Consider the following 115,343-nt stretch of genomic DNA (forward strand, 5'->3'; position numbering starts at 1 on the left):
AACGTTACCAATACAATACTGCCTTAGGACCGGTGAAACTTCTTAATGACGAAGAGCTTAATTGTCTGCAAATTCAGCGAGGTACGCTGACAGATGATGAGCGTAAAATTGTTAATAAACATATTACCATCACTATTAAAATGCTTGAATCGCTGCCATTTCCTAAGCACTTAAGGCAAGTGCCTGAGTATGCTGGTGGTCATCATGAAAGAATGGATGGACAAGGTTACCCTAGAGGGCTTGAAAAACAGCAAATGTCAGTACCAGCACGTATGATGGCGATAGCTGATATTTTTGAGGCTTTAACGGCGTCAGATAGACCTTATAAAGAAGCTAAAAAGCTCAGTGAGTGTGTTGATATCATGCTAAAAATGGCAAAATTTGGCCATATTGACCCAGAAATATTCGCTGTATTTATAGAGCAGAATGTTTACCAAGAATATGCCGATAAGTTCTTAGCTGATTTTCAAAAAGACAGTGTTAATAATATCGAAGTACTAGCAATGTTAAATGAAAACTCTCATTAATATTTTTGCGTAAACACCAAGTAATGACTAACTTTATGTAAAGAGTTACCTACCATGTAAGCACTTTTATGGCGCCAGCAGAGCAATCAAAGCAAACCTCCGCTCAAGAATTACTAGCAGAGCGGAAACGCCTAGAAGAAGAATTTGAAGCGCGCTATACAAAACGTATCACAGTGATGTTTACAGACTTGGTTGGTTCAACCTCAATCACTGAAACTCATGGCGATATTACTACCCGCGAAATGATCAAACATCACGATGATATTATTCGTGAACGCATTGAAGCTAACCAAGGAAAGCTCGTGAAAACCCTTGGTGATGGCACAATGAGTTACTTCCCAGATACACTTTGTGCTATCGACGCTGCAGTGACTATTCAAAATGCATTAGCCGAATTAAATAATCAAAAGAAATTAGCAGTGCCAATAAAAGTGCGTGTGGGCATCAATTATGGCGATGGTATTGTTGAGGAAGATGATATTTATGGCGATGTGGTAAATGTTGCAGCACGCATTGAAGCGCAGGCAAATGAGGATGAAATTTATATTTCGGAATCGGCCTATCAAGAGCTAAGTGAAAAGGGGAAATATTACGCCCGCGTGATAAAAACAACTTACCTCAAAGGTAAAGAAAAGCCAGTACAAGTCATTAAAGTATTTTACAAAGAAGATGAAATTGAAAAAGACCGTAAACGCACAATTTTAAGCGATGTAAAAGATAGATTAACGCTTAAAGGTATGTTTCGCATTTTTGTCTTTTTTGCTGTGTTAATTGGCCTTGTTTTTGGCTATATGCAGTTTACAAGCTTGCTTGAAAAAGAGCCCAATGTATCTGAAACTCGCAGTAAAAAAACCAGTATGGATTGAACAATAACAGGGAAAAGGAGCAGTACTTAGAGGACAGTTTTAATTAGTTTAGGTGAGTGCTATGCAACCAAAAACTAAACCGTACTCAAGTTTATCTCTGAAATTAGCGCTGGCAACATTGTTAATCTTCATAGGCATGCTTGCAACATCGTATCAAGTAAATGATGTAACAATTTGGACTGGCTATGGCCTTGTCGTAGGAGCATGGTTGTTCTCAGGGCGGAAATTTATCAAAGGGGATAAATTTCGCATATTTATTATTATGTTGCTGAGTTTTGTTAGCTTCCGCTATTTTGCTTGGCGTGCAACAAGCACCTTAGTGTTCACAGGGCCAATCGACTTTATTTTTGTGGCCTTGTTATTTCTAGCTGAGCTTGAGGTAACACTGGTGCATTTTGTCGGTGTTTTTTCAAATATTTTCCCTATGAAACACCGAAAGCCGCCACATCTGCCGTTAGACCTAAGTAAATACCCAACGGTAGATGTTTATATTCCAACTTACAACGAACCAGAAGAAGTCGCTGAGATCACAGCACTTGCATGCTTAGATTTAGACTACCCCAAGGAAAAAATAAATGTATATATTTTGGATGATGGTGGCACGAAGGCTAAACGAGAAAATCCTCAAAGTTCTGCTGACGCGTGGTTTAGGCACCGCCGTTTAAAGCAATTTGCAAAAAAAAATGGATGCTTTTATATTACTCGCGATGAAAATACCCATGCCAAATCAGGCAATATTAATCATGCGCTGACGCAAACGAACGGCGAATTAATTTTATGTCTTGATTGCGATCATGTACCTGCAAGGGAGTTTTTAAAACATACTGTGGGCTGGTTTTTAAAAGATCCAAAATTGTTTTTGGTACAAACTCCTCATTTTTTTGTCAACCCAGATCCACTTGAGCAGAGCATGCATACTTTTGCCAAAGTGCCCAGTGAAAACGAAATGTTTTTTCGCTCAACTTTACCAGGAATGGATTTATGGAATGCGGCATTCTTTTGTGGTTCAGCTGCGGTACTTAGGCGTTCAGCCCTTGAAGAAGTAGGCGGCATCGCAGGTGAAACCGTGACAGAAGATGCCGAAACAGCACTTAAATTACATGCCAAAGGTTACAACAGTATTTATTACAATAAACCTATGGTATGCGGTATGACACCAGAAACCATCAGTGATTTTATGCTGCAACGGACCCGTTGGTGCCAAGGCATGATCCAAATGGGGATTTTGTTTAATCCTTTTAAACAAAGCGGCCTCACTTTGGCGCAAAAAGTGTGTTATTCCAGCTTTTACTTGTTTTGGTTTTTTGGTTTAGCACGCTTGATGTTTTTAATTGCACCAAGCTTATTCTTAATCTTTGGCATGCAAGTCTACCATGCCAGTGTTGAACAAATAATGATGTATGCAGTGCCCCACGTGATTGGAAGCTTGCTTGTTTCGAATATTATGTATGGGCGTTATCGCTGGCCACTCTTTTCTGAGTTATACGAAAGCATCCAATCGATTTTTTTGGCACCAGTCGTTCTTGGCGTTATTGCTGAGCCTAGAAAGCCTGTTTTTAAAGTTACTCCCAAAGGAAATAAACATGGTGATGATGTATTAAGCCCACTGGCAAAACCGTTTTATTTTATCTGTTTTGTTCTTTTATTGTCTGTGCCTTTTAGTATTTATAAATGGTTTGAATACCCCTTAATGCGTGACACCACTTTGGTATGCTTTACTTGGTTATCGATAAATATCGTATTGGTTTTTGCCTCGTTTGGTGTGTTTTGGGAGCGTCATCAAGTACGTAACCATCATCGTGCACTGGTAAATTTAACAACAGGGGTTTCAATTGATGATAAATCAAAACCTATCCCTGGGGTTATCCATGATATTTCTATTTCTGGTACCGCAATTTCACTTAAAACAGAAGCTTTATTTCTGCAAGACCAGAAAATTAAACTACATTTTAAAGATAAAGTAGGTCGTCGTTATCACCTTGATGCTGAAGTAAAACGGGTACAAGAAGGAGCTGGTGAAATCACGTTTGGTTGTCAATTCACGAATGTTTCGGAAAATATTGCTGAGTTGGTTCACTTGGTTTACGAGGACAGTGATAAGTGGCAAGAGTTTTGGTTTAGACCATTAAAACAGCCAAATATTGCGCGCATACTTTCGCTCTTTATCACTTGCGGTAAAACAGGCACAGTGGAGTCTCTAAGGGGATTTAAGCGGTATATATTTTTTAAAATTAATGAGAGAAATAAGGAGCGTTCGGCATGAAATTAATTAAATTTCTGCTGTTATGTTGTTTTGTATTTTCTGGTTGTATAACGGCTAAAACTCTTAAAGTACCTTTAACCGAGGTGTACCCCGTTGAAAGTTTGGATTTGCGCTGTATTGATGCCAAATACGAAATGAAGTTACCCATTCCTGCCCGTTGGCAAGTAAACAGTGCCAAGCTATTTTTCAGTTACGTTAATTCTGCATCATTGCTTAAAAAAAACTCTCAGCTGGTTGTTCGGCTAAATGGCACGCCGCTGGCTCAAATGAAATTAGACCCAAATGCACCAGAAGGGCAAGCTGAAATTGATTTACCCAGTTTGCTGCTTCAGCCCGGTTATAATGACCTAGTATTTGAAGTTAACCAACATTATGCCACGCAGTGCGAGTTACCCTGTGTGCCTGAGCTTTGGACAAGACTAAAACTCGACCAAGCTTATATGGAGTTTGATTACACGCTTGCGCCATTACCAAAGCAACTTTCTTTAGTAGCTAATACCTTATTTGATGAGCGAAGCTTTCTTGATAACAACATTAATATTGTGACTGAAAACTACAGTGATGAAAGTTTGAGTGTGGCAGGTTCAATCGCATCAGGCATTGGCGTGCGCTTTAATTTTCAACCTACTAATTTCCATGCACGAAACTCACTGATTGAAAAAATGGATAACATTGTGATTGGTAGTGAGCAGTTTATCTCGGAGTTTTTAGCAAAGTATGGTTTAAATCCATCTATTGAAACGCCAACCGTCACAATATTGTCGATGGTAAAGTCAGAGTTTGATGAGCAAGGTAATCAAGAATTTATCGAGGATTCTAAATACGCTTTAATTCTAATTGCTGGCAATAGTCAAAAAGAAATTCAATTGGCGGCAGAGTCATTTGATGTGCTTTCACTGCCTTTTCCTGATACTAACACCATGAAGCTGCATGAGTTTGAATTGCCAGATATTCGTATGTATGCCGGTAAAAACACCCTAGCTACCGGTGCTGATTACGAATTTAAAAAGTTAGATTTTACTACCCATACCTTTCGCGGATTCTCTGGTTCACAAAAGACCATAAACTTTCGTTTGCCCTCAGATTTTATGATCAAACCAAACCAGTATGTCGACTTAAGTTTAAACTATGCGTACGGCGCGGGCTCGCGCACAGATTCTTCACTCAATGTATTACTCAATAAACAATATGTAGCATCTATTCATTTGGATGACCCACGTGGTGGATTAATTAGTAATTACCAAATATCGATGCCAACGTATTTGTTTCAAGAAGGTAATAATTCGATTTCATTTCAACCGACTATGACACCGTTAGTAACTGAAAATTGTAGCTTTATTCAAACTGAGAACTTATTTTTAACGCTTTTTGATAACTCCTCAATGCGTTTCCCTGCAATGCCTCATAAAATTGAAATGCCGAGGCTCGATTTAATGTTTGTGAATGGCTTTCCATTTACTCGCTGGCCAGATGGTTTTGAGGCTCGAATTGCATTAACAGAGTTAAATGAAAATACGGTGGCATCCGCTTATAACATGATGGCAGTACTTGGGCAAAAAAATGGATACCCAATGATCAGCATGCAAATTACTTCGAATGTAGATGCAAACTATGATGGAGAACAAATCATCATAAGTACTATGAGCGCGTTACCTAAGTCCTTTGCAGAAAATGCACCGCTTAAAATGGGTGATAGATTGCGTGTACCATATCCTATTTACCAAGAACTTGAGGGCGAAACAAACGTTGCGATTTCAACTCAGCAAAGCGATATTAGCTTTGATAAAGGGATGATCATGCAATATCAATCACCTGGTGTGCTTGGGCGAAGCGTGGTGCTTTTTACAGCGAAAACAGACAAAGCATTAAGACGATTAACGCGCTTGACAACCCAAGGTGCACTGCAAAGCCAGATAAAAGGGGATTTAGTGATGGTGGATATGTTTGATACCTCACAAGAAAACTCTCTATCTCAGGCTAAGTTTGCAGCTGTGGCAGTCACTGTTGGCGATAAATACATTACCGGCAAAGCAGGTAAAGTAAATGTGGTTGAATCTGTACTTGTATCAAACCCAAACCTCTATTGGATTGCGATAATTGTCTCAATTCTGTTGTTTTCACTATTGTATTACTTATTACTGAAGCGTCGCAGAGCAATGCGTCAAGAAAACGAGAGTTGATCGCTAATGAAATGGTTTAGCGTACTTGTTAGCCTAAGCCTGCTCGTTTGCAATACTGCAGCGTTAGCCAACTACACATTGGTGCTGAGCCAGTCTCAGCACCTTAATGAAAGTAGGGAGCGGGCGCTTTTAGCAAGTGGCATTGTGCCATTTAGCTGCGAATTGGTTAATCAACTAGGGACCTATGTGGTGCGATGTGGCAAGCATCCAGATAAAAACTATTTCGACCCGTTTGTACAGCAATTAAATAAGCTTGATATTTATTCGAAAATTGAAGGGTATCAAGAGGTTCCTATCCTTTTTCGTTTTGAGCCCATTACGCTTGGGGAAGAAACACAAATGTTTCTGGAGAAGCTCGCTCAGCAAGCGCTCCAGATTAAAACCCGTAAAACAGCCCATAAACCAGTACAGTCAATCGATTCTCAATGGGATAAAGAGCAATTCAGGCAAGGTCTTTATTTTATAGATAGGGGCTGGGCAGCATATCGCAATAATGAATACGCGCTTGCATCAAGTTTATTTGCTCTTGCAAAACAAATACCCAAACTTGCCCTTGCCGCTGATCATGGTCAAGCGCTTACCCACGTTGCACTTAATGAAAAAAATGAAGCACTCAATTTGTTATGGCCGTTATATCAAGCAGGATTTAACCGAGAACAAGTGCTGCCAAGTGTTTTGTCGTTAGCCAATGAATTAGGCCGAACAGAGTTAATAGCAGAACTGTTGCCACAATTATCAGTTGAAGAGCAGGCTCGCTGGCAGTTAATTGCACTTGAAGCTGAGCTTAAACAGCGGGTAAAACAAAGAAAAATAAATTTTTCAATGCTGATGGAAGATTATGCCCCTTTGCTTGAGCGTTGTTATGGGTTTGAAACAGTATTAAATGCAGTTAAGCAATTTTCGAAAATTGCCAACCAATTATCCGCTACTGAAAAGCTGGTTATGAGTTGTGCAAAAGATGAAGAGCAGCTTGCATTGGCATATCTAAACAGTAATTTTTTAAAAAAAGACGCAAATTACTTAACAGCCCATCATACGTTTGGAAAGCACAAAAAACTCATATCAGATAATAAAATTAAACAACAAATTAATCGTATTCAATTTGATACTTTAATGCATATCGTAAGTTTAGACTCGACAACGTCTGAGGGAAAACTCGAAATATACCAATTTATGGCTAAACGTTGGCCTAGAAATACGGCACTTAAGTTTGCTACTGCATGGCACTATTACAATACCTCACATTTTAACAGTGCACTTTTTTTGTTTGATGAGATTTATCAGATCAAACCTAATTCTGAAGCCGCAAAAGGTATTGTGCTCTCGACATTAGCACTGGGGGATAATCAAAAAGCCCTGCTTTTGGCAAAAGAAATGGGGGATAAAACGCTGTATTTGTCTGCCCTAAAAAAAGAACTTTCTAATCACCCTATACCCTCATTAGCAGCATATGAGGCTGCAAATGAAATTTTAACGCTCGACCCACACTATATTGCAGCTTATTCAGCTAAAGCTTGGTATTTATTTGAACAAGATAGAGTCAGTGAAGCGTTTGTTGTTTTTGAAACATGGTTTGAGCTTGCCCCTGAAACGGAAGATGCATTACTTGGGCAAGTACTCTGTTTGCAACGTTTAAAAGATGAAACTCAGCTATTGGCATTAATTGAAAAATATCCCAAGTATCAGAACAAAATTTATGAAGGATTAGCACAACATTATTTTGAGCAAGGTGAGTTTGAAAAAGCAAATGTGTATTTTAAAAAATTAGCACAAGACAAAACCTTGGATGAAGAGCAACAAGCGGTCTATGCATGGTCATTGAGTAACGCTAAGTATTATGATGAAAGTAATGTGATTTTTAAAAACTTACTTAGCAAAAACGATGATCCAAGCGCCTTAACTGGTTTAATTATTAACTACCAAGCGGAAGGTAAAACGAGTGAAATCGAAAGGTTAAAACAAAACTATGCTACTAACCCAACATATAAGGCTATTTTTGCTCAATTTGGTTTTGGTGAAACACAGTGGCTAAGCTTTGCAACAGACGTTGCTCTGGAAAATGAAAATGCCGCAACTAGTTTGCTGCATTTAAATAAACCGGCTGTTTGGTATCGAGTTGAAAGCATCAATAAAAAAGGCGACGAAGGAAGCAGTAAATTAGGGCTTTTATCTCAGCAATTAGGCGGTTCAATAAGCTTTAATAAACATCAAGTTAATATTGGGCTACAAAACTATCGGCTAGATAGTGGCAACATTACTTCGACTGCAAATTTAGGCAGTAATTATATCAACAAGGCGATTAATGTTATTTCAAGTCGCGATTCAGATACTTTTTGGCTTGCTCAATATCACTATCAAGGTGAGCAAAGATGGACACTCACGCTGGCTGAGGCGCCAAAAATAGAACAAATCGATAAAAACTATCATTGGTTATTGCAATGGCAATACACTGATTACAAAGTAAAGCTGTTTGATAAACCAGTATATGAATCGAAGCTCGCCTTGGTGGGGGAAATTGATCTCTACACTGGGCAAGCGTTTGGTAAAGTGCATGATAAAGGATTGGAGGTGGCTTTAAGTAAAAATTTAACCGCTGCTTGGAATGCCAATTTGCTTGCCAGTTACAGCGAGCTTGAAGGCACGAATGTTATTGATAATTCGCGTATTAATGTAAATATAAGTGCGGCTACAAATACCCAATTTAAACGTAATGAATTAGTGTATGGTGGTTTTGCTAATTGGCAGCAGTATAAACACAACAGTAATGCATTTTATTTGGGTCATGGAGGATATTTTAGCCCGCAATCGTTAGCTGTTGTGGGAGCATTTGGCCGATACCATCAATACAATCAAGTTGATTGGTGGTTTATAGATGCGTCACTTTCTTATTTTGACTACTCAACAGATGATATAGCCCAATATCCACTGACTAATCGGCCAGATATCATTTTAGGTGAATCAAACAATGGGGTGGGGGTGAATTTTTCACTCGAAAAACACTGGCTATTAGGTCAACATTTTGAGCTTGGTATAGGCGCTCAATATCAAGTAAGCCCAGGCTTTGACTTTTATCGCTTTGGCATAAACTTGCGTTATTTATTTGCGAAACGTCAAAACGTATGGCCACGCCAACATGCTTTAAGCCAAGAATCACTATTTCAATCGTATAGCCCGTGGTTAGAAATGAAGTAACGTGCTTTAGATATTTTTGCAAGAAAGCTTAAACGATTTTATCGCCAATAACGTGAGTTCTCGCCAGAAAAGAAGTGTGAATATTGCGATAAATGCTCGAAGATAAAGTCTTTGGTAACAGTTACTTTAGCTGCGGTTTTTAAATCAGAATGATAAAGTAACCAAAGGCTCCAAATTGAAGGTGTGACTGGTAAGTCCAAACGATACAAATTACTGCTTTTGATACTATCTACCAAACCACAGGGTAATTTGGCGATTCCTAAACCGTTATTTACCGCAGTGACAAGTGGGCCAAGTTGGTCAAACTTAGCGACAATTCGATGGCTTGTAAAATGTGTTAAATACCAATCAGGTTCAAATTCGAGAGCCCATAGCAAAACCTGCTGTTCACTTTGAGACTGCTTTAAATAACTGTCGCTGGCATAAATTCCCCACTCAGATCTAAAAAGTTTTTTGCCAATTAAATCCCCTTGTTTGGGCGAAGGTGTAAAACGAAGTGCAATATCTGCCTCTCTGGCATATAAATCTTTGTGATGAGAGCCAATCAACAGATTGATTTGAATATTTGGGTAGCGACAATTAAATTCATTTAGGGCAGGTACTACAAATTGATTTGCAAGTTCTGGTGTTAATGTAATATTTACTTCACCACTCAATAACTTATCTTGGCCAAACAACTTACGCTCTATATTGTTTTGCTGCTCTTTTAACAAGGCAATGTCAGGCAACACAGCTTTGCCGGTCTCGGTGAGTTGGTAACCCTTAGGGACGCGTTCAAATAGCCTGACATTAAAACGCTTTTCAAATGCTTGAATGCGCCTTGCCACCGTGGTGTGGTTTACGTTTAGTTGCCTTGCTGCCCCTGATAAGCTGCCAGTTAAATACAAAGCAAGTATGTATTGATAATCGTCATCCATGTTCATCTGTGCATTATTGCACAATTAATCTGCATGCATCACTAATTTTTTAATAGCGATTTTACCGTAAAGTGGGATGAGTTTTTATTAATTAGAGATAGGACGCTTATTATGTACTCGCTTTATCATTTTCCAATTTCATGTTCATCGGCGGTAAAAATGGTGCTTGAAATTACTGGGGTAGCGCATCAAGAACGTAGTGTTAATTTATTTGAAGGCGAACAACATCAGGCTGAGTTTTTGGCGGTTAACCCACTTGGTAAATTACCTGTATTGGTTGAAGGCGAAAACGTGTTTACGCAAGGGGAAGCGATTTTAATTTACTTATCGCAAAAGCATAAAAATGCACAGCTAATGCCCGACTTAGCAACATATCAAGGCATGGAGGCACTGAAGTGGTTGAACTTTATCGCGAGCAGTTTACATGGTCATTTCACAAAGATATTTCATCCTGAAAAAATCTCGCATGATCATCAAGTAGTAAAACAAAATGCCGAAGAAGAAATCGTGAAACTATTAAATTTAATTGATGATACATTGGCAAATCGTCAATTTTTAGCCGGTAATCTACCTTCATTGGCTGATTTATACTTTGCGGTTGTTTTGGGTTGGGGGCAAGTTTTAAGTTTTGATTTATATGAGCGATATCCGCATTTTGCAAGTTATAAAAAACAACTACAAGCTGAGTTTCCTTTATCACATACGTTACAAAATATTTAAAAAAGTGTGCTAGCAGTTGATTGCTAGCACACTAACAAATTAACTGCAACGAGAACTGTTAGCGCCATATAACGTAAGCGGCGAACCATTATTAAAACTCAGGTTTGACTTTTGTCTCAACGGACGAAGGAGGTGCTATTAAAAATTGCATAAATGCAAATAGACAAAATGTAATGCCAGTTGCAATTGCAAAAATAGCCGGCGCTTTTATAAATTGTGGTGTTGTATTAAATGAATCAAGTTGAAGTAGCATAGGTCTTTTTCCTTTTAATGGTTCATCAATAAAACGCAGTAAAAAAGGAAAAGGGGTTAAAAACTAAAAATATTTTTTTGAGGCAATTTCTACATTCATTTACTTAACGTTTTGTTTATAAATTGGGTTTTTGTAATAATACGACGGTTTTTATAACAAGGATTAAGGAAAAATGTTAAAAAAATCTCTGCTCTCGCTCGCTATTCTATCTACATTACCTTTAACTGGCTGCTTAAAAGTCGAAGACAGTGACTCAAAAGATACAATTATTGTTGAACAAGCTGAGTTAACAACTGCAAGTGTTCAAGCTGTATTAGATTTAATTGATCCTACAACCAATGAACCAATAAGTGGTACTCAAGTGCGCTACCAAGTTGGTGTTGATTGGTCTGATAGTTTTACAGTTTCAAACGGACAGGTTGTAATTGATAATTTACCTGGAAATAGCGACGTTTTGGTTGAAGTTACGTCGCCAGATAATACTTACTTGAAACGCGTTTTTTATTTTAAAACCAGTATGGTTAGCCAAGGTCAAAACAGTGTTCAAAACTTAGGTACGCAATATTTGTATAGAGCAACCACTGCTAGCTTCACTATCTTAGATAGTGCAAATAGTGTGATAGAAGATGTGAAAATTGGTTACCCTGTCATTTCATACCTCTCAAATGGCTATTGGACACAAGGTTTTAGTAACAGAGTTAATGCTACCTATGATGCACAAAATGGAAACTATACATTACTAGTGCCTCAAGGTTCTGGTTATGATGTTGAGTTTGATGGCGATATCGATAATGACGGTATAGATGACTATTACTTTGGTTACGATGACTTTGGCAGCCGAATCCACTCGAGTAGATTGCTGAATGCGGATGTTGTATATGCAAAGAAAACTGTCGAGAGCCAAGAATTCCCCGTTAATATTACTCTTCTCAGTAAGCAAGGTGAGCTTATTGAAAATAATGAAGCTGTATTTATTTCTAGTGAATTCAAATTACCGCAAGCGCTGACCTTTGATCAGCAACAGCAAGCTTACAGCTTTGTTTACAAAGGATCCGCGGCGATTAAAGTGAATATAGCTGAAATTGAATTTAATGGTGTGAGTTACAACGCTGGTTACGCGAAAATAAACCCGAATGATGAAAAAGCATATGTTTTTTTTGATAATGTACTAAATCAAAGTAGAGAATATGTGCTAAATGACCAAGGTGAATTAAATCTTGTCGTTATGCTTGAAGAAAACGATACAAACTCTGACTCTAATTATCACTTCAGGGCGTTGAGTAATTACATAAATAGCGAAAATAATTCATTAAATTTATTTTTATCACATCCTATTGAATTATCAGAAGACTCAGTTGCGTTTAGTCAAAAAAATGTCGTAGTAGTAACTCGAGGTAATGAAAGTGACAATGATATGGTGCCACCCGGAACAACGCTTATTGAAAGAAAAAGTGTTGATCTTAGCGTCAGCTCAAAACTGGAGTATAACAATAGTTTTTTAACTGTAACTCCGAATGCAGAGCTATCAACTGGTGAATATCGCTATGAAGTTAATAACCTTAGATCAGTAGACACAGGCAATGTGTATTCAAAGCAGTTCACAAATGAGTTTGAATTCATAAATTCAAATTTAGTATTCAATATTGATGACATTAAAGTGGATAACAATAACGGCTTTACGTTGGGTCTACGTAGTATTGAAAAGAACACTGCTGGGGTGATTGATGATAGTAGCTATAACTCAAACACACCTGCTCTGTACCTCCCTCTGAGTATTTCATCATTAGATTATCTTGATATTACAGTGATAAAATCTGTAAAAAATAGTAATCAGAGTGACGAATTTTCTCGATATTCTGTAGTAGAAAATGGGGAAATTAAAGTTGGAAAACGATTTATTGCTTCACTTGCAAAAAATGAAAATGTTGAGAGTAATTATTCAAGTTACTACCAGTTACATACATCATTAGAACAAGGTGAATATTACAGTTTTTCTCTAAATAATGTGGGTTATCATTTTTATGATGATACTTCAGAGAGTAAAAATACAATCACAATAAACTATGAATACAAAGTTAAAGGTTCTAATGACGTAGTGTCAGGGACAAAAGAGCTTTCTGTTCATTAAACAATTAACAGAGCAAAGGGCTTATCAATTGATAAGCCCTTTTTAGAGTTACATCATAGCCAAATAGCGGCGTTCAACTTCTTGCCAGTTTATAACATTGAAAAATGCCTTAATGTATTCTGGTCGGCGGTTTTGGTATCTCAAGTAATATGCATGTTCCCATACATCTAAGGCGAGAATTGGTGTGAGATTTTCCATTAAAGGACTGTCTTGATTTGCTGAGCTTGTTACCTTTAACTCACCATTTTGATCTACAACCAGCCATGCCCAGCCGCTGCCAAAACGCGTAAGTGCTGCTTGCACAAACTCTGCTTGAAATGCATCAAATGAACCAAAGGTTTTATTTATGGCGATTTCCAATTGACCTGTATGTAAGGTGCCTCCAAATGGTGACATTATTTGCCAAAATAAGCTGTGATTATGATGCCCACCCACATGATCTCTGACAATATTTTGTAATGAATTGGGCAGGGTATGAATGTTCTTTAATAACCACTCATCAGGTTTATTTTCAAACTCGGTGTTTTCAAGAGCTTCATTTGCCTTATTAACATAGGTTTGATGATGTAATGTGTGGTGGATTTCCATTGTTTTTGCATCAATGTGTGGTTCAAGTGCATCGTACTGATACGTTAAAGAGGGGAGTGTAAATGCCATAACGTTTCCTTTTAGTTGAAGTGCATGAATATGTAATTAATGAATTGTGTTGTTCAAAATTGTTTGTGTATTGGTAATGGTTTTAAGCTTTGCAAGAAGCACAGGCTGTTGGGATACCTGCTTTGCTAACATAAAGGCGTATTGTTTAAGTTGAGATAAATGACGCAGTGCGACATTTCGCAGTTGCATGTCAGATTTTTTCAGGCATGTATCAGTACAGATGCGTGCTTTTTCATAGCCTTTTTCGAGTAAATTACAAGCCTTTTCAATGTGCTTATCGGCAAGATGTGAGTCGATTATATTTAAGTATGAAACAATGAGAGCTGGTAAATATTGGTCAATAATCCAAGCGCTTGGAGGAGCAGAGTTTGAATAGATTTCTTTTTCAATAAGCGCTAGTTGTTGTAAACATTGCTCATAAAATTTAATTGCTTTTGAATAGTGATTTAACTCAAATGCTAAGTTGCCCTCACAAATATTTACTTGCCAATGATACATAGAAAGATGAATACACAAATCGCAAACTCAAAAATACAAATAAAAACAATTATCATTATAATTTGATTGTGTTTCAAGTTTTATATGGATTTAGTTTAAAAGTTCAGGGTGATTTATATGAGGTTAACGTGAAAAAAGGTGTCAACTCACTTCAGATTGAAAGTAAAAAACAACTCACAAAGAAAATGTGATTTTTAATTGGCTGTCTAACATAAATGAGAAGGTTGACCCTAAAGAATAAAGACTTTACCTTAAATGTGTTTTAGGGAGATAGGTTATTAAAATGAAATGGATTTTTGGCGTTTTGTTAGTGTTATTTAGTAATGCAACTTATGCAGACTCGACTTCAAATAAACAGTTATGTATCGATCTTGCGAAAAAAAGAGATGCTATTCGAAAACTGCTTAACCAAAACTCAAATGACTATTTGAATCACCAATATAAAGCAACATTTGAAGAATATAGTCGTTTATGTAAGGACAACGAACAAAATCAAAATCCGTATTCGGTAGTTACAGGTAATAAACGCGCATTTCATAATCCGTTTAACCATGTTGCCATTTCTGACATGTCCTCTTTTGCTGCAATGTATAACGGCGAAAAGCAAAGTGCTTGGTAGGCATACTATAAAATACCTAAAGCGTGTCGAGTTAAAAATCCATCAACAACTGATTTTGTTACCTGTTCAGAGAATAAAACGAAACAAAAACAAGCCTTTGAAGTTTATTGGTCATCAAAAATGGCATCGGCCAATAAAGCTGTTAATTATGATTTAAAACCTTTTGCTAAAAGAGCAGTTGAACCGGCATTAATTACCCCCGTTACCGAAGTAAAAAATGGAGAAACACCGACACCACAAAAGGGTTTTGTAAAGGTGCTGCAAGATAATTCAAGCTATTTAATAGCCTTTGGTTTGCTATCATGTTTTCTATTTTTTGTGTGTCTTTCAGTTTGGCTAATGAAGCGCCACCGAGCAAAAAATAAAGTAATCCCGTTAAAGATAACGCCAAAAATTAAAACAATAGACAAGCATTGTCCTTATTGTTTAAGTCCAGTGTTATTCAATCAAACAACACAAGAATATCGCTGTTCAGATGCGCCTAAATGTCAATTTAGCTCGGATTCAATTATAATCTAATGGCTTTTGTCATCACGTCTTTACCCTCGTTGGCTACATAATCAAGAAACACTTGGGCGATGGGGGAAAGTTGTTGCGATTTTGCCCAGCAGAATGACCATTTAGATTGAATTGGCAGTGACTCCACATTAATTACTTTAACATTGTAACTATCCCCAAAAGCGAGGGTGTGAGTAGATAATATGGATACGCCCATACCAGATAAAACCGAGTGAATAATTGCTTCATTACTGGCAATTGTCATTCTTATATTGGGTGATATATTTTGCGATTTAAAGAATTGTTCGGTTGCATATCGTGTACCTGAACCTTCTTCTCGAATTATAAAGTTTTCTTTGCAAAACGCTGCTAGTGATACTTTTTTTTGTTTTGTAAAAGGGTGTTCAGCATTTGCGATTGCCACCAAGTCATTTGACATAAACTCTCTAACTTCAAGATCTAACCCTTCTGGCACATAACTGAATACAAAAAAATCATCGAGGCCTTGCTCGAATCGTTCAATTACTTGCTGGCGATTGGCAACTGTAAATTGAATATCAATACCAGGGTACTGCTTGCAAAACGGGCCGAGCAAATGCGGGATAAAGTATTTTGCTGTGGTTGCGCATGAAATACGTAAGGTTCCTGATTTTAATCCGCGCAAGCTTGATAAATGCATATCAAGCGCTTCGCATTGCTGCAAAATCTGACGACTAGTTGCAACAGTCGCAAGCCCCGCGTCAGTAAATTTAATCTTGCGCCCGACTTGTTGGTAAAGTGGTAGCCCAATGGCTTCACTTAATTTTTTAAGCTGCATGGAGACTGTTGGCTGGGTTAAAAATAATGACTCCGCAGCGGCTTTGATACTGCCACCATCGTAAACCGCTAACAGGATTTCTAGCTGGCGAAATGTGCCAATATGAGCATGTAATCGAGACGCCATTGTTTACCTTAAATTTAAAAAATAGATAAAAATCTAATCAATAGATAGTTAATATCTATTTTTATCTAACCAAAGTGCTGTGTAAACTTTTTCTGTCGCTTAATTTTAAAGATGGGAATGGTTATGACAAATCGAAGTTTTGTTTTATCTGTGATTACAAGTTCAATTCTATTGGCTTTTTTTGCTCTCAGTAACTTGATTGGACAGCCACAAATTGCATTTGTGATTGTGTCAGCTTTGCTGTTTGGCTTTTCGCTTTACTCGAAACTAGCTGGGCGTAACAAGCATTTAATCCATCCTCCGAGCGTAACTCATTCATTTCAAAGTGCGGGGCAGAAGTAAATTATGGTGATTGATTCAGTTGTCGCGTTTTTTATTCTGGGCATTGTTTGTCAGTTATTGGGTGCCAAAATGGCATTTCCAGATGGGCTTTACAAAACTTTAAGCATGTTTTTAATGATAGCCATCGGTTTAAAAGGGGGCATAGCGCTTCAAAAACATGTGGATCCTGCACTGATTTCCATGTCGATAGCAGTCGTTGCTTTTGGTTTATTATTACCCTTGGTTGCCTACCCAATTTTACGTTACTTTGGTCAACTAGATAAAATAAATGCTGGCGCTATTGCGGCGCATTATGGCTCTGTAAGTGTGGCAACCTATGCGGTTGCTGTGGCACTGCTTGAAGCAAATAATATTGCCTACGAGGCTTACTTTCCGTTATTTGTAGTGCTGTTGGAAATGCCAGCGATTATTGTTGGTTTAATACTGGCAAAAGGAAGCTTTAAGGTCGTAAATGCGCATTTTGTGAAGAAAGAGTTGATTGCCAATCAAAGCATTTTGTTAATGCTGGGTAGCCTTATCATTGGTTATGTTGGCGGGCAGAGTGTAACAAAATTAGCGCCATTCTTTATTGAACTTTTCTCGGGAATACTGGCACTGTTTTTACTTAAAATGGGCCTTATTGCAGGTGAGCAACTATCGTCGCTTAAAAAGAACAGTGTGTTTTTAATAAGCTTTGCTGTGCTTATGCCAATGCTCGGCGGTGTGGCAGGCACAGGTTTAGGCGTAATGCTTGGCTTAAGTGCGGGTGGTATCGCCTTAATGGCTGTACTTGGTGCAAGTGCGTCTTATATCGCAGTGCCTGCTGCTATGAAGCAAAGTTTACCAGAGGCAAATGCAGGTATGTCGATAACCGCTTCGCTTGGTATTACTTTTCCATTTAATGTGTTGATTGGTGTGCCCTTTTTCATCGCCTTAGCAGGTTATTTAGCGAACTAAAAAAGCCCTGAAAGGGGCTTTTTATTGATGTAACATCACATGTATTGCTTTTTATTTTTACGATTTAGTTATCGCAAGCTTGGTTGCAATTTGTCTCTTTGGTACAGGTGCTTATTCAAAAACTTGGTGAAAGCCATTTAATCATATGGGGTTATTAGGGCTGCACCTAATATATCCTCTTTTTAACGAGTAACTATTTCAAACGTAACAAATTATTGTCTCTTAAATATCACACAAATATGGCAAAGTGTTGTGGGTCTTGAAATTTGCTATCACTTATCTTGCTACTTAAATGCATTAATTACTGCTAATTTTTGCAATGTACAAGCGGGATATTTGGTAAACAACAATAGCTCACATACCTTTACACGTTATTACTACTCTTCTATTTTTAAAACAAGCCAAGGTTATTCTTTGAGTAATCTCAATATGTTAATTGATGACAATTAATGCAGCTATCAACGTTATCTTTATTGTTAATGAGTGGTGTCGGGGTTTTAATCTCGGCGATATCGCTTATCTTTTTATGGTTCGCAAATAGGGATATTCGCGCTGCGCGTTATTGGGCGCTTTCGCCCTGCTTTTTTACCATCAGTATGCTGTTATTTGCGTTGCAGGATTTATTGCCCATTCCATTACGGTTTATTTTGCCTAATTTTTTCGCACAAGGTGCATTTTTACTGATTATTATTGGCTTGTATTTGGCATGTGATAAAGCTATTCCTAAACGGTTTATGATGGCGTATTTCACTGCTTATGCGGTTTTACATAGTTTGTTTTCTTCTGTGCTGCCAAGTTATCAGAGCCGATTTATTCTCGGTGTAATTATGGTAACGCTATCGTCAACGTGGATTATCTGTATTTTGTATCGCTTTGGCCGCAGTAAGTACCGAGTTTCAAGTTTACTTATTTGTATTAGCCTTTTGCTGATGTTTAGCACATCAGCAAATAAGTTGTTGATGTTTAATGGACAAAGCACAGTTACTTTGCAGCAAGATACAACTTTTGAAACTCAACTTTTTGTTATCGCGCTTTTTGCAAGCCAGCTACTGTTTAACTTTGCTTTTGCAATTATGATTGGTGAATACCGCAATCAAAAAAACAAACGTTACCAGACAGAGCTAATTGAAATAAATCACCAGTTAGAGCAAGCCAAACAAGATGCAGAACATCACTCGCAATTAAAATCAGAATTTTTGGCTAATATGAGCCATGAAATAAGAACACCCATAAATGGGGTTATAGGTAGTTTAGAATTAATAAAAGAGCATGAACTAACCTCTCAGCAGGCACGCTATAAAGTGCTGGCTAGTAGCAGTGCTTATACTTTGTTAGGTGTTATTAATGATATTTTAGATTTCTCAAAAATTGAGTCTGGAAAGCTCACATTACATTTAGAAGAGTTTGATATTTATCAGCTGATTGATAGCGTGGTTAAATCGTTCTCGATCGATATTGCGAAGAAAGGCTTAACCTTCCAACTCGATACCCATTTACTAAACGCACAATTTATTTATGGTGATCCCATTAGAATTCGTCAGGTGATCACTAATTTACTCAGTAATGCGATTAAATTTACACAAAAAGGGCATGTAAAACTGAGTGTTAAGTTAGTACAAAGCAATGATCAAAATTGGATTTTAGAAGGGGATGTTTTAGATACCGGCATAGGCATTGAAGCGCATGCTACTGACAAACTATTCCAATCATTTAGCCAGTGTGATGCATCTACGACACGGGTGTTTGGTGGTACTGGGCTCGGGCTCACTATTGTTAAAAGTTTATGCCAAATGATGCAAGGAGATGCGTTATTAATTTCATCAGAAAAAGGAAAAGGCACGCATTTTAGATTTTCCGCAAGCGTTGAGGTTAATGATAAGTCCAGTCGCGAATTGCCTAAGTTTATGTTTACAAAAGTAGCGCTTTATTCAAAAGACCAAACACTTAAAACCAATTTGGAAAACGAATATAACAAATATGCAATAACGTTAAATTTAATTACGCAGTTACCGCAATCACAGCAAAAGGACGACTTAGTCATTGTTGATTTGTGTAACAGTGAAATAGCACCAAAAGACTTAAATAACTTACTCACTACTTACCACGAAAAAAATATAAAAGTTGGGTTTATTGTCACCCCTCGCAGCGAATTAGAACAACAGTTTTCAAGTCATTCAGGGTTACAATTTATATGGCATAAGCCTGTTACTGCGTTTGACGTTATTAAATTAAGTACGTGCCATAAACTACAGCAGCAAGCGCCATCGCTTGTCGATTTATCTGGGCTAAAACTACTGATTGCTGAAGACAATCCAGTTAATTTAATTATTACCGAGCAAATACTGGCAAACTGGAATGTTAATTTCACCAGTGCTAAAACGGGTAAAGAAGTGTTAGCAATATTAAAAGGCCAAAAGGCGGCATTATTCGATATGATTTTGATGGATTGCCAAATGCCAGAATTAGATGGTTATGAAACCACTAAAGTCATTCGCAATGACCCCTCGTTTAGCCATTACAAAACGATTCCAATCATTGCATTAACAGCCAATGCGATGAAAGGTGATGATGAACACTGTTTTCTGGTGGGTATGAACGGCTATGTCAGTAAGCCAATTAACCCTGAAAACCTGTTGGCTGAAATAAAAAAAGTGATTTCAAAAACGAACTTAGCCCAGAATTAACGTATTAAACTTTGTTTAAGGTACCTTTTGTACCAAAAAACATCCTGTTAAGCCGTTGGGCACAAAAATTCGTTAGTCGTCTCAAAAGTCATTATTCTTTACAGCAGTAAAGAAAACAATAAAGAGAACAACAAGATGAATCCAAAATGCCCAGAGTGTAATCACAGTATTAATTTTTTAAATAGCTTTCGTAATATAAATCCTTGGAAGTACTCTTGCCCCCATTGCAAAAAGCGTATTGAAGTAAGTAAAAACTGGAAAAATGCGACGATAGCGGGGTTTTTTGTTGGTATATTTGTCGGCATCGGTATCAACGTTATGAATTTTGCTTTTTTACCTTCGTTTTTGGTGGTTATATTAATTGCTGTAGTGTTAACTTGGATATTATGGCAAAAAGTCACATTCACTCTCTTTGAGCCAAAAAGTTAACAAAATCATAATCAGAATTCAGCGCTTTGTTTTATGCAAAGCGCTTTTTAATTTAAATCTTAGCCTTTTTGAACTGTTTTCAAACGTGCCACTAAATCAGATGGTGAAATTAGCCCTGAAATTGCCTCACCGTTTTCAAGTAAGATTGTGGGTGTTGCGGTAAAGCCAAACTGTGCTGCGATTTTTTGCTGCGCTTGCAGTTGCTGATTACAGTTCTCTGTTATCTCACCTTCATATTTACCCGAATACATAGCAGAGTTCATGGCAAATTGAGGGCGTTTAGCACATAACGCCGCTGCTGTTTTATTAAATGCAGCACTGCCTTTTACGCCTCTTGGGATCATTACATAATCAATGGTAACCCCTTGTTGATTTAGGATATCAATGCTTTGATGAAGCTTGCGACAGAAGGGACAATCGATATCGGTAAAAACGGTGATCAGATGTTTTTGTTGTTTGGCTTTATAGCTTAACAATACGTCTCTTGGCAGTTCGTTTAGTAGTGATAAACGTTGTAATTTTTGCGCAGCCTCTGTGATATTGATCTTGCTTTGGGTATCGATGACTTGACCCAAATACAAATACTTACCATCAGAGCTTGAAAAGAATTGCTGGTTATTGGCAATAACAAGGTAAAAATCGTTGTTATAAGGCTCGATAGTTACTTTGGTTTCCTTGCCGAGAAGTTCAAATAGAGCCTGTTTTATTTTGGCGATTTGCTGGTTTTGGTTAGTAAATGGTTTCAACGTTTCAGAATGGACAAATGCAGCGCTTAAGAAAAGCGACAATGTAAATAACAGCGTTATAAATTTATTTAGTAATGACATATGTAACTCGGTTTTAAATTAGAAAAACCAAACGTACATTATCTTTTGTTTAAACCCATTTAAAACTATCTAAAATTAACTATAAAAAGATATAATACATTAATTATCAACGTCTTATTTTTTGTTTTCGTTACGAATAAAGCTGTTTTTCGCGAAATAATAAGAGTTGTTCAGGTGTGGTTATACACTCAATTGTGGATGTTACTGGTTGCGTAAGCTGTTGACATAATTGCGACACTGGCACTTGTTTTTGACTGGAGTTTACTTGATTGCTAGACACTAACATTTTGCCTGAAGTGGTATTAATTGGATTTTCTAAAGCATTATTTTGTTCAGTGTATTTAGTGTTTTCAATAATAAATGCAATACGTTTATCAACAACATGCGCGCTGCAAGTTGCCAGTTCACGATTCATTACCTGTTTGCCTTTAACGGCAAAATTTAATGCTTTATCTATCTGATTTGTTTCTAAGGCAATGCGACTTAATAGATCTAAAGCTTGGGCACGATAATAGCTAGTTTCTGATGCGTTGTTTAAAGCTGTAAAAGCAAGGGAATTTGCACTGTTATGCTCATTTTGCTGATATTTTACTTCGGCTAAAAGTAATTGCGCGTCGATGGAATCGGGGTTTTCTTTTAAAGTAAATGTCAGCCATTTTTCGGCGTCATCATAATTTGCTTCTTGAAATGCAACAACGGCATTGGAATAACTGCTAAGTGCTGGCAGCATAACCTGTTTTTGCTGAGTTTGTTCAAAGTTAAACAAAGTAAGGCCAATTGTACTTACCACACAGATCATGCTTGCTGCCAAAGCAAAGGTGTTAAATGGTTTTTTGCTAGTAACTGGCTTTATTGCGACTTCTGTTTGCCAAATATAACCAGCGTTAGGTTGCGTTCGAATAAGCTGTTGCTCTGGTGCAAGTTTACGTAATTCACTGATCACTTGGAAAAGGCGATAGTCTTGCACGTCTTCACTTCGCCAAAGCGCGTTGAAAAGTTGTTGTTTAGTGATAAGTGTCTTTGGGTGTTGTAAAAAGTAGAGCAGTGCCTGAGCCGTTTTAGGACGAATGGGCTTTTCTTTACCTGATTGCGTTAAGGCAAATGTGGTTGCGCAAAACGTGAAATCTAAAAATTGATAAATAGCCATAAATAGTCCTTAACAGCATCTGTTTGTTTTTTCTTTAGTGTTATAAAGATAAAACAGCAACATGGCAATTTTTTAGGGACTTTTAGTAAATTTTAGTTTTAGGTATGACTATAAAATGTTGGGTACTAAGAAAAGAGTTTATGCTTAATTATGGTTGTTGATAGTCAGAGAGTATTGTATTTATCTCTTCAGAACGAATAAGAGTTTTAAGCGCTGAATTAAGCTTATCGAGCAGTGCTTTGTTGCCTTTCTTAACTGCAATGGCTACAGGAGTTCCGCGATAATTTGAATGCACAATTTTCACTTTTACATTGTATTTTTTAGCAAGATATAAACCTACTGCACGTGGCATGATGGCTGCGTCGGTTTGTTTAGTTGCGAGCATTTGCATAGCTTGATCTTTGCTTTGTGTTTGTATCAATCGAAAGTGATCTTTAATGTGTTTTTCTTGCCAAATTGTTTCAGTAATTGAATGTTTATCGCCACTTATTTTTTTACCATACAGATCTTGAACGATTTCGATGCTCGGCAGCTCATCTCTTACAAAAACGGAGGTATAACGGAAATAATAGGGCACAGTGAAGTCGAAATACTTTTCGCGTTCAGGGCTAATTTCCATACCCGTGATGCAATCAAGCTTATCAAAACGCAGGCGATTTACTGTGTCATCCCATAAATCTGCCTTTAACATCAACTCTTGTTGGCTATTGGATAATACTTGTTTTAATACATCGTAATCGAAACCGGTTGGCATATTGTTTTCAATAAATTGGAAAGGGGGATAACCCTTAGCCATACCGCATTTAACCGTCGATTGCGCTTTAGCAAAGGCGTTATTACTAAACACACTGCTTAATAAAATAATGCTAAAAAGAGAAAATAAAATGTTGGCCATTATTACCTTTTTTAAAGCAAGTTGTTAAATACGAAAGACATAGCACGCTTAAGATAAAAATGTGTCAGCTATGTGATATGTGAGTGGTTACATACATAAAATTATATAAAAATTAAGCTTTAACAATAAAGCTGAATTCGCCCTAAACTAGCGCTATATCAAAGAAATGCCAGATTTGACCCGATTAAAACTAAATATAGCGGATAAAAAAGCCGTTTGAGGGAAGCGTTTAAATATTATTGATAAACGAATATTTTCGTAACGATAAATTTTTTTTACAACGCTCAAGGCCGAAATTCGGTATGCTCCGCACCCTTAAATTGGTTTTTGCAGATAATTTAGACTCGGAAAATATTAATGAAAATTTGTTTTATCATGTACCCATGGGAGCGTGTGGAGCCTGAAACGGATTCAACTCTACGTTTAATTCACGAATGTGTTAAACGTGGGCACACTGTGGCGCTTTCAACGGTTAACAACTTAACTATTCGCGACAGTATTGCAAGTGCATTTTGTGATGTATTCGTTAAGAAGAGCAAACTTTCAGATAATATCCCAAGTTTTTACCGCAACGCGGTGTTTAAACGAGCTCAATTACCGCTTGCAGGTTTTGACGCAATTATTATGCGTGCTAACCCGCCACTTGATACGCTCGCGTTGAATTTCTTGGATTCAGTACGAGGTGATGCATTTATTATGAACGACCTTGATGGTCTGCGTATTGCCAACAACAAAGTCTATACCGCTTCGTTCCAAGATACTGAAAGTGAATTTATTCCAGCGACTCATGTATCTAAAAATCGTGATTATTTAGAGCGCATTTTTGAAGAATCAGAAAGCAATAAAATGATCCTTAAGCCACTTGATGGCTATGGTGGGCGTGGTGTTATCGTACTCGAAAAAGGGGCTCGTCACAGCTTCCGTTCACTGCTTGATTTTTACATTGGTGGTGATGAACATGGCAAAGGCAGCAATTATGTAATTCTACAAGATTATGTGGAAGGTGCTGAAGAAGGGGATGTACGAATTTTAATGCTGAATGGGGAACCAATTGGTGCTATGAAACGTATTCCTGCGTCTAACGATGTACGCTCGAATGTTCATGCCGGTGGTAAAGTGGTTAAGCACAAGCTAAGCGCTCAAGAGAAAAAGTTATGCCGTTATATTGGTCCTAAATTAGTGCGAGATGGCTTGTACTTTACTGGGATTGATGTAATTGGCGGTAAATTAATAGAAGTAAACGTGTTAAGCCCGGGTGGTATCACCCGTATCAATAAATTAAATCGCGTTAAATTACAGTCTCAAGTTATTGATTTTGTTGAAAGTGTGGTGCATGCAAAAGAATGTGTAATCAATCGCAAAACCGAATTTAGAAAGGTGATTGAAGAAGCGAATGCCGTTTAACCTAGAGTAAACAAGAGTGAGGTGTGTAAGAAATTTCATGCCTCACAATATTTAGAAACAACACGAAAAACCAGTATCTTCCCTTTGGTAAGCGTGTATGTTGTAACCATATTGTTTTAGCCTTAAGGTTCACTTAAGGAAAATTGAATACGCTCTTAAAAAAGCATCAATTTTCCCTATGTTAAAACCATTTAAACTCTATTTCGCTCCCTACTTACTATTTTCCCTCGTAGTACTTATTCTTTTGTCGATTTCACGGCTTTGTTTAAGTTTATGGCAGTTTCAGCACTTCACTGATTTTAAAGCGTTACTGACAGTTGCCATCGGTGGGTTTCGCATCGATTTAAGTACTGTTGGCTATGTGTTGATTATTCCTTCGGTGTTTACACCCATTTTAAGCGCGTTTAGACCGCTTAAAAGCAGCTGGTTTTGGCTGCTTAAGATTTATTTAGTTAGTGCATTAGCGTTACTAACCTTGCTGGAAATTGCGACACCAACTTTTATTGAAGAATATGGTCTTAGGCCAAATCGCCTGTTTATTGAATACCTTATTTACCCCAAAGAAGTATTTTCGATGTTGGTAAGTGGTCATTTAAACACACTAATTATTTCAACCTGTTGTTTAGTTGTTTTTATACTCTTTGTTTTTGTACCTTTGAGCAACGCATTTGTAAAACAGTTACAGCTGCAAAAAACACACACTAAAAGCAGCCTTTTTGCTGCTGTGCTTTTGCCAGTATTGTTAATACTAATGGCAAGAGGAACTTTAGGGCATCGTCCCATTAATCCGGCATATGTGTATTTTTCAAATGATGCCTTGGTTAATTCATTAACCCTTAATTCAACTTACAGTGTTGTGCATGCTATTAAAGCACTTAAAAATGAAAAGAATGCGGCAAAAATGTACGGAAACATGTCTGATGAAGAAGTCATCAGTTTGGTACAAACCAAAACAGGCTTAAGCAAAGACGCTTTTGTACATCAGAACCAACCTACTCGGGCAATCCGCGCTCCCAGCTATACTGGCAAAAAGAAAAACTTAGTGATCATTTTAGAAGAAAGTTTAGGGGCGCAATATGTACAAACCCTTGGGGGCTTACCTTTAACTCCCAACATTGATGGGTTTTATCGCGAGGGCTGGGGCTTTGAACAATTATACGCTACAGGCACACGTTCAGTGCGTGGTATTGAGGCAGTTATCACTGGTTTTACGCCAACCCCGGCCAGAGCAGTCGTTAAACTTGATAAATCTCAAAAAGGCTTTTTCACTATCGCCAGTTTATTGCAATCACAAGGTTACACAACGCAATTTATTTACGGTGGAGAAAGCCATTTTGATAATATGAAAAGCTTTTTCCTTGGCAATGGCTTTAGCAATATTGTTGATTTTAAAGACATTGAATCACCAAATTTTATTGGCTCGTGGGGGGCTAGTGACGGTGATTTATTTACCCAAGCCGATAAAGAATTAGCAAAGCTAAATCAATCAGAGAAACCATTTTTTAGTTTGATTTTTAGTTCCAGTAATCATGATCCCTTTGAGATCCCACAAGGGGTTGTCTCACCAATTAACTACTCAGAAGAGCAACGAATGGAATTGGATGAAAATGAGCTGAAACGTCATCTGGCGATTCAATATGCCGATTATGCGTTAGGCCAATTTATTGCAACAGCTAAAGCCCGTGACTATTGGCAAGATACGGTGTTTTTAATTGTAGCTGACCATGATGCACGGGCATTAGGCAAAGACTTAGTGCCAATAAATAACTTTCATATTCCCGCAGTGATTTTGAATACTGAACATAATCAAACTCGCTTCAGTGATATTGCAAGCCAAATAGATTTAGCGCCAACCTTGTTATCGCTTGTGGGTGCTGTAAATGATTCACCTATGCTTGGCAGGGATTTAACAGTAAACACCTTCGAGGGCAGAGCGCTAATGCAATACGCCAATAACTTTGCCTATTTGACGCAGCATGGAGTGACTGTTTTACAGCCAAGTAAAGCGCCAAGTAAGTTTTTATATGATGTGACAAGTAAAAAAATGCAGCCAGTTGCCCTTGATGAAGAGGAAGCTAAAACGGCTTTAGCGCATGCTCTTTGGGGCAGTTTAGCCTACCAAAATGGATGGTATACAAGTCAATAAAGCAAAAAATGTAAGGGCAGCACGCGCCCTTGCATTACAAAACGTAAACTTAAAATTCGATGCCTGCTTTTTCTTTAAACAGAGGCACGAGTGCCTTTGAAATCGCTAAAACTTCAGGTTTGTCTTTACGAAGGTAAACTTCACCTTGTTTAAACGCCTGCCATGTTTCATTGTCAAAAACCGCACCTCCATAGTGCGCCGCAAGCTGTTTTGAAATGCGTGTTTGCTCCGGTTTAGCTGTTAAAATCCATGCTAATTCAAGGCGATTATCCCCAAAGACAGCTTCAATTTTGCGAGGAAATCCAAATGCCGGAAAGTTAAAGCAGTTTACTTGCACTTGCTCCTTTGGATTATTAAATAACCAAGGGTCGGATGTTTCAATTTTAAGCGGATCACAATGCGCTTCAAAAAGGGGTTTAAGAGTGTCTAACGATTCGCCAAACTGCAGCAAATTTGAAAGAGCAAGTGCCGGTTTGCTGCGCTCTAAAGCTTTTATCTCTGGATGTGACCAAACAAATAAATTTGGATGTAAAGCGTCTTTACCAATTAACGTGGTTTGATTTTTAGCGCTATTTTGCCAAAGTGTATGCTGGTGATGTGCTTTAAAATCCAAGTATTTTTTAGGATCCTTTTGCAAACCAATCACGGCATCAGGTGCGATATTACTTGCTGATATATGAGCCACTTTGTTATCTGCAATCACCACGGCAATTTTGCCCTTGTTTTTTAATTGATTGCAGCTTAAATGCTGTTCACGTTTACTTGCTAATGGAAAGCTAGGTGTATTTAAAGTGATATCTGAAACGGTGTTTTGACATAGCGATTGTAGTTTTGTTTTAGCGGTACTTATTGATTCACCAATTTCAATGCCATAAAGCGACGCGTTAGGTGTATTTGCAAACAGGGTGCTTGAGCAAAGAGTGAGTAATGCGGTTAAATAGTATTTCATAGCGATGCGTTTTTCATGTTTTTAACATTAGACGCAATAACAAACTAAAAGGTTTAAAAACAAAAAAGGTTAGCACTTTGGCTAACCTTTTAGGTCTGTATCAATTTAATTAAAGCGTTTATTAGTCAGCTTTAATGTAGCTTTTGATTGCTTGTAATGAATCAAAAGGTTTGTAACCGAGTGACTTTAATTCGTCATTAACACAAAACAAAACGGCGCTATCTTTGTTTTCTTCATCTGCTGCCATATCAAGACAGAATTCGTAAGAATCTTTTACAGTTTCAACGCTTGCTTGCTCTTCGCTAGCAATAACAAGTGTGCTTGCGAGTGCTAATACCATTAAAAAAATCTTCATATTTACCCTTTTACAATTATCTGGAGTGATATTTTTAACGCTCACAAATTAGGTTGATTTGATAAGCAAGTAAAACGATAAATTATTGTCGTAAAGGTAAATTTTATTTTGCTTTTATTTTTAAGTATTGCAGTACAAGCATCATCTCATTTTTGAATAAGTGATTGGTTTTACATACTGAGGTTTACTGAATTAATAAAAAAAGGCATTAAAAAAGGTTAACAACAATAGTTAACCTTTTATTGTTCAGAATAAATCCAGTTAGGATTACATTGCGGCGCGGAAAATCTCTGCAATTTCCTCTGCTGTAGCTTGAATTGGATTAGTAAAGCCACAAGCATCTTTTAAAGCATTTTCCGTTAGTGTTGGAATATCATCTGCTTTGGCACCAAGTTGTTCAATACCTGATGGAATACCAACGTCACTGGCGAGGCTAACAATGGCATCAATTGCGGCATCAGCACCTTGTTCTTCTGAAAGGTTACTTACATCGACTCCCATTGCTTTTGCAACATCACGTAAGCGCCCAGGTACTGCTTTTGCGTTAAAGCGTTGCACATGCGGAAGTAAAATAGCGTTACATACCCCATGTGGTAAATCGTAAAAACCACCAAGTTGATGTGCCATTGCATGCACATAACCAAGTGAAGCATTATTAAACGCCATACCCGCCATAAACTGGGCGTATGCCATTTGCTCACGAGCTTCAATATTGTCACCGTGATTAACTGCATTTCGAAGGTTTGCTTGAATTAATTCAATTGCTTTGATGGCTACAGCATCAGTGATTGGTGTTGCTGCAATTGATACATAAGCTTCAATTGCATGGGTTAATGCGTCCATACCGGTTGCTGCGGTGAGCGAAGCTGGTTTTGCGAGCATTAATTCCGGGTCATTTACTGAAACAAGTGGTGTTGTATGCTTATCTACAATGGCCATTTTAATGTGGCGTTCTTCATCCGTGATAATACAAAAACGCGTCATTTCTGAAGCTGTGCCTGCCGTAGTATTAATGGCGATAAGTGGTAACATAGGTTTTGCAGATTGATCTACACCTTCGTAATCGCCAATTTTGCCGCCATTTGCAGCTACAAGTGCAATGCCTTTCGCACAATCATGTGGCGAGCCCCCACCAAGTGAAATAACAAAGTCACAATCTTCGTTTTTTAAAATAGCCAAACCATCGTTTACGTTACTTACAGTTGGGTTGGGTTGAGTACCATCAAACACAGCAGTCGCAACATCTCGCTTTGTTAATAGTGATTGTACTTTTTCAACAACCCCAATTTGGTTAAGAATTTTATCGGTAACAATTAGGCCTTTTTTAAATCCTTGTGCCTGAATATTATCTGCTGCGTCAGTTAAACAACCTGCGCCCATCAAATTTACTGTTGGAATATAAAATGCGGTAGTCATAGCTTATCTGTCCTTGTGTAAGTGAGAGTTACTTTCTTGCGACAAAGATTGTCACATGCTAAACCGTTAGCCATTTTGATTTAAAACAAAGGTTGGTTGTACATCAACTTAGACTTTAATCTAATAGTGTAAATAGATGAGTTAAAGCGCTGTTTAGCGCTTTATATCTGCTCTGAATGTTCGTTATGCGTGCTTGTGAATTGCTGGAAAACGCCACTTTCGCTTAACAATGCTTTTGATTTTAAAATGGCGCTATGTTTAACTTTGCCAACAAAATAATTGCCAAATAAAACCCCGACATAACAACTAATAAAGTGAAGTACGGGGTGTTTTGATAAGTGAAATTGTAGACTCAGTTGGTATCTAACTTTATGAGTTCTATAAGCGTTTTTAATATTGCAAAACACTATTAGTTGAGGATTTTGAGATTAACTGTGGAAATTTTCGGTAAAACAGCACAAGACTTACGAAAATCACCAAAATACCAGACCCAATAGGTAAAAACGCACTGGCAATTGCGCTATCAAAGTTTAAAAAGTCGGGGACTCCGGTTTGCCATAATGTCCACTCTGATGCAATGCTGCTTGCAAGGTGATCACCACCCGAGCTTAATACGATTATTGCATCATTGGTATTTGGGTTAATGCGAAGTGCGCTATTAATCGCAGGCTCGTTTGCGCCATCATGGCCAAAAATAAAATTTCCCTTAGGTGTTGGTGCATACAACATGGCTCCCATGCCCCAAATCGGCGCGCCAAGTTTATACCCGAGCGGTTGGCTTAAATCTTTGATTGCCTGCTCTGAATTTGTATTACCTTGCTGTAGAGCAATGACAAATTGAGTTAGGTCATTTGCACTTGCCAACAAACCGGTTGCTGCGGGGCTAACATATTGATAAGAAGCTGATTTATTTCCTTCGCTATCATATGCATTTGCAATGTTTGTTTGTGCGCCAATAAATTGATAATTCGCACGGTTCATTTTTAGCGGCGTAAAAACCGTATCCGCCATAAACGCCTCAAATGTGATGCCCGTTATGTTTTCGATAATGTGCTCGGCGATAAGGTAACCACCGCCCGAGTATTGCCACTCTGTTGCTGGTGCGTAGCCTATTTCAAACTTTGCATTTCCGCGAGAGCTTTTTGGTTGTTGTAGAGATTCAAGCAGGCTTGGCAATGCTTGCTCTTCAGATATATCAGCAAAGCCTAATCCATCCACTAACCCTGAAGTATGTGACAGTAAAAGCCTCATTGTGATTTTATTATGATCAAATGATGAAGAAGGTAACTGCCAAGCTGGTGTTAAATAGTTAGCAATTGGCGCATCTAAATCAATTTGACCTTGTTGCGCTAATTGAGAAATACCATAGGCAGTAAATAACTTGCTCATCGATGCAACCGGAAACAAAGTTTCGTCATTTATTTTATCGATTGATGGCGAAAACTGTTTTGATACCACAAGGCCATTTTCAAGAACGATGAAAGCCAAATTGCCTTTGGTTTCATTTAAAAAGCGGTGATTAACTGCCTTGATAAAGTGATTAGTATCACCTTGCTTTGCAAGCGGTGTTAACCACCAACCGTTAAGTGCGCCATAAAGGCAAATACTGCTCCAACAAAGTGTGAGTAGGGTAAAGCTCAATATATATTTAAATAAACGCATCACATTTCCTTGTTCGGTTAAACTGATTAACGCGGGCTAAATTACTTCGAGTTCTTCTTTTTCTCTTACAAAATATATTGAAAGCAATAGTAGGGCTGCAGGGAATAAAAATACGTTGGTAAATGATAAAACAAGGGTCATCTGTAAAAGACACATCAGTAACATTAAAACTGAAAACACTTTTAGCAGGGGCGGTAAATGCTGATTTACTAAACATACAATTGAAAAAACAGCGGCAACTAACGAAAATAGCCCAAGTGATCCTAGTGCAATAACCATAACTACCACGCCAGTTGTTTCTGATAAGGTAGTTTGATTTGATAAGGCAAAGTAAATATCAAACAAGACGGTTAAATGAAAGATAGACACAAGCCCTGCCATTATAAACAACAACATACGAGCAGCCGTTGCATTAAAGTGATTTTTCAAGTGGTTGCTAAGAGCTAAGTAAATACTCACCTCTAAAACACCGATTATTACAAACAATAAATCAAGCCAATTAAATGTGAGTAGATCTTGCTTTAGTGCTTCTTCAAATCCAGCCATGGATTGTCCTAAAAAAGTAATCCAATAAAATGGAAACAGCACTGCGAGCAGCGCACAAGCACCTGCAGATAGTAAATTTTCACGAGAGTTCATATAGCGTCCCTTCTTGCTTAATCCAAATGGGTGTTTGGATTAGTTGATTCGTACTGCAAAATGTCACCAGGCTGACAATTAAGCGCCTGACAGATTGCTTCTAATGTTGAGAACCGAATAGCTTTTACTTTGCCATTCTTAAGCAAAGACAAATTAGTCATTGAAATACCAATATCACCAGATAACTGTTTCAAAGACATTTTGCTTTTCGCAAGTTCTACATCTAAGTTAATTCGTATAGTCATGGCTTATAAATTAACCAGTGAATTTATGATTGTCAAATAAAGTTTTATGATAAACGTAAAATATTTTTCGAATAACATATTTCAATAGTGATGTTTAGAATTATGTTTTTGTAGCTGTTTAATGAAATTTAAATGAAATAATTGCAATAATTTGATCAAATAACGAACACAAGTTAGTCTGTTAAATGCATTAGGTAGTAAGGATGCGATGAAATTTAAGTGCTTATTGAAAACTTAAATATCTCAGGTTAGGAAAACAGTGTGGCTGACATATTTACTGTCTAATGTGTATTGTATTGGTCAAAGCAATTCAGTTAATTCAATGTCAAACTCTTTGTAATTTATGATTTTTACTGAGTTTTAATCCCACCGCGTTTCCCTGCCTAAGGTTTTAAAAGGTCTTAGGAAAATAAAATGATTAAATACTTAATGGCGCTGAGTGTGCTTTGCATTAGCTTTTTTAGTGTGGATGTTTTAGCCCAGAATAAAAATGTAGAGATAGATAAAATCTCAGTGGACAATAAACGGACCACGCTGAAAGTAAAAGGCGAATTAACTGGGTATGACAAAGGTGCCACATTGACACTACGTGATGCCGATAACTTAAATGTAGTTTTGCACAGTCAGGTGGTAAATCATAAGCGTTTTAATGCCAAAGTAAGCATTAATAGCTTGGTTTATTTACCATGTAATATTGCAGCCGTAATAAACAATGATTTATCGCAAATTGATATCGCACAGGTTGAGGATACGGCAAGTTGTGGTGGTTATAGCGCGACAATATCAGGTTTGGTGACTGATGAGCCGATCCCTTATGCTACGGTCAGTGTCACAATAAATGGTAATACATTTACAACAGTTGCAGATGAAAATGGCGCATATTCATTAACTATCTTATCAACCACAATTGATAACCTTATAAAAGTTGAATCTTCAGCAGTTGATGCTCAAACGGGTGATGAAATAAACTTTGTGAATTTAGTTGGCTCTTTTGAAAAGGTAATTGATGATGATGTTCAGAATGTTACAAATGTCACAACAGCCAGTTATGTTTTAACAGTGCAAGCCAACGGCGGTGAAGAGCCTACTACTGTAAATGAATTGAAAGAGGCTGAAACAGCAGTTGATGCGAGTCAGCTGATAGAACTTGCCGCAGTGATTAAATTGATAGTGGATGACCCTAATTATCAACTTCCAGAAGGTTTTGATAGTGTGATTGATTTTGTTTCTGCGCCATCTGCGGTAGATTCATTTATTGAAAACACACCAGAAGAAGATTTAGTTGCAGCGCAAAATGCAATTTTACAAGATAGCAATCTTGTTGCCGGCTTTAAACAAAATGATATCCCCAATTTTTATTATGCAATCGATACTGCTGAGCCAGGTTATTTATCACGAAGTGGTTCTGCGCTTAAATTTAACCCTGCAGGTGCAGGAAACAAATTAAGTTTTCTCTCATGGAATGGCCAAGCAATTAACGCACCTTACACATGGCAGATTGTAAATGGCAGAATTGAAGTTACGTACAATAATCCATTAGAACAAGAATTACTGACAAATGCGATAGAAGATTTAACGGATGATCAGGCTGAAATTGACGCATTTTATGCTGGTGGAGGAGTTGATGACCAAATCGTTTTTTATCGGTCAACTATCGCTGAAAATTTCACACGCGTTGTAGATGGCAATTTGGTGGATGTGATTAACGTTGAAACCCGAAGCGAAGTAAGAACACCTACCTTTCAATTAAATGATGGTTCGAGCTTAACATTACAAGATACAAAAATTGAAATTGCCAGTGGCCAACAAACTTTTCGATCAGACCTAGATATAGAGCCTGTTGCATTTAATGCTACATGCACTACTGGCGTAGCCTGTGTTTTAGGGCAGTGGGGAGGCCAATATAATTACTCGGAAGGTAAGCGTGCTTACGACGATTATATTTTCCCAACAACTTCTTATGCTGATGTAATCACATTTGATGCAAATGGTATAGCGAATGGCAAAATTTCGGGTATTAACGCTAATTGGCAAGTGGATAATGCAGGAAAGTTAATAATTGAATACCCAAATGGTACAGTTCAAACCAGTGAAATTATTGATCAGCTAGGTCTTGAATATGGCGTTTTCACTTCTTATACCACCCCTGAAGGAGAGTTTGCTACTTACGATATTTGGGTAAAAGGGCAGCAGAATTTTGTGCTTGATAGTGCTTATTTGCAGCCAACAAGCAGCAACCATTACTGGAATGGTGAAATTAATTCGTGGATCCCGGGTTCGTTTGATAGCAATGGCTTGCTTATTCCTGAACGCTTATGGGGCTGGTTGTTTACCAGTCACACAGTGCAAAATATCGATGGCGTTGCTTGGCAGGGACCTGACCAAAACGGATTAAGCAGCATTAATTTTGTGCTAAGTGATGCAGTGAGTTATCAAGTGGGGACACAGAATATTGAAATTAACCGTCTACCTTTTGCCAAACGTTTTTGGTATCCCATTGCAAGTACCATTATTAACGGAGATAGAGTGTTTTACATTGTTGAACGTGAAGAGCGTGATGCGCAATTGTGGTTTGGCGGGCAGCTGGGTTACAACACCTTTATCCCGTCGCGCATTAATATTGAGCGAGAAGTAGACAGAGCAAATTACACCAATGTAGCGCGCTAAAACGTTAAGGGCGTATGCCCTTAACGCTTAATAAATTGACGTGTTAATTTACCAGTTATAGCGATAAGTGAGTTTCACCATCGCACCTTTCGCAGGAATATGGCTGGTATTAGCGTTTGAGCGCAATAATTGACTATAAAGCGGGTAATACTCGCGGTTTGTGGCGTTTTCTATACCAATATTTACAACGCTTTGGTCTAGCTCAATGCTGGCGAATAAGTCGAGTGTGGTGTACGAATCTGTTTGATGGCGGCCAAAGCCGGTGTTGCCATTTAAACGGTAATCGTGACCGTCAACATAGTTTAGTTGCGCTTGCAGATTGATGTTATCGAACTGATATTGGCTTGCAAATGTTGCTTTTAACGGCGCGATTTAAAAACCATTCATTTCACGCGTTTGTTTATCGAGTAATTGCTGAATTTTTTCAATGGCGAGTTGTTAGCCGGCGCATTGTTCAGGAAAGGTACCGATTTTAAGTGAATCCAGAATGACCTAACCAACTAAGTCTTTACAACTATTGTGATAAAAGCCAATGGTTAAGTTGCTCAACATGATTGTGATATTGTTATTTATATTGTCTATACAGAGTTATTTTCAGCATACATAAACTTTGAGGTGAAGACCCTAAGAAAGATATTTTCTGGTTTCGCTACATACTACTTTTTTTGCTGAGGAGTTGCTGCAATAACGGTATGCGATGTAGAAGAATTCGCCCCGCAGTATAGAAAGGCTGGGTTAAAATCATAAAAACAGTGAGCTTTTCGCCAGCAATCATGATAGCTATTATTAAAACCAAGTTATGTGTGCTCTTTACACCGTGCTTATTAAATCCATTCTTTTTAAATGCAGACTCATAACTAAAAACAAACAATATTACTTTCTACATTGAATAGGTTCTCATTAACTACAAATTTTTATCTTAACGACAATAATTTTTTGATTTTCTTCTTGGCAAAATTTAACTATTTTTCACTTGCGAGCGCACTGTTTATTTGGTGCGAACAAAGTTTAATTTTCTAACATGTTGAGATTAAAAATATGGCAGCTGAAATTAGATTAGGTGGTCGAAAATTTTATGACGATGAACACTTTCCAGGTGGCATCGATAGGGCTGGCTTTTTTACTATTCCTGAGGCAAATTTTTTAATTAATTATGGCTATACATTAAACGGATTGTATTGTGGCGAATTACAACCTGAAAATGAAGTAGAACAGCGTTTCGTTGATAATGTTAATTCAGAGGAAGAATCGGCAGTTTACGAAGTGCGTATTTGGCGAAAGTATCTAAAGGCGCTTTATAAAGTAAGCCATAGAGCAAGCGCTAACAGTTCTCGCAATGAAATAACTAGGTCGTTTGAGAGTTTCGATGAAGCATGAGCAAAGTCAAGGTAGTTATCTTGAGAAAAACAAAGCACATAAAAAAGCAAAAAAGGACAAACCAAAAGATAAATTAAGTCACAAATCAAAACGTAAAAAGTTTGATGACGATGACTGGAGTGATGAATAGCACTCCAGTCATTTATTCGTTAAGTTTGATAGTCGACAGGAACAGGCTCACTGTAAACAGAGTTTTGCTTGTCGACTACCACTGAGTGATTACGCTCTACCTTTACCCAGTCTGTATCTTCTTCCGTTAGCGGTTCTGAGCTGATAATCACACTTTTATTAGTATTAGCACCATGTAAACTAAAATCTTTTTCAGATGTTAGTTCTAAAGCGCCTACACCATAAAATAAAGAGGCTGGCTGACTATTTCGGTCAGTGGCATAGCGAGTAGCAACTAATGATGTGCCATCTGATACTGCAAGATTAATAAATGCATTGGTGTTTGCCTCAGCGGCAACGCGAATATCAATGATTTTTTTGATAACCAAATAAAGCGCATTTTTAATATCATCAGTTGATAAGTTATCAGCAAATTCGATAGTGTCGAGAAAAAGTGCAAAGATGCATTCAGAATCCGTATTACCTTTAACTAAATCAAATGCTTGGTTTGAGAGTTGATTGAGTATGCTGCGTCTAAATTTAGCAAACTGATCTAATCGACCATTGTGCATAAACGTATATTTTTGAAAATTAAACGGATGGCAATTAGCTTGAGACACTGGCATGCCAACTGACGCATCACGTACATGGGCAAAAAAGCACTGACTTCTTACTTTGCTCGCAATTTGTTGTAAGTTTTGATTGCTCCAAGCAGGTTCAATACTAACAAACCGTGCAGGGAAAGGATCATCATGGGTAGGATACCAGCTCAAACCAAAGCCATCACCATTGAGTGGCTTTTTACGCTTTTTAGCATCTTTGCTCTGTTCAACGAGTGAATTGGTTGGTGAAATTACAATGTCGTTTAAGGTGACTTCCGCACCTTTATAAGCAATAAAGCGACACATAGATAAATCCTTAAAAAATTTTTTACACTATAGGTGAATTTTAAAAAAATCATACAAAAAATAATGGCTTGTCGTTTTTTTGATGAGTTTGTTTAACTTTAAACTATTGCACGGATTTGTTTTAAAATTTTACCGTTAAAAATTATCAAGGCGAAAAATTTTTAGGCATAAAATTAAACAATATTATTTTTTTTCAAGTGAATAAAAACTATTTCACTTGTTAAGAATAGCTTGGCAAGTTAGTTTGAATTATCACCAAATTATAAACAAACATACTATGTCAAGAACCAGCTTACTTGTTTCACTGTTTTGCTTTGCGACTTTTGCAGCAACAGCCAACAACTTTTATCCAGATAATGCACGATATGCAATTAGCTTAAGTTTTGATGATGCAAGAAAATCTCAGGTCGATATTGGTTTACCTTTACTTGATAGATACAAAGTAAAGGGCACATTTTATGTGATGTCAGATCAAATGCAGGAAAAAGCACTCCAGTGGAAAGCCGCTGCTGTTAACGGACACGAAATTGCCAACCATACCAAAAATCACTTATGCACAGGTAATTTCCGTTGGCTTAGAGAAAAAGGAACGGGTTTAGAGCAAGTTAATCTCGATTTCGTTGAAAAAGATATTCAACTTTCACAACAAGAAATATCCGCTTTAACTGGCAAAACATCAGAAGGTTTTGCCTATCCATGTGGGCAAACCTTTGTCGGGCGTGGCGAAGCTGTTCAGAGTTACGTACCATTGATTGCAAAAACCTTTAATTATGGCCGTACTTGGAATGATGAAACAGCCAATGATCCGCTTTATTACGATCCCGCACAAATCAGAGCTTTTAATATGGATGGCAAAACATTTGCCCAATTAAAAGCATTATTAGAACGTGCAAAATTTGAAAATGCATGGATTGTATTAGCGGGTCATGAAGTTGGCAAAAAAGCGCTTTATACGATAGATGAAAAGGCGCTTGAGCAACTTATAGTTTATTTGCAAGACCCAAAAAATGGTTACTGGCTTGCAACCGTAACTGAGGTAAACACATTTATTCAAAAAACAAAGCATTAAATTTTACGACTACTTTTATTGGAGTGATTTAATTCTTTTATCTGTGCATTACATTTCACACTATTTGCTGCGTTGTATCGGAAGATAGAGTGCTAATTTATCCATTTTTCTTAAAATTTGGCTGTTTCATCTCACAAAGTTATAAGAAATAGGCTCAATGAGGTATTATTTATTCAATACCTCGGTTGCTGCCTTTTTAATATCTGTTTGGAATACTATGTTACGTTTGGTCTGTTTTTTGTTCGTCATTGTCTCTCCATTTTTGTGGGGGGCAATCGTTGATGAACGATTAAAAGAGGCTAAAGATTATTTAACTGTAAAACCTTCCGAAAGCTACCGTATTTTAGAAGAAATTAATTTAACTAAAAATTTAACTGAAGAGCAGCTAATAGAATGGCATATTCTTAATATGCGCGCTTCTTTACCTCTTGGTAAGTTAGATAATTTAATCGCGTCGGTTGAATCGGTTTTTAAATACCATCAATCAGCCTATTTCGCTGAGAATATAACGCCCGTCACAAGCGCTTTAGGAATTTGGTTAAGGCGCAACAATTACCTTACAGATGCGGAGCTTAGCTTTAAATGCTCTTATCGACATGCCAGTAACGATCGCTTACGCGTTATTCTGAACAACAGTTTGGCATTGTTAGCGCGAGAATCAGGCGATTTGGAAAGAGCTAAGTCTTTGTTTGAATATTCTGCCAAACTTGCCAAGGCTGAAAAAAATATCAATATGATGGGCATGATAAACTTCAATCAAGGCGTCATTGCTTTTCAAGAAGGTAAGTTTGCAGATGCCGAACAGCATTTTCGTAATGCGCTTGAATATTATCAGTCAATTAATAAACGTGCAGGCAAAATTTCCGCGGGTACTTATTTGTTGTTTTCGTTTGTGGTGCAAAAAGAACTAACCAACTATCAGCGTCTTTACCTACCTACTTTTCAGCAAACCGAAGCATTCCCTAATACCGCCTCAAAAGCGCTTCTTGATTGGGTAAATGCAGGGTATTTACAGCAAACAGGCATAGAAATTTCTGAAGAGACCCGTGATTCACTTAAACAGCAGTTTAGTAATATCAAAGATCATTTTGAACAAGCTTTAATTGATAAATATTTAGCAAAACCGCTTGGTATATTTCTTACTCTGCCATTATTTGAGAGTCATACGGAGCGCTTTGATGCAGAGTGGTTTTCGCTTGTTAAAAATTGCAACTTTAATTAATCCATTTCCATAATTGAGTTTTTACAATGTGATGTATTGCAAGTGATTAATAAAATATAATTTAAATAGTTTTAATGCGCTTTGCTAAAACACTATTTTGTTAAGTCAAAATTACTTTTTAAATTCTGCATAAAAAAATCGTTAATTTAGCAATAATTCCGTTATTTCTCTGTAGTTTGACTATATTGAAAGGAGCACAAATTAACGAGACGCAGGATTTATGCATCACCTTTCAATAAAAACAAAGTTAATCGCATTTATTTCAACTACTTTAGCGCTGTTAGTTATCACGTTAGTAGCAATTAGTTGGGTACAATTAAATAATAATAATCAAACACAAAGTAGCCGCGTTCAGTCTGTTTTATTAGATGAAATTAACGATAAGTTAATGAGTAAAACACAATATTATGCGACTGAAATTGCAGGGTACATCAACACTGAATATAAAATTCCGCTGACACTTTCTGGTGGGTTAGCCAATACAGCCAAAACAACCCCATTATCGCGTGAGGGGGTATATCAAATGACCTTAGGTGCACTTGCACAAAATCCTGATATATCGTCGATTTATGCCCAATTTGAAGCAAATGGTTACGACCAAAAAGACAGTGAATTTGGTAATGGCTTTACGCATTCAGTACCAGGAGTTGGCACGCTTGAAATATACATCACCCGTGAAAATGATGGCCGCTTAGTGCAGCACCAGGTTGAAGATGCTGCTGAAAAGTATTTGAGTGATAAAAATGAATTTGGCTTTCGCGAAAGTGAATGGTATTTGTGCGCTAAGGATACTCAAAAGCCGTGCATTATGGAGCCATATTTATACGAAATTGAGCCGGGGCAGTCCGAATTAATGACTTCATTAACAGTACCTATAATCAGTAATAATAAATTTATAGGGATCGTAGGAACTGATATAAATTTGCCTAAATTCCAATCGCTTACAGAGAGTATTTCGAATAGCCTTTACAATGGGCAAGCCAAAGTAACTATCTTAAGTAATATTGGCCTAGTAGTGGGTTCTAGCCATTACAAAAAAATTGCACGCCCTTTAAGTGAATCGCTTACAAATGGTGATGCAAATAGCATTATGAACATTCGCAAGCGCCAAGAAAATATTGAGGTAGGTAATAACCTTGTGTTTGCGATGCCCATCAAAATTAATGTTGCAAATACAACATGGAGTTTAATAATTGAACTGCCAAAAAGTGTTGCGCTAGCGAGTGCTGTTGAACTAGCTGAAAGTCAAGCAAGTGCCACAGCAAGTGTTGGTAAAACGATGGTAATGATTGGCGTATTGGTATCTGTTATTGCTATTGCTGTCTCAATTGTGATTTTACGTACCATAGTCAAACCAATAACTGATATTAAACAGCGTATTGAAAATTTAGCCAGTAGCGAAGGCGATCTGACTGTTAGCTTGACTGTGACACAGCATGAAGAACTTATTCTACTTGCATCAGGCTTTAATCAATTTACGCAGAAATTGCGCACCATGATTGACGGTTTGAAAGCGCTTGCAAATGATTCGTTTAATCAATCAGCCAATACTTCTCAGGCGGCACAAGAAATTAAAGCCAAAGTTAATATGCAGCACATGGAAATTGATAGTGTTGTTACAGCCATTAATGAACTCAGTGCAACGGCAAGTGAAGTTGCTCGCTCATCAGAAAATGCAGCTACCACAACCAATAATACCAACCTGAAAGTAAAAGAGAGTGAGCGTGGCATTGTGGCGGCATCGCATTCAGTAGAAACCATGACAAGTCATGTAAATAGTGCCAAAGATTCAATCAGTGCAGTTGCCCAGCGCAGTAATGATATTACACATATTTTAGATGTTATCCGCTCTATTGCTGAACAAACTAACTTATTAGCACTTAATGCCGCCATTGAAGCTGCACGTGCAGGTGAGCAGGGGCGGGGGTTTGCAGTTGTCGCTGATGAAGTGCGCTCGCTTGCCTCAAAAACGCAAGATTCTACCAATGAAATAAGCCAATTGATTGATAACTTACAAAGTGAAGTAGGCACATCTGAGACGATAATTGAAAAGTCTGTGGCTCAGGCTAGTGATGCGATGGCACATTGTGCTAAAGCGGCATCACAAATGGGTGAAATGGTGAATGAGCTAGCGCTTATTTCAAATGAAGTGACTCAAATAGCAACAGCTGCTGAAGAGCAAAGTGCTGTAACCGAAGACTTAAGTGCCAATATGACAGGTATTTCAGACGCTGCTGCAGAGCTTTCAGAACTGGCAGATACCGTGGAGCAAGCAGCTGCACAATTAACCTATTTAGTTGAGCAAAAACACAAGCAGCTTAGCCAACTTAAAACGGAGTAAAATATTCATGGCTTCAATGTTTAGTTTGCTTTATACGACACATTGAAGCCATTTTCATTTCGCCGCCAATGCTTGAAATGTTCAATTTAACCGCCTATTCAACCAAATATCACCGAATTTAACCGTTAAACACAAAGCAAATTTAATCTCATCAGTCCTGCCTATACTACACCCATCAACACGACAGGGTTTTCACCATGACAACTACAGACAACAACACATTAGATTTTGATATTTCTCATCTTATTGAAGGTGGCGTAGCCGTTTTCGCGCTTGGTTTAACGCTTGGTACATTGATTGGTGCTGGCATGACAAGTGCTGTTGTTATTGGTGCAGTTGCTGCGATAGCAACCTACCTAGTGCGTCACAAATAGATTTCTAAGTAACCAATTATATCCCAACCAGTAAAAACACTTGCCTTCAACCAGCAAGTGTTTTTTTATTCATCTAGGCCATAAATCAAAGATTGTAACGGTGTAGGTTCCAGTGTCGCTGGGCAAAATAGTACATGCTGGTTCTCATAACCTAAGGCGGCATAAAGTGGTAATGTTGCATTATAAACCAAACACACTAATATGAATGCCTAAGCCATTATCAAAGCCGTTGTCGGCAAAAAAAGTAGAATAATTTAATTGAATATGTACATCTTGAGTTACCTGGTATTCAATAAACCCTTTAGCATACATCGAACTTTCAAAATCACTGAGTTCTTGGCTTTCACAGCTATCGCAACGAAACACTGAACGTTCTATATTGTTATAGCGATAGCCACCTAGTACGCCAATACTCAATCTATCAATACTGTCTGGGGTGAATTTAAAGCCTGCTTCAGCATACATTGCAAACCCGGTAATTGATGACTCTTTATTACTCACTTGCCCAGTTAATTCATTTTTAACTGTTTGCGTAAATGGCGATGTATCATCCATGTACATATAGTCTAAACCAGTCGCAAACTGCAAGTATGGGTGGGGTTCACCTTTATAATAAAGTCCTATGGCATGTGCGTTACCAGCATTTATTAGCGGCCCATCAGAAGTGGCGCGATAGTCACTGGCAGTGAGGTTTTGGTAACTCACACCGATTGAATAATCATAAAAATTGATTTCACTTTTTGCATTAACATTTGCTGCGAATAAACACAGCGACATGCCAATTGTGCTGACTAGTTTCATAATCTATCTCCTAAAATGTGCTACAGTTGCGCACTAAATGCACGTAATGTTTGCTCTGCCGAGCACTGTAGAAAATAATGCTGTTTTGATACTGGTATTGGTAACTTGCGTTATCGTTACGCGGCGCAGGTGTACTGCTCCACACTTCACCAAACGGAATATTTTTAAAGGCAAAGGGGTTAAGCGGTGGCTCTTCACAGGCCAGTTCAATATTTTGTTGCAGCTCTTTTATACTGGGTAATCGCCAGGGGTTAGCGTTCGGGGTTTCGTCATTTAAATTAGCTGCGGCCTCAAAGGCTTGTTGCCAATCGAGCTTTTCGGCTTGGCCTTGCTCACAGTTTTCACCACTGAGCCCTATCACACATTTTTGCCAAATTAAGCCTGTTAATGTATCAAGTACATTGCCATTATTATCTTGCTTATAACGGTTACTTGGTGCGGTGTTTGCTTCGATGGTATTACAACGTTGTTGCGGGGCAAATAAACGACGGTTATTTACCAATTGCTCTTCTGCAGTTGGGCTTTCAAATTGATTAAGCAATCTGTTTTGACCACGCACCGCACGAATGTGACGGGTGGTTGAACTAACACCACCAGCGACTCGGCCAACATTAAAATCGACTGCCCAAATACTGCCTTCATCATCTACATCCAATGTGTTTGACCAGTAAAAACTGGATTTGGTGTTTGGGAAATAATTTGTGTCTATCGCAGGGGTGAATGTGTTGTAGTTAACCAGTTCTTGTAACTCAATTTTACTTGGCAGACGCCAATCGCTAAAACCACAAACTGCTTTTTGATTTAGCCGATTTAAGTAACTTTGGCTATCGCATTCAATGTCACATTCACCACCATTTAATGTAGAAAATGCGGGGTAATTATCATCACGAAAACTATAGGTGTGTGCGGCATCTTGTAAATCACCTGAGCCGGCAAAGGTTTTAACTTCCCAAATTAAACCAGTAACATTATCAAGCACACAAACAGGCGTAAACTCACTGTCAAACGAAGCATTACCATTGTTGTCTAATTTTGTGAAACTAAAACCTGCATGTCCGTCGTCATTATTAGTTTGCTCAATATCTGCACCCACATCACAATCCTGTAAAAAGCCAGACTGACTATTGCAGTTTGGAAAATTACCTTCAGGATAATCACCTGCCAACAAAGAGCCGGTATCATTAAAGTCAATTTGCGCTTCATCACAAGTGCATTCACCATCACACATAGGTAAGGCAAAATCGATAGCGCTAACTTGATTTGAATTAGCACTAGAAGATGTTGCGGGTACCTCATTGACCGCTTCATATTTACAAGAAGCAACAAAAACCAGTGCCGTCACTAACAGCGCATTTTTGATATTTGCGGCTTTATACACTTTTAACGCCATGACTTTGCTCCATTCAATTTGGCTTGATAAATAAAGTGCAAATTTAAAACCAGTGGTATGTAAAGTATGGACGATACACCTGATTAATAGAAAAGTATCTTTGTTCAAGTTATTGATAAATAATGGCTTGTTAATTATGTGTGGATGTTTTATTGGTGTTAGGCAGGGTAGTTCTTTAAGTAAATTTGCTATTGATAAGTTAAATAAATTGCAAATCGAGTTCTGAGTATTTGCAAAATGCGAAGCATTATCTGCGAGTTAATATCGATTGGTTATTGTAAAAGTATTACCGAAAAGCATTGGTTAAAAGTTCAAGTTATTGATTTTTATGTTTTTTATTTAAAGTTTCAGATGTTGCATGTAGCGGTATGGACTGATTTGGATTGGTAATTGCCTAGATGTTGTTAAGCGTGTTGCGTTGTTGAACATTAAACACAATAGCTTCACCGCCCTTAATTACGTTAGCAATCTATTAGGAGCCATTATGGAATCAGTCGACCCAATGTTAATTGCGTTTCTGCCTAAAGACATTCGCAATATGTTTTTTCCTTACGCAAGTGTGCAGCTTGCGTCACTGGTACTCAACCTTGTTATTGGTTTTGTGATGGCGAGCATTATAGGCGCGCACTTTCGCAAATACGCCAGTGCCTTTTGTAATCGCCAAGACTTTTCGCGTTTATTTCCACTGTTAATGCTTAGTGTCATTTTAATTATCACTGTGGTTAAGGCTTCACTGGCGCTCGCGCTTGGTTTAGTTGGCGCGCTGTCTATTGTCCGTTTTAGAACACCGATTAAAGAGCCTGAAGAGTTGCTGTATCTGTTTTTAAATATCGGTATCGCGGTCGCGCTTGGGGCGGGTCAAACGTTAGCGGCCGTGGTGTCGTGCTTTGTCACCCTATTACTTATTGCCTGGGTAAAAAAACGTGACAGCCAAACAAAGCAAGAAAATGGCCTATTTCTATCACTTAATCATGTATCAGATACAGGTTATCAAGACACTCAATTGGTATCAGAGCTCAAAGCGTTACTTGCAAGCCATGCTGACCGTATTGAACTGCGCCGCATTGACATTGCAGATACCCGTTTTGATGCCAGTTTCTTTATCTCAGTGAGCGATGAAAAGCAAATCGATGCTTGCATGAATGCCCTTTCAAATGCGTTTAATGGCATCAATATTTCGCTTCTCGAGCAACACAATATTGCAGGAGTCTAGTTATGCGTTTAGACACAGCAAAACAGCAATCAAACCGTGGTGAGCAACTTAAATTGGTATTCAGCCTGTTACTGTTAGCCATTTTGTTGTTGCCATCAACTGGTGCAGTAAAACGTTTTTTAGTTGATAAAGGGTTTGTCGCAACACACCTTTCAAGCAAAGAAAAAGCAGTGCAGTTGGCATCGAGTTTAATCTCCTTGCCATACAGCTACCTTACAGCAAAAACCGATTTGCCACTTATTAAAGTTGATATTAAATACCAAGACTGGCTCAAGCTAGAAGAGGACAGACGTAGTGCTTTTGAGCGTGGCATCATTCCTGAAAATCGCAGTCAAGTGAGCGGTGTAATTTACTTTGGTAAAGAAAAGTACGAAGCAAAAGTAAGGTTACAAGGTGATATGCTTGATCATGTAAATAAAGCGGATCGCTGGTCACTTAAAGTTGAGTTAAAGAAAAAACAAGCAATGTTTGGTTCGCGCAAATTTGCCCTTGTTGCACCAAGTGTTCGGGTAAATCAGGGGCCAAACCTGTTTGCCAACAGTTTAGACGTGAGTGGCTTTGATATTATCTCGCCGCAAAATATCCCGGTTAAGTTAGTGGTAAATGGCGCTGATTGGGGCGTAATGTTGTTTGAACAAGCCTTTAGCCAAGACCTACTAGCCGTGAATAATCGCACGGAAGGTCTAATCACTCGCCTTGATTTGTTATCAGAGACAACCAATAGCCAAGGGCAAGTCACTCGCACTTTAAAACCGCGAGTGTTGCAACAAAAAACCATTTTAGCTAATCAGGCTCTTGCTAATCAGCGTCAAATTGCACTTGCATTACTTGATGACTTTTTAACAGGCAAACGTCCCGCGAGCGATGTATTTGATGCTGCGCGATTAGGTCAATACCTTGCTATGGTTGATTTGTGGGGCGCTTGGCATGCATTAACCTGGAACAATTGGCGTTGGTATTACAACCCGCATATTGCCAAGCTCGAACCTATTCAAAGTGATGTGGCAGTAACCCCAGCTAAGCACATTTGGTTAATGAAACCACCAAGCCACCGTTTTGCATTAAGTAAAGCAATGCTTGCCGATGATGTGGTTAATGCGCACTATTTAGCGGCAAAAGAGCAGCTTTTAAGTTCGCTAGACTCTAAATTAATCCCAGCGCTTGAAAGCTATGACAAAACATTTATCAAATCTTTGCATCTTGATAGCCCGCTTATAACGCCTTTTAATTATCATGTGATGAAGCAACAAGCGGCTTGTTGGCAAAATGATTATCAAAGCGCTGAGTGTAGCCAAATAGCTGATGTCAGTAGTGAGCTTCATAAACAAATGGATAACTATAAAGCCAAAGCAAATTGGGATTTATACAGCCGTTTAAATGAGCAAGATGGCAAGCTTGTTTGGCAGGTAACCAATACTGAAGAGCAGCCGCTTATTATTAACAGTATCGAAGGCATCACTAAGCGCCAAGAAATCTCACCACTTGAGCAAATTAACGATGAATTACCGGTTAGAATTGCCCCGGGAGAGACACTCGCATTAACGCTACCATCTCGTTTAAATGCTATTTCAGCAAGGGTGGCTCTAAAAGGTAAAGGTAATGAAACCTTCTTTTTCCAAAAAGACACAGCACCGCTTGCTTTTATTCCTCGTGGCGGAATGAATCCGTTTGATAGTACTAAGTATGCTCACTTTATTACGCAATCTCAGAATAAATGGGAGTTTAAAGCGGGTGAGTGGGAAATAAATGATTATTTAGTCACTCCAACCAATACCGAGGTGGTTATTCCACAAGGCACCACACTTAAATTTGCGCGAAATGCGGGACTGATGGTGTTTGGTTCTTTATTTAGTCAAGGTACGCCAAATGCGCCTGTGATTATGACAAGACAAGAAAATACCTCTAAATGGTCAGGCCTGAGTGTGTTTGCGAAAGACCAAAATACGGCCCATCAAGTAGATCACCTTTACATTAGTTATGCTAGCAGCCCAAAACTAGGTTTATGGCAACCGCGTGGGGCGATTTATTTTGTGAAAGGCAATGTCAATATGCGCACTGTGCAAATTACAGATAATCAATCAGAAGATGGCCTGAACATCATAAACGCAGATGTAAATATTTATGATTTAACCATTAAAAATGCACTTTCGGATGCGTTTGATTGTGATTTTTGTACAGGGGTTCTCGATACCAGTCAATTTACCAATATTGGATTTCGTTCAGGTGGTGATGGTATTGATGTAAGTGGGTCAACCCTCACAGTAAAACATGCCAAGTTCAATAATGTTCGCGATAAAGCAATTTCAGCTGGTGAGCATAGCCAGTTGATGGTCAGTGATACTCATTTTAATGATGTGAATTTCGGCCTTGTAGCGAAAGATAATTCATTAATAGAAGCGCATCATGTGCGCGCATCAAATATCCAACATAAAGCGTTAATGAGTTATTCGAAAAAACGCATTTTTGGCCCAGCAGTAATGCGCGTTACTGATTATCTCTGCACTGATAGCGAATGCAATATTAAACAAACCGCTGAACTAGGCAGTCAGCTATTGGTCAATGGCCTAGCTATTCAAAGCGAAGCGCTAGATGTGAAAGATCTCTACAACACAGTAATGAAATCGGACAAACCAAAATGAATACACAACCAAGAGAATATCGGTTTGAAGTAAAAGTGCCTGTGCCACTTAACCGATTACAAGAAGTTCAAATTTGGCTACAGACACACAACATGCTATTTAGACAGCACTATGCGCCAAGAGATATAAATAGCTTGTACTTAGATACGCCAATGCTAGCTCGTTACGAAGAAAATTTAAGCGGCATTAGTACACGTAAAAAAGTACGCATTCGCTGGTATGGAGATTTAACCAATGGCGAAAAAGCAAAGCTAGAATTTAAACATCGTCAAGCGGGTAAAGGTTTTAAAGTGATCTATGACACAAAACTTGATTTTACTGAGCCGCAATTTGCTTGGCAGCATGCGCTTAAATCAGCCTATAATAATCTACCCGTTGATGCTCAGTGTTTGTGGGCAACAGAGCATAGCCCGATTATTATTTGTCGCTATCATCGCGAATATTATATTTCCAGTGATGAAAAAATTCGCGCTACCTTTGATACAAAAATAGAATCCTTTGATCAGCGTTATCGTCAAAAAGCTAATTTAAGCAAAGGCATTCCACTTGGTGATTATGTGTTATTAGAGCTTAAAACCAATGCTGAAAACGAGCATGAACTTAGTAACTTATTAGCAAGTTGCCCACTTAGACCTTCACGGCATTCTAAATACGTAAACTGTATTCGCAGTTTGATGTGGCAATAAAGTAAAGACTGCTAACACATGTCAGAAGGAAGGGAAATAGGTCATTAAAATTTCATTGTTTATATTTTGTTTTGGGTAATAATGCAAAATTACATTTAATAATGAATTTATACAGGGCACTTTTTGCGTGGAAAATTTAGTAAAATATCAAGGTAGCTGTCACTGTGGTGTTATAAAGTTTGAAGTAGATGCGCCTCAGACTATTGAGGTGGAAAGGTGTAACTGCTCTATTTGCAAAAAGGCAGGCTTTCTTCACCTAATCGTGCCGCTTCGTAATTTTCAGCTAAAGCAAGGTAAAGAATTTCTCAGTGAATATACCTTTAATACGGGCATAGCAAAGCACACGTTTTGTAAAGTGTGTGGCATTAAGCCTTTTTATACGCCACGTTCAAACCCCGATGGCATTGATATCAATGTTAACTGTTTAGATACGGTGCCAAAGAGTATCAAGATTGTCGAATTTGATGGTCAAAATTGGGAAAATAACGCACATACACTGGCACATAAAAGCACATAGCGTAAAATACGATACTCTACTGTGTGCTTTTAAAATGCTAAATGTATCGGCAGTTTAATGTGACTTAATTCTTGGTTATTTAGCGCATTAGATCCGTAATAATACTCATGTCTTCAATACCTGCCTCTTTCATAGCTTCTTGCAGTGATTGAATAGCATCAAAACGTGCGATTTCTAGCGAGTTTAAAAAGCTCTGCTGGCTATCAATCGCAACTTGTTTGGCTTTCTCGTCGGAATAATCCGCATTCTTCGCGTGTGCTAACATTTCTTCTGCTATTTCAACCTGTTCGATAATGCGCTCAATCGCTTTAATCAAGTCTTGGATGTGCTTTGGCAATGCACTACGCTTTTGTTCTTTGGCGTCTTCACCTTCTTTGAGCTTTTGCCAGCTTTCAGCTGAAATAGTAATGGAGTCATTACTATTGTTAGCTTGTGCATCTTCACTTTGTGACGATGGTGTTTGCTGCAGTTTTGGGGGTGTTTGAATAGCAAAGGGAATTTTACCAATGTTTGCAATGCTCATGTTCGTCCTTGGAAATAATTAAGCACTTCTGTTATCGGTAAAATTGTTTTTCTCTAAAGGGGATTTCAACAAATTTGGTTTTTTGGAGTCATTTGACGCTGTTTTTAAAAACTAAATTTACACCTTAGTGCTTGCAGGTTAGGCTAACTAACTCAGATAAATACTATTTTTAAAGAACCCAATATGTCACAACTTAAAATTCGAACCATGTTGCCAGAAGAATTGAGCATAGCTACTAATTGGGCAGCGCAAGAAGGATGGAATCCAGGCATAAATGATGCTGCGCTATTTTATCTTGCGGATCCAACCGGTTTTTTTGTTGGTGAAGTAGATGGTGAAGTTGTCGCGGTAGGAAGTGCTGTTAGGTACGATGAACATTATGCATTTTGTGGATTATATATCGTTGCTCCAGCACATCGTGGTAAAGGGTATGGGCTTGAGCTCACTAAGCACAGACTTAACTATTGCGGTGAGCGGAACGTAGGGATTGATGGTGTATTGGAAAATGTTGAGATCTATAAACGCATTGGCTATGTGCCGTATTATCAAAATAAACGCTTTCAAAAAATAGCCAGCTCAAAGCAAATAAATTCAGCTATCTCGGAAGTAACGGATTCACATATTTCCGCTATTCTAAACTATGATCTGCAATGTTTCAGTGCACCGCGCAAGACGTTTTTATCTGTATGGCTGATGCAGCAACATGGCAGGGCGGTGTGTGTATTAGAAGATGGAGTAGTTAAAGGTTACGCAGTGAGGCGAAAATGCCAAGAGGGTTATAAAGTAGGGCCATTATTTGCAGACTCACCAGCAATCGCGGCTGATATCTTTCATGCTTTGCAACAGGATATTCAAGGTGAAATCATCATCTTAGATGTGCCTGAGAATAACCCAGATGCAGTGCGTTTGGCAGAGACTGAAAAAATGGAAGTGGTGTTTGCAACTTCACGCATGTATCAAAAAGGGTTACCGAAAACGAATAGCAATAAAATTTTTGGCATTACGACCTTTGAACTGGGTTAGTTAATCACAAACGCATAAGTATTATTCTAACTGATCCCTTCGCTATGAAGGGGTTAATAAAAGGCAGAATCAAAACTAATACATTCACCTCTTTGTACTAGAAGGTTATCCCCAGAAAAGGTGTGTAACTCTGTTTAAAAGTGCTATTTTCTGTTTATTTTCAATGTGCTAGTAAACGTCATACTTTTGTTATAAATAACTAAAAATTATTGTTTTTGATTAATTTGCTATAAGCAATCCTAGTCCCTTTTTAGCTTGAGCAGATCGCATTTAAGCATGACGTATGTCATAAAAAGCGACTTGATTATGGGATATAGTCTGCTTGAAACGCATTTGCTAACCAGCGAGTTATGACACTAAGTTGCCAAGCTAACGTTTTTAAGAAAATATTTCTTAAATTTCCGCTGGTTGGTGTTGTCGAATGCGATTTTTTATGGAACTATGGTTAATAGTTGAGCGATGCTTGTTGGAAGAAGTATTAGTCGCTTTGCATCGTAGATTTAGTAAGGAAATGACATGTCTACAACACAAATAAAACGATCCCCAATTTCACCCTTGTTGCGTTTAAGCGCATTAAGTCTATTAATTTCATCCAGCTTTACTTATGCCAATGATAGTGATTTAGAAAAACGCCTTTTAGAATTAGAAGCACGTTTATCTAAATTAGAAAATGCATTACAGCAAAAAGATAAGCACATTGAAAAGTTAGAAACGCAGCTACACACTGGCAAAAAAACAGAAGCGAATACTCTTTCATATCAGCAAGATATTGAAAAAAATAACGAGTTGGCTGTGTTTAAGCAAAGGCCAAGCCACCAATACAAAGCACCTGAGCGCAGTATTCGTTTAAGCGGTACCGATACGCGCTTACAAATTGGCGGTCATATTTGGTTAGATGCTATCTATAATAGTGGCGAAATGACCAATCGCGCAGGTTTCCAAACCTCGTCTATTGCTTTTGAAAAAGACACTGTCGACGACAACACTTTGTTAAGTGCTGGACAGTCGAAACTCTATTTAAAAAGTTTTACACCAACTAAATATGGCGAAATGAAAACGCGCTTTGAATTTGATATGTTTCAAAGCGATGGCAACGCAGGATTCCATTTAACCCATCTATGGGGTGAACTCGGTAACTTTGGTGCGGGTCAGACCTTCACCGGATTTATGGATATTGATTCCTTCCCCAATATTCTCGATTACTGGGGACCAAACTCAATGGTCTTCACACGTCAACCTCAAGTCCGTTACACCTTTAATCTAGATAAGCAAAGCAAATTTGCAGTGTCACTAGAGCGCTCAGATTCTGATTTTGCGTACCCTAGTAGCACAGGCGAGCAAGTGTATCTTTATGACGAAGTAAACGAACTACCAGACATCACAGCTTATTATCTAAAACAAGGTGAGTTTGGTCATTTTAAAAGTTCGTTTATTTTACGCAAGCTAGGCTATGAAACGCCTTGGCAAAGTGATGAAACGTTAGGCTGGGGTGTTAATTTATCGGGTACTTTTAATGTGAGTACGCAGAGCAGCATTAAATATCAAGTGGTGCATGGTGATGGTATTAGCCGTTATATCAATGACCCTTGCTGTAGTTTGTATTCGGAACAAACAGGTGGTTCTGATGCAGGTATAAATGCCAAAGGCAACCTTGAGGCAATAACAGCAACAGGCGGTTTTGTTTACCTTGACCATCAATGGCAAGATGATATGAGCAGTAGTGTGGGTTTAAGCGTGATGACACTTGATAACCTATCTACTCAGTTTAATCGCTCGTTTAAACAAAGTATTTATTCCACCGCAAATTTAATTTGGTCACCAACCGAAATGTCGAAGTTAGGCATAGAGCTTCAGTATGGTGAGGTAGAAGATAAATTCGGTACAAAAGCAGATAACTTCAGACTACAAACGTCGTTTGGATTCAAATATTAAGGAACAATGATGATGAAAAAATGGTTACTTACACTCATCCTTTTAGTGCCATTAAGTGGTGTTGCAAAGGTTGCAAAAGTTAGTGAAATCGAGGCGCTTTTAGCAAAAGCGCATAGTATGTATAAAAACGAAAAAGCAGGTGCTAACGCCGATTATATCCCGGCATTGGCTAAAGTGGATTCAGAGCTATTTGGTATCGCACTGGTCACAAATGATGGTAAAATGTACACCTATGGCGATGTGGATTCACGTTTTTCAATTCAATCAATTTCAAAGGTGTTTACGTTAGCACTTGCCCTTGAAGCTAAAGGTGCTGATCAGGTAGCTTCAAAAATTGGTGTGAATGCAACGGGTTTACCCTTTAACTCAGTTGCTGCAATCGAGCTAAATAAAGCGCGCAGTGTTAATCCATTAGTAAATGCAGGCGCAATGGCGACGGTAAGTTTACTTGAGGGTGATAAAGAGAATAAATGGCAAAACCTATCTCACTGGTATAACGAATTTGCAAATACAGAGCTACCTGTACTAAAAAACATTTATCAATCTGAGTCGGAAACAAACGGACATAACTTAGCTATCGCCGAATTATTAAAGTCATATGATCGTTTTTACGGTGATGTGAAAGATAACCTCGATATTTACACTCGGCAATGCTCTATTGGTGTGACAGTGTCAGATTTAGCTGTTATGGCATCGCCATTTGCAAATCGTGGTGTGCACCCAATTACCAATAAAAAACTCATGAGTGAAGAAAACGTAGAGCGCTTGCTTGCGGTAATGACCACTGCCGGTTTATATGAAACCAGTGGTGATTGGGCATTTAAAGTTGGCTTACCTGCGAAAAGCGGTGTAGGTGGCGGCATTATTGCGGTTGCGCCAGAGCGCTTCTCCATTGCAGTATTTTCACCGCGTTTAGATCAAGCGGGCAATAGTGTTCGTGCTCAAAAAGCCATTGATTATATTGCTGATGCAATGGATGCGAATATTTTTTAACATTCATTAAAACAAAAAAAGCGCAGTAAAGTCTGCGCTTTTTTTTATGGATATTGATTTTTACATATTGCCAAGTTTTACCATCATGGCGGTATACATTTTTAGGTTAAGCGCCATTTGCTCAGGCGTTAAATACTCGTGCTCGGAGTGACCTGTGTATTTTTTTCCAGGCATCGAAGGACCAAATAAATACTCGTGCTCGGAGTGACCTGTGTATTTTTTTCCAGGCATCGAAGGACCAAACGACACAGCGTTATCAAATAACTTGGCATTGGTACCACCACCAATTGAAACAAAGCTGGCATCATTATCACCAGTGAAATGTTTAAAGATATCTAAAAGCGCTTCAGCGTGCGGTGCATCATCAAGCAGCATCGGCGTACCAATATGAATTTCCACGTTATTTAATGTCACATTGTTATTAGCTTGCCAATTGTTTAGGGCAGTATCAATTTGAGATTTTAATAGCGCCTCTGTTTTGCCAACTGGTCGGCGCAAATTAACGGATAATTTAAGGCCATTTTCGCTGCGTTTCAGTAATGTTGGCGCCACAGTCATTGGCCCCATAAAATCGTGACGGTAGGCAATCTCACCAAATTGCGCGCCGTATAAATCAAGGCCAATGAGTTGATTAATAAACTCAATTGCTTGGCCATCGCTGTTATTCTCTAAATCAATGCCTTTAAATATTTCAGCTAAATGAGCAATGGCATTGTGACCTGCTTCTGGTTCTGAAGAGTGTGCCGATTCGCCTTTTACATTTATTAAAAATGTATCGCCTTGTGGTGTAAGTGTAACGTGAACATCTTTAAGTGAATCGATGTTTTGTTTAACCTTTGTAAGTGTAGTTTCATCAGCATTATGAAGCACTATACTAGCATCTTCTGGGATTTGACTAACAAATGCACCGCCATTTAACTCGCTAACATACACCCCGGTTTTTGGCGATGAGCCTGTAAATGTTGGCGCAATTAAACTCCAGCCTTTTTCGGCTACAACCACAGGGTAAGACGCATCAATAGTGACGGCATATTTTGGCTGATGATAGCTTTTCATAAAGCGCTTTAGTGGCTCCCAATCTGATTCTTCAGCAAGGTACACCATAAGCTCGATGCGATTGTTAAGCTTAACATTGTTATCTTTAAGCGTTTTCATAGCATAAAGCGCAGTCGCAATTGCGCCTTTATCATCTTCTGTGCCTCGACCAATCAATTTGCCAGGCTCTGAGGTTTTATCAAGTAAAAATGGGCTTTGCTGCCATTTTGTTGGGTCTGCTGGTTGCACATCGCCATGGGTTACTATGGTTACTTTCTCTTGTTGTTCACCCATACCGATTAATACGGTGTGCCCAAAATCTTGGTAATCAAAACCAAGCTCTGACGCTTTCATTTTTAATAGCGATTTAAAACCAATAAAGTCTGGGTTTTGCGGTGTATCAATGTCTTTTTTATTAACGGTTGGGAATGACACCATATTGCCCAATGTATGAATTTGCGCGTTTTGATAGTGTGTTACAGCATAGTCGGCCAACTTATCAGTTGCTGGGCTAACAGATGCAAATACATGGCTTGCAAATAATGCAGCACATGGAAGAAGAGCGAATTTCAAGGGAGCACTCCAAAGGTAATTTACGACTAAAGAAGTGCCAAGTGTATCACCGCTGAACACTAAAAAAAGGGTTTTACGATCAATCCGATCTATGTTTTTTGAGGATTTATAAAACTGGTAAATAGGCGTTGGTAAAGCGCCTCAGTATCTGGCTTCTCGGTAGTATGTTCAAACAAACAGGTGTGCACATCAGCAATGACATGCTCTAGCTGTTGATGATGTTCATAACAAAGGTTAACAGGTGCAACTAATGTTGGCATATTTGCATTTACTAAAATGCAGGCTTGCGCCAGTACAATTTTGCCTCCGCCTTTTTTAAGCAGTACACGCTGTGCGGTGCCAACGACTTTTTTACCTTCAATATTAAGATTGTAATCGCCATCGCAATAACTGCCGGGGGTGGCGTGAGTTTCAACATTGATATTAAACTGCGAAAAAAACGAAGACAAAATAGCACAAAAGTCTTTGTAGGCATTTGGAATAGAGTAGGGAATGTGCTCTGGCAATACATACATGTAAGACACATTAATTACCCCTTCACATTGTGGTACAGGCGCACCGCCAGTTTTACGGGCATAAAGCTGCCAACCGGTTTTCTTTAGCTTAGTTTCAAGCGCTTCGCTTTGTTGCCATTTATTACCCGAGGGTAAAACCAACGTCGGCTTATCGCTTTGCCAAAGTAACAGGGCTTGGTCTAAATTGCCGTTTTGCAGTTGGCTAATTAACTCACTTTCTTTTTCAAAAACAGCTTCAACAGAGATCTGATTGAAACGAAGTACTTTGGCTTTTACTTTTGACATCGCTAATTAAAGGTTAACTTTTTGTGTAGCATACCTTAGTTTTAAATTTTTAGCAGTGCATGCAATTTGGTTATATCTTCAAACTAAAAGTATTAATAAGAATAATGTCTTAGCTTGATTTGAAAGTATTAGCTGACATATATTTGCGTTGTAATTAGGTGACTAATGTTTTTTTCAAAACAATGTTTAAACGGGAATCCAGTTTAAATCTGGAACTGCCCCCGCAACGGTAACTGTGAGCGACAACCACCACTGTCAATTTTGATGGGAAGGTGCTGTCAGTGCGATGAACAGGAGTCCGGAGACCGGCCTAGTTCACTCGAGTACTGCGGTGGGCGGTGAGCAACGAGAACACAATCGCTTTATACCAATTACATAAATCTGTGGTCACCGTAATTGATCATCTAATTATCTGAACATGGTATTGCCATTCCTTGCTATTAAAGCCAAGGATTGTGATTTGTATCTTGTCATTTCCTATCGCATTGGTTTTAGCATGCGGAAACACAACAATGACAGATCGTTCAAATTTATTTACCCCAATTAACGTAAGGCAGTTCTCATCGCTGATTTTTACAATACTAGCGATTTTGATGATTGCTACTCGCCCTTATCATTTTGCTTCTGCGCTCCATTTGCCAAGTGCTAGCACGGCGATTTTCTTTATCTTAGGTTTGCTGGCGTCTAAGCACCGCACTTTTGCTGTATTTGTGGTGTTAAGTGTGTCGATTGATTTAACTAGCAGCTATTATCGCGGCGATTTTGGTGATTGCATTACACCTTCATACCCATTTTTGTTTGTTGGATATTATGTACTTTGGTGGGCGGGTCATAAGAGCTTGCAGCTAAAACTTGATGAAACGAAACTTGCTGTTGCAGTAAAAACAATCGTGGCACTTTTTAACTTATGGCTTGCAAGTTCCATTGCATTTTTAACCTCAAATGCAAGCTATTATTGGCTATCGGGTAAATTTAGCGATATGCCGTTAAGTACCTACGCAGAGCGTGTCGCACAGTATTATATTCCATATGTGACGAACCCGTTTGGTTATGTTGCCATTGCCTTGGTGCTTTACCTTTCGTGTTATTTCTTAAAACCCCAACTGGGTATTTTAAAAACGTTAAATACTGTTAATCAAGATAACTAACACAGTGAAAATTAAATTTCATTACCTGGCATGCATTTAGCAATTTAACTTTGTATTCACGCTTTTTCGGTTTTAAACACGAAAAACGCCTAATAAAAGTGCAACGTTGCACTAAAAGGATGCAAAGATGACAGTGTACGAAGTGAATTTTGATGGGTTGGTTGGCCCAACCCATAACTATAGCGGCTTATCGTTTGGTAACGTCGCATCTAAAAATAACGCAAAGCAAATCGCCAATCCGAAAAAAGCTGCGCTACAAGGCCTTGAAAAAATGCTGGCGATGACAAAGCTCGGCTTAAAGCAGGGCATTTTACCGCCGCAGGTTCGCCCAGATACTTACACATTAAGGAAGTTGGGTTTTTCAGGTAGCGATAAAGACGTAATTACAAAAGCAGCTAAACATGCGCCGCAGTTTTTAAAAGCCTGTTATTCGGCATCATCCATGTGGTCAGCAAATGCGGCAACAGTATCGAACAGTTTGGATTGTGACGATGGTAAAGTGCACTTTACGCCGGCCAATTTAAGTAACAAACTACACCGTGCCATAGAAGCAGAGCAAACAAGCCGTACCCTTAAAGCTATTTTTAATAATACGCAGTATTTTACCCATCATGCGCCACTACCACATCATCCATTATTGGGCGATGAAGGTGCTGCAAATCACACCCGTTTAGCCAACTCGCACAACGAAAAAGGGTTGTCGCTCTTTGTTTATGGTGAAGATGCGTTATCAGATATCAAACCAAAAATTTACCCTGCAAGACAAACCTTAGCTGCCAGCGAAGCTGTTGCTCGCGCACATGGATTAAGCGAAGTGGATTGCTTGTTTGTGCAACAAAACCCAAATGTTATCGATCAAGGGGTATTTCATAATGATGTAATCGCAATTGGTAACGAAAATGTGCTGCTTTATCATGAAATGGCATTTTATCAATCCGCACGCGCGGTTGAGGCTATTCACACAAAATACCAAGGTGATAAACCACTGCATTTAATTGAAGTCAGCAGCGATTATGTGAGTGTTGAAGATGCAGTTTCAAGCTACATTTTTAACAGCCAGTTAATTACATTACCAAACGGCACTATGGCCATTGTGGCCCCCACCGAATGCCAAACTAACGATAAAGTGGCGACTTATCTTGAGACCCTTTGCGAGGCGAGTAACCCTATATCTCAGGTGATTTATTTTGACTTGCAACAAAGCATGAAAAACGGTGGTGGACCTGCGTGTTTGCGCCTTCGGGTACCACTAAATGAATTAGAGTTAAGTGCGGTTGCCCCTGAATGTTTAATGAATGAAGCGAAATACCATACCCTAACAGCATGGGTTGAAAAGCATTATCGAGATGCGATTGCAGAAGACGATTTAGCTGACCCAAGTTTACTTGTAGAAAGCCAAACAGCCCTTGATGAATTAAGCCAAATTTTAAAGCTTGGTTCAATTTACCCATTTCAAATGGACTGAACGTGAGAAGAAACAAAAAGGCGAGGGTAACCTCGCCTTTTTTATTTAAATTGTAAGAGTTTAAATCACCCTGTATTTCGCATTCCCGTAGCAATACCTGCCATGGTGACCATAAGCACTTGCTCGCTTTCAGGGTGTTCTGGCTTTTTGCGTAAGCGTTTTAACGCCTCAATTTGTAACAAGTGCAGCGGTACTAAATAAGGCTGACGTAATCTAAATGAGCTTAAGTTCCAAGGATCGCTCTCAAGTGTGTGAGCTTGGTTAAGCAAAGTCAGTACAGCTTGCTCATCTTGTTGTAATTGGCTGCGCAGTTGTTCACCTAAACCTTGAAGTTCAGGTTCAACAAGGGCTGCGTCATACAGTGCTGATAATTGTGGATCGGACTTCAAATACACCATTTCAGTCAATGAAATACGGGCTTTAAAATACGGCCAGTTTTCTAGCATTTCGTTCATCAGCGCGGCATTTTCTTGATAAAATGCTTTAATTGCCTGACCAAGGCCCAACCAACTAGGCAAGACTAAACGGTTTTGGCTCCACGCAAATATCCATGGAATAGCGCGCAGTGATTCAATGCCACCATCTGAGCGGCGCTTGCTTGGGCGTGAGCCAAGTGGCAATGATGATAACTCTTGCTCTGGCGTTGCTTGACGGAAATAGCGCACAAAATTTGGTTCTTCGCGGATATAACTGCGGTAAATTTCACAACTAAGCGATGCCATGTTGTTCATAAGCTCTCGCCATGATGCGGGTGGCACAGGTTGTGGGTGAATTAAGCTTTCTAAAATCGCACTGGCATACAAGTGTAAACTGCGTACAGCAAGGTTTGGCAAACCAAACTTATAGCGAATGGTTTCACCTTGTTCGGTGACACGTAAGCCACCATCGAGTGTGCCCGGCGGTTGCGATGCAATTGCATCGTGTGCAGGACCGCCCCCGCGACCAATGGTACCGCCACGGCCATGGAATAATTTTAGCTCGACCTCAAATTGTTTAAATACTTGCACCAGTGCTTCTTGCGCTTGGTATTGCGCCCATGTGGCCGCTAACACGCCTGCATCTTTTGCCGAATCACTGTAGCCTATCATCACGTACTGCTGCTTTTTACAGCGCGTTAAATATTGCTCTATGTTTAGCAAGTCGCCCATCACTTTTGGCGCGTTATTTAAATCATCCAATGTTTCAAATAGCGGTGCAATTGGCATATCCCAATTAAAACTTGTGGCTTTCATTAACAGGTTTACCGCCAGCACATCGCTCACTTTGCTCGCCATTGAGATAATATAAATACCCAGCACTTCGCGCGGTTGCTTAGCCACCATAGCAAAGGTATCGAGCACTTCTTGGGTATTTTCACTCCAAGTGACACACGGTAATAATGGGCGCGGATTATTTATTTCGCCGAGTAAAAATTCAACACGGCGTGCTTCATCCCAAGTTGCGTAATCGCCTAAATCGAGTGCGCTTACAATCTCGCCAATGGCTTCATCGTGGCGTTCACTGTGTTGACGAATGTCCAGTTTTACCAGTGAAATACCGAAACATTGCACCTTGCGAATTAAGTCAAGCACTTGTGAATTAGCAACGCGAGTAAGACCGACTGCCAATAAACTGTTGCGGCATGCTTTTAATGGCGTAAGTAAGTCTTCTGAAGATGAAATGGCACCTTTTGTTTTGCCATCACGTAGCAGTGTAATTGATTCTTTAAGTTCGCTAATTAACTGTGTGATCACCGCGCGATACGGGCCAATATTATTAATATCCGCTTCAATTAAATCATCAGTTGCTTTGTGCATCGATAATTCTAAATAAAGAGATTCAAAGTCCGTTAAGTAGAGCTCTGCGGCAATTAATCGCGCTTGTAAAATAGCTTGTTTACTGAGCTTGGCGGTAACAAAAGGGTTGCCGTCTCTGTCGCCTGCCATCCAGCTGGCCATGGTAATAGGCACAATATCTTCAGCCAGCGACTCGCCAATCAGGGTTTGAGAAAGCTCATCTAATTCGCGTACAAATTGCGGTACCGCATGCCATAAACTGTCGGTAATGGCGTGTAAGCCCCAACGTGATTCATCAAGTGGTGTTGGGCGCTGCTGCCTAATTTCATTGGTATGCCACGCTTGTTCAATGATTTCTTGCACGCGTTCGCTCAGGGGTGCTTCCCCTTTACTGAGTTCATCAGCCACTTCGTTGTATTTATGAATAAAAGTGCGGCGGTTAACTTCGGTTGGGTGCGCAGTTAACACCAGTTCGATATGCAGCTTTTTAAGCGCTTGTTTAAACGCGTTTGCGTCAATACCGGTTAATTTTTCTGACAGTGAATCAAGCGGATGCGGCAAATCAAGCTCTGCTAAGCCTTGCTCACTGGTGGTGTGTTGTTGCTCCGCCACATTCGCAAGGTTTAAAAACTGGCTAAATGCGCGGGCATGAATTAATAAATCTTGCTCGCTACTATTTGCAAAAATTGTTTGTAGGTCTTCAACTGCATGGTTTTCACCTGCCACAATACGCTTACCTAGTAGGCGTACTTCTTCAATTTTATCAACCCAACCATCGCCTTTGTCTTCGGCAATTGTTTGACCGAGTACTTCACCTAACGCGCGTACATTATTCGATATGGTTTCTAACATAACTTCCTCATTCCCCAATACAAAGCATCACCACCTGCGTTGTTGTTCTGAGATGCAGGTTGTATTTTATGCATTTATAAGACAAAAATTAGTCTATGCGCGCAATTAAATAAACGCTAATATATATTTATGTTAAGTTATATAAATAAAAATCTATATAGCTATGCGATTACCTACAGTAAGACAGTTGCAGCTCTTAAAAGCGCTTGATCAATACAAAAGTATTTCCTTGGTGGCGCAGCAGTTACATGTGTCCCAACCCTCAGTGTCGATTCAGTTAAAGCAATTAAGCGAAACGGTGGATATGCCGGTCTATCACCAGCATGGCAAAACCATTGTGCTTACCGATGCAGGAAAAGCCTTGTTAAAGTGCGCCAATGAGGTATTTACTAGTTTTCATAATTTGTCTGTATCGATTGATGAGCTTAAAAGTGTGACATCGGGTTCGCTTAATTTATGTGTGGTCTCAACTGCTAAGTATTTCTTGCCACTGATTCTAGGGGCGTTTTGTAAAAAGCACCCAAAGGTAGATATCAACCTAAAAATTGGTAACCGTCAGGAAGTAAAAGAGCGTATAGAAGCCAACGAAGATGATTTTTACTTTTTTAGCCAGTGCCCTGAGCGCCCCGAAATTATTAAAACACCGTTGCTCGATAACGAACTGGTGGTAATCGCACCAGCAAGGCACGAATTGCATTTACAACAAGAAGTCAGCCTAAACCGTTTATCGCATTACCCATTTATAATGCGTGAAAAAGGCTCGGGTACACGCAATTTAATTGAGCAATTTTGCACTGAGCAACAATTAACCTTAAATGAAAAAATGACGATCGAAAGTAACGAAGCAATAAAGTACGCCGTTGCGTCTGGTTTAGGGCTCTCCATTTTAAGCCGTCATGCCCTTGATTATGGCGAAGTACCCGGCTTGGTGAAGCTAGATGTAAAAGGGTTTCCTATTCGCAGTACGTGGTTTTTAGCGAAACGACAAGATAGAAAACAAAGCTTGCTTGCCAGTGCATTTGAAGCCTTTATGAAAGAACAAGGTGTAGCGATTTTAGAGCGCTCACAAGTGGGCTCTAAAACTATGCCGCCAAACTAGAGTTTTAGTACTTTTTTCTGCTACTATTAGGCCCGAAATTTATAATTAGAAAGAATGGATTTGAGGCATTAGGTGTCTGAACTTGAAAAGGAAAATGCAAACCCATTTAGTGGGTTAACCGCGGCGCAAAGTAAGCAGTTGCATACTTGGTATTTAAACGAAATAAATAGCCATTTAACCACGTTACTAAAAGGCAGTCAGTCAGGGAAAATTTTAGAGAAAAAGCTTAACCAAGCGCTTACCAAAGCCGCTAAACCTTTGGTAACTCAAACTAGTGCAAACAGTACGCACAATTTAAACTTCAAAATTAAAAATGGCAGTGTGCTGCAAGAGCTAAAAGACACCCGTGATGTATTACAAAGCGCTCAACTGCGAATTGCCCAATTACAAAAGCAACAGCTTGAAAAAGGTGAAAGCGAACTTGCATTAGAAGCTGAAGTAAGCCGTTTAAAAGCAGAAAACCGTAATTATCGCAAACGTTTAAGCAACCTATTACAAAGCGCTGATAAACAAGGTGGCAGCTATTTAAAAGTGCATTTTGTTGGGCGTATTTTTGTGCACGCGCTCAAGTCGAGTTTTGCGGATTGGCAGCAAACTGAAAAAGGCAAAGCGTTTCAAAACAAAGATTTCTACAGCTTGTTTCCACGCGTACTTTACCGTGGCTTATTGAAAGAGTTAGAGCTGTTAATTGGTCAAAGTGATTATTCAAAAATCAACCAAACTCTTTCTAGTTATGTTTATCAAACTAAGGGTGTGCCCGTTGAAAACTGGCCTGATGAAGACCCTATTTATAACACGAGACTCATAAACCAAAAGCAAAATGAACTGCTGTTTACGCTGCGTACTCATCACGATAAGCGTAAAAACTTTGCTAACTACCTTGAGAAAAAACTCGAGAAAACGGGTTTTACGCCAATGCATGGTAAGTTACTGGTTAATCTAATTCAGCATGCCACAGATAAAGAATCTACGTTAAAAGATAGTACCCTTTCCCAGTAAAAAATAACTTATCAAAGCGTTTAGGTAAGGACGGTAACTAATATTTTCAGTTACCGCCATGGTGTTGCGGGGGCTTTTAGGTAATGTGTAACTAAATAGCCCCATGGCAGTACAAGCGGTGTAAGAATAACCCCCATAGCGCACGCAAAAACTAGCTCTTGTGCGTATTCATCGAGAGAGTGATTTAAATACATAGGTAAGGCATAAACTAAAAGCCAAAACACTTTCCAAATAAGTTCCAGTAAAAGCACTGGTAACATTTTAAGTGGGTACTTTATACCGAGTAGCGAGAGAAGGCAAAAGCCCATTAAGATGGCATTGATAATGGTGTCTGAATCGGCAAATCGACCAGAACCAGAAACTATATCGGGCAGGGTAGTTACACCTAAGCCAAAGGCAATAAATGCATACATTGCTCTTAACAGATAAATTCTAGCTGTGCCGACTTCATCCATTATTTTAGCTCCCTATTTATTCCGGTTTAGGTTAACTAATACTATTAGTGTCTTATAACTTAACATTTATTATTGTGAAGATGACGACTTTTTCATCACTTTTAATTTAACAGAAATTTTGAAGTAGGATCATTACAGTTAGTGTGTAAGAGTTTAAAAAGGCTTTGCAACGCACTAAGTTAAATCAAAGTGTGACACGATAAATATTTAAATTTTGTTTAATACCATTTGCCACCATAAAATCTGGTATAGAGCCCACAAGGTTAGCACCAGCGCGAAGTGCTACTTTAATACTTGCATGATTTTGTTCAAGGCATCTAAATTCGATGGCGTTGGCTGATGTGTTTGCTAATAGCTTTGGTAAATAATTTACAATTTGACTAATTACACCATTGCCCTTGGCACTATCGCCAAGCCAATAACCTAATTCAGCGACATGCGTTTGTGGGCAGACTGATTTAACTGCAAATACGCCACATATTTCATTGTTAAAGTAAATTTTGAACCAGTGCGCTTCATTCAAACCGTTGTTTACACGATCAAATATATATTGCTTGGCAGAATCAACACACTGCACATCTTCGACCCAGTATAAATATTCAGCCAGTCGCTCGCGATTAAGGTTTACTAACGACAAAATTGCAGATGCATCTGAAAGATTTAAGGGTCTTAAAATGATTTGAGGTGATATTTGAATAGGCAAATGAAGTCCTTTTACGTTAAATCGCCAGTAGGGAATGTTATTAAATTGTATTTAGTGAAACATGTTTAAGTTTAAATTTGAAGTTTTCACAATGCTTATTGATGAAGTTAAGAAAGTTAGCAATATCTGTTTTTTTAACAACATGTAATTTATAAGCAAGGCTGGTTGTTGGTTATTAAATCACAAAGAATCGCATAGTACTGAAGCAATTTAACTTTAACAGTGCCTTACACTAATCATATCTGTGAAACTGCCTTTTCATTCGTGTATCAAGCTCGAGTTTAAGATCTGTTTTATATTTACGATCTGCGAAAAACGTCCGATCATCTTAAAAAACTATGATTTTAAACGTGTTTATGCTTAACATGAGCAAGTAATCAATAAGGGATATACTATGTTAAAACAAATTATAGGCGGTACTTTATTGTTATCAGCCGCGCAGCTTTGGGCTAACACCTTTACACTTACTAGTAATGATATTGCGAACGGTGAAATGCTTTCAAATAAGCATGTTTTTAATGGCTTTGGCTGTGAAGGTGAAAATATATCTCCGCATTTAGCGTGGAGCGGTGCACCTAAAGAGACCAAAGCGTTTGCTGTTTTTGCCTATGATCCTGATGCGCCAACTGGCAGCGGCTGGTGGCATTGGCAGGTTACAGATTTACCTGCGAGCACTTCTGAACTAGTAACTGGCGCGGGCAGTAGTTCAAGCCCACAACTGCCAGAAGGTGCAGTACAAATTAATAACGACTTTGGGGGAAATGGTTTTGGTGGTGCGTGTCCACCAAAAGGGCATGGCATTCATCGTTATCAATTTACGGTGTTTGCGTTAGCAAAGAAAGCGCTGTGACAGGCTATATGGTGAATGCCAATACATTGGCAAAAGCAACGATTGAGGCGGTGTATAAACGCGATTAATTTATTTAAGTGTTAAGAAAAAAGCCAGTATGTGAATGCTGGCTTTTTTTGTTTTGACTGTAAAAAACAAAACTTAAAACTAAAAAATTTACGCTGTTTTAGCCGCTTGTTCAGTTGCAAGCTGCTCTGTAATAAATGCTGGGCGCTTTAATTTATCCATAATGAGATAAAGTAAAAATACCACCACAGCAATAGCACTACACACTAAAAATAGGGTTCGCCCATCATACATATCAAGCAGTATGCCGCCGCCTATTGGGGCAAAGGCATAACCTAAATCGTAAAATGCGGTTGCGCCAAAATATGCGCCGCGAAGGTTAGTTGGCGCAATGCGGTCAACATGTACGCTCATGGTAGGGAATAAAATGGCCTCAGCAAGGCTCATAATGACCACCGCACCTAACCAACCTGCAAAAAAAGTAATTGGATTAAAAGCAAACCAGATTTGCGAGATGATAAGTAACACCAAGCCAAAACGAATACGCACTAAAATTGGCCGCGATGCCATTAATTTAAGCAGCAAAAATTGGCAGGTAATGATCACTAACGCGTTGGTAAAGATCATTGATGAAATAAGTTCGAGCAAGTTATTTGCGCCCGCACGGGTGAGGTATTGCACCAGTGAACTATCCATTTGACCATAAATAAAAAAGCACAAAATGTTCGCCAAAATAAGGCACTGTAACAGTTTATCTTGTACTAGCACGCTGAAGGTTTGTTTAAAGCCGGTTTTTGTTTCAGGTGTTTCGGTGCTGGGCGCACTTTGTGCGTTATCTAAATCCACTTTTGATTGGATTTTATCTTGATGTTTAAACCCCCAGGTTAATAACACAAGTAAAAAAGCAAAGGCGTAAACAGTAATAAAAAAGCTCGATTGCTCGCCAGTTAAGCCAAGCCAAACCCCGAGCATTGGGCCAACCGCACAGCCAACATTAACCGCAAAATAGAGCGATTGCATTGCAAGTTCGCGAGTTGCTTTATCAACAATAATATCGCCAATTAAAGCCGATGCCAGCGGTCGCCAAAGTGAGGTTGCAATAGAGCAAAGCGTAATCACAATAGTAAACATTAAGATTGTGTCGGCGATGGCAAGCAAACTAAACGAGACAATATAAAGTACACCTGTGGCGTACATCATAGGCTTTCGGCCAAGCTTATCTGAAAGGGTGCTACCAACAAAACTGACAAACACCGAAATAACCGCAGCGAGCGACAATACCGAACCGACTTCAGTTGCCGAAAGGGCAAACTTTTTATACAGAATCACTGCCAAAAATGGCCAAACCATATAAAAACTGCCGCGTGTTATAAACGAGCCAAATAGCATAATCCACATTAAAGGCGGGAATTGCTTGAGACGAGAAATTGAAATATCACTGTTCATTATTTTGTTCTTATTGCTGTGAAAAGTGGCATGCTAAAACCTCAAGTTGCTTTTAGGTCAAGCCGTAATTTAAAAACTATTTCTTATAGACTTCAGTTTATTCATCTCATTTGAGCAGAGGTTAGTAGCGCGATAAAAACCTTAAAAATAAAGGCCGATTAAGAGATAAAACTAAAATTTAGTTAAAAAGAAAATAACCTCAGTGTAACTCTGATTCTTAGAGGGAAGATAGGGGTTTTTGGCATAAAAAATGGAACTTTCTTCAATACAGCTAAAAAAAACACGTATTTAAACAAGTATTGGAGATTTGCAATGCAAAATGCGAAAGAAAATAGGTTTGTGGAATTATATCGCGATACGGCACGCGGAAAACTAGATTCACCTGACAGCTATAAAGGCTTGCCAATTCATGCCTATAAAGGGTTGCATCATCGGGCGGGTGAGCTGATTAATCAATACAGTGATGTAAATAATGCTGAGGTGCTTGATATAGCCTCAGGCTCGGGTGCGATGACACTACGTTTAATAGAGCAAGGCGCTAAGGTAAATGCCGTTGATATTGTTGAAGAAAATTTTCGCGTTAAAGATCAAAAATGCACATTTCATAATTTAAATTTGAATGATGACTTTTCCGCTAATTTTGAAAATCAATTTGATACTATTGTTGCTCTTGAAATTATTGAACATATTAACAACTCACGGCATTTTATCAAAAATTGTGAAAAGCTATTAAAACCGGGAGGCATACTCGTGCTCTCAACACCAAATATTAGCTCTGATTTAGCTTTAGCTGAGTTTATTTGTAAGGGCACTTTTCCTTATTTTAACGATGATTATTATCATCACGGTGGGCATATAAATCCCGTTACAGAATGGCAGCTTAAATTACTGCTAGAAGACCATAATTTAAACGTTAAATATCAAGAAAGTTTTGGTAAACCGGTGGTGACGTTTAAAGCGTGGCCAAAACTTTATTTGGCATATAAGGTGGTTGCTGCGTTAAGGAAGGGTCAAAGCAGGCCAAACGGAGTGATAAACCTTTTTGTAGTAACTAAGTAACTAAACTTATTAAGGTTATTTAATCATCACTGGTTGTTAACTCAACAAACTGAATAACGTAACTTTGCTAAGATGTTAGCTATTAAAGGATTTTTGCTAAAAGGAAAGCGCTAAGTGTTGCATTTTATATATTCAGGGTTTTTAAATCGCCAAGTTTGCATTATTAGTGATTTGGCGTATTTAAAAATAGCGTTTTACTGCGACTGTAAATATTAAAAGGTGATGTAATTCATTTTTGTAATGTTTTTATATAACGCTATTTATCAATCAAATAAGGTTAAAGCTATGTATTAATGCGTCCACTCTTTAAGGACTATTTTTAAAGAGTCTATCAAGGCAAAAAGACATTAAATGACAGCAATGGCTTTTTGTTGAATTCAAAAACAGTGATTAGTTTTATATTTTGGGACGAGCAGTGGGCTATGTTTGTTCCTAATTTTCTTGTAAGGTAGAAATTGAGAAATGCTTGTAAACTGGGCATTTAATCTTGGTTAGTTACAAAAATGGTGTTTATTTTTGGATGTTAAACATCTGCCCATGCTGGCTTTTCGTAATCAAGGTTTACTGTGTGAGTGCATTTAGAAAACAAATTCAACTTATACTTCAATAATCTACAAGGAGAAGTAATGAAATTACCATTAGTCAGTGTGTTAGCTGGGCTACTTTCGTTGTCAGCCCATGCGAAAGACCCAAACGTTCTCGCCATTATGGTGGATGATGTGGCGCAGGTTTCTTTAAGTGCCTATTCACATGGCATGACCTACAACACGCCCAACATCGACCGAATTGCCAACGAAGGTGCCTTATTTACCGACCATTATGCCCAGCCAAGTTGTACCGCAGGACGCGCTGCGTTTTTAATGGGGCAATTACCAGTGCGCACAGGACTGACAACTGTGGGTCAGCCCGGCAATCCTTTAGGCATTAAAGAAGCCGATCCAACGATTGCTGAGTTTTTAAAAGACAAAGGCTACATGACAGCGCAATTTGGTAAAAACCATTTAGGCGACCTTGATGAGCACTTGCCAACGCGTCATGGTTTTGATGAGTTTTATGGCAATTTGTATCATCTGAATGTGTCAGAAGAACCTGAGCAGGAAGACTACCCAAAAACAAAAGAGTTTAAGAAAAAATTTGGCCCGCGCGGTGTGATTGAAGCGTACGCCGATGGCCGCATAATTGATACAGGCCCGCTAACGCGTAAACGCATGGAAACATTCGATGAAGAAGTGTTAGCACGAAGCCTAGATTTTATGGAGCGTGCGGTTAAAGCAGATAAACCCTTCTTTATTTGGCATGCGCCAAGTCGTATGCATGTTTACACGCGCTTAAAACCAGAGAGCCGTCATCTTGCCACTCATATTAGCTCTGAAGAAGATGTTTTCGGTAGCGGTTTATTAGAGCACGATGGTCATGTAGGGCAGCTTCTTGATAAACTCGATGAGTTAAAAATTGCCGACAATACAATTGTAATTTACACCACAGATAATGGCCCTGAGCAAAGTTCGTGGCCTGATGCGGGTACAACCAAATTCCGCGGTGAAAAAATGACGACATGGGAAGGTGGTGTGCGTGTGCCGTTTATGGTGCGTTGGCCGAAAAAAATACCAGCAGGTTTAAAGCTTAACGGTATTTCCTCGCATGAAGATGTATTTCCAACCATTGCTGCAGCGGTTGGTGAGAAAAACTTACGTAAAGCAATGGAAAAAGAGTTTAATGTATATATCGATGGTGAAAACAACCTTGATTATTGGCGTGGCAAAAGCAAAAAATCTGCACGTAATCACTTCTTTTATTATTACGAATCGCAGTTAACTGCAATTCGTGTTGGCCCTTGGAAAATGCACTTTGCATCAAAACCTGGTGGTCGTTACTACGAAGATTTGGTTACCCACACCATGCCTAAACTGTTTAATCTACGTAAAGATCCAATGGAACATTACGATGGCGTAACAGGCTTTCATCAAATCATGAAAAAGAGCTGGGTATTTCAACCTGCAATTGCGATGCTAACGGAGCATATTAAAACATTTGAAAAGTTCCCACCGCGCCAAGAAGCAGCGTCGCTAAATATTAATGAGGCGATTAAAAAAGCAAAATCGGTATCGACAACACGATAATCACATAAACCCACTTGGCATTTGCTAAGTGGGTTTTACCATCTAGGTTTAACTCAATTTCGAATTAATAAAATTTAACCTCTGCCCTTAGGTTTATTTGTGATGGCTTATTTGCATAAGTAAAGTAAAAAAGCTTTTTTGCTTTTACGCATCTTTTACTTAAAACTCATTTTTGACCTATCACTTTACCCGGCCAAACAGGGCGTGTTGTCTTTGATTAACACCTTGTTGCAAATTACTCTTAAATTGCTTTGCTAAAGTAGTTGCCTAAACGTTAAACTGGTTGGCAAAAAGCCACATTGAACCCATGCGTTACCAAATTAAACACTTTGAATTTGATGCCAATAATTTAGTACTGAGCCACAACCGCCAGCCTGTTTCAATTCGTCATAATGAAGCACTTTTGCTAAAGCTTTTTATCGAAAATACTGGCAAGGTGCTTAGCAAAGACGAAATATTAACGCATATTTGGCAAGGTAAAGTGGTATCTGAGCAGGCGGTATTTCAAAACATTAGTCATTTACGCAATATTTTTGGTGCTGATGCCATTAAAACCTATGCAAAACGCGGCTATGAGTGGCAATTACCAATTCAGCAATTAAATGAACATACCAAGCAAATTGAGCAAATAGCTAAAGAAGCCACAGTAACTAAATCGTCTCAATCAGTCATTCTGATAGTAAGTTTATTGCTTATGTTAGTTTTGGTAGCCGTGTTAAATATTAATACAGCACCAAAGCGCAGCATGGCGCTTATTCCGTTTGAAAATAACTGTGAGCAGTCGGTTAATCTGGTAGATGTAATAGACTTTAATGTTACAACGATCAACAAGATAGAAACGAACCGCTTTAATGCAACACAAATTTTAAGCTATAAATCTTTATCTGCAGAACACCCATTAATTCTTACTGGTGAAATGAGCAAAGCAGGTGAGGGGTGTTTGATTGATTTTAAGTTAGTTGGCCCAAAAGGACAGTGGCATGGGCAAATAATTGCTGATAGTGAAGCTGCGGCTATAAATAAACTGAACAGCCATTTATCCCAAAACGTTATGTTTGATTGGGTAAATGTACCAGCTACCCCAAGTGTAAAACTTGCTATGCTAACGCTTGCACACCAAGAGCACGCTGAAGACTTAATAGTTTTGCATCAATTGGCAAATACGTACTTACAAAGTAATAAGCTTGATACCGCCATGAGCCTTGCAGATAAACTTGAGCAATTGGCTAAGCAGCGACACAATCAAGTACAACAGGGTAATGCACTATTACTGCAAAGCACAATATTAACTCGCAAAGAATTGGTTGAGCTGAGTAACCATAAATTGGATGAGGCGATATCTGCATATGCTCAGATAAATGATCACAAACGCCTTGCTGATGCGTTTAATGCAAAGTCTTGGCTTAATCACCTTGATAATGATTTTGGCAGCGTTAAACATAGCTTATTAACATCAGCAGAGCACGCGCTTCTAGCGAATGATATAGAGCGTGAGCTTCATGCGCTTACTTATTTGTCAGTAATGGCGCATAAGCATAAAAATCAAAGCGATAAATACCTCTATTTACAACTTGCTGAAAGCAAAATGAAGGCATATAACTTACCGCAATATCACTATGCGAAAGTACCTTTTCACTATGCCATTTATGCCGATAATCCAGCAGATAAAGAGCCTCATTTAAAACGCGTTTTAGAATATACAGAGCTTACGCCCGATCACTGGGTAGCACAGTCTAGCCGTAAACAATTACTCGATTACTATTTGGATACTGAACGTTTAGCGCTTGCAAAAGCCTTGGTTGAAACACTAACAAATACCACACCGCAAAATATGTTATTAAAAGCGCGTTTAGCTCTTGCTGAAAAAGACGATGTAGCATTTGAACAGCTTGGTAAAGAGGCATTTGAGCAAGCACAGCTAGCAGGTAGTTTAGAATTAAGTTTGGATATTGCACTGCTACTTTGTAATGACCCAAAAGAGCAAATTAACCATGATTTTTATTTTGATTACATTAACCAAAATGCGACAGCAAATTGGTCTAAACGTAATCAAACCAAACTTCATGCGTTAAATAATATTTAGTGTTAAATGAAGTGGGATTTTAATTAAGAGATTTCATTTCAAAGCGAATTAGCTTGTCAAAAGTAATAAATCTAAAGTTTGCTTAATTCTGTTTGTTCTAAAGCAAAAATAAAACGTTATCGGGGAAACCTGGCTATGTATATTTCATACATAGCCAGAGAGTTTTACTGTCATTTATCGACTTACAAGTACACAAAATGACTATTCGTTCAACACCCTTCAATAAGATGCTATTGGCTTTCTTTAAGTGCAAGCCAATTTAATTTCCAATGACTGTCTAAAGACTTAAGTGTAAGTGTATGCTTACCTTTTGGTAAGTTAACTTTATCTTTAGATTGGGTTTGCCAATCGTGGTAGCCACCCGTCTTTTTAACAGCTGCAGTCGTTAGCTTTTTATCACCTAAATACAGCTCAAAACCTTTAGTTTCGTTAGGTGTGGCAACGCGATAATGCAATGTGTAATCACCGGTTTTTGTCACATCAATTTGGTACACCATAGTTGCATCGCTTTCGATACCATTTCGGCCAGTGAGGTTATGCCCGCGAGACTCATCAGAGGTTAAAGTTACACTTGCGCCCGTAATACTTTTAGCCCATTCAGCTTCAATCTGGCCTGGAACTTTACTCCAGCCAGTTTCGGTAGCAATGGGTTCACTGTATGGCCCTTGTAGGTGATTTTTAACGGCAACCACAGTGTACTCAACACTGTGTTGTGTGTCTGAAATATGACGATAAAACGGGGTTTTGATGTTGGTTGCAACCAGTTTGAACATTGCATCTTTTACATCATTTTTATAAACACGGTAGCCAGTTACGTCGCTGTCGTCACTTTTATCCCAGCTTAAAAATACGATATCGCCTTGTTGTTTTAATGCGACGTTTTCTACTTTGTTAGGCAGTGAAGCAATTAAATTACGGCGTGCTTGCTCATTTTGTTGTGCGTGTATCAGCTCTTTTTGAAAAAGCTTTGTGGTTTTAGAAAGTTTCGGCGCTTTGCCATCTAACGCGATACGGAAACCATCAACACCACCGGCAAAATCAACAGGAATTCGGCCTCGATTTGTCAGCGGCCAATGATCCCAGTGCCAACTTGCACCACGGGTAGAGCGACTCTCACAGTTTTCAGACTCACTTGGTGCGCCTGTTGTTGAGGCATTGTTATAGTTTTCAACATAGCAATCGGCAACAAATTCTAATACGTTTGACAGCATATCGTGTAAACCAAATGGATTAGGTTTATACATGCCGACGATACTTGCTCGTGCAGCCCCATCGGAACAGTGATTGATGCCTGTGCTCCAATTAACATAGCTGGTGTTAGTTTGGGTTTGCAAAATGCTCTCGCCGTAATAGTCTGCCGTGTTTTCAAATTGGCATACTTCTGTTTTATTTGGGTCATCACCAAAATAATATTTTGTGTCAGTACCGGCACGCGCTGCATATTCCCACTCGGCCTCACTTGCAAGTCGATAAGGTTTGCCGGTTTCTATTGCAAGCCAATCCACATAGGCTTTTGCGGCATTCCAATTAATACACACCACAGGTTGGTATTCGCTGGTGTTGAGCGCATTGGTTTGCCAATTACCTTTACTGGCTGGTTTAAACCAACCATCTAATTCATGGCGGCATTCGGTGGGGGCTTCATAATTAGTGGCTGCGATAAATCGGCTAAACTCCTTAACCGTGACTTCATATTTGCCTAGGCTAAACTCAGTTAAATCGACTTGATGAACAGGTTGCGTACTTTCACGATCTAAAGAGCCCATTTCAAAACTGCCAGCAGGGATTGTTACCATAATTGGTTCAATAGGTTTTACTTTGTTTGCTGCTACAGCATTAAAACCGATAGGTGTTAAACATAATGCCAAGAACAGGTTATTTAATTTCATTTGTGTCATTCCTAAATGATTGTTTTAAACACTGAGCTAGCATTACCTGTTGTGAATTTTGGGTCTTAAAAAATAGTTATAACCTGCCAAAAATAGAAAAATTATAGAACTTAACGTAATAACGGAATCTTACTTGTTATTTAAGTTATTAATAAAATTGAAGTTTATTTATTTCTTGGGAAATGAGGCTATTTTTTAGAACGATTAAATATTACGACTAATTAGCGCTGTTTACGTTTGAATGCATTTTTAATTAAGCGTAATAATTTCAATTTATTAGCTAGTTTAAAAGCTTTGGGATATTTAAAAGATGAGCGAATAATATTTAAAAAGTGTGTTCAAATAGGGTACGTTATCCATTAATGCGTTTTATTGAATATTAGTTATGTTCCCGTTCATTTATTGATCTAGGTTAATCACTCTCATTAAATATACAGATAGACTCGTTTCGATTTGGTGATTATTGCGTCAATTATCATGATAGCGCAGCAAAAGAAAAAGCGAGAAAATGTATGGAACCGACACCGCTAAGCGATGTGTATACTGAACAAAGCGAGCCTTTAACCTTACTCAAAAAATTAAAATTACAAACCTATTTTAGTTTAGAAAACAATCCATTAATTGAGCTTGTTTCATCCAATACTCACTCAGTCGATTTTACTCACAAACGCTCCGAATACATTCGCGGAAGACTGTGGATTATGTGCATGTTTTTCGCGTTTTCAGTGCCTGCTTTCTCTTTTTTTGATTTTTTAACGCTTGATTATCAACACGCTGAAATATTGTTGGTTGCAAGATTAACGCTTTCTATTAGTTTGTTTATTATGGCCTATCGAGTAAAGCGCTCATCTTCTGTAAGCCTAATAAAACACGTTATAGCGCTTTCATTTTTTCTGCCGGCATTATTTTACTTTTCTATTATGTTTACCTTTTCTTCGCTTCAAGATGTACCGCTTATTTTTACCATGATGCCGTATTTAATTTTAGCGATGATAGGCCTTTTTCCGCTCACAATACGCGGCGGAGTAATTTTAATAAGTTTGATTTTTATGCCGTTTATGCTGGTGCAAGTGCATTTTTTTCAAGGTGATTATTGGCAGCTGTTTAATGCTGTGTGGCTATTTATACTATTTGCTGGCATTAGTTTGTGGCTGCAAATAGCTCAGCTTTCTATGTTGATGAATTTGTACCGCGAATCCACCATTGACCCGTTAACTAAGCTGATTAATCGCCGTGTCATGTTACGCCGTATTGATATGTTAAAAGCACATGCAACGCGTTTTAGTGTGGTGATGTTTGATCTTGACCGATTTAAACGCATTAATGACACATACGGCCACCTTGCAGGTGATAAAGTGCTAAAAGTGGCATCTAACATCATTAAAAAAAATTTAACGCGCAGTGATATTGTGGCGCGATACGGTGGCGAAGAGTTTGTGGCAATCTTGCCAAGTACCAGTGCGATTGAAGCTATTAAGAAAGCTGAGTTAATAGCATCGTCATTAAAGGCTTCAAAAATTACAATGAGTAATAATGAAGAAATTACTGTTACATCAAGCATTGGTGTAACGGCATACCAACAGGGTGAAGCTATCGAAGCCCTATTTAAACGGGTTGATGACTTACTTTACGATGCAAAAGAGTTGGGGCGCGATAGAGTAGTATCGGACATAAACTAAAGTTACAGATTTACTTGTTATCTAGTCAGCCATAAAGATTATCAGGTTATTTGCTGGAGCTTTTTTAAAACGGAATTAAATAAGTGTTCCAATTCGATTCGTAAAATTAATAGCGATATACTGATACGCCATAACTATTAGTAAGTGACTTATGTATTCAATCAAAGTGGGTGAATTAACGGATATTGCCGTTATTGAAACGCAAATCCCAGAGTTTACATCGCCAAAAAAGTTGGCAGATATTCAGGCGCGTATTAAAAGCCCGCAATATTTGTTATTAGTTACATATTTTAATCAAGAGCCTGTGGGTTATAAGCTAGGATATGCCTTAAGTGATAAGGTTTTTTACAGTTGGTTAGGGGCGGTTTTGCCTTCTCACCGCGGTCACGGCCTTGCGCAAAAAAAGCTAGATGCGCAAGAGCGCTGGATAATCGAACATAATTACTCATATGTTCAAGTGAAAACCATGAACCGCTTTCGTGCTATGCTCGGTATGCTTATTAAAAATAATTACCATATCATTGATATAGAAAAAGCATCATCATCGCTAGATGTTAAAATCCGTTTTGAAAAGTGTTTGATTAACGCTTAGTTTAAAAAGATTGCAAGGAAGCAAAATGGTTAATGTATTAATTGGCTTTGTGTTGTGTTTATCTGTGGTATTTGGTGTTATTTCTGCTGCGGCGTTTACACCTGCCATTGGTTTTGCGTTTATTTTTATTTTGTTTGCTGGAGTGATCGGTTATTTTGGATATTTGCAATCAAGCTTGCTGTTAATTCTGATTAATTCATTAGCTATAATTGCAAGCCCAGGCATTGTGAATGCAACTCTCTCATCACTCATTTTGCTCGCTATTTTATACATATCTGCGTTTTCTGGTGTGATGACTGGTGTACGTAAATTACAAAAGCATGTTCAAATTAGAACATGACCTCGTAGAGTACTTGAGGCACCCGTAAGCGGTCTATTTGTCTTTCTAAATCACGGATATCATGACGGATTTCGCGTTTTATATCTTCGTTCGGCTCATTTCGGTATTGTTCTTTTAAGCGATAAATTCGGTTTTCAAGTGCACTTATTTCTGTCGCAATATCATACTGGCGTTTTCCTTTGTTGTAGTTTTTTACAAACCCCTCACTTAAACAAACACCATTATAAGTTTGGCCTGCACGGCCGACACGATAACCATTTTCAGGTGTGCAGTACATTTGATTGCCTTTTTCGTAACCTGCTTGCCACCTTTGGATATTCACATTGATATTGACTTCGGCACAAGCTTGGTTGTAATCGTTGACACGATCTCGTTTTAAACCGCTTTGGCCATCACTAAAACCAAGGTTATACCAATCAGCAGTTTTGCACTTTTCTGGCGAAATTGCGGCGCATCCGTTTAGTGTTAAATAAGCGAATATCAAGGGTGTTGTTTTAAGCGCTGAAAGTATTGTCATAAATGCTATTTTTTGTGGTAACTGTTTCTAACATAGAAATCATTCGATGAATCTTAACTGAATAACAAAAAATTAATATCTGTACATATTTTGCAATACATTCTCACTTTCAAAGGGTCAACAAGAGGAGTAGCATAAACACACATTGTGTCAGGTTATAAAGACCTGAATGTTTTTAAAATTTTAATAGTGTTCAGCTCTTTATAACTTTTAAAGGGCACAATTATGATTAACACACATCCTAATATCGTCATTATTGGCGGGGGCGCAGGCGGTCTTGAACTTGCAAGTAAATTAGGACATAAATTAGGAAAATCACGACGCGCAAATATCACACTTATTGATAAAAACCGCACGCATATTTGGAAACCTTTGCTTCATGAAGTTGCAACGGGTTCACTCGACACCAGTTTAGATGGTGTTTCATACTCTGCTCATGCAGCTAAGCATGGCTTTCAGTTTATTTGGGGTGAATTTATTGGCCTCAATACCCAAGAACAAACCCTCACCCTTAAAGCGCAAAGTGATGAAAGCGGTAAAGTGCTGTTGCCAGAACGCACACTTAATTACGATAAAGTCATTTTAGCGATTGGCAGTATAAGCAATGACTTTAATACGCCGGGCGTTGCTGAACATTGTTATTTTCTCGATTCACAAAAACAAGCAGAACGCTTTCAACATGCTTTGCTGAATAGTTTTACGAGAGTACATCAAAATGCCAGTGACGATACGCGTAATAATACGCTCTCAATTGCGATTGTTGGTGGTGGAGCCACTGGGGTAGAGCTAAGCGCTGAACTTATTCATGTATCTGGTTTACTTAAGCATTATGGTTTAAGCGAATTTAAAAGTACGCAGTTAATTATTCATTTAATTGAAGCAGGCCCAACCATTTTACCTGCTTTACCAACAAGGATAAGTGATGCAGCAAGACGTGAATTACTCAATTTAGGCATACAAGTACGTGAAAACACGCGCATCAGTGAAGCAAATGAAAATGGTTTTGTGACCGTGGAAGGCGAAACGATCCTCGCAGATTTAATGCTATGGGCAGCAGGTGTAAAGGTTGCTGATTTTGTAAAAGAAATTGATGGGCTAGAGTTTAATCGTAGCAATCAAGTGTTAGTTGACCCGTATTTAAAAGCTAAAGGGGTAGAGCAGGTGTACGTTTTGGGTGATGCTAGTGCCTGTGAGCAAAATGATGGCAGTTTTGTCCCACCGCGCGCGCAGGCAGCGCATCAGATGGCCAGTAATTTAGCGTGTAATATTATTGCTGAACTGAATGGTAAAGCGCAAAAACCATTTAAATATAACGATCATGGCTCATTAGTTAACTTATCACGTTACAGTGCGGTGGGAAGCTTAATGGGTAATCTCACAAATAACACCATGTTTATTGAAGGTAAGTTAGCGCGTTTAATGTATGTGTCGTTGTACCGTATGCATCAAAATGCCATTCATGGCCTGCTTAAAACATGTGCATTATGGCTTTGTGAAAAGTTAATGCGCAGTGTTAGGCCAAAAATGAAACTACATTAAATTATTGATTATGGTAAATGCCGCTTGGCGTTTACCTTTTCTCACTTGATGATTAACAGCTCGCAATTCAACTGATAAACTCTAAAAAATGATTAAGTTTTTCAAGGTAATCAAATGAATCCAATAATTGCACTTTTAAAAGAAAATAATATTAGTGATGAACGCATCAATGAAATTTTTCAGGTGCTTACCGAAAACCCAATGGCTGCAATGCTAACGATTAGTCAGCTGGGCTTACCGCAAGAGCAATTACAGCAAGTAATGGGGCAAGTAATGCTAAACCCAGCACTTATTAAAGAAGCGGTAGATGAGTTGGGGCTCGATTTTTCAAAAGTAGAAGATGCAAAAGAAAAAATGCAAAAATAATCTTACTTATGGATAACCAAAGAAAACCTACTTTTAGTAGGTTTTTTTGTATTTATTACCAGTTTCCAGCAGACACCTTTAATGTTCATTTTTAGCGATTTTAAAAAACTCATTATGATGTTTGATATATTTTTGTGTTTCGCTGAATGACATGGCTTTGGCATAAAAGAAACCTTGGGCAAAATCACACTTAAAACGCTTTAGAAAGTCAATTTGCTCAACATTTTCAACACCCTCAGCAACAACAGTAGCACCTAAATTGTGTGCTAGTTCGATAATGGTGTTGAGTAAAATAAAATCATTTTTTCGATTGTGCTCTAACTTATGGATAAAGCTGCGATCAATTTTGATGGTATCAAAACTGAGCTCTTTTAAATAATTTAATGAGGAGTAGCCGGTACCAAAATCATCCAGTGCGATTTTAAATTGCATTGACTTTAATACTTCTAGCTGGCGACGTACGTTAGTGAAGTTATCTATTAAACAACTTTCTGTGATCTCAATCTCAATTTTGCTAGCTGGAATTTGATGTGTTTCGGTGAGTGCAAATAACGCTTTAGGGAAGTCATAATCTGCCAACTCTTTAGCTGAAATATTAATTGCTAAGGTATAATCACCGCTTGCTCTAAACCACTTCAACATACTTAAACTTTGATTGGCAAGGCAAAGGGAAAGCTGGCTTATTTGACCTGATTTTTCTGCAATAGGGATAAATTCAGCGGGTGATATAAATTGGCCATTTTGCTGCCAGCGGGCAAGAGACTCAAAGCCAATTAGTTGCCCTTTTTGCATGGATATCTTGGGTTGAAAATAGGGAGTAATCGCCTTATTTCTAATGGCATTTTGTAGTGATAATTCAATATTATTACTGCGCGCAAAAGCGTCACCAATTTCTGTTTCAAACAGGGTGTAGCGATTTCCTTCACTCTTTTTAGCTTGATACATTGCAATATCAGCTTTTGACAGCAGCTCTTCGGCATTTTTGCCATGAAAAGGGTATTGGCATAAACCTCCACTTAGACGCACCTGGTATTGCATGTCATCTATATAAACTGGCTGTGCTAATCGTTGATAGATAGTCTCAAGGACTTGTCTTATTTGGGTGATGTCTTTGCGTCGAGAAAAGATGATTAAAAACTCATCACCACCCATGCGGCCTACCATATCGCTGTCGCAAGATAAATTTGATAGCAACGACAAAACTTCTTTAATGACCTTGTCACCAAAACCGTGTCCTTTTGAATCGTTGATAACTTTAAAGTCATCAATATCAAAATAGCCTAGCCAAAATCCATACTGACAATCGGCTGTATTAACCTCATGTATATGTTTTTCAAGTGTATCCATCAGTAGCTTACGGTTTGGTAAATTGGTCAAATCATCATAGTAAGCAAGTTTTGTCAGTTGCTGCTGATACTTTACTTTTTCATCACAGTCAGCAAAAACAGCTAGGAAATGTGGCGATTTCGTATCTTGTTGTTCAAGAGACGTAATGCGAACGTGTTTTGGGTAAATATGACCTTCTTTATGTTTATCCCAAATTTCGCCTTGCCAAGTGCCTGTTTGTTCGAGAGATTGCCATAATCGTTGATAAAAACCATGATCGTGAATACCTGATTTCATAAATCCAGCAGGCTTTTGATAGGCCTCATCAAAGCTGTAGCCAGTAATTTTCTCAAATGCATGATTTACATAATAAATGCGATTATTCTCATCGGTGAGCATAATGGCATCACTAATTAAATCGAGCGCTTTATCAATAAACTGATTGGTGTAGTTATGGGCAATCGAAATATGCTCTGAGATTACAGCCAGAAATAATGATTGTTTTGCATGACTCAAACAAATAAGTTGAACTGAAATATCCTTTTGAACGCCTTTTGCATCAAGCATGCGCCAACTAAACTTGCATTCGCCTTTATGTAACGCCTTAGTGATGAAATATTGTGATTTATGCAACGATGATTTGCCGCAAGATTGGGTTTTTGGTGATAGTTGATGAGGTGCAAGTGCTGTTACTTCTACTTCAGGGCTAAGTTGAAATAAGGTTTTAGCCGCGATATTTACATCAATAAAAGCGCTTCGTTCCATGATTATCATTGGTGTGCTTGAGCGATGAATAAGCTGCTGAAAATGAGATAATTTGGTTGAATCCGTTATTTGCTCGACCACCATTTGTAGCTTCCTTTATTATTATTTATCTAAGTCACTGTAGTAATGGTATTTTTTAGGTACAAGACGATACCCTTACGGATTACTCCGTTTAAATTGTATATGTGAGTTTTATCGTCTTTTTTTTCAGTTGCAAAGTGTAAATCGTTGTAAACATCAAGGATTGCGCTTTTTGTATAAGATTTGCTGTTGAAACTTGATCTAAGTCGCAAGTTTATAAAGGTAGAGCGCTAAAATATTGTTATTTACTCACTAATTTAGTGATTGGTTTGACTACACGCTCTTACACATTTAATTCAATTGACGAATATCGCCGTAATTTGTATCTCTACGGTATTGATGCTTTGCAATTTTCATCAGGTCGATTGAAGGTGAATAATCACACCATCATGTTTAGCAACATGCTACTAACGCACCGCAAAATTAATCGTGAATTGATGCATTTCATCAATAGTATTGGCGAGCGTTTAGTTATTGTGGTGCCATGCAAAGATGAAAAGGCATTGGTCGATGGCGTAATTGTTGGAAAATCGCAATTATTTGTAAGAACCCCTTTTGAAACGGGTGTGACTAAATTTCCTGAAAATTTTTGTGCGCTTCATATTGAACTAGATCTAAATGCCTTGAAGCCATTTTTTACTGACCAACAAATTAAAACGCTGTGGCGAAACCTTGCTACAAATACAATCGAAAGTGTATTTACAAAGGACGCGGCTGATTTTAGTGAACTAGCATTAGATGTTTACCATTGTGCGGCAAAAATGGACAGTGCTTTAGCTGTCACTGAATATAAAACGCTCGAAAATATTATGTTGGTTGCGCTTCACGATATGTTAAAAGTATTTGCGTTTAAGCAAGTTAAACAAACAATAAATACCCGTAAAAATACCGTTTTTCGTGCACTTAAGTACTTAAAAGGGTTGCCAGGTAATTCAATCAGCGTAAATGGCTTAGCAGAGCGAGCCTGTTGTTCAAAGCGGACGTTGGAATATGCTTTTAAAGAAACCTTGGGTTGTTCGCCTAAGCAATATTTGAAAATAAGAAAACTACACCTTATTCGAGATGAGTTAAAAAACTCGCATAACAAAAGTGTAAAACAAGTATTAACACAATTTGATGAGAAAAACCAAGCACGTTTCGCTAGTGACTATTTGGTATTGTTTGATGAAATGCCCAAAATCCTTTAAATAACCTAACCAATTAACTTTGGATATTCTTTTATTTATAAGCCCCAAAGTGTTCTATCAACTTATAGCAACTATAATCAATTCATATTATTTGGAATATATGACTATGGTTCAGTTTGTTGGTGAATCATTTTAATTTCAGCAAATATTCGAATTTATTTACATCACACTAATAAAGAACCACACTTGAAGAAAAGTAAACTTTAACCTGAATCAAAACGTTTATTTAATAGGTAGATATGCTTGCTAATATATTAAGAAATATTGTTGATTATTATGAACAAGATCCCTTATTCAATATTTGCTGACCAAGATTTATTTGTTGCTCGAGCTGATGGAAGTATTTCATTTGATGATTTATATCAACATGTACTTATTCTGATGGGTGATAAAGAATTTAAATCGGGTATTAACGCTCTATATGATTTTTCAAAACTTACTGATTTCACTGGCGATCTGGCAAAGCTTGAGGCGTTAGCTGCTGGTATGTCTAGTGAGGATGTAATTGTAGAAAAGGCAAAAACAGCGATTCTATTACCTAATAAATTTGAACTTAATATTCATGGCGTTATGGAACAATATATGGCTATGACAGCAAGTTCACAAATTGATTATCGTATTTTCATGCTAGCTGAATTTGAACAAGCTGCAGATTTTTTAGGTTATGACTCACTGTTTTTAGAGGGGTTACTTAACTTCGCTTTTAAATAGTAAACAGCAATTTATCCGGATACCTCACTTGGATACTTTGCCATTTCTTTTGGAAAGCAGGCTTTAACGTTGGCAAGATCAGTTGCTAAGTCACCGCTTAATGTGATGGCATCCATTACGATAAATTCTTTCGTTCTAAAATCCAGAGCCATCGGCACAACAGGTACATTTGCTGCATAGGCAATATGCAAAAAACCTGTTTTCCATTCATCGGTTCTTTTTCGTGTACCTTCTGGGGCAATACCCAAAATTAACTTTTGCTCTTGGCGAAAAACGTCGGCAACTTGTGAAACTAGACCGTGTTTAGAGGACCGTTCTACAGCAATTCCACCCCAATTACGCAGCAGCACACCTAATGGCCAAAAGAAAATAGTGTGTTTACCAAGAAATTTAATTTCAATGCCTAATGCTAATTTAACTGCTATGGCAATCACAAAATCCCAATTAGAGGTGTGTGGTGCAACAGCGGCTACAAATTTGGGGTGATTTGGGAATGAACCTGATACACGCCAACCGAAAAGTGATAAAAAACGACAGCCAATAAAACGGCCAATTTTACTATTTGTGCGCGGGATCTCGGCAGGGATTTCTGTCTGCATTTCTATTTATTATTTGTACTTCAGCTTGTAACGATTTCATATTTAGAGTTTAAAGTCTAGTTATAGCCAAAACTAAGCCATAGCTAAAGGTTATGGGCGTCAAATATTCAATTACTGTTGCTAGAGAAAATTACGTGTTAGCGTGTTCATCTATATTCACAAATTAAATAAGAAAATGCTTAGAATATTACTCCTAATTTGTCTGTTTGTGCCATTCCTTACTATGGCAAAAAATCAAATTACGCTCTATGGAAAAGTGTTTAATGAGCATGCATCACCAATACATAACGCAAAAATAGTTGTTGGAGAAATCACAACATTTTCATCTAAATTAGGTGAGTTTAAAATCAAAGTGCCAAAACAAGCTATTTACTCTCTTGATATTAGCGCAAAAGAATTCTACGAAATGCGTTTTAGTTATTCTTTATTTGAATTAAACGCATCAAATACTAAATCGGTTAAATTGGACGATTTCTTCTTGGTCGAAAAGAAAGCTGGTCGTGTTTTAATGGCGTTTGGCGGTGATGTAATGATGGGGCGACGATACGCAAAACCCTACTTCAATAACCCAACGCTTATCAAAGAACAAACGGTCGAAGAAGATACCAAAGAGATTGTGCAGTATATGGCTCCATACCTGAAAAAAGCCGACTTTGCTGCAGTTAATTTAGAAACCCAAATTGCTGACAAAACACCAGTTCAAAGAGCACCTAAATCAGTTACTTTTTATTCACCACCAGAAACAGTAAATGCTTTAAAAATAGCGGGGGTTGACTATGTAACACTTGGAAATAATCACACATACGATTATTTGGATTCTGGGCTCAAATCTACTATTGAAGCGTTAAAAAAATACAACTTGCCATATTCTGGAGCTGGGCAAAATGATCAAGAAGCTCTAAAAGCGCATCGTACTTTAATAAATGGAAATGCTTTTGGCATGCTTGGTTTTGTTGGATGGGAAGGTAGTGCTAATCCAAGTCAAACAGCTGATTCTCACAAAGGGGGAGCAGCGTATGGTTCGTTAAAAAATATTGTTGCTTCGGTTAAGCGTGAAGTAGCAGATAATAGAATAACCGTCGCTCAATATCATGGCAGTTTAGAGTATGAAGATGAACCGACAATGATGACTGAAACGCGTTTAAAAGCGGCTATTGACGCGGGTGCAGACTTAGCGATTGCCCATCACCCGCACGTTACACAAGGCTTTGAAGTATATAATGGTAAATTAATCGCCTATTCAATGGGTAACTTTATTTTTGATCAGTTTTTTTATGCGACGAATCATTCATTTTTGCTATATGTGTGGATGGATGGCGAAGAGTTTTATCGGGCGGAGGTTGTGCCTGTATATTTACAAGGCTATGTTCCAACACCTGCAACAGGTGAGCACCGAAGTCGAATATTGGCTCGATTAAATGACTTAACTAGCAAGCGTAATACTCATTTTTCACGAAATGCTGGGCATGGCGTTATTCTACCAAATAAGGTACAAGCAGATTTTGATCATATATCACTTTTTTCCAATGGTAAATACATTACTCCTTTGCCAAAGAATGCTTTCGAGGGACAAATTAGAAAGTTAACAAGTTCATCATCAAACAGATATCGATTAGGTGTTAATCTAATAAATAACAGTGATTTTGAGACTCACACAGCATTTTACTCGCACGATCGAGGATTTAACTTAGATCAAAGTGATTTTTATATCACTAATGAAAATGCCTTTAGTGGAGAATTTTCGCTAAAAAGAGATAGCAAAGATGCTAATTCCACTTTAGCAATGACTAATTTTACCCGAGTATACAGAGCCGGTAATCCGGCGAGTGTAAGCGCTATGATTAAAGGAAAAGGGAAGGTAAATATTTATTGGCAGGGGCGAAAAACTCGAGACAAAATGTTTGACGCGTTAAAAAATGGTAATAAACATTTAATCGAAAGTGTAGTCCTCACTGGAAACTGGCAAGAAATTGTCAGTGAGTTTAATACACCTCGTGTAGGGTATCGCAGTATTCGCATATTATTAGAGTTTGAATCAACAGACGAAATTTACATTGATGACTTGGCACTAATAGAGTGGCGCACACCATGGCTAAATTGGCTTCAACAAGCCAATTTCCACAATGGCGCGGGACAATCGACTTTTATAGGGTTTGAAACTCCACTTATTAGTAATGTTGAGTTGATGTTAGAGTAGCAATAAAAAAGAGGCTTAAGCCTCTTTTTTATTTATTAAAATGTATAACTGTATTGCATGGCGGCAAGGCTCGCATCACCATGAGATTCAAAGCCCCATGTTTGGCCGAAATCATCTTGTTCTTCAAAAGTAACTGATTCGCCATCAATAAAACTTACTGCAAAATCAATTTTATGCTGTTTGGTTGGTGAATAGCTTAGGCCTGCGCTATACCAAATTCGGTCGCTATCTGGGATCGAAATTGACTTATGCGCTGTATTTGTAGGTGTTGCATCATTTGCTATACCTGCACGGACTAAGAATGTAGGGGATAATTGGTAAGTTGCACCTATTGCAACACGGTAAGCATCACTAAAATCTTCCGTTTTACTAAATACTGCTTCTTCTTTACCCTCTACATAGGCAGCAAGTTCTTTAAAATCGCTCCAATCGGTCCATTGCACGCTGTAATGAATTGCAAATGTATTGGTTACAGCGTGGTACCCTGAAAATTCAGCAATATCAGGTAATGCTATGGCAAGTTCGCCAGGGACAATCGTACCTGCTAATCCACCTAATGCTGCTGGTAATTGATTAGAATAATCGCCTTTTAGATCTAAATCGACTTGCGAGCGATAACTTAGACCAAAGCGGTTTTCCGTGTTTACCTCGTAAAGAGCACCTACGTTCCAACCAAAAGAAACATCATCGCCACTCAAATTTGCTGCTTCAACGTTATTTGGTAAACCAAGTGGCGTTTGCCCTATATGGCGAATTAAATGCGCATCGGCATATACTAGGTTAAACCCAGCTCCTAGACTTAATGCATCAGTAAGTTTATATGCTGCGCTTATATTAAAGTTCACTGTGGTGAGTGCAGTTTCTCCTGCCAGTTGGCCTGCTGGGTAATTTTCATCAAACTCGGTGCTGAGCCCATAGTTTGAAAAGGCACCGCCTCCTAGCGTCATCTGTTCATTGATTGGCAAAACAAAGTAACCTGCAGGCACAATAGCAGAAGGTGCGATACTATTATCATTTAAAAGAGATGCATTAGTGCCATTTGGTGCACTTTCGCCTGTCACAGAAACATCAGGCGAAATATAAGATACAACGCCGCTTACTTGAGCTCGTTCGATTTTTGTCATACCTGCTGGGTTACGTGCCACAATACTTGCATCATCAGCAATGGCTGCGTCACCTGCAAAGGCACGGCCAAGGCCAGAAGCACTATGTTCATTGAGTTGGAAGGCTCCGGCATATGCGTTGCTACAAATTACCGAGATAGAAATTGCAATAAGTGTTTTTTTATTAAGCACGGATAAAACTCTAATTGTGAAATTCACGCCAGTTTAGAGTAAAGCTTTGCCTATACCTGTAGTTATTAGTGATTGATGTAACTGATGAGTTACATATGTTGAAAATAAAAAAGGGAAGATAACTTCCCTTTTTATTGATTATTCGATGATGTCTTGTGTGGGTAAATCAGTTTCATTTTTTTGAAACAGCAACATGTCTCTAATATTTTTCTGAACTGTGATGGCAGAAAATAGTGAGAGTGTGTAAGCCATGGCAAAGAAGCCTTTCTCACTCAATAACATGTCGGCGTTATATAAGCCAATTGTTAATAGCGCAATGGCAATGCCTAGCGATAGCCAACAAATAACCGAATACGGTTTAGAAATTGGTAAAGCTTCTTGTTTGTCTCGCACTACTTTTTGTAACGACACTGCAGCAAACAAGCTATACAGTAAAATGATTAAATAATAGCCTTTTTCGTTAAGCAGCATATTGGCATTGAAAAGCCCAATTAAATAAGCGCCCATACCAATGATTAAACTTGCAAGGGCACTTAGTTTAAATGCGTTTGTTGGTTTCATGTTATCCATAATAGTAATCCTTGTTTTTCTCTTGAGTGCCAACAAGTATTGCTAAATTACCAAATATGTAAACTTGATTGTTAAAAGTGGCCTATTTTTATCTCTTTAGTATTAATATTTGCTTCTTTCCTGATTTTGAGTACGTCGAAACTGTTCAAATAATGATGGCTCCCACGGGCGCATCGCAAACAATATTCCCATGTGTTTTCTTTTTTCAAGGGCTAAGCTTGCATCTTCAATGTTTAACTGTGCCGCTTCTTTTGTCAGCTGTTCTAATTTCTTTTTAATGTAATCAATAGATGTTTGTGAGTATCGACCGCGCAGATAAAAGCGTGATGCATCTTCATTATCAAATTTGTTTGCCATAAACTTGGTCATTACTTCGTTTTCCATAAAGCGCTCTAAAGGCCCGTTTTTTTGCCAGCGAAAGTCTTGTGCAATTAGCGATTTATAATGATTGTTTGGTAATAACTGAATGATCTTAAGTTTGTCTAACTTTGCCATTAAGCGGATTGCTTCAAGTTCGTCAATTTCATATTGCTCAATTATTTCATCAAATTGCCAACCATCACGAATACACACCGCGACAAGCAATAATTTAGGATCATCAACTAACTGTTGTTCTTGCTCTAAATTTAACTGTGATAGTTGAGATTGTTGCTTTTCGGTAAGAGAAAAGAGGTCAGTTAAACCAATATTAACCAGCTGACAAATTTGTTCTAGTCGAGCCAGCGAGAAATTATGACTAGCAAACACACGCTTTACATTCGCTTCACTTAAATTAAGGTGCTTTGCTACATCACGGTAGGTCAGCTTATGCTGCTTTAATAATTGTTTAAGTGTGAGCGTAACACTCTTAATTTGGCTCATATTAATCCTTGGTATTATTTTGTAATACTTTAAGTCTTTAAAATTCATACTTCAATAGTTTTGGTTTACATAGATAATTCTTTCTCATAATTTGAAATCAGTTAAACGGAACCCGAAAGGATAAAACATGAAGTTTATTAAACCATTAGTTATTAGTTCAGTGTTATTTACAACTATGTCATACCAAGCAAATGCAGCATCAGATAATTACAGTGCGGCGAGTAAGCATTCTGCGCTTGCAACTACCCACAGTGCAAAAGGCACAGCGCAGGTAGCAAGTGGCGTTGTTGCTGTGCCCTTGATTGCTGCAGGGAGTGTTGGCTTGGTGAGTTTGGCCGCTGGCGACAAGGTAATTCGAAGTGCAAAAGCTCTTGGCAAAACGGCAGATGAACCACTGGAAATTACTGAAGTTACCATTACGGTTGATCGCTCTCCAGCAGAGGCGATGAAAAAGAAATGTAAAGATTAAAAGGACGTTAATATATGAAATGGACGCATATACTTATCAGTTGCTTATTTATATCTAAGGCTGCCTTTGCTGGCAGCCAGCAACATAACAAACAGACGTTTCCAGCTGAAGATGTAAGTGCTTTTGCAAAACAAGTTGAGCATTATGCAGCAGGTAAAGGGGCTCGTGCTTTTATTATTGCAAGAATAGGCCAAGATAAAAAAACGTTACCAAAAGGAGTTAATTTTACCCATTCAGCGTTAGCCATTTATTCTGAAATAGCGCTTGATAATGGCGAAACAGCAAAAGGGTATGCGATTTATAATCTTTATCAAAATGAAAAAAATAAAAACAAAAGCAGCTTAGTTACTGACTACCCTGTGGATTTTTTCTGGGGTGTGCCAGAACTTACTGCAGGCATCATAATTCCAAATAGTGATTTGCAAACGCGTTTAATAGAAGCTGTTATCAATGGGGATAATGTAAAATTACATAATGAAAATTACTCTTTGATATCAAACCCTTATACAACGAAATACCAAAATTGTAATGAGCATTTATTAGATGTGATCAATTCAGCGATTTATCAAACTACTGATAAGCAGCTATTAAAAGCCAGTACTAAAGCCTATTTTAAGCCACAGCAGATTAAAATAAGCCGAGCCAAATTAGCAATGGGTGATTTATTTATGGCAGGTATTTCGACTGATGATCATGGCAGTAAAGTGTATACCACGACATTTAGCAGTATTGCCCGTTATTTATCATTTTATGACCTGGCGAGTGACGCGATAACAATTAGTTATAATCAACAAGCACAGAAAATGTAAACAAAGATTTTAACTCTGTATACCTATAGGGCTTTAAAATATTGAGAACTGAATTTTGTAATCGGGGTTTACAGTAAAGTTAAAATTCAGATTCTGATTAGAAGAAGAGACTTTTCAATTGATGTGATTTGTTCATCACATCAATTGAGATTTGAATAAAATTATTTTTTGCTTACAGCATTAAGTTGTTTATAAATATAGAAGACCAAAGCTGCGTTAGGAATGCCGAAAGCCACAATTAGTTTAACTAAAAAGGCTAGTTGTGGCACTTGAGCATACATAAAACCAATTACAAAAAATGAAATTGCTACTGTAAAAATAGTGAGAATCACTGAAAGTCGTAAATTAAACAGTTCATCTTGGGCTTTCAGTATTTGCATTACATTAGACATTGTTATCCTTAACATTATTTAGGTTAGATTATCCATAAAAAACCATATTAATTACTATCAAATAAAATATCAATAATTTAACGCCAAAATTAAATCTGCTAAACCGTTTAGAGCTGCACTATTCATTATTTATTTCGTGCTTTTTCATTAGCTTATAAAAATCTGAACGATTGCGTTGTGCAAGTTTTGCAGCTTCTGACACATTTCCGCCTGACAGTGCTAACACCTTTCGAATGTAGTCATACTCGAACTGACGTTTGGCCTCGTTTAAGCCAACAAACGCATTATGTGTTTCATTTGAGTCGGGCAGGGCTTTTGCAACTACGTCTTCGGTTATGATTTTGCCAGCGCTAATGGCAATACAATGCTCCACAATATTATGGAGCTGACGTACATTGCCGGGCCAATCATAACTTAATAAGCGTGTAATACTTTGCGGATTAAATTGTTTATCATCATTGGTGAGTTTGTTTAAAAAACGCGTTGCTAACAATGGAATATCATCAAGGCGCTCTTTTAAACTTGGTAGGGTGATAGACACCACATTAAGGCGATAATATAAATCTTCACGAAATTGGTTATCTTTAACCGCTTGTACAATGTTTTTATGACTTGCTGAAACAACGCGAATATCAACGTCTTGCTCAAGTTGGCTGCCGACTGGGCGAACTTTCTTTTCTTGTAATACGCGAAGTAATTTTACCTGTAAATCGAGCGGCATATCACCAATTTCATCTAAAAACAGGGTGCCGCCATTAGCTGCTTGGACAAGGCCTTGTTTATCACTGACTGCACCTGTAAACGCCCCTTTTGTATGACCAAAAAGTTCAGATTCTAGTAAATGCCCTGGCATAGCACCACAGTTTATTGCGATAAAAGGACCATTCGCTTGCTCACTGGCTAGGTGAATGGCTTTTGCTGCAACTTCTTTACCACTGCCACTTTGCCCTTGAATAAGAATGTTCACTTTACTGTTGGCAAGCGCTTTAATTTGTTGCACCAATTGATGCATTTTCTCGCTTTGATATAACAAGCCATGGAAATTATTAGGCTCAACCCCCACTTGCTGTGTTACTTTACCTTCAAGCGTTTTTTCAATCACGTCCAACATTTGTTGGCTGTCGATTGGCTTGGTTAAAAAGCTAACAAAGCCTTGGTGCATTGCATCGACTGCATCTGGTATCGAGCCATGAGCAGTCATCATAATGACAGGTAAGCCAGTATAAAATTTCTTAATTTCTTGATTAAGTGCAAATCCATCCATATTGGCCATTTTAAAATCAGTTATCACTAAATCTATGGCTGTTTGCTTTAATATCGCAAGCGCTTGGTTGCCATTTTCTGCAACAGTAACCTGATAACCATGGCTCTCTAAACGGATTGCTAACAGCTCTGCAAGTGCAGTGTCATCATCAACAAGTAACAAGCTGGCGGATAAAGCATGATTGTGCATAATATTCCTTTAAAGAGAGCTTTCTAGGCGCTGTTTTTCAATATCAACTAATTTTTGTTTTAATTCAATTAGTTGTTTTTGCAATTCTAAAAGTTGTTGTTCGTGTTTTTGTGCTTTTGAATCAGAATAAAAATTGGTGATTTTTTGTTTGCGTAAATTCTCGGTATGCCATGTTAAAGATGCAAACCAAATTTGATAGTCGCTAGGCCAAATCGCTTGATTTTCAATATCACTAATAAGTTTCAGCTGTTTATTAGTTGAGTCAGTTTCACAATAGTCACGAATAAACTGCGCAATTTCTGCATTTTCGATAACAGCTGAAGGTTGGTTATTTTCGCACACACTTAAGAATGCTTGCATCACTTGTGTGATAGGCTGATGCGTAAGTTGCTTTGTCTCAATTGGCTTCTCTACGGGCTCTTCGGTTAGTGAGCAGGCTGAGATAAGCGCGATAAAACTAATTAATAATGTATTTTTAATGATCATAATTGTCGCGGAAAAGTGATTAATATACTTGCGCCAGCTGTGTTTTCTAGCCATTTAACATCGCCTTTTAACTGCTTAACGCACTCAGAAACAATCGCTAAACCAAGGCCTGAACCCTGATTGTTTTGACTGTGTTCGCTTTGATAAAACGGTTGAAATAATAAATGTGCTTCATCATGTTGTATGCCAGCACCATCGTCTGTCACGTTAAGCTCAATGGTATTGTTATTTTGCTTAATGTAAACATTAACGGTACTGCTTGCATGTATTAATGCATTACTTACTAACTGAGTAAGGATTAATTTGCAGGGCAAATAGGGCACCTTGCAATTAGCAGTGATATGCCAATATAAACTAACATTACTTCTTTCTATGGTATCACTTAAATGACGATTAATTTCTTCTTCAAGAGTAGATAACTGAGTTAGTTGCTGTAAGCCATCAGGGTGGCTCGCTGCACTGTAGTTTAAAAGATCATCAATCATGCGTGCCAATTTCTCTACTGACTGCTGCACAATAGTTAAAATACGGCTTTGCTTTTCGGTTACATCACCAAGTAACCTGCTATTTAATAAGCTACTGCCTTCATTTATGGAGGCAAGTGGGGTTTTTAGTTCGTGGGTCACATGCCGCAAAAATGTTTCTTTTTGTTGTTGCACGCGTTTAAGTTCTAACCTTAACCAATCAAGCCTTCTACCTAACTGTTTTAGTTCGTGGCTACCAGATAGTTGCACCGGTGTATCAAGTTGGCCTCGGCCTACCTCAGAAACCACTGTCTCAACCTGATCTAATTGACGGCATATTCTAAAAATTAAAAACGAACTAATAATCACAAGCACTGGTAGTAAAATAATTAAGCCAATTAAAAACTCAGTTTGTAAGTCTTTAAACTGTGCGTTCTTTTTTGCTAATCGGTTATCAAGGGTTCGGTCAAATAGATCATCAAATTGTTTTAATTGAGCCACTAGATTTGCAAATTCGTCGACGCTTTCGACATCAATTTTTATGGTTTGTTGCCATTTTGCAACAAAATCACTGCTCTGCAGTTTTATTTTTAAAATTTCGATGCGTTTTTGTGTGTTCTGCCATTTCTGATCGATCGATTCTTGTAACTGATCGCTTTCTAACAATTGATTGTTTTTGAGTGCTTTTTCAATCCCACTTACATCGCTTTTTATATAATTATAATCAAGTATAAGTTGTTGATTCTCATCATATATTAAAAGGGTTTCTTGTTGGTGGTAAGAGATGCTTTGCGCATACCAAAGGGTTAAAAAAACAATCGGTAATACCCCCACCAGCATGGCTACTAGCGCTTGTTTTTGTAAAGACTGAGAAAAAAATTGTTTCACTAAAAAAACCTTATTAAATGGTTACCAAATGAACATAACTTGATACATAAATCACACCTTACTGATTGTATTGTTGCAAATTGGCAACATTTTAACTTATTGATTTTTATGTGTTTAATTTATCAATAATTAGATGTGTTGCTATTTGGCAACACATTTTAAGCTGGTTTTTAGATGATTTCGCAAATTAAAAATGTAAAGCATTGTTTTTAATGCTTTTTTCAAAGTTGGCACCAAAGTTGGAATATCCTAGTTGTCAGTGCGAAAGCATAAAACGCTAACAAGCTTAACAAATGTATTTTGGGTTAAGCAAAAATTAATCGATTTCCAATTTAGGGGGAAATACCAATGCAGATCAGAGCAATTGCATATGTAACAGCGGTTCTTGGTGCAGCAGCACTTAACACTCAAGCAAGCACTTTATTCAGTGAATTAGACCTAAATAATGATGGCTATATCTCTGAAGTAGAAGCGGGTGTGAACAGCATTTTATCAGCAGCATTCGAAGAGCTAGACGTTAATGAAGACGCAAAGCTAAGTAAAGAAGAGTTTGCAGCCTTTAAAGGCGAATAAATTAAAACAATGGGGAAGTGCGCTACTTTCCAATTTATTTGAATACCCAAAAGTAAAGATGAAAGGAAATTAAAATGAAAAAATTAGTAATGTCAGTAATGGTAGTTGCAAGTTCATTTTCAGTAGTTGCAGCTGATGATTTCGCATCATTTGATGTTGATGGTAACGGTGCAATTAGCATTGAAGAAGCGGCTACAAACGAAGCACTTTCTGAGCAATTCAAATCTCTTGATACTGATGGCAATGGCGAGTTAAGCAAAGACGAGTTTGCCTCTTTTAAAGGCGAGTAATCGCCAATCGAAAGTTCGATACTTTCAAACCAGTTTAGATACCCAAAGTGAAGATGAAGGAAGTTAAAAAATGAAAAAATTAGTTATGTCAGTATTTGTTATCGCAAGTTCATTCTCAGCTATTGCAGCAGACGACTTTGCAACATTAGATGTTGATAACAGCGGCACTATTAGCAAAGAAGAAGCGATGCAAAATGTATCTTTAGTTCACCAGTTTAAAGACTTAGATGCAGACAGTAATGGCGAATTAAGCAAGGAAGAATTTGCTAACTTTAAAGCGTCATAACGTTTAAGGCTCTAGATATCCGTTTTACAGTCGGGCTTACTTTACTCCTTGTCAATCAGTATGCCGAGTGAGTCCGACTTTTTTTAATTCAAAAAGTAGTATGTGAAATGAAAAAGGCAGTTATTCTCGCTATATCAATGTATGTAATGTTATTTGTCACAGTAAAAGCCGTTGCAGATGAAGAGTTTGCTTTGTTCGATTCTGACAACAACGGCACCATTAGTTTAGAAGAAGCCAAAATTAATCACACACTACTTGAACAATTTACACATTTAGACCGTGATAATAATGGTGAATTAAGCCCACAAGAATTTGCCAAATTCACAGGATAATCCCAAATCAACCCTCCCTAGTGCGGCCTGAACTATTTTTTGTTGGACATGAATACTTTTACGGTCGCACTATTTATATCTTTGCCTGAAAAATATCTTTTCTTTTGATATGGCTTATATAAGCTGTTTATATCGTTAATTTTAATAACAAATACCATGACGCCAGCAATTAAAGCGTTAGAAAAAGCCAAAGTTGGATTTTCTGTGCACCAGTACGAACACGACAGTAATGCACCATCGTACGGTTTGGAAGCAAGTGAAAAATTAGGTGTAGCTACAGATAAAGTATTTAAAACCTTAGTCACCAACCTTGATAGTGGCGATTTAGTGGTTGCGATTATTCCCGTCGATCAAAAATTAAATCTAAAAGCTGTGGCGAAGGCGAGTAAAGCAAAAAAAGCAAAAATGGCTGATCCGATAGATGTAGAACGCGCTACAGGGTATGTTTTAGGTGGGGTGAGTCCTCTAGGCCAAAAAAAGCGCCTTAAAACCCTGCTTGATGAATCAGCTAAAGCGCAATCAACCATTTATATCAGTGCAGGTCGTCGCGGTCTTGAAGTTGAATTAAGTGCCACTGATCTTCTTAAAATCACTAATGGGCAATTTGCGCAGTTAAAAGCTGAGTAAGTTGACTACCAAAGCAATAACTACAAATATTTGTCATTGAAGTTTCATAATTCCATACAATTTTTTGTGATTAAATAATCTGGACTATACCAGATTGGAAAAGATGAAATGAATGAATACTTGTTATTGACGCCGGGCCCACTCTCAACCAGTGAGACAGTTAAACAGGCAATGCTTAAAGATTGGTGTACCTGGGATGACGACTATAACATTGAGATTGTAGAGGCGATCCGTGCAAAACTCACCGCACTTGCGAGTAACACTTACGATTATACCAGTGTATTAATGCAAGGTAGTGGCACTGCAAGCGTTGAATCAGCACTTGGCAGTTTAATTAAAAATACCGATAAACTGCTTATTATCAATAATGGCGCTTATGGTAAGCGCATCGCTGAAATAGCAAAGTACCTAAATATCAATGCAATAGTGCTTAATTTAAATGAGACTCAGCTGCCAGATATGGCAGAAGTTGAAGAGCAATTACAAGCGCAAAGTGATATTACTCATATTGCAATGGTGCACTGCGAAACCACCACGGGCATGCTTAACCCGGTTGCAGAAATGGGCGCCCTTGCTAAAAAATACAATAAAACCTTTATATTAGATGCAATGAGCAGCTTTGGTGGTATTGAGCTTGATATGGCTGAACTAAACATAGATGTGCTTATAAGCTCTGCTAATAAATGTATTCAAGGTGTACCGGGTTTTGGTTTTGTGATTGTTAAAAAGGCAATTATTGAAAAATGCCAAGGTATTGCACGTTCACTTAGCTTAGATTTGTACGCGCAGTGGAAAACCATGGAAGAACACAATGGTAAGTGGCGTTTCACGTCACCGACTCATGTGGTAAGAGCTTTCCATCAAGCGCTTTTGGAACTAGAAGAGGAAGGTGGTGTAAAAGCCCGCTATAACCGCTACAAAACAAATCAACAGCGTTTAGTTGATGGTATGCAAGCACTTGGTTTTACCACCTTGCTAGCGAAAGAGCTTCATTCGCCGATTATCACCTCGTTTTATTCACCAAAGAGTAATCAATATAACTTTGGCCTTTTTTACAGTGCGTTAAAAGAGCAAGGGTTTGTGATTTATCCAGGGAAAGTATCTGATGCCGATTGCTTTCGTATTGGCAATATTGGCGAAATTTACCCAAATGATATTGACCAACTACTTAGCGCAATAGAGCGCAGTCGATTTTGGTTAGAAGCATAAAAAAATAGCTTCATTAGGTAAAAGGTAATAGCCAAACACTATTACCTTTTTGCTTGTTAGCTAACTGTCGTTTGATTGCGTCCCGCTTGTTTTGAGGCATAAAGTGCCTTATCAGCAGTATCTATATTTTCGTCTATAGAATTAGCTTCTTGAAATTGTGTTAATCCCACACTAATGGTTAATGGTCCATACAGTTTATCTTTTGACTGTTCGGTTACCGCATGACGAATGCGCTCTGCGATTTGAAAGGCAGCGTTACTATCAGTATTAGTCAAAAAAATAAAAAACTCTTCACCACCATAACGACAACTAATGTCGTATTCGCGCGTGCAGTATTGTATTTGATCAGCAACGAGCTTAATTGCATCGTCTCCTTGTTGGTGACCATGTTGATCATTCACTTTTTTAAAGTGATCAATATCTAACATTAACACCGAGCATGTTTGCTTATTGCGCTTAGCTAATGCCAATTGATTATTAACAAGATTGTAAACCGCTGTGCGATTATATAAGCCCGTTAACGCGTCTTGTGTTGCTAAGGCTTTATATTTTAATGTGAGGTTGATCAGTTGGCTGGTGAATATAAACACCGTCAGAACCAAAATGAGCGATGAGAAATAAACAAGTGGATAATAAAAGTCTGTTTCAAAGTATTCACGGCGGCTAATACCACTGGGAAGATTATAGAGTTCATAAAATATTACTAACAGTAATATCACTAGGAAGATTGCTAACCCTTTATCTGCTTGGTTGGGATTTTCCGCTCTTACTAAGCTTATAAGTGAAATACAAAGACAAAAGGCCGAAAATGCCATGGTGTAAAAGACATGACTTTCATTAAACATCAGCGCACATGTAAACAGGATAAAAGAGGCCATGAGAAGGCGGCTAAGATTGCTACTACCGCTTTTCTTGCAGATGGTTAGGCCAAAAAGTACAGACGTTATCGTGCCAAATATGTCCTCTAAGTACCAACCTGTATTTATTATTTCAAAAGGGGGCTGATTTAAAAAATAAAAGAACAATAAGGAGCTAATAAAGTAGCCAAAGAGGTAGGGTGTTTCTTTGTTGTCTTTCACAACTGAGCGTAAAATAAAAAGTGCGAAAATACAGGCGATGATCTCGATAGTGGTACTCACACCCACTGTCTCTTGGTAACTAATACTCATTCATTCTGCCGCTGTGTAATTAATAGTCTGAGTTTATTAAAAATTCAACAGAATTAAAATGTTGGTTACAAAATTAATGGTAAATCTTAAATAACTTGAAGCCAACTTAATTGGTTTTTTATTGGCCAATTACAATCATTTCAATGGCATCATGTAGCCAGTATTCAATGTTGTAATCGATTAAAATACCGCTTGTTTCATAACGCTGACGAATCACTTTTAAACACGGCGCGCCGCTATTTTTTTCAAGGCTTTTTGCAACATCATCTGGCAGAACGGTAACACTTATTACGCATTCTTCGTTGTTAATATTCACATGATAATGTGAGGTCATAATGGTGGTGATTGAGCCATTGAGCGGTTGTGATTCTAAATCATCAAAACGGCTGGCATCGCAGTTAATCTGCTCAAACATAATGGGTCGGCCATCAAGGCTGCGAACACGCTCGATTTTATATAACGTATCTCCACTAAAGTGCTGGTTAAGCGACAGATTTTCTTGTTTCTCGATACTCAATACATGGGTGTTTGGCGTAAAGCCTTGCTCTTGCGCTAATTGATAAAAATTAACCTTAGTAGCAGGTCGCCACTTAAGTTTATTGGGTGTAACAAACCAGCCGCGACGTTTTTTAATGCTTCACGCACAGTAATACGAGTAGAGTTAAAATGTTCTTGCAGCGTGCGCTCAGATGGCAGTTTATCACCAATAGCAAGTTCACCATTGGCGATATGTGTTTGAATATACTTTTGTATTTTTTGATATAGCAACATAGAAAGCGGCTTTTAAAATCTGCAGAAAACGAGGCCTATGCTATTAGGCCTAAGAAATATGTCAAGCGTATGAATCGCGCGTTAATTTGTATCTGCTTTTGCAGCAGCACCGGAAAGCTTAGCTAAGTAATTATCGAGTTTAGATGGTGCTAAATTATTATCCTCTGCGCGCTCTTTTCGCCTGATGCCGTTGCGAATGACATAAGCGCCAAGTGTTCGAAAGGGCTCGATGGGAAGACGTTCAAGCTTTTGGTTTACAAGGCCACACTTTTGCCATTCATCGTTCGTATTTAAAAGCATAGACGCAAGAATTTGCCCGCCTAAATAGGATTGCACCACACCATTACCCGAATAACCTGCTGCAACCACTACATTTTTATCGCTCTCTTGGAAAAATGGAAAGCCGCTTACGCTGCGATCCGATGGGCCTGTCCAGGTGCGGTCAATTTCAAAGCCATGATCGCCAAAGAAATAATTAAGTGAGTGTTGTAGCTCAGCTTGATATTGGCTGGGTGCGTTGAATTTATCACTCATCTGATTGGCAAAACTAAAATAGTTACCGCCTTTACCTAGCATTAAACGACCATCGATTGTTGTGCGGTAATAATTAACAAAGATACGCGAATCGATCACTGCTGCACCATGGTTAAGATTAAGTGTTTTTAGCCTTTCAGGCATAGGTTTAGTTATCACCATATCGGATGATACCAACACAACATTTCTTGAAAATTGTGGCATTAAACTTGGTAACCAAGCATTGACAGCAAATAACAATTTTTCAGTATTAAGGGTTTTTATTGAATGATTTTTATCGCTATAACTAGCGCTAATAGTCTCTTCTTGTTTTGCCTTTGCGTGGGAAATATAACGAGTAGATTCACTTATTATTATGCCCATTTCAATAGCAATACGGCGTAGCCCACGAACCAGTTTAGCCGGTTGCACACTGCCAGCGTGAGGTGAAAAGAGCGCCTGTTGATTCTGCCGTGATCCAGTATGTTTTAGCTGCTCTTTATTTACCACTTGCCATTGATTAAGCGAAACACTGTCAAGGGCATTAAGACAGGGTGTAAGCACATCTTGCTGCGCAGCATTGGATGCAGTGATATAACAGCCATCAACACGTAAATCACAGTCAATATTATGTTCTTTTGCGAATTTGGATATTGCATGAACGGCGTTTTCAGATTGTTGCACTAGCCACTTGGCTTGTGACTCACCAAAGCGTTTTTTCAAACTTAAATACTTGGTTGACCACGTCAGCATGGCGCCGCCATTTCGACCCGAAGCACCTTGGCCACATAAATCTTTTTCAAGGATCACAATACGCGTTTTTGGCGCGCGTTGTTTTATGGTTATTGCCGTCCAAAGTCCGGTAAATCCGCCACCAATAATCGCAATGTCATAAGGGTTTTCATCAATACTAGCCGAAGAAACAGAGGTTGTTTCTTCAGCCATTGCTTGATCAAACCAAAAGGGTTGATACGTCATTAAGGGCGTTCGCCTCTTGCTAATCGTGCATTAATCTCAAAAAGTACCGGTTCAATATCGGCTAAGCTATTAATCACGAAATGAGCACCTGCACTTGATAATTGGGCATATGCTTCGCGTGTTAAATCGCTTTGCTCACTTGCTGATAATGCTTGCCACTCTTCCTCACTTTTGCCCACAGCATTGCCCGTCAGTGCTACACCCACTGTCCACATGCCCGCATTTAATCCTTCCAAAATACCGGGGACTGAGTCATCGACTTTTACACAGTGATTAACTGAATTAATCGCAAGCTTGTTAACATTTTCCAATGCCATCCAAGGACCGGGGCGAGAGCCCGCTGTTAACTCGTCACTTGCAACGCAGTAATCAGGGCGATAGCCGTGCTCAGCTGCGGCAATTTCAAGTTCGGTCATAACTTCGCGCGGGTAGCCTGAACAGCTGCCGATTTTGACTCCTTTTGCTTGTAAGCGTTGGAGCACTGGTAGCACACCTTCGATAGGTGCTGAGCGATCCGCAACTTTGGCTTTTTGCAGCGGCATAAAGGTTTGGTAAATATGGTCAATTTGCTCGGTGGTCATTGCCTTACCAAACTGTTCACACCAACGGCGTTTAACACTGTCGAGCTTGCCAAGTGATTCGATATGATCCCATTTACCCATGCCCATTGGAATTCGTGCTTCTTCGAGCGTGATGTCAAAATCATAAGCCGATTTAAACGCTTCAACAAAGATGGTAGTGGGTGCAATTGAGCCATAGTCAACAACGGTGCCAGCCCAATCGAGAATAAGCGCTTCTACTTGTTTCATAAATAGTCCTTAATGAGTTGGTGCGAGCGACTTAGCATTAAGTGCTCGTTTAGAGGTGTATTTGTTAGATAAAATAATGCTGAAGTAGCAAAGGGAGCTGATGACCAATACGCTTGCAACCGCACAGATCCAGTAACTGGTAGCAATAAAGTAGCTCAGCCATGACAGCTCAGGCTCGGCAAAGGTGCGATACAGCAAAATACTGACCGAGCCGATATATCCTGCAGAATCAGCTAAATAGAGTAGAAAACCCACATTGGCAACACCGCCCACGGCGGCAATCATGCGGTCGAATAAAAAGCAGTTGTAGGGGATATACGCGATATAAAGCCCTGCGCCAAGTAACACCATCCAGGCTTTGGCATCTAATAGGCCCAATTCAAAACCATAAGTGCTGGCACCAAGTAACAATGTACCAAATAAGATAAAACCATGATTAACTAAAAACGCGGTTTTGTTGTTTTTAATCAGTACCATCATGGCAAGGGCAATCAGCACGATAAATGAAATGCGAATGCCTGCGTAAGCAAAAATGGTTGGCTCTTCGCCATAACCTAACGCCATCCACAGCTCTGCTTGAAAGTTATCTAAAAAGTCACGAAAGCCTGTGAAAAGTAAAAAGCTTAAAACGAGCGCTGTAATACCAAACCAATATTGTTTAAAGAAATTAAACCGTGCTTTACCATCCATTGGTGTGCGTTTTTGCCTTGCAGCAATATCGCTTTGATCAGGTTTTGGAATGGCGTTTAAACACACAACACTGAGCAGCAATAAGGGTAAAAAGAGTAGGCCAGTTAGGGCAGGCATCCATAACTCTGAAACGCCTAGGTTGTTGGTAATAAAGCGGCCAACGGTTTTCACAACACCGGATGATAAAATAAAGGTGATACTTAAAATGGCACCGAGGATTTCGGTGGTGCGTCTACCTTCTAAATAACTAAAGACGACCCCCCAAATCATGCCAAGAGATAAACCATTAAAAAATAGGCAAATAATGTTTAGGCCAATTGGCAATAGTGCAAATAACACCAGCGAGATCTCTGCGCCTAAGATCATTAAAATTATGGCTTTGGCTCGCTGATTAGATTGCATTTCGGAAATCACTTTTACACCGATAAATTTTGCTAGCATGTAACCAAATACCTGGCTTAATACTAGCGCCACTTTAAAGCTTACAAGCCAGTTTTCTTGCTCAAATGCAAGATAGCTTGATGCGGCAAATGGCTTTCGAAATGCGTACATACAAAAATAAGTCATAAAGGCAGCTGAGGCTGCGAATAATACGAACGCGGGGCCTTGTGTCTTTTGTAACCAGTTAGCATTTTTAAACAACATAATACGTCTCGACTGCGTTTGAAAAAGGGTGCAAAGCAGGTGCTTTGCAACCTCGGTACTATCAACAAATCAGTGTTAATTTAGGGCAATTTATTCGGGAACCCATTGTGATAGTGTTCTGTGAACTTAATGTGTAACCAAAGGGGTTAAGTTTGCACTGTGATGCACCCTTACCCCTGTTAGCTTTTTCGCGTTAAAAACATTCGTTAAAACTTCGTTTTAACGTTTGTTAGAAACGATAATTAAGGCCGAGCATGCCGCGAATACCGTAGTATTCAACTTGCAATGGACGACCTTGCTGACCTTGGTAATACATTAAGGGTTCGTTAGTTAAGTTATTAATCTCAAGGTAAACCATGGCATCGTCATTAATTTGATACGAGGTAGTGAAGTCAACGCTGGTATAGTCACCGTAGTAACTGTCGCTTTGTTTATCACTGCCGTGCTCTTCAATGTATTCGCCTTTGTGGTTCACAGCTAAACGCGCAGCAAAGAATGTGTTGTCGTAGTAAAGGGTAATGTTAAATAATTCATCGGCTTGGCGAGGGATGCTAACGACGTCATCGCGCTCTGGGATGGTCATTTCTGAATCCATAAAAGTCGCATTTGCCATTACCCCAAAGTTCTCAAGGCTTGGCGCGATAAAACCAAAATCACGATTAAACGCAAGTTCTAATCCCACTAACGATGCGTTGTCGCCATTTTCTGGTCGAATTAAATTAACGCCTTCACGGCCGTTGTAACTGCCAATGGAACTGCTTTGGAAGATTGGATCTTCAATATCTTTATAGAACACACCGGCTGACACTAAACCAAGGCGGTCAAAGTAATGTTCAAACATCACATCAATGTTGTTTGAATAGGTTGGATCGAGTTCTGGGTTACCTGAAAACAGTTGGTTATCTGCTTCTAGGTAAGTTGCACCTGGTGATAATGAGCCAAAATCCGGACGGGCAAAAGTGCGCGTGAGCGCTAAACGCCAATTGGTCATATCACTCATTTTATACGTGATATTGAGCGATGGCAGCACAGAGAGATAATCATTCTCGGCCTTACTTTCAACCACTTTGTCTTGATCGGCAAGATAGGTAAAGCCCGATACTTCGGTATCGGTTTGGGTTAAACGCAGGCCACCAAGTATTTCGATTTGTTCATTTGCTTGCCATGTTGCCATAGCGTAAATACTGGCATGTTGCTCGTTTACATCAAAGTTACGACCAAGGGCGCCACCATTTGAAATAAGCGCTGATTCACCAGCATCGAGCTTAAATTTATTACGGTTTTGTGTCCAAAACTGTGCTAACGCATCCGTGGAAGCCACTTGAGAGAACTGGCTTGCGTAATCAATGCTGAGTTCGTTTAAGTAATCATTTCGACCTGGTTGGTCGCTTAACGCAAAGTCAGCAAGGGTAGGCGCATCGCCGTAGTTCTCACTATCCCATGCGTAAAATTCATCAGCAAATTCGGCAACGCGCTCTTTATCACGGTACTTCACACCGAATTTAAGTAATAAGCTGTTATCTAGTTGCCAGTCAAAATCACTGCTGAAAACGATTTTGTCTTTTTCATTAACGAATACCTTGTAGAGCTCTACCCATGCAAGCTTGGTATCGCTTGGTGACATTTGAAAACCATTTGGCAAGTGGTTACTGATGGCATTCCATGGGTCACTGCCGCCGTCCACTTCGTTGTAGGCATAGTTTTTACCTGTGCCACGGTCTTCAAGGCCAACATAGCCAACGTTCTTTTGGTCAAAACGTACAATAAAGTAACTATTGTCTTCACCATTTGGCATATCGCCGTAGCGGAACTCATTTTCGTAACTCGACAGTGACCAAGAAAGTGTTTTATCAAAACCAAAATAATGTTCACCAGCAAGTTCACCGCCACGCATTTCGGTGATAAGTTCATTGCGAATGTGCTGTACTTCAACGCGGTCTTTGTCAAAGCGCATACGATGTTTGTAATGGGTTTCATCGTCGATTAAGGTACCGTACATTGCGCTGGCACTGACTTTACCCTGATCTAAGGTGTACTCTAAAGAGCCATTTAAACCGTAGGTTTCGCGTGTGCCTGTGTAGTCTCGAAGCTCTAAACGACGAATACCAATACCATCATTTCCGCGACGAGGTTCAAAGTTATCCGTCGCCCAATCACGTTTCCATGCAGTGGCATTAATTAGATAACCGAGTTTGTCATCGGCTACACGGTCGCCATATAGCACACTCGCAGAGTAGTTAGTGCCTTCGGCAAGTTCATTTGCACCCAGCGCAATATTGGTATTTAAGGTAAATTCGTCAGGGGCTTTTTTGGTGATGAAATTAACGTTACCACCAATTGCATCACCTTCCATATCCGGTGTTATGGCTTTTGATACTTCAACAAATTCAATGAGTTCACTTGGAAAGAAATCAAATGCGGTAGCACGGCTGGTGGTTTCTTCTTCAGCGGTTGGTAAGCGATTACCATTAATTGATGCTGAGCTCCATTGTGATGGTAAACCGCGCACAGCTACAAAACGGCCTTCACCTTGGTCGCGCTCAATGGAAATCCCCGGAATACGCTGTACTGCTTCTGCTGCATTTCGGTCTGGTAATTTGCCAATGCCGTCACTTGATATCACATTGATAATATTGCTGGCATTTTTTTGGCTGTTAGCTGCAGCCATTTCGCCACGTTGAATTTGACCAATCGCAACCACTTCTTCAATTTCATTGTTGGTGTTGTTTGCATTGAGGAAAATGGTTTCAAGTACTTTCATTTCATCATCTTTAACAGAAACGCTCAGTAACTTTGTTTGGTAACCCATATAATTAACTTCCAGTTGATACGTACCCGGTGTTAATTTAGGAAGTTCAAAGCGGCCATTAAAGTCGGTAACGGCACTGTTATTAGTACCAACGACTTTCACCATGGCACCTGGCAGTGTTGCATGTTGATCTTTTACAACGCCTGTCAGTTTTGCTTCGGCGGCAAAAATGTGGGGGCTTGTTATCAGCAGTATACTGGCGGCAATACGCGATATATTTTTCATGTTAAGGCTTCTCAGTTAGTAAAATTATTATGGTCTAGACCAGAAACTGAAAAACAGTCTAACGAGGGTTTTTTACAAATCGGTTACGCTTGTGTGAAAAATAGAAAATCGACTGAGTTTTTTATTTAACCTGAACTTGGGATAAGAAGTTAACTAACAATTTTTAATACATATATATTTTTATTTAAGCCTTCTAGCTTGATAATTTTTCTTAGTACAAGGCAAATTTGTGCGTCAATAGCGAGTCTATTGCAAACAAATTTAACGCAGTAATAAGTAAAAGTAGCTGCTAGAAAGTAATTTGTTATTCCTAGCTCAGGTTATTTAATACATTGATTTTAAATAGATAAATTCAAGCAGTGACAAAGGACGTAGGTTGTAACTGCTTGTTAGGAATTTTTTTAGAGTCTTCCAGCAAAGTGAAACAGCAAAAAAGCCTTATTAGATTTGTTATACCAATAAACTAGCGGGCCTTGGATTTGCTAATAAATCTGCAAACACCTGCCAAACAGAGGTTTTATCTTGCATATTGGCATGTTTTTCAATGTAGGCTTTAACAATATCTTGGCCGAGGTTGTAATTAAGTACATAGGCACGGTTTGCTTTAATAAACCCTAAGCGCTGTGTTGCACGCTCTTTACTCACTAAGGTGTATTTAACTAATAAATCGATTGCGAGTTGCTCTGATATTTCGCCATCGAGTAAACGTTTAGCGACCATGTTGTCAGCATAAGAGAGTTTTTGCATTAGCGTTTGTACTTCATAATAGCGCTCAGCTTGTGAGACATCGAGACCGGCAAGCACGAAGAGCACTTCTTTTTCAAATACCATGCGCTCATGCTTTGGAAAAACCACTTCAATGCCATAGTTAGCAGAGCCTTCGGCAAGCAGTGACATAGGGGAAAATAATGGATAAACACAATATTCCATCCAACCTTTTTCGTTTACTAGGTGTTTTTCCATCAATGAGTTAAACACATGGTGGCCGGGATAGCCTTCATGGGCAGCTAAATCGACCGCACGTGAAATATAAATAGGGAAGTCTGTATTCATTTGAATCAGGCTAAAGTTATCGCCTTTATACCAGTTATAACCACTCCAAATTTGGTCTGTTACATACTCCAGCTGAAAATTCTCGTTATCTGCGAGGGGAATAAATTGTTTGGTAATCTCGCGTGAACGCGCTACTGCGGCTTTAAATACGTCATCGAGTTTGTTTTTGGGGATTTCAAATTGTGCGTTAAATGCCACCATGCGTTCGCTTAAAGTACCATCACCTGGCACTAGTTTTTCCAGTTCTAACAATACTTCATCAAAATCAGATTCTGTCTTATTTGGCGAAATGGCGTCGTATAACGCAAGCGACTCATCATCGAATTTCGGTGCATTGCCCGAAATCACATTTATAAAGGTTAGCATTGATTCACTTTGCTTTAATAAAAAGGTATGTCTGAGTGTTTCGCTTTCACTTGGTGTTGTATTTTTTAAGGTATCTACAAGCTTTTTAACCTGCTTTTGAATAGCTTCAAGCGGCTCTTTCGTTGTGGGTTGCCAGTCACTTGGGCCATAGTAAGCGTCAACATAGTGTGGATGATGAAGGCCAATTGCCAGTACTAGCTTTACGTATTGCTCTGCAAGGGGATTTAATGACATCGCTAACTCATTTTAAACGTTAAAGAGGTTTGTATCTTAACGAATTTTGAAATTGTATACAATTAATGGAGGGGTAAGCGTAACTTAAATTACTGCAAATATTGCTAAAGCGATGTTGGTCAAAGAAGGTTTAGGCCAAGGTAACATGACAGACTTCTTATCAGTCAGCTTTTCATCGAATGATTATGTGATTCATGTGTTTGGTCCTTCGTCGCAAGGAGCTGAACATAACCTAGTGAGACTAGATAGCACCTTAGCTGAATTCTTTAAGTAGCTTGATAACCAGGTTGGATTAGAAAATACCTTAATTGTACTTTCTGCGGATCATGGTGCACCTGAAAGTGCAGATTATGCGCATACTCTGGGTATTGATCATGCCAGTTATTTTGCAATTGATACGCTTATTAATGACGATATTAAATTGGCTGTTAAAAATCGTTTTGGTCTGACAGACAAAGTATTTCGCACATATACACATCCTTATGTGTATTTAGATAAAGACTATATTGCTAGTAAAAATGTAAAACTGGCTGATGTACAAACCTTTGTCGCAGGGCTTATACGAAAACAACAGGGCGTTTATACAGCATATGCCGAAACCGAGATTTTACGAAATCAATTAACGCCTTCGCGAATAGCACGTTTGGTATCGAATAATCATTTTGACGGTAGTTCAGGTGACATTTATATCGTGCTCAATAAACGAGGATATGTGAATGATTTTGATGGCTTAACAGTATCATCAACCCATGGCTCAGTGTGGCAGCACGACACGCATGTGCCGATTATTTTTGCAGGCTATGGCATAAAGCAACAAACGATTTACCGTGCTGTAACCCCTTATGATATTGCACCTACATTAGCGCTTAGTGCAAATACCACTATACCCAGTGGTGCAATTGGAGAGCCACTTGTTGAAGTATTAACGGGGAAATAGAGGCTTTTTCAAATAAAAAAAGACCCTTTTGAGATTACACTTTAAATTGAGCCACTTGATTTTTAAGTTCACTGGCGAGGGCTGCTAATTCGGTACTTGCACTACTCGTACTGGCTGCTTCTTGTGCTGTATTATCTGAAATGGTCGAAATATTCACAACATTTCGATTTATTTCTTCATTCACACTGGTTTGCTCTTCAGCTGCTGTGGCAATTTGCGCTGCCATATCATTAATAGTTGCAACAGCAGCTGTTATTAAGTCTAGTGCCTCACCTGCTTGAGATGCGTTGGCAACGCTGTTTTCTGCTTGTTGTTTGCTTTGTTCCATTAGTAAAACAGCATCTTTACTGCCACTTTGTAAGCTTTCAATCATTTGCTGAATTTCTTGGATTGAGCTTTCGGTGCGAGAAGCGAGAGAGCGGACTTCATCAGCTACAACAGCAAACCCACGCCCTTGCTCGCCAGCACGAGCTGCTTCAATCGCAGCATTGAGTGCTAATAAGTTTGTTTGCTCGGCAATGCCACGAATAACATCCAGTACACGTCCAATTTCTTGGCTATCGTTTGATAGTTTATCAATTGAAAGGGATGCAGTATCAATTTGTTGTGCAAGCTTATCGATACTCGCAACGGTTGATGAAACTACCTGTTGGCCGTTTTCGGCCTGATTATTGGCATCTATTGCACCTGATGCTGTGTCAGCAGCATTACGCGATACTTCATTGGCAGTAATCGCCATTTCATTCATGGCAGTTGCAACCATATCGGTTTCTTGTCGTTGTTCAGTTATAAGTGAGCTGGTGTTTTCACTAGACTGTGCCAACATATTGGATGATTGATGTACTTGCTCACTGGCATTCACGACTTGTTGGAGAGTTGTGTGAAAATTATCAATTAAAGCGTCAAATGCCTGACTTACCGCGCCTAACTCATCATGTGATACAAGATTAGTACGTTTTGTTAGATCGTTTGAAGATGAGATTTGATTGATTGATTCACGTAATTTAAGTAATGGGCTGATAATGTTTTTGGTAATTATCCAGCTTAAAAAAGCGGCGATAATAGTGACGATAACTGCAAAGTAAATTGATACTGAAACGGAAGATTCGATGCTTTCTGAAGTATTTTGTTCAATGATGCTTTGCTTGCTGTCAATTAAGTCATCAAGCGCTGTGAATTCTTCTCTAGCAGTTGCTGCTAAAGGGCTTAAATCTGATTTGTATTTCTGCCATGCGGTTGTAAGTTCTTGTTTAGATGAATCAGCTGATAATGTTTGTAACAGCTGCAAACTTTGATCTAAAAAACGTGTCGTCGAGGTTTTAGATTGCTTGATCATTTGAGCAAGGCGATTGTCGATATTTGGGTCTATTGCTTGAATAGTTTCAAGAGAATCAAATAAAGTTTTAATATTATTGATTTTGTCTCGCATTTTATTCATGTTTGCATGGTAGTTATCGCCAAGCATTATGCTGCGATTTAAACGAGAAACATAATTAGTGTCACGATTGATTTCAAGCGTGGTTACTTCTAGTGCCACTGCAACTTCACTGTATTTTTTAAAGTTTGCTTTAATTGTTGATAGTTTATAAATCTCAAAAGAAGCAAATAAAATCAATGCAGAGAGTAACGTTCCTGATAGAATATTTATTTTGTTTCGAACAGAAATATTTGAAAGCAATGTGTTCATATGTGCAGTCCATTATTTATTAGTATGATTTATTCTAAACAACAAGTTTAGCCTAACTTATTGTATCGACATATTATCTAAAGTATTAATAGTAAATATTGGAATTAATTGATAAATCGCAATGAATAAAAAGGTTTCCCTTATTTTAGGCAGCGGTGGTGCTCGCGGTCTTGCTCATATTGGTGTTATAAATGCGCTAAATGAGCATAACTTCGAAATTTGTTCGATATCAGGGTGTTCAATTGGTGCGCTAATAGGCGGAATTTATGCTGCAGGTAAATTACCTGAGTTTGAGAAATGGATATTAACTATTGATAAGTACGATATTGTGTCTTTACTTGACCTTGCATGGGGCAATAATGGCTTAGTAAAAGGCGATAAAATTATCAATACCTTAAAAACCATGGTTGATGATCTTACTATTGAAGAGTTACCCATGCCTTATACCGCGGTAGCAAGTGACATACTTAATGGTAAAGAAGTGTGGTTAAACTCAGGGCCACTTTTTGATGCGATAAGGGCTTCTATTTCTCTGCCACTTTTCTTTACACCCGTTGAAAGAAATGGAAAAGTATTAATTGATGGTGGGGTGCTAAACCCAGTACCCATTGCACCTACCTTTAACGATGACACAGATCTGAAATTAGCTGTTAATTTAGGCAGTGAACTAGCAATGCCTCCGGAGCCTATCGAGAAGCCTTTAGTGCACAGTGAAAGTTCGGCAATTTCACGATTTATTGCCTCCTTAAAATTTGATAAAGAAGAAAAAGAAGTTAATAAACTAGGAGCATATGAAGTTGCCGACAAAGCATTTGATGCTATGCAATCGCATTTAGCGGCAGCTAAATTGGCAGCATACCCACCTGATGTACTGGTTGAAATTAGTCGAACTGCCTGCGGTACCTTGGAATTTGATAAAGCGGCAGAAATGATAGCGCTTGGGTATAAGACCTGTATTAAAGCTTTAAAAGATAATTATCTTATTTAAATTGTGTAACTATGGGTTTAATGAGTTTAATCGAGCTTTATTAGTGTTAGCGGCGTGCCTTAAGCGAAGTCGAAACTGCTTAAAGTGTTTTTCTAATTTGTCTAGATTTTTAGCGCTTTATCCAATGCTGTTTGAAACAGCTGGGCATTTTGCGAAGCTAAGCTATTTTCTTCAATCTCTTTTTGCCAATGAACGCACCACGTAAATTAAAAGAACATAGGCGTCAACTGGGTTTTGTTTTAATGTTTTACGCGTTTTATCAAATAGCACCAATCACATCAAATACGTATTGCCATTGGATGAATGGTCGTGCTTTTAGGCTGGTGCATTGGCAAGCTTATGTTGGTCAGTTTTTAGAAACCTTTAAGGAATACCCGCCAAGACAAAAACAGCGAGATTTAGCATTGTTCAAGTTATGGAAAAGTTAAATACGTCTGTTAATAATTAAGTTACTCAAAATGTTAGGTAAGCTTTCTGTTGTTTGAAAGCTTACCTATATTGTTAATGATTTGTTTGAAATAAGATCATTTATTTCTTTTGAAGATGCGATTTCTGTTTTACACTGTATTAATGAAACAACAGCAGTGACAGCTCGTTTGTTTACTTTTTCTTTTACGAATGGATTCATGGGGCTAGGGTTTTATTTTTGTTTCATAAAGTCATCTCTTTTTGCTTAATTTTATTATTTGCAATCAGCAATGCATATTCTGCTGAATATAGCCGTTATCTAAAAAATTATTCTGTTGAAGAAGGGCTTTCACAAAGCTATGTAAATCAAACCATTCAAGATGATTATGGGTATTTGTGGGTTGCAACAGACTATGGTCTGAATCGCTTTGATGGTTATGAGTTTGAGCAAATAAGCGGTCCAGATAATATTTTTGCAAATGATGGCATCATTGCAATAAAAAAACTAAAAAATGGTAAGTTAATTGTAAGTACTTACTATACTGGTGCATATTTTCTTGATCCTTTAACGCTTGATGTTACTCGCTTTTACGATGGTAAGTTAATAGAAACAAAAGATGAGTACCTTAGCGTTGAAGAGGTTATTGAAATAGATGACAACTTATGGCTTGCAATTGGTCGTCATCTAGTTTTGTATGATACTTCAACAAACCAAATGAAAATTCAGTTTTCGCTCGCAGAAGTACCTGATTTAATTCGCGCATTATATTTGAAAGATGAATATATTTATTTAGGCACTTCAAAAGGACTGTATGTTTATCACATAGAAACTGGTGGCGCTGGCTTAACACATCATAAACCTTCCGAACTGCCAGACACCGATGATAATAACAATGTTAAGTATTTAGCATGGGATCATCGATTGGGGTTATTGGTTGGCACAGTAGAAGGTTTATATGCAATAAAGCCACATGAAGCAGACTCGAAACCTCGTATGCTTATCCCTGATTTAAATATTTGGGGTGTTGTGAGAAATGCAAATGCTTTTTATATCGCAACAGAAAAAGGCTTATATCGATTTGACCCGATTAATTTAGATCTAAACCTTTTAGCACAATATTCTAAGCGACATCCCTTAGTTAGTAATAATGCGATAAAGGATATTTATCAAGATGATAGTGGCCTTCTTTGGCTTGCTTCAGAATCTAAGGGGGTTTATTACTGGCATCCGGATTTACAAAAATTCTCGAGCTTTAGTAAAGCTTCAGGTGTGGATTTATCCAATTCTTCTGTAACTGATTTCATTGAAATAGAGCCAGGTATTTTATGGATTTCAACAGAAAACGGTTTAACTAAACTCAATATCAAAACAAAAGCAACAAAACACTTTTTTGTTGAGAGCAATCCTAAAAATAAGTTTGGCAATCATTTTATCGGGCAAGTTTTTGATGCGGGTGAGGGCAAAATTTGGCTCTTTCATACTGAAGGGCTAACGTTATTTGATACGGTAAAAGAAGTGGTTGTTCCTACTGCTTTATCTCAAGAAGTTAACAAAGAATTCTCTGAATTGTATGCCAATAGTATTTATCCGATTGATAAAGAAAGATTTATATTTGTAAGCTTCAGGGGTCATTTTATTCTTGATACAAAAAATAATACGTTAAAGCCGCTTGCAAATTTAGATAAAAACTTCGACCCAGAATTAGCAATCGGGTTTATGAAGAGCTTTGTTGATGACAGTGGTGTTTTGTATAGTGTCGGTGGTGAAATTTATCACTACAATTATCAAGAAGATACTTATCAACTAATACATCAACTTGAGAATTATCAAGTACATGATTATAAATTCGCATCTGATTGGGTACGTGATGCTGATGGTATCGTTTGGATTGCCTATAATGCATATGGTGTTTTGGCACTTGACGATAAGTTACAAGTACATAAAGAAATTACTTTTGCAGATGGGTTGCCTGACAATCGCTTATTCAGTATTAGTCAAAGCGATAACAATGCGTTGTGGGTAAGCTCGCAAAGTGGTTTATTGAAATACGATAAATCACTAGACACCATCAATCAATATACCCATGAACAAGGTTTAATAAGTGATGAAGTCTACAGTGCACCTCATAAACTTAAAGATGGCCGCATAGCGTTTACTTCGCCAGCAGGCATTATTTTCTTTAACCCTGACGACATCGAAAAAAGCGGTAAAGATAAAGCTGTTAAGTTATTAGATCTGGAAGTTAAATCGCGTAATAGCAAAACAACTATTGCCAGTATCTTAAAGGATGATTTTTCACTTGAGTATGACGATTTTGGTTTAAAGTTTCATTTTTCAAATTTTGATTTTGCTAATCAAAAGCAAACTAAATACTTCATAGAACTGGATGGACCAAGCCACGTTAAATATGAAAACTACAGTAAAAACAATATTGAGTTTACTCGTTTAACACCGGGCGAGTACACATTTAAAGTCGCAGCTTATTCGCTTAAAACAGGTGTTTTAGGTAAAACTGAAACCTTCAGCTTTGTTGTTAAATATAACCCTTGGACCTCACCGCTTGCGATTTTGAGTTATGTATTTGCGTCATTGCTGATTTTTGTTGCTATTTATATTCGTCGTGTAAAACAGCAACATATTTTACAAAAATTGCATGATGATTCGATGGCGGCTAAAGAACGTGCACGACTAGCACTTGAAGCGAGTAATAGTGGTGTGTGGGTGTATAACAGCCAAAACCATCATTTATACCAAGAGCGTATTATATCTGACCTAGGGTATGGTAATGAGCTAAATGGCAGCTTGCATGATCATATGACACTTATTCACCCTGATGATAGAAAACGTTTAGACAGCGAATGGCAAACATTTTCACAAGGTAAAACTAATCTGTGGGATGTTACTTACCGGATGTTGTCTAAAAACGGGGAATGGATCTGGTATCGCGATATGGGCAAACTTTCTAAAGAGAGTAATGCTGACGGAAGCCTTGTTTATACAGGGACTTATACCAATATTAGTGAAACAAAAAATAAAGAGATGCAAGCACGTCTATATGGCGAAGCGCTTCGTAAGATGAATGAATGGCTGATTATTCTCGATAGTCAATTTAAGCTTGTTGCCTCAAATGAAGCTTTTAATAAACGCTTTGCTAAAAATGGACAAGATGCAAATCAGGAAACCTTACTTGCATTATTTGATGAAAATAAACAAGCAGAGTATCGGGAGCAACTGGCTAAATTAAAAGTCGGGCAACACCTGCGTCGTGAAGAAGTATGGGTTTTTGATAATGAGCACATTGATGTGCTGTTATCAATTTCAACGATAGGCGAAGACAATATTTCCAATTATGTTGTAGTGGTTACAGACCTTACACAGCAAAAAATAGCTGAGAAAAAACTAAAACAAATGGCAAATTTTGACCATTTGACGCAGCTTGCTAACAGAAGTTTAATTAATGATCGTATCGAACAAGCAATTCTACATGCCAAGAATAAAGTGGTTGCCGTTTTGTTTATTGACCTTGACCGTTTTAAGCAAGTAAATGACTCATTAGGTCATAGTATTGGTGATAGATTATTAGTTAAAGTTGCAGAACGTATGTCTCGAGTTGTAGGTGAAGAGCATAGTGTTGGCAGACAAAGTGGCGATGAATTTATTATTCTGTTTGAGGATGTAGT

At 38.4% G+C, this 115,343-nt stretch carries 100 protein-coding genes, 1 pseudogene and 1 riboswitch (1 of these 102 running past the window's edge); of the genes and pseudogenes, 57 read left to right on the forward strand and 44 right to left on the reverse strand.

The annotated features are described in order from the left end of the window. From ON073_RS00005 to ON073_RS00025, 5 genes are all read left to right on the forward strand, one after another. The coding region (locus tag ON073_RS00005; RefSeq protein ID WP_342455402.1) for an HD-GYP domain-containing protein at positions 1-527 on the forward strand (527 nt) is incomplete at its 5' end. Between the two features lie 68 nt (positions 528-595). Then, positions 596-1,393, forward strand: coding sequence for an adenylate/guanylate cyclase domain-containing protein (locus tag ON073_RS00010; RefSeq protein WP_274759805.1), 798 nt, complete (start codon positions 596-598; stop codon positions 1,391-1,393). A gap of 61 nt (positions 1,394-1,454) precedes the next feature. Further along, on the forward strand, positions 1,455-3,656 hold the full coding sequence (gene bcsA / locus ON073_RS00015) for a UDP-forming cellulose synthase catalytic subunit (protein ID WP_274759806.1): 2,202 nt from the start codon (positions 1,455-1,457) through the stop codon (positions 3,654-3,656). Then, entirely contained in the window at positions 3,653-5,836 is a 2,184-nt protein-coding gene (locus ON073_RS00020) for a cellulose biosynthesis cyclic di-GMP-binding regulatory protein BcsB (RefSeq protein ID WP_274759807.1), read from the forward strand. Before bcsA ends, ON073_RS00020 begins: the two co-directional genes overlap by 4 nt. Before the next feature lie 6 nt (positions 5,837-5,842). After that, entirely contained in the window at positions 5,843-9,028 is a 3,186-nt protein-coding gene (locus tag ON073_RS00025; RefSeq protein ID WP_274759808.1) for a cellulose synthase subunit BcsC-related outer membrane protein, read from the forward strand. Positions 9,029-9,066: 38 nt separating this feature from the next. Here the strand turns inward: ON073_RS00025 and ON073_RS00030 are convergent, their stop codons facing one another. Next, positions 9,067-9,969, reverse strand: coding sequence for a LysR family transcriptional regulator (locus ON073_RS00030; protein ID WP_274759809.1), 903 nt, complete (start codon positions 9,967-9,969; stop codon positions 9,067-9,069). A gap of 87 nt (positions 9,970-10,056) precedes the next feature. On the opposite strand from ON073_RS00030, the gene ON073_RS00035 reads away from it, so the two are divergent. Next, a complete protein-coding gene (locus tag ON073_RS00035; RefSeq protein WP_274759810.1) occupies positions 10,057-10,665 on the forward strand; it encodes a glutathione S-transferase family protein in 609 nt (202 codons plus the stop codon). A 91-nt stretch (positions 10,666-10,756) separates the two neighbouring features. Here the strand turns inward: ON073_RS00035 and ON073_RS00040 are convergent, their stop codons facing one another. Further along, positions 10,757-10,918, reverse strand: coding sequence for a hypothetical protein (locus ON073_RS00040; RefSeq protein WP_274759811.1), 162 nt, complete (start codon positions 10,916-10,918; stop codon positions 10,757-10,759). 172 nt (positions 10,919-11,090) lie between these two features. Here ON073_RS00040 and ON073_RS00045 point away from each other — a divergent pair, with 172 nt between their 5' ends. Next, positions 11,091-13,046, forward strand: a complete 1,956-nt coding sequence (locus tag ON073_RS00045) for a hypothetical protein (RefSeq protein WP_274759812.1) — start codon at positions 11,091-11,093, stop codon at positions 13,044-13,046. Between the two features lie 48 nt (positions 13,047-13,094). Here the strand turns inward: ON073_RS00045 and ON073_RS00050 are convergent, their stop codons facing one another. Both ON073_RS00050 and ON073_RS00055 read right to left on the reverse strand, forming a co-directional pair. Continuing rightward, entirely contained in the window at positions 13,095-13,703 is a 609-nt protein-coding gene (locus ON073_RS00050; RefSeq protein ID WP_274759813.1) for a superoxide dismutase, read from the reverse strand. Positions 13,704-13,739: 36 nt separating this feature from the next. Then, positions 13,740-14,201 (reverse strand): hypothetical protein, encoded by a 462-nt coding sequence (locus ON073_RS00055; protein ID WP_274759814.1) that lies wholly within the window; start codon positions 14,199-14,201, stop codon positions 13,740-13,742. A gap of 283 nt (positions 14,202-14,484) precedes the next feature. Here ON073_RS00055 and ON073_RS00060 point away from each other — a divergent pair, with 283 nt between their 5' ends. Both ON073_RS00060 and ON073_RS00065 read left to right on the forward strand, forming a co-directional pair. Then, positions 14,485-14,820 (forward strand): hypothetical protein, encoded by a 336-nt coding sequence (locus ON073_RS00060; protein ID WP_274759815.1) that lies wholly within the window; start codon positions 14,485-14,487, stop codon positions 14,818-14,820. Positions 14,821-14,940: 120 nt separating this feature from the next. Beyond that, complete coding sequence (locus ON073_RS00065) at positions 14,941-15,339, forward strand: hypothetical protein (RefSeq protein WP_274759816.1); 399 nt, start codon at positions 14,941-14,943, stop codon at positions 15,337-15,339. Here the strand turns inward: ON073_RS00065 and ON073_RS00070 are convergent. Further along, positions 15,329-16,261, reverse strand: a complete 933-nt coding sequence (locus ON073_RS00070; protein ID WP_274759817.1) for a LysR family transcriptional regulator — start codon at positions 16,259-16,261, stop codon at positions 15,329-15,331. The two genes, ON073_RS00065 and ON073_RS00070, sit on opposite strands and share 11 nt — an antisense overlap. A 345-nt stretch (positions 16,262-16,606) precedes the next feature. On the opposite strand from ON073_RS00070, the gene ON073_RS00075 reads away from it, so the two are divergent. Further along, positions 16,607-17,539, forward strand: a complete 933-nt coding sequence (locus tag ON073_RS00075; RefSeq protein ID WP_274759818.1) for a sodium-dependent bicarbonate transport family permease — start codon at positions 16,607-16,609, stop codon at positions 17,537-17,539. 449 nt (positions 17,540-17,988) lie between these two features. After that, positions 17,989-20,223, forward strand: a complete 2,235-nt coding sequence (locus ON073_RS00080) for an ATP-binding protein (protein ID WP_274759819.1) — start codon at positions 17,989-17,991, stop codon at positions 20,221-20,223. Positions 20,224-20,711: 488 nt separating this feature from the next. On the opposite strand, the gene ON073_RS00085 is transcribed toward ON073_RS00080, so the two are convergent. From ON073_RS00085 to ON073_RS00095, 3 genes are all read right to left on the reverse strand, one after another. Continuing rightward, entirely contained in the window at positions 20,712-21,479 is a 768-nt protein-coding gene (locus ON073_RS00085) for a DsbC family protein (protein WP_274759820.1), read from the reverse strand. A 130-nt stretch (positions 21,480-21,609) separates the two neighbouring features. After that, positions 21,610-22,626 (reverse strand): winged helix-turn-helix domain-containing protein, encoded by a 1,017-nt coding sequence (locus tag ON073_RS00090; protein WP_274759821.1) that lies wholly within the window; start codon positions 22,624-22,626, stop codon positions 21,610-21,612. 148 nt (positions 22,627-22,774) lie between these two features. Then, positions 22,775-23,521: a transporter substrate-binding domain-containing protein gene (locus tag ON073_RS00095; RefSeq protein WP_274759822.1), complete on the reverse strand. Its 747-nt coding sequence runs from the start codon at positions 23,519-23,521 to the stop codon at positions 22,775-22,777. Positions 23,522-23,878: 357 nt separating this feature from the next. On the opposite strand from ON073_RS00095, the gene gshB reads away from it, so the two are divergent. Both gshB and ON073_RS00105 read left to right on the forward strand, forming a co-directional pair. Continuing rightward, positions 23,879-24,925, forward strand: coding sequence for a glutathione synthase (gshB, locus tag ON073_RS00100; protein ID WP_274759823.1), 1,047 nt, complete (start codon positions 23,879-23,881; stop codon positions 24,923-24,925). Between the two features lie 178 nt (positions 24,926-25,103). Next, a complete protein-coding gene (locus tag ON073_RS00105) occupies positions 25,104-27,071 on the forward strand; it encodes an LTA synthase family protein (protein ID WP_274759824.1) in 1,968 nt (655 codons plus the stop codon). Between the two features lie 49 nt (positions 27,072-27,120). On the opposite strand, the gene ON073_RS00110 is transcribed toward ON073_RS00105, so the two are convergent. From ON073_RS00110 to ON073_RS00135, 6 genes are all read right to left on the reverse strand, one after another. After that, positions 27,121-28,020: a hypothetical protein gene (locus ON073_RS00110; RefSeq protein ID WP_274759825.1), complete on the reverse strand. Its 900-nt coding sequence runs from the start codon at positions 28,018-28,020 to the stop codon at positions 27,121-27,123. A 121-nt stretch (positions 28,021-28,141) separates the two neighbouring features. After that, positions 28,142-28,375 carry a hypothetical protein gene (locus ON073_RS00115; protein WP_274759826.1) on the reverse strand — a complete coding sequence of 78 codons (234 nt, stop codon included), beginning with the start codon at positions 28,373-28,375 and terminating at the stop codon, positions 28,142-28,144. A 267-nt stretch (positions 28,376-28,642) separates the two neighbouring features. Continuing rightward, positions 28,643-29,791, reverse strand: coding sequence for an L-threonine dehydrogenase (gene yiaY, locus ON073_RS00120; protein WP_274759827.1), 1,149 nt, complete (start codon positions 29,789-29,791; stop codon positions 28,643-28,645). A 390-nt stretch (positions 29,792-30,181) separates the two neighbouring features. Further along, positions 30,182-31,453, reverse strand: coding sequence for a serine hydrolase domain-containing protein (locus ON073_RS00125; RefSeq protein WP_274759828.1), 1,272 nt, complete (start codon positions 31,451-31,453; stop codon positions 30,182-30,184). Between the two features lie 36 nt (positions 31,454-31,489). Continuing rightward, positions 31,490-32,092: a hypothetical protein gene (locus ON073_RS00130; RefSeq protein WP_274759829.1), complete on the reverse strand. Its 603-nt coding sequence runs from the start codon at positions 32,090-32,092 to the stop codon at positions 31,490-31,492. A 17-nt stretch (positions 32,093-32,109) separates the two neighbouring features. Continuing rightward, complete coding sequence (locus tag ON073_RS00135) at positions 32,110-32,337, reverse strand: helix-turn-helix domain-containing protein (protein WP_274759830.1); 228 nt, start codon at positions 32,335-32,337, stop codon at positions 32,110-32,112. Positions 32,338-32,751: 414 nt separating this feature from the next. Here ON073_RS00135 and ON073_RS00140 point away from each other — a divergent pair, with 414 nt between their 5' ends. The 4 genes from ON073_RS00140 (at position 32,752) to ON073_RS00155 (ending at position 36,511) form a co-directional block, all read left to right on the forward strand. Then, positions 32,752-35,004, forward strand: coding sequence for a carboxypeptidase-like regulatory domain-containing protein (locus ON073_RS00140; protein ID WP_274759831.1), 2,253 nt, complete (start codon positions 32,752-32,754; stop codon positions 35,002-35,004). Positions 35,005-35,120: 116 nt separating this feature from the next. Further along, positions 35,121-35,327, forward strand: coding sequence for a hypothetical protein (locus ON073_RS00145; protein WP_274759832.1), 207 nt, complete (start codon positions 35,121-35,123; stop codon positions 35,325-35,327). A 715-nt stretch (positions 35,328-36,042) separates the two neighbouring features. Continuing rightward, complete coding sequence (gene maoP, locus ON073_RS00150; protein WP_274759833.1) at positions 36,043-36,381, forward strand: DUF413 domain-containing protein; 339 nt, start codon at positions 36,043-36,045, stop codon at positions 36,379-36,381. Continuing rightward, complete coding sequence (locus ON073_RS00155; RefSeq protein WP_274759834.1) at positions 36,371-36,511, forward strand: hypothetical protein; 141 nt, start codon at positions 36,371-36,373, stop codon at positions 36,509-36,511. The genes maoP and ON073_RS00155 overlap by 11 nt, the downstream gene beginning before the upstream one ends. Before the next feature lie 19 nt (positions 36,512-36,530). On the opposite strand, the gene ON073_RS00160 is transcribed toward ON073_RS00155, so the two are convergent. Next, a complete protein-coding gene (locus tag ON073_RS00160) occupies positions 36,531-37,397 on the reverse strand; it encodes a class II glutamine amidotransferase (protein ID WP_274759835.1) in 867 nt (288 codons plus the stop codon). 277 nt (positions 37,398-37,674) lie between these two features. On the opposite strand from ON073_RS00160, the gene ON073_RS00165 reads away from it, so the two are divergent. The 4 genes from ON073_RS00165 to ON073_RS00180 all read left to right on the forward strand — a co-directional run bounded on the left by ON073_RS00165 (position 37,675) and on the right by ON073_RS00180 (position 42,403). After that, positions 37,675-38,466, forward strand: a complete 792-nt coding sequence (locus ON073_RS00165; protein WP_274759836.1) for a polysaccharide deacetylase family protein — start codon at positions 37,675-37,677, stop codon at positions 38,464-38,466. Between the two features lie 217 nt (positions 38,467-38,683). After that, entirely contained in the window at positions 38,684-39,688 is a 1,005-nt protein-coding gene (locus tag ON073_RS00170; protein ID WP_274759837.1) for a tetratricopeptide repeat protein, read from the forward strand. 220 nt (positions 39,689-39,908) lie between these two features. Continuing rightward, on the forward strand, positions 39,909-42,029 hold the full coding sequence (locus tag ON073_RS00175) for a methyl-accepting chemotaxis protein (RefSeq protein WP_274759838.1): 2,121 nt from the start codon (positions 39,909-39,911) through the stop codon (positions 42,027-42,029). A gap of 197 nt (positions 42,030-42,226) precedes the next feature. Continuing rightward, a complete protein-coding gene (locus tag ON073_RS00180) occupies positions 42,227-42,403 on the forward strand; it encodes a hypothetical protein (RefSeq protein ID WP_274759839.1) in 177 nt (58 codons plus the stop codon). A gap of 180 nt (positions 42,404-42,583) precedes the next feature. On the opposite strand, the gene ON073_RS00185 is transcribed toward ON073_RS00180, so the two are convergent. Both ON073_RS00185 and ON073_RS00190 read right to left on the reverse strand, forming a co-directional pair. Beyond that, entirely contained in the window at positions 42,584-43,204 is a 621-nt protein-coding gene (locus tag ON073_RS00185; protein ID WP_274759840.1) for an outer membrane beta-barrel protein, read from the reverse strand. Between the two features lie 10 nt (positions 43,205-43,214). Beyond that, entirely contained in the window at positions 43,215-44,594 is a 1,380-nt protein-coding gene (locus ON073_RS00190) for an Lcl C-terminal domain-containing protein (RefSeq protein ID WP_274759841.1), read from the reverse strand. A gap of 484 nt (positions 44,595-45,078) precedes the next feature. On the opposite strand from ON073_RS00190, the gene ON073_RS00195 reads away from it, so the two are divergent. From ON073_RS00195 to ON073_RS00210, 4 genes are all read left to right on the forward strand, one after another. Then, positions 45,079-45,807 carry a DUF4956 domain-containing protein gene (locus tag ON073_RS00195; RefSeq protein WP_274759842.1) on the forward strand — a complete coding sequence of 243 codons (729 nt, stop codon included), beginning with the start codon at positions 45,079-45,081 and terminating at the stop codon, positions 45,805-45,807. Positions 45,808-45,809: 2 nt separating this feature from the next. Beyond that, complete coding sequence (locus ON073_RS00200) at positions 45,810-48,446, forward strand: hypothetical protein (protein ID WP_274759843.1); 2,637 nt, start codon at positions 45,810-45,812, stop codon at positions 48,444-48,446. Then, positions 48,443-49,132 carry a polyphosphate polymerase domain-containing protein gene (locus ON073_RS00205; protein ID WP_274759844.1) on the forward strand — a complete coding sequence of 230 codons (690 nt, stop codon included), beginning with the start codon at positions 48,443-48,445 and terminating at the stop codon, positions 49,130-49,132. Before ON073_RS00200 ends, ON073_RS00205 begins: the two co-directional genes overlap by 4 nt. A gap of 127 nt (positions 49,133-49,259) precedes the next feature. Next, on the forward strand, positions 49,260-49,649 hold the full coding sequence (locus ON073_RS00210) for a GFA family protein (protein WP_274759845.1): 390 nt from the start codon (positions 49,260-49,262) through the stop codon (positions 49,647-49,649). Between the two features lie 79 nt (positions 49,650-49,728). On the opposite strand, the gene ON073_RS00215 is transcribed toward ON073_RS00210, so the two are convergent. Continuing rightward, positions 49,729-50,172 carry a hypothetical protein gene (locus ON073_RS00215; protein ID WP_274759846.1) on the reverse strand — a complete coding sequence of 148 codons (444 nt, stop codon included), beginning with the start codon at positions 50,170-50,172 and terminating at the stop codon, positions 49,729-49,731. 183 nt (positions 50,173-50,355) lie between these two features. Here ON073_RS00215 and ON073_RS00220 point away from each other — a divergent pair, with 183 nt between their 5' ends. The 3 genes from ON073_RS00220 to glsA all read left to right on the forward strand — a co-directional run bounded on the left by ON073_RS00220 (position 50,356) and on the right by glsA (position 54,120). Continuing rightward, on the forward strand, positions 50,356-51,195 hold the full coding sequence (locus ON073_RS00220) for a GNAT family N-acetyltransferase (protein ID WP_274759847.1): 840 nt from the start codon (positions 50,356-50,358) through the stop codon (positions 51,193-51,195). Between the two features lie 516 nt (positions 51,196-51,711). Next, complete coding sequence (locus tag ON073_RS00225; protein WP_274759848.1) at positions 51,712-53,127, forward strand: DcaP family trimeric outer membrane transporter; 1,416 nt, start codon at positions 51,712-51,714, stop codon at positions 53,125-53,127. A gap of 9 nt (positions 53,128-53,136) precedes the next feature. Beyond that, positions 53,137-54,120 (forward strand): glutaminase A, encoded by a 984-nt coding sequence (gene glsA / locus ON073_RS00230; RefSeq protein ID WP_274759849.1) that lies wholly within the window; start codon positions 53,137-53,139, stop codon positions 54,118-54,120. A 60-nt stretch (positions 54,121-54,180) separates the two neighbouring features. Here the strand turns inward: glsA and ON073_RS00235 are convergent, their stop codons facing one another. Further along, positions 54,181-55,728 carry a dipeptidase gene (locus tag ON073_RS00235; RefSeq protein ID WP_274759850.1) on the reverse strand — a complete coding sequence of 516 codons (1,548 nt, stop codon included), beginning with the start codon at positions 55,726-55,728 and terminating at the stop codon, positions 54,181-54,183. An 89-nt stretch (positions 55,729-55,817) separates the two neighbouring features. Continuing rightward, the gene (locus ON073_RS00240) at positions 55,818-56,528 is read right to left on the reverse strand and encodes a lipoate--protein ligase family protein (RefSeq protein WP_274759851.1); all 711 of its coding nucleotides are present in this window, start codon (positions 56,526-56,528) and stop codon (positions 55,818-55,820) included. Positions 56,529-56,667: 139 nt separating this feature from the next. Continuing rightward, a riboswitch (cobalamin riboswitch) is annotated at positions 56,668-56,856 on the forward strand. Positions 56,857-57,040: 184 nt separating this feature from the next. Between ON073_RS00240 and ON073_RS00245 the strand changes: the two genes are divergently transcribed. After that, positions 57,041-57,676, forward strand: coding sequence for a hypothetical protein (locus ON073_RS00245; RefSeq protein WP_274759852.1), 636 nt, complete (start codon positions 57,041-57,043; stop codon positions 57,674-57,676). Between the two features lie 127 nt (positions 57,677-57,803). After that, positions 57,804-59,141 (forward strand): N-succinylarginine dihydrolase, encoded by a 1,338-nt coding sequence (gene astB, locus ON073_RS00250; RefSeq protein WP_274759853.1) that lies wholly within the window; start codon positions 57,804-57,806, stop codon positions 59,139-59,141. 65 nt (positions 59,142-59,206) lie between these two features. Here astB and ppc read toward each other — a convergent pair whose 3' ends face one another. After that, positions 59,207-61,768, reverse strand: a complete 2,562-nt coding sequence (ppc, locus tag ON073_RS00255; protein WP_274759854.1) for a phosphoenolpyruvate carboxylase — start codon at positions 61,766-61,768, stop codon at positions 59,207-59,209. A gap of 163 nt (positions 61,769-61,931) precedes the next feature. On the opposite strand from ppc, the gene ON073_RS00260 reads away from it, so the two are divergent. Together ON073_RS00260 and ON073_RS00265 are read left to right on the forward strand one after the other, a co-directional pair. Further along, a complete protein-coding gene (locus tag ON073_RS00260) occupies positions 61,932-62,867 on the forward strand; it encodes a LysR family transcriptional regulator (RefSeq protein ID WP_274759855.1) in 936 nt (311 codons plus the stop codon). Between the two features lie 72 nt (positions 62,868-62,939). Next, positions 62,940-63,866 carry a hypothetical protein gene (locus ON073_RS00265; RefSeq protein WP_274759856.1) on the forward strand — a complete coding sequence of 309 codons (927 nt, stop codon included), beginning with the start codon at positions 62,940-62,942 and terminating at the stop codon, positions 63,864-63,866. Between the two features lie 50 nt (positions 63,867-63,916). Here the strand turns inward: ON073_RS00265 and ON073_RS00270 are convergent, their stop codons facing one another. Beyond that, positions 63,917-64,321 carry a hypothetical protein gene (locus ON073_RS00270; protein ID WP_274759857.1) on the reverse strand — a complete coding sequence of 135 codons (405 nt, stop codon included), beginning with the start codon at positions 64,319-64,321 and terminating at the stop codon, positions 63,917-63,919. Between the two features lie 184 nt (positions 64,322-64,505). Continuing rightward, positions 64,506-65,024 (reverse strand): GNAT family N-acetyltransferase, encoded by a 519-nt coding sequence (locus ON073_RS00275; protein WP_274759858.1) that lies wholly within the window; start codon positions 65,022-65,024, stop codon positions 64,506-64,508. 394 nt (positions 65,025-65,418) lie between these two features. Here ON073_RS00275 and ON073_RS00280 point away from each other — a divergent pair. Next, positions 65,419-65,942 (forward strand): annotated as a pseudogene (locus ON073_RS00280) (YbhB/YbcL family Raf kinase inhibitor-like protein). Positions 65,943-66,030: 88 nt separating this feature from the next. Here the strand turns inward: ON073_RS00280 and ON073_RS00285 are convergent. Then, a complete protein-coding gene (locus ON073_RS00285) occupies positions 66,031-67,326 on the reverse strand; it encodes an MDR family MFS transporter (protein ID WP_274759859.1) in 1,296 nt (431 codons plus the stop codon). A gap of 312 nt (positions 67,327-67,638) precedes the next feature. Here ON073_RS00285 and ON073_RS00290 point away from each other — a divergent pair, with 312 nt between their 5' ends. The 3 genes from ON073_RS00290 (at position 67,639) to ON073_RS00300 (ending at position 72,588) form a co-directional block, all read left to right on the forward strand. Next, positions 67,639-68,385 carry a class I SAM-dependent methyltransferase gene (locus ON073_RS00290; protein WP_274759860.1) on the forward strand — a complete coding sequence of 249 codons (747 nt, stop codon included), beginning with the start codon at positions 67,639-67,641 and terminating at the stop codon, positions 68,383-68,385. Positions 68,386-69,011: 626 nt separating this feature from the next. After that, positions 69,012-70,505 (forward strand): arylsulfatase, encoded by a 1,494-nt coding sequence (locus ON073_RS00295; RefSeq protein ID WP_274759861.1) that lies wholly within the window; start codon positions 69,012-69,014, stop codon positions 70,503-70,505. 307 nt (positions 70,506-70,812) lie between these two features. Further along, entirely contained in the window at positions 70,813-72,588 is a 1,776-nt protein-coding gene (locus ON073_RS00300; RefSeq protein WP_274759862.1) for a winged helix-turn-helix domain-containing protein, read from the forward strand. Positions 72,589-72,818: 230 nt separating this feature from the next. Here the strand turns inward: ON073_RS00300 and ON073_RS00305 are convergent, their stop codons facing one another. Continuing rightward, a complete protein-coding gene (locus ON073_RS00305; protein WP_274759863.1) occupies positions 72,819-74,477 on the reverse strand; it encodes an SUMF1/EgtB/PvdO family nonheme iron enzyme in 1,659 nt (552 codons plus the stop codon). A gap of 512 nt (positions 74,478-74,989) precedes the next feature. On the opposite strand from ON073_RS00305, the gene ON073_RS00310 reads away from it, so the two are divergent. The 3 genes from ON073_RS00310 (at position 74,990) to ON073_RS00320 (ending at position 77,088) form a co-directional block, all read left to right on the forward strand. Continuing rightward, on the forward strand, positions 74,990-76,156 hold the full coding sequence (locus ON073_RS00310; protein WP_274759864.1) for a GGDEF domain-containing protein: 1,167 nt from the start codon (positions 74,990-74,992) through the stop codon (positions 76,154-76,156). A gap of 151 nt (positions 76,157-76,307) precedes the next feature. Next, positions 76,308-76,748, forward strand: coding sequence for a GNAT family N-acetyltransferase (locus ON073_RS00315; RefSeq protein ID WP_274759865.1), 441 nt, complete (start codon positions 76,308-76,310; stop codon positions 76,746-76,748). A 25-nt stretch (positions 76,749-76,773) separates the two neighbouring features. Further along, positions 76,774-77,088, forward strand: coding sequence for a DUF6419 family natural product biosynthesis protein (locus ON073_RS00320; RefSeq protein ID WP_274759866.1), 315 nt, complete (start codon positions 76,774-76,776; stop codon positions 77,086-77,088). Here ON073_RS00320 and ON073_RS00325 read toward each other — a convergent pair. Beyond that, complete coding sequence (locus ON073_RS00325; RefSeq protein ID WP_274759867.1) at positions 77,078-77,605, reverse strand: DUF2799 domain-containing protein; 528 nt, start codon at positions 77,603-77,605, stop codon at positions 77,078-77,080. The genes ON073_RS00320 and ON073_RS00325 overlap by 11 nt on opposite strands. Before the next feature lie 225 nt (positions 77,606-77,830). On the opposite strand from ON073_RS00325, the gene ON073_RS00330 reads away from it, so the two are divergent. Together ON073_RS00330 and ON073_RS00335 are read left to right on the forward strand one after the other, a co-directional pair. After that, on the forward strand, positions 77,831-79,144 hold the full coding sequence (locus tag ON073_RS00330; RefSeq protein WP_274759868.1) for an NAD(P)/FAD-dependent oxidoreductase: 1,314 nt from the start codon (positions 77,831-77,833) through the stop codon (positions 79,142-79,144). A 114-nt stretch (positions 79,145-79,258) separates the two neighbouring features. After that, positions 79,259-79,510, forward strand: coding sequence for a DUF2999 family protein (locus ON073_RS00335; protein WP_274759869.1), 252 nt, complete (start codon positions 79,259-79,261; stop codon positions 79,508-79,510). Positions 79,511-79,588: 78 nt separating this feature from the next. On the opposite strand, the gene ON073_RS00340 is transcribed toward ON073_RS00335, so the two are convergent. Further along, positions 79,589-81,685: an EAL domain-containing protein gene (locus ON073_RS00340; protein WP_274759870.1), complete on the reverse strand. Its 2,097-nt coding sequence runs from the start codon at positions 81,683-81,685 to the stop codon at positions 79,589-79,591. Positions 81,686-81,951: 266 nt separating this feature from the next. Here ON073_RS00340 and ON073_RS00345 point away from each other — a divergent pair, with 266 nt between their 5' ends. Beyond that, positions 81,952-82,869, forward strand: a complete 918-nt coding sequence (locus ON073_RS00345) for a helix-turn-helix domain-containing protein (RefSeq protein WP_274759871.1) — start codon at positions 81,952-81,954, stop codon at positions 82,867-82,869. Positions 82,870-83,145: 276 nt separating this feature from the next. Further along, entirely contained in the window at positions 83,146-83,580 is a 435-nt protein-coding gene (locus tag ON073_RS00350) for a hypothetical protein (protein WP_274759872.1), read from the forward strand. Positions 83,581-83,591: 11 nt separating this feature from the next. On the opposite strand, the gene ON073_RS00355 is transcribed toward ON073_RS00350, so the two are convergent. Beyond that, the gene (locus ON073_RS00355; RefSeq protein WP_274759873.1) at positions 83,592-84,179 is read right to left on the reverse strand and encodes a 1-acyl-sn-glycerol-3-phosphate acyltransferase; all 588 of its coding nucleotides are present in this window, start codon (positions 84,177-84,179) and stop codon (positions 83,592-83,594) included. Between the two features lie 223 nt (positions 84,180-84,402). Here ON073_RS00355 and ON073_RS00360 point away from each other — a divergent pair, with 223 nt between their 5' ends. Next, the gene (locus tag ON073_RS00360) at positions 84,403-86,376 is read left to right on the forward strand and encodes a CapA family protein (RefSeq protein ID WP_274759874.1); all 1,974 of its coding nucleotides are present in this window, start codon (positions 84,403-84,405) and stop codon (positions 86,374-86,376) included. 35 nt (positions 86,377-86,411) lie between these two features. Here the strand turns inward: ON073_RS00360 and ON073_RS00365 are convergent, their stop codons facing one another. The 3 genes from ON073_RS00365 to ON073_RS00375 form a co-directional block, all read right to left on the reverse strand. After that, positions 86,412-87,671 (reverse strand): outer membrane protein transport protein, encoded by a 1,260-nt coding sequence (locus ON073_RS00365; protein WP_274759875.1) that lies wholly within the window; start codon positions 87,669-87,671, stop codon positions 86,412-86,414. Between the two features lie 138 nt (positions 87,672-87,809). Next, positions 87,810-88,241, reverse strand: coding sequence for an inner membrane protein YiaA (yiaA, locus tag ON073_RS00370; RefSeq protein WP_274759876.1), 432 nt, complete (start codon positions 88,239-88,241; stop codon positions 87,810-87,812). Positions 88,242-88,343: 102 nt separating this feature from the next. Next, entirely contained in the window at positions 88,344-89,102 is a 759-nt protein-coding gene (locus ON073_RS00375) for a helix-turn-helix domain-containing protein (protein WP_274759877.1), read from the reverse strand. A 127-nt stretch (positions 89,103-89,229) separates the two neighbouring features. Here ON073_RS00375 and ON073_RS00380 point away from each other — a divergent pair, with 127 nt between their 5' ends. Both ON073_RS00380 and ON073_RS00385 read left to right on the forward strand, forming a co-directional pair. Further along, the gene (locus ON073_RS00380) at positions 89,230-89,571 is read left to right on the forward strand and encodes a hypothetical protein (RefSeq protein WP_274759878.1); all 342 of its coding nucleotides are present in this window, start codon (positions 89,230-89,232) and stop codon (positions 89,569-89,571) included. 14 nt (positions 89,572-89,585) lie between these two features. Continuing rightward, the gene (locus ON073_RS00385) at positions 89,586-90,380 is read left to right on the forward strand and encodes a DUF2145 domain-containing protein (protein WP_274759879.1); all 795 of its coding nucleotides are present in this window, start codon (positions 89,586-89,588) and stop codon (positions 90,378-90,380) included. A 161-nt stretch (positions 90,381-90,541) separates the two neighbouring features. Here the strand turns inward: ON073_RS00385 and ON073_RS00390 are convergent, their stop codons facing one another. The 4 genes from ON073_RS00390 to ON073_RS00405 form a co-directional block, all read right to left on the reverse strand. Beyond that, positions 90,542-90,772, reverse strand: a complete 231-nt coding sequence (locus ON073_RS00390; protein WP_274759880.1) for a hypothetical protein — start codon at positions 90,770-90,772, stop codon at positions 90,542-90,544. Between the two features lie 118 nt (positions 90,773-90,890). After that, positions 90,891-92,225 carry a sigma-54-dependent transcriptional regulator gene (locus tag ON073_RS00395; RefSeq protein WP_274759881.1) on the reverse strand — a complete coding sequence of 445 codons (1,335 nt, stop codon included), beginning with the start codon at positions 92,223-92,225 and terminating at the stop codon, positions 90,891-90,893. A gap of 9 nt (positions 92,226-92,234) precedes the next feature. After that, entirely contained in the window at positions 92,235-92,765 is a 531-nt protein-coding gene (locus ON073_RS00400; protein WP_274759882.1) for a hypothetical protein, read from the reverse strand. Beyond that, entirely contained in the window at positions 92,708-94,063 is a 1,356-nt protein-coding gene (locus ON073_RS00405) for a sensor histidine kinase (protein WP_274759883.1), read from the reverse strand. Before ON073_RS00405 ends, ON073_RS00400 begins: the two co-directional genes overlap by 58 nt. A gap of 348 nt (positions 94,064-94,411) precedes the next feature. Here ON073_RS00405 and ON073_RS00410 point away from each other — a divergent pair, with 348 nt between their 5' ends. The 6 genes from ON073_RS00410 (at position 94,412) to phnW (ending at position 97,380) form a co-directional block, all read left to right on the forward strand. Then, a complete protein-coding gene (locus ON073_RS00410) occupies positions 94,412-94,636 on the forward strand; it encodes an EF-hand domain-containing protein (RefSeq protein WP_274759884.1) in 225 nt (74 codons plus the stop codon). 74 nt (positions 94,637-94,710) lie between these two features. After that, positions 94,711-94,926: a calmodulin gene (locus tag ON073_RS00415; protein WP_274759885.1), complete on the forward strand. Its 216-nt coding sequence runs from the start codon at positions 94,711-94,713 to the stop codon at positions 94,924-94,926. 70 nt (positions 94,927-94,996) lie between these two features. Further along, positions 94,997-95,212, forward strand: coding sequence for an EF-hand domain-containing protein (locus ON073_RS00420; protein WP_274759886.1), 216 nt, complete (start codon positions 94,997-94,999; stop codon positions 95,210-95,212). Between the two features lie 107 nt (positions 95,213-95,319). Continuing rightward, a complete protein-coding gene (locus ON073_RS00425; protein ID WP_274759887.1) occupies positions 95,320-95,544 on the forward strand; it encodes an EF-hand domain-containing protein in 225 nt (74 codons plus the stop codon). A 156-nt stretch (positions 95,545-95,700) separates the two neighbouring features. Continuing rightward, positions 95,701-96,171 carry a Cys-tRNA(Pro) deacylase gene (ybaK, locus tag ON073_RS00430; protein ID WP_274759888.1) on the forward strand — a complete coding sequence of 157 codons (471 nt, stop codon included), beginning with the start codon at positions 95,701-95,703 and terminating at the stop codon, positions 96,169-96,171. A 108-nt stretch (positions 96,172-96,279) separates the two neighbouring features. Further along, positions 96,280-97,380: a 2-aminoethylphosphonate--pyruvate transaminase gene (gene phnW, locus ON073_RS00435; RefSeq protein ID WP_274759889.1), complete on the forward strand. Its 1,101-nt coding sequence runs from the start codon at positions 96,280-96,282 to the stop codon at positions 97,378-97,380. Between the two features lie 56 nt (positions 97,381-97,436). Here phnW and ON073_RS00440 read toward each other — a convergent pair whose 3' ends face one another. The 8 genes from ON073_RS00440 to ON073_RS00475 all read right to left on the reverse strand — a co-directional run bounded on the left by ON073_RS00440 (position 97,437) and on the right by ON073_RS00475 (position 107,642). Continuing rightward, positions 97,437-98,549, reverse strand: a complete 1,113-nt coding sequence (locus tag ON073_RS00440; RefSeq protein WP_274759890.1) for a GGDEF domain-containing protein — start codon at positions 98,547-98,549, stop codon at positions 97,437-97,439. A gap of 118 nt (positions 98,550-98,667) precedes the next feature. Then, positions 98,668-99,066: a UTRA domain-containing protein gene (locus ON073_RS00445; protein ID WP_274759891.1), complete on the reverse strand. Its 399-nt coding sequence runs from the start codon at positions 99,064-99,066 to the stop codon at positions 98,668-98,670. Between the two features lie 35 nt (positions 99,067-99,101). Beyond that, the gene (locus ON073_RS00450) at positions 99,102-99,320 is read right to left on the reverse strand and encodes a GntR family transcriptional regulator (protein WP_274759892.1); all 219 of its coding nucleotides are present in this window, start codon (positions 99,318-99,320) and stop codon (positions 99,102-99,104) included. Between the two features lie 81 nt (positions 99,321-99,401). Next, a complete protein-coding gene (locus tag ON073_RS00455; RefSeq protein ID WP_274759893.1) occupies positions 99,402-100,811 on the reverse strand; it encodes an FAD-dependent oxidoreductase in 1,410 nt (469 codons plus the stop codon). Continuing rightward, a complete protein-coding gene (gene phnX, locus ON073_RS00460) occupies positions 100,811-101,620 on the reverse strand; it encodes a phosphonoacetaldehyde hydrolase (protein WP_274759894.1) in 810 nt (269 codons plus the stop codon). Before phnX ends, ON073_RS00455 begins: the two co-directional genes overlap by 1 nt. 9 nt (positions 101,621-101,629) lie before the next feature. After that, positions 101,630-102,877: a DUF5690 family protein gene (locus ON073_RS00465; RefSeq protein WP_274759895.1), complete on the reverse strand. Its 1,248-nt coding sequence runs from the start codon at positions 102,875-102,877 to the stop codon at positions 101,630-101,632. A gap of 307 nt (positions 102,878-103,184) precedes the next feature. After that, positions 103,185-105,989 carry a TonB-dependent receptor gene (locus ON073_RS00470; protein ID WP_274759896.1) on the reverse strand — a complete coding sequence of 935 codons (2,805 nt, stop codon included), beginning with the start codon at positions 105,987-105,989 and terminating at the stop codon, positions 103,185-103,187. 450 nt (positions 105,990-106,439) lie between these two features. Then, positions 106,440-107,642, reverse strand: a complete 1,203-nt coding sequence (locus ON073_RS00475; RefSeq protein WP_274759897.1) for a hypothetical protein — start codon at positions 107,640-107,642, stop codon at positions 106,440-106,442. Positions 107,643-107,754: 112 nt separating this feature from the next. Between ON073_RS00475 and ON073_RS20520 the strand changes: the two genes are divergently transcribed. Next, a complete protein-coding gene (locus ON073_RS20520) occupies positions 107,755-107,916 on the forward strand; it encodes an alkaline phosphatase family protein (protein WP_342455403.1) in 162 nt (53 codons plus the stop codon). A 147-nt stretch (positions 107,917-108,063) separates the two neighbouring features. Continuing rightward, on the forward strand, positions 108,064-108,579 hold the full coding sequence (locus ON073_RS20525) for a hypothetical protein (protein ID WP_342455404.1): 516 nt from the start codon (positions 108,064-108,066) through the stop codon (positions 108,577-108,579). Positions 108,580-108,613: 34 nt separating this feature from the next. Here ON073_RS20525 and ON073_RS00485 read toward each other — a convergent pair whose 3' ends face one another. Then, complete coding sequence (locus ON073_RS00485; protein ID WP_274759898.1) at positions 108,614-110,266, reverse strand: methyl-accepting chemotaxis protein; 1,653 nt, start codon at positions 110,264-110,266, stop codon at positions 108,614-108,616. A gap of 121 nt (positions 110,267-110,387) precedes the next feature. On the opposite strand from ON073_RS00485, the gene ON073_RS00490 reads away from it, so the two are divergent. The 3 genes from ON073_RS00490 to ON073_RS00500 form a co-directional block, all read left to right on the forward strand. Beyond that, the gene (locus tag ON073_RS00490; protein WP_274759899.1) at positions 110,388-111,254 is read left to right on the forward strand and encodes a patatin-like phospholipase family protein; all 867 of its coding nucleotides are present in this window, start codon (positions 110,388-110,390) and stop codon (positions 111,252-111,254) included. 242 nt (positions 111,255-111,496) lie between these two features. After that, complete coding sequence (locus tag ON073_RS00495; RefSeq protein ID WP_274759900.1) at positions 111,497-111,682, forward strand: hypothetical protein; 186 nt, start codon at positions 111,497-111,499, stop codon at positions 111,680-111,682. Between the two features lie 218 nt (positions 111,683-111,900). Then, positions 111,901-115,343, forward strand: the 5' portion of a protein-coding gene (locus ON073_RS00500) for an EAL domain-containing protein (RefSeq protein WP_274759901.1). Its footprint extends 1,036 nt past the window's final position; 3,443 of the gene's 4,479 nt are visible here — the first part of the coding sequence; the start codon lies at positions 111,901-111,903; its stop codon lies off the right edge, out of view.

It is taken from the genome of Pseudoalteromonas sp. G4, assembly GCF_028875915.1.
In the GTDB taxonomy this organism is placed as follows: domain Bacteria; phylum Pseudomonadota; class Gammaproteobacteria; order Enterobacterales; family Alteromonadaceae; genus Pseudoalteromonas.

Coding starts and splice junctions, on each gene's coding strand:
- ON073_RS00495 (WP_274759900.1), top strand. CDS start 111,497: ATGTTTTACGCGTTTTATCAAATAGCACCAATCACATCAAATACGTAT.
- ON073_RS00310 (WP_274759864.1), top strand. CDS start 74,990: ATGGAACCGACACCGCTAAGCGATGTGTATACTGAACAAAGCGAGCCT.
- gshB (WP_274759823.1), top strand. CDS start 23,879: ATGAAAATTTGTTTTATCATGTACCCATGGGAGCGTGTGGAGCCTGAA.
- ON073_RS00390 (WP_274759880.1), bottom strand. CDS start 90,772: ATGTCTAATGTAATGCAAATACTGAAAGCCCAAGATGAACTGTTTAAT.
- ON073_RS00415 (WP_274759885.1), top strand. CDS start 94,711: ATGAAAAAATTAGTAATGTCAGTAATGGTAGTTGCAAGTTCATTTTCA.
- ON073_RS00220 (WP_274759847.1), top strand. CDS start 50,356: ATGTCACAACTTAAAATTCGAACCATGTTGCCAGAAGAATTGAGCATA.
- ON073_RS00385 (WP_274759879.1), top strand. CDS start 89,586: ATGAAATGGACGCATATACTTATCAGTTGCTTATTTATATCTAAGGCT.
- ON073_RS00200 (WP_274759843.1), top strand. CDS start 45,810: ATGCGTTTAGACACAGCAAAACAGCAATCAAACCGTGGTGAGCAACTT.
- ON073_RS00090 (WP_274759821.1), bottom strand. CDS start 22,626: ATGGCTATTTATCAATTTTTAGATTTCACGTTTTGCGCAACCACATTT.
- phnX (WP_274759894.1), bottom strand. CDS start 101,620: ATGAAACAAGTAGAAGCGCTTATTCTCGATTGGGCTGGCACCGTTGTT.
- ON073_RS00130 (WP_274759829.1), bottom strand. CDS start 32,092: ATGAACTCTCGTGAAAATTTACTATCTGCAGGTGCTTGTGCGCTGCTC.
- ON073_RS00055 (WP_274759814.1), bottom strand. CDS start 14,201: ATGTATCATTGGCAAGTAAATATTTGTGAGGGCAACTTAGCATTTGAG.
- ON073_RS00305 (WP_274759863.1), bottom strand. CDS start 74,477: ATGAAATTAAATAACCTGTTCTTGGCATTATGTTTAACACCTATCGGT.
- ON073_RS00185 (WP_274759840.1), bottom strand. CDS start 43,204: ATGAAACTAGTCAGCACAATTGGCATGTCGCTGTGTTTATTCGCAGCA.
- ON073_RS00040 (WP_274759811.1), bottom strand. CDS start 10,918: ATGCTACTTCAACTTGATTCATTTAATACAACACCACAATTTATAAAA.
- yiaY (WP_274759827.1), bottom strand. CDS start 29,791: ATGACTACCGCATTTTATATTCCAACAGTAAATTTGATGGGCGCAGGT.
- ON073_RS00425 (WP_274759887.1), top strand. CDS start 95,320: ATGAAAAAGGCAGTTATTCTCGCTATATCAATGTATGTAATGTTATTT.
- glsA (WP_274759849.1), top strand. CDS start 53,137: ATGATGAAAAAATGGTTACTTACACTCATCCTTTTAGTGCCATTAAGT.
- ON073_RS00475 (WP_274759897.1), bottom strand. CDS start 107,642: ATGTCATTAAATCCCCTTGCAGAGCAATACGTAAAGCTAGTACTGGCA.
- ON073_RS00270 (WP_274759857.1), bottom strand. CDS start 64,321: ATGGATGAAGTCGGCACAGCTAGAATTTATCTGTTAAGAGCAATGTAT.
- ON073_RS00410 (WP_274759884.1), top strand. CDS start 94,412: ATGCAGATCAGAGCAATTGCATATGTAACAGCGGTTCTTGGTGCAGCA.
- yiaA (WP_274759876.1), bottom strand. CDS start 88,241: ATGGATAACATGAAACCAACAAACGCATTTAAACTAAGTGCCCTTGCA.
- ON073_RS00395 (WP_274759881.1), bottom strand. CDS start 92,225: ATGCACAATCATGCTTTATCCGCCAGCTTGTTACTTGTTGATGATGAC.
- ON073_RS00165 (WP_274759836.1), top strand. CDS start 37,675: ATGTCAAGAACCAGCTTACTTGTTTCACTGTTTTGCTTTGCGACTTTT.
- ON073_RS00290 (WP_274759860.1), top strand. CDS start 67,639: ATGCAAAATGCGAAAGAAAATAGGTTTGTGGAATTATATCGCGATACG.
- ON073_RS00060 (WP_274759815.1), top strand. CDS start 14,485: ATGAAATGGATTTTTGGCGTTTTGTTAGTGTTATTTAGTAATGCAACT.
- ON073_RS00315 (WP_274759865.1), top strand. CDS start 76,308: ATGTATTCAATCAAAGTGGGTGAATTAACGGATATTGCCGTTATTGAA.
- ON073_RS00380 (WP_274759878.1), top strand. CDS start 89,230: ATGAAGTTTATTAAACCATTAGTTATTAGTTCAGTGTTATTTACAACT.
- astB (WP_274759853.1), top strand. CDS start 57,804: ATGACAGTGTACGAAGTGAATTTTGATGGGTTGGTTGGCCCAACCCAT.
- ON073_RS00215 (WP_274759846.1), bottom strand. CDS start 50,172: ATGAGCATTGCAAACATTGGTAAAATTCCCTTTGCTATTCAAACACCC.
- ON073_RS00400 (WP_274759882.1), bottom strand. CDS start 92,765: ATGGCTAGAAAACACAGCTGGCGCAAGTATATTAATCACTTTTCCGCG.
- ON073_RS00095 (WP_274759822.1), bottom strand. CDS start 23,521: ATGGCCAACATTTTATTTTCTCTTTTTAGCATTATTTTATTAAGCAGT.
- ON073_RS00070 (WP_274759817.1), bottom strand. CDS start 16,261: ATGGCGTCTCGATTACATGCTCATATTGGCACATTTCGCCAGCTAGAA.
- ON073_RS00175 (WP_274759838.1), top strand. CDS start 39,909: ATGCATCACCTTTCAATAAAAACAAAGTTAATCGCATTTATTTCAACT.
- ON073_RS00300 (WP_274759862.1), top strand. CDS start 70,813: ATGCGTTACCAAATTAAACACTTTGAATTTGATGCCAATAATTTAGTA.
- ON073_RS00035 (WP_274759810.1), top strand. CDS start 10,057: ATGTACTCGCTTTATCATTTTCCAATTTCATGTTCATCGGCGGTAAAA.
- ON073_RS00155 (WP_274759834.1), top strand. CDS start 36,371: ATGAAGCATGAGCAAAGTCAAGGTAGTTATCTTGAGAAAAACAAAGCA.
- ON073_RS00285 (WP_274759859.1), bottom strand. CDS start 67,326: ATGAACAGTGATATTTCAATTTCTCGTCTCAAGCAATTCCCGCCTTTA.
- phnW (WP_274759889.1), top strand. CDS start 96,280: ATGAATGAATACTTGTTATTGACGCCGGGCCCACTCTCAACCAGTGAG.
- ON073_RS00340 (WP_274759870.1), bottom strand. CDS start 81,685: ATGGTGGTCGAGCAAATAACGGATTCAACCAAATTATCTCATTTTCAG.
- ON073_RS00115 (WP_274759826.1), bottom strand. CDS start 28,375: ATGAAGATTTTTTTAATGGTATTAGCACTCGCAAGCACACTTGTTATT.
- ON073_RS00335 (WP_274759869.1), top strand. CDS start 79,259: ATGAATCCAATAATTGCACTTTTAAAAGAAAATAATATTAGTGATGAA.
- ON073_RS00375 (WP_274759877.1), bottom strand. CDS start 89,102: ATGAGCCAAATTAAGAGTGTTACGCTCACACTTAAACAATTATTAAAG.
- ppc (WP_274759854.1), bottom strand. CDS start 61,768: ATGTTAGAAACCATATCGAATAATGTACGCGCGTTAGGTGAAGTACTC.
- ON073_RS00020 (WP_274759807.1), top strand. CDS start 3,653: ATGAAATTAATTAAATTTCTGCTGTTATGTTGTTTTGTATTTTCTGGT.
- ON073_RS00025 (WP_274759808.1), top strand. CDS start 5,843: ATGAAATGGTTTAGCGTACTTGTTAGCCTAAGCCTGCTCGTTTGCAAT.
- ON073_RS00225 (WP_274759848.1), top strand. CDS start 51,712: ATGTCTACAACACAAATAAAACGATCCCCAATTTCACCCTTGTTGCGT.
- ON073_RS00125 (WP_274759828.1), bottom strand. CDS start 31,453: ATGCGTTTATTTAAATATATATTGAGCTTTACCCTACTCACACTTTGT.
- ON073_RS00110 (WP_274759825.1), bottom strand. CDS start 28,020: ATGAAATACTATTTAACCGCATTACTCACTCTTTGCTCAAGCACCCTG.
- ON073_RS00240 (WP_274759851.1), bottom strand. CDS start 56,528: ATGTCAAAAGTAAAAGCCAAAGTACTTCGTTTCAATCAGATCTCTGTT.
- ON073_RS00160 (WP_274759835.1), bottom strand. CDS start 37,397: ATGTGTCGCTTTATTGCTTATAAAGGTGCGGAAGTCACCTTAAACGAC.
- ON073_RS00350 (WP_274759872.1), top strand. CDS start 83,146: ATGAACAAGATCCCTTATTCAATATTTGCTGACCAAGATTTATTTGTT.
- ON073_RS00075 (WP_274759818.1), top strand. CDS start 16,607: ATGGTGATTGATTCAGTTGTCGCGTTTTTTATTCTGGGCATTGTTTGT.
- ON073_RS00045 (WP_274759812.1), top strand. CDS start 11,091: ATGTTAAAAAAATCTCTGCTCTCGCTCGCTATTCTATCTACATTACCT.
- ON073_RS00325 (WP_274759867.1), bottom strand. CDS start 77,605: ATGACAATACTTTCAGCGCTTAAAACAACACCCTTGATATTCGCTTAT.
- ON073_RS00320 (WP_274759866.1), top strand. CDS start 76,774: ATGGTTAATGTATTAATTGGCTTTGTGTTGTGTTTATCTGTGGTATTT.
- ON073_RS00085 (WP_274759820.1), bottom strand. CDS start 21,479: ATGTCATTACTAAATAAATTTATAACGCTGTTATTTACATTGTCGCTT.
- ON073_RS00455 (WP_274759893.1), bottom strand. CDS start 100,811: ATGACGTATCAACCCTTTTGGTTTGATCAAGCAATGGCTGAAGAAACA.
- ON073_RS00330 (WP_274759868.1), top strand. CDS start 77,831: ATGATTAACACACATCCTAATATCGTCATTATTGGCGGGGGCGCAGGC.
- bcsA (WP_274759806.1), top strand. CDS start 1,455: ATGCAACCAAAAACTAAACCGTACTCAAGTTTATCTCTGAAATTAGCG.
- ON073_RS00465 (WP_274759895.1), bottom strand. CDS start 102,877: ATGACTTATTTTTGTATGTACGCATTTCGAAAGCCATTTGCCGCATCA.
- ON073_RS00490 (WP_274759899.1), top strand. CDS start 110,388: ATGAATAAAAAGGTTTCCCTTATTTTAGGCAGCGGTGGTGCTCGCGGT.
- ON073_RS00470 (WP_274759896.1), bottom strand. CDS start 105,989: ATGAAAAATATATCGCGTATTGCCGCCAGTATACTGCTGATAACAAGC.
- ON073_RS00105 (WP_274759824.1), top strand. CDS start 25,104: ATGTTAAAACCATTTAAACTCTATTTCGCTCCCTACTTACTATTTTCC.
- ON073_RS00080 (WP_274759819.1), top strand. CDS start 17,989: ATGCAGCTATCAACGTTATCTTTATTGTTAATGAGTGGTGTCGGGGTT.
- ON073_RS00010 (WP_274759805.1), top strand. CDS start 596: ATGGCGCCAGCAGAGCAATCAAAGCAAACCTCCGCTCAAGAATTACTA.
- ON073_RS00170 (WP_274759837.1), top strand. CDS start 38,684: ATGTTACGTTTGGTCTGTTTTTTGTTCGTCATTGTCTCTCCATTTTTG.
- ON073_RS00420 (WP_274759886.1), top strand. CDS start 94,997: ATGAAAAAATTAGTTATGTCAGTATTTGTTATCGCAAGTTCATTCTCA.
- ON073_RS00180 (WP_274759839.1), top strand. CDS start 42,227: ATGACAACTACAGACAACAACACATTAGATTTTGATATTTCTCATCTT.
- ON073_RS00050 (WP_274759813.1), bottom strand. CDS start 13,703: ATGGCATTTACACTCCCCTCTTTAACGTATCAGTACGATGCACTTGAA.
- ON073_RS00135 (WP_274759830.1), bottom strand. CDS start 32,337: ATGACTATACGAATTAACTTAGATGTAGAACTTGCGAAAAGCAAAATG.
- ON073_RS00485 (WP_274759898.1), bottom strand. CDS start 110,266: ATGAACACATTGCTTTCAAATATTTCTGTTCGAAACAAAATAAATATT.
- ybaK (WP_274759888.1), top strand. CDS start 95,701: ATGACGCCAGCAATTAAAGCGTTAGAAAAAGCCAAAGTTGGATTTTCT.
- ON073_RS00190 (WP_274759841.1), bottom strand. CDS start 44,594: ATGGCGTTAAAAGTGTATAAAGCCGCAAATATCAAAAATGCGCTGTTA.
- ON073_RS00140 (WP_274759831.1), top strand. CDS start 32,752: ATGATTAAATACTTAATGGCGCTGAGTGTGCTTTGCATTAGCTTTTTT.
- ON073_RS00195 (WP_274759842.1), top strand. CDS start 45,079: ATGGAATCAGTCGACCCAATGTTAATTGCGTTTCTGCCTAAAGACATT.
- ON073_RS00450 (WP_274759892.1), bottom strand. CDS start 99,320: ATGTTGCTATATCAAAAAATACAAAAGTATATTCAAACACATATCGCC.
- maoP (WP_274759833.1), top strand. CDS start 36,043: ATGGCAGCTGAAATTAGATTAGGTGGTCGAAAATTTTATGACGATGAA.
- ON073_RS00440 (WP_274759890.1), bottom strand. CDS start 98,549: ATGAGTATTAGTTACCAAGAGACAGTGGGTGTGAGTACCACTATCGAG.
- ON073_RS00065 (WP_274759816.1), top strand. CDS start 14,941: ATGGCATCGGCCAATAAAGCTGTTAATTATGATTTAAAACCTTTTGCT.
- ON073_RS00245 (WP_274759852.1), top strand. CDS start 57,041: ATGACAGATCGTTCAAATTTATTTACCCCAATTAACGTAAGGCAGTTC.
- ON073_RS00260 (WP_274759855.1), top strand. CDS start 61,932: ATGCGATTACCTACAGTAAGACAGTTGCAGCTCTTAAAAGCGCTTGAT.
- ON073_RS00355 (WP_274759873.1), bottom strand. CDS start 84,179: ATGCAGACAGAAATCCCTGCCGAGATCCCGCGCACAAATAGTAAAATT.
- ON073_RS00205 (WP_274759844.1), top strand. CDS start 48,443: ATGAATACACAACCAAGAGAATATCGGTTTGAAGTAAAAGTGCCTGTG.
- ON073_RS00360 (WP_274759874.1), top strand. CDS start 84,403: ATGGCAAAAAATCAAATTACGCTCTATGGAAAAGTGTTTAATGAGCAT.
- ON073_RS20520 (WP_342455403.1), top strand. CDS start 107,755: ATGTTGGTCAAAGAAGGTTTAGGCCAAGGTAACATGACAGACTTCTTA.
- ON073_RS00295 (WP_274759861.1), top strand. CDS start 69,012: ATGAAATTACCATTAGTCAGTGTGTTAGCTGGGCTACTTTCGTTGTCA.